The 115,062-nt window shown below is 60.5% G+C and carries 105 protein-coding genes, 2 pseudogenes and 2 riboswitches (1 of these 109 only partly in view); of the genes and pseudogenes, 52 read left to right on the top strand and 55 right to left on the bottom strand.

All coding sequences use genetic code 11. The features are described 5' to 3' along the window. Together RBR25_RS01810 and leuB are read right to left on the bottom strand one after the other, a co-directional pair. A protein-coding gene (locus RBR25_RS01810) for an aspartate-semialdehyde dehydrogenase (protein WP_432817818.1) crosses the window boundary here: on the bottom strand, positions 1-700 show its 5' portion. The gene continues 323 nt to the left of window position 1, outside the view; 700 of the gene's 1,023 nt are visible here — the first part of the coding sequence; the start codon lies at positions 698-700; the stop codon falls past the left edge of the window. A 246-nt stretch (positions 701-946) separates the two neighbouring features. Further along, positions 947-2,035, bottom strand: coding sequence for a 3-isopropylmalate dehydrogenase (leuB, locus tag RBR25_RS01805; RefSeq protein ID WP_432817817.1), 1,089 nt, complete (start codon positions 2,033-2,035; stop codon positions 947-949). Between the two features lie 245 nt (positions 2,036-2,280). Between leuB and RBR25_RS01800 the strand changes: the two genes are divergently transcribed. Continuing rightward, positions 2,281-3,882: an aspartate:alanine exchanger family transporter gene (locus RBR25_RS01800; protein WP_432817816.1), complete on the top strand. Its 1,602-nt coding sequence runs from the start codon at positions 2,281-2,283 to the stop codon at positions 3,880-3,882. A 275-nt stretch (positions 3,883-4,157) separates the two neighbouring features. Here the strand turns inward: RBR25_RS01800 and RBR25_RS01795 are convergent, their stop codons facing one another. The 10 genes from RBR25_RS01795 to RBR25_RS01750 form a co-directional block, all read right to left on the bottom strand. Further along, positions 4,158-4,670 carry a peptidylprolyl isomerase gene (locus RBR25_RS01795; RefSeq protein WP_432817815.1) on the bottom strand — a complete coding sequence of 171 codons (513 nt, stop codon included), beginning with the start codon at positions 4,668-4,670 and terminating at the stop codon, positions 4,158-4,160. 88 nt (positions 4,671-4,758) lie between these two features. After that, positions 4,759-5,406: a metal-dependent transcriptional regulator gene (locus RBR25_RS01790; RefSeq protein WP_432817814.1), complete on the bottom strand. Its 648-nt coding sequence runs from the start codon at positions 5,404-5,406 to the stop codon at positions 4,759-4,761. After that, positions 5,403-5,600, bottom strand: a complete 198-nt coding sequence (locus RBR25_RS01785) for a hypothetical protein (protein WP_432817813.1) — start codon at positions 5,598-5,600, stop codon at positions 5,403-5,405. The genes RBR25_RS01790 and RBR25_RS01785 overlap by 4 nt, the downstream gene beginning before the upstream one ends. Continuing rightward, the gene (feoB, locus tag RBR25_RS01780; protein WP_432817812.1) at positions 5,597-7,558 is read right to left on the bottom strand and encodes a ferrous iron transport protein B; all 1,962 of its coding nucleotides are present in this window, start codon (positions 7,556-7,558) and stop codon (positions 5,597-5,599) included. Before feoB ends, RBR25_RS01785 begins: the two co-directional genes overlap by 4 nt. Positions 7,559-7,664: 106 nt before the next feature. Further along, positions 7,665-8,102 carry a Fur family transcriptional regulator gene (locus tag RBR25_RS01775; RefSeq protein ID WP_432817811.1) on the bottom strand — a complete coding sequence of 146 codons (438 nt, stop codon included), beginning with the start codon at positions 8,100-8,102 and terminating at the stop codon, positions 7,665-7,667. Between the two features lie 156 nt (positions 8,103-8,258). Then, the gene (locus RBR25_RS01770; protein WP_432817810.1) at positions 8,259-9,008 is read right to left on the bottom strand and encodes a cytochrome c biogenesis CcdA family protein; all 750 of its coding nucleotides are present in this window, start codon (positions 9,006-9,008) and stop codon (positions 8,259-8,261) included. A gap of 6 nt (positions 9,009-9,014) precedes the next feature. Continuing rightward, complete coding sequence (locus RBR25_RS01765) at positions 9,015-9,548, bottom strand: TlpA family protein disulfide reductase (RefSeq protein WP_432817809.1); 534 nt, start codon at positions 9,546-9,548, stop codon at positions 9,015-9,017. Between the two features lie 66 nt (positions 9,549-9,614). Further along, on the bottom strand, positions 9,615-10,028 hold the full coding sequence (locus RBR25_RS01760; protein WP_432817808.1) for a metallopeptidase family protein: 414 nt from the start codon (positions 10,026-10,028) through the stop codon (positions 9,615-9,617). Next, positions 10,025-10,486: a PaaI family thioesterase gene (locus tag RBR25_RS01755; RefSeq protein ID WP_432817807.1), complete on the bottom strand. Its 462-nt coding sequence runs from the start codon at positions 10,484-10,486 to the stop codon at positions 10,025-10,027. Before RBR25_RS01755 ends, RBR25_RS01760 begins: the two co-directional genes overlap by 4 nt. A gap of 92 nt (positions 10,487-10,578) precedes the next feature. Further along, positions 10,579-11,895, bottom strand: a complete 1,317-nt coding sequence (locus tag RBR25_RS01750; RefSeq protein WP_432817806.1) for a trypsin-like peptidase domain-containing protein — start codon at positions 11,893-11,895, stop codon at positions 10,579-10,581. A 70-nt stretch (positions 11,896-11,965) separates the two neighbouring features. Between RBR25_RS01750 and RBR25_RS01745 the strand changes: the two genes are divergently transcribed. From RBR25_RS01745 to RBR25_RS01735, 3 genes are all read left to right on the top strand, one after another. Continuing rightward, on the top strand, positions 11,966-12,214 hold the full coding sequence (locus RBR25_RS01745) for a hypothetical protein (protein WP_432817805.1): 249 nt from the start codon (positions 11,966-11,968) through the stop codon (positions 12,212-12,214). 109 nt (positions 12,215-12,323) lie between these two features. Next, on the top strand, positions 12,324-13,265 hold the full coding sequence (locus RBR25_RS01740) for an AEC family transporter (protein WP_432817804.1): 942 nt from the start codon (positions 12,324-12,326) through the stop codon (positions 13,263-13,265). Between the two features lie 250 nt (positions 13,266-13,515). Beyond that, positions 13,516-15,774 (top strand): ATPase, T2SS/T4P/T4SS family, encoded by a 2,259-nt coding sequence (locus tag RBR25_RS01735; RefSeq protein WP_432817803.1) that lies wholly within the window; start codon positions 13,516-13,518, stop codon positions 15,772-15,774. Positions 15,775-15,876: 102 nt separating this feature from the next. Here RBR25_RS01735 and RBR25_RS01730 read toward each other — a convergent pair whose 3' ends face one another. Continuing rightward, positions 15,877-19,323 carry a pyruvate carboxylase gene (locus tag RBR25_RS01730; RefSeq protein WP_432817802.1) on the bottom strand — a complete coding sequence of 1,149 codons (3,447 nt, stop codon included), beginning with the start codon at positions 19,321-19,323 and terminating at the stop codon, positions 15,877-15,879. A 326-nt stretch (positions 19,324-19,649) separates the two neighbouring features. Between RBR25_RS01730 and RBR25_RS01725 the strand changes: the two genes are divergently transcribed. Next, positions 19,650-21,041 (top strand): sigma-54-dependent transcriptional regulator, encoded by a 1,392-nt coding sequence (locus RBR25_RS01725; protein ID WP_432817801.1) that lies wholly within the window; start codon positions 19,650-19,652, stop codon positions 21,039-21,041. 329 nt (positions 21,042-21,370) lie between these two features. Here the strand turns inward: RBR25_RS01725 and RBR25_RS01720 are convergent, their stop codons facing one another. From RBR25_RS01720 to RBR25_RS01710, 3 genes are read right to left on the bottom strand one after another with little or no spacing between them, the layout of a single operon-like run. Next, positions 21,371-22,165, bottom strand: coding sequence for an ABC transporter permease (locus tag RBR25_RS01720; RefSeq protein ID WP_432817800.1), 795 nt, complete (start codon positions 22,163-22,165; stop codon positions 21,371-21,373). Then, positions 22,158-22,925, bottom strand: coding sequence for an ATP-binding cassette domain-containing protein (locus RBR25_RS01715; protein ID WP_432817799.1), 768 nt, complete (start codon positions 22,923-22,925; stop codon positions 22,158-22,160). The genes RBR25_RS01720 and RBR25_RS01715 overlap by 8 nt, the downstream gene beginning before the upstream one ends. Then, positions 22,922-23,653 carry a uracil-DNA glycosylase gene (locus RBR25_RS01710; protein ID WP_432817798.1) on the bottom strand — a complete coding sequence of 244 codons (732 nt, stop codon included), beginning with the start codon at positions 23,651-23,653 and terminating at the stop codon, positions 22,922-22,924. Before RBR25_RS01710 ends, RBR25_RS01715 begins: the two co-directional genes overlap by 4 nt. A 94-nt stretch (positions 23,654-23,747) precedes the next feature. Here RBR25_RS01710 and RBR25_RS01705 point away from each other — a divergent pair, with 94 nt between their 5' ends. Further along, a complete protein-coding gene (locus RBR25_RS01705) occupies positions 23,748-24,659 on the top strand; it encodes a zinc dependent phospholipase C family protein (protein WP_432817797.1) in 912 nt (303 codons plus the stop codon). Between the two features lie 50 nt (positions 24,660-24,709). Here RBR25_RS01705 and coaBC read toward each other — a convergent pair whose 3' ends face one another. From coaBC to RBR25_RS01680, 5 genes are read right to left on the bottom strand one after another with little or no spacing between them, the layout of a single operon-like run. Further along, a complete protein-coding gene (coaBC, locus tag RBR25_RS01700) occupies positions 24,710-25,912 on the bottom strand; it encodes a bifunctional phosphopantothenoylcysteine decarboxylase/phosphopantothenate--cysteine ligase CoaBC (RefSeq protein ID WP_432817796.1) in 1,203 nt (400 codons plus the stop codon). A 14-nt stretch (positions 25,913-25,926) separates the two neighbouring features. After that, positions 25,927-26,556 carry an MBL fold metallo-hydrolase gene (locus RBR25_RS01695; protein ID WP_432817795.1) on the bottom strand — a complete coding sequence of 210 codons (630 nt, stop codon included), beginning with the start codon at positions 26,554-26,556 and terminating at the stop codon, positions 25,927-25,929. A gap of 1 nt (position 26,557) precedes the next feature. Beyond that, positions 26,558-27,721, bottom strand: coding sequence for a 3'-5' exoribonuclease YhaM family protein (locus tag RBR25_RS01690; RefSeq protein WP_432817794.1), 1,164 nt, complete (start codon positions 27,719-27,721; stop codon positions 26,558-26,560). Further along, entirely contained in the window at positions 27,718-29,307 is a 1,590-nt protein-coding gene (locus RBR25_RS01685; protein WP_432817793.1) for an NAD(P)/FAD-dependent oxidoreductase, read from the bottom strand. Before RBR25_RS01685 ends, RBR25_RS01690 begins: the two co-directional genes overlap by 4 nt. 4 nt (positions 29,308-29,311) lie before the next feature. Then, a complete protein-coding gene (locus tag RBR25_RS01680; RefSeq protein ID WP_432817792.1) occupies positions 29,312-30,484 on the bottom strand; it encodes a response regulator in 1,173 nt (390 codons plus the stop codon). A gap of 263 nt (positions 30,485-30,747) precedes the next feature. Next, positions 30,748-30,925: riboswitch (cobalamin riboswitch) on the top strand. Positions 30,926-31,189: 264 nt separating this feature from the next. Beyond that, a riboswitch (cobalamin riboswitch) is annotated at positions 31,190-31,388 on the top strand. A gap of 12 nt (positions 31,389-31,400) precedes the next feature. On the opposite strand from RBR25_RS01680, the gene RBR25_RS01675 reads away from it, so the two are divergent. Genes RBR25_RS01675 through RBR25_RS01660 form a run of 4 tightly spaced genes read left to right on the top strand, consistent with a single transcriptional unit; the run spans position 31,401 to position 35,797 of the window. Beyond that, positions 31,401-33,227, top strand: a complete 1,827-nt coding sequence (locus RBR25_RS01675; protein WP_432817791.1) for a TonB-dependent receptor domain-containing protein — start codon at positions 31,401-31,403, stop codon at positions 33,225-33,227. Positions 33,228-33,229: 2 nt separating this feature from the next. Next, positions 33,230-34,078 carry a helical backbone metal receptor gene (locus RBR25_RS01670; protein WP_432817790.1) on the top strand — a complete coding sequence of 283 codons (849 nt, stop codon included), beginning with the start codon at positions 33,230-33,232 and terminating at the stop codon, positions 34,076-34,078. Beyond that, on the top strand, positions 34,075-35,031 hold the full coding sequence (locus tag RBR25_RS01665) for a FecCD family ABC transporter permease (RefSeq protein ID WP_432817789.1): 957 nt from the start codon (positions 34,075-34,077) through the stop codon (positions 35,029-35,031). Before RBR25_RS01670 ends, RBR25_RS01665 begins: the two co-directional genes overlap by 4 nt. Position 35,032: 1 nt before the next feature. Then, a complete protein-coding gene (locus RBR25_RS01660) occupies positions 35,033-35,797 on the top strand; it encodes an ABC transporter ATP-binding protein (RefSeq protein ID WP_432817788.1) in 765 nt (254 codons plus the stop codon). Here RBR25_RS01660 and bamE read toward each other — a convergent pair. From bamE to RBR25_RS01635, 5 genes are all read right to left on the bottom strand, one after another. Then, positions 35,773-36,069 carry an outer membrane protein assembly factor BamE domain-containing protein gene (bamE, locus tag RBR25_RS01655; RefSeq protein ID WP_432817787.1) on the bottom strand — a complete coding sequence of 99 codons (297 nt, stop codon included), beginning with the start codon at positions 36,067-36,069 and terminating at the stop codon, positions 35,773-35,775. The genes RBR25_RS01660 and bamE overlap by 25 nt on opposite strands. Before the next feature lie 115 nt (positions 36,070-36,184). Next, on the bottom strand, positions 36,185-36,751 hold the full coding sequence (locus RBR25_RS01650; protein WP_432817786.1) for an acyloxyacyl hydrolase: 567 nt from the start codon (positions 36,749-36,751) through the stop codon (positions 36,185-36,187). A gap of 28 nt (positions 36,752-36,779) precedes the next feature. After that, complete coding sequence (gene hrpB, locus RBR25_RS01645; protein ID WP_432817785.1) at positions 36,780-39,269, bottom strand: ATP-dependent helicase HrpB; 2,490 nt, start codon at positions 39,267-39,269, stop codon at positions 36,780-36,782. Next, positions 39,269-40,438, bottom strand: a complete 1,170-nt coding sequence (locus tag RBR25_RS01640) for an aminotransferase (RefSeq protein ID WP_432817784.1) — start codon at positions 40,436-40,438, stop codon at positions 39,269-39,271. The genes hrpB and RBR25_RS01640 overlap by 1 nt, the downstream gene beginning before the upstream one ends. A gap of 28 nt (positions 40,439-40,466) precedes the next feature. Continuing rightward, positions 40,467-41,603 (bottom strand): M20/M25/M40 family metallo-hydrolase, encoded by a 1,137-nt coding sequence (locus RBR25_RS01635; protein WP_432817783.1) that lies wholly within the window; start codon positions 41,601-41,603, stop codon positions 40,467-40,469. 268 nt (positions 41,604-41,871) lie between these two features. Here RBR25_RS01635 and RBR25_RS01630 point away from each other — a divergent pair, with 268 nt between their 5' ends. The 3 genes from RBR25_RS01630 (at position 41,872) to RBR25_RS01620 (ending at position 44,785) form a co-directional block, all read left to right on the top strand. Further along, entirely contained in the window at positions 41,872-42,963 is a 1,092-nt protein-coding gene (locus tag RBR25_RS01630; RefSeq protein ID WP_432817782.1) for a hypothetical protein, read from the top strand. 81 nt (positions 42,964-43,044) lie between these two features. Next, complete coding sequence (locus tag RBR25_RS01625) at positions 43,045-44,169, top strand: tetratricopeptide repeat protein (protein ID WP_432817781.1); 1,125 nt, start codon at positions 43,045-43,047, stop codon at positions 44,167-44,169. 37 nt (positions 44,170-44,206) lie between these two features. Continuing rightward, complete coding sequence (locus RBR25_RS01620) at positions 44,207-44,785, top strand: ACP phosphodiesterase (protein ID WP_432817780.1); 579 nt, start codon at positions 44,207-44,209, stop codon at positions 44,783-44,785. Positions 44,786-44,798: 13 nt separating this feature from the next. Here RBR25_RS01620 and RBR25_RS01615 read toward each other — a convergent pair whose 3' ends face one another. From RBR25_RS01615 to RBR25_RS01590, 6 genes are all read right to left on the bottom strand, one after another. Beyond that, a complete protein-coding gene (locus RBR25_RS01615; RefSeq protein WP_432817779.1) occupies positions 44,799-45,902 on the bottom strand; it encodes an NAD(P)/FAD-dependent oxidoreductase in 1,104 nt (367 codons plus the stop codon). Positions 45,903-46,086: 184 nt separating this feature from the next. Next, positions 46,087-46,557 (bottom strand): hypothetical protein, encoded by a 471-nt coding sequence (locus RBR25_RS01610; RefSeq protein WP_432817778.1) that lies wholly within the window; start codon positions 46,555-46,557, stop codon positions 46,087-46,089. A gap of 300 nt (positions 46,558-46,857) precedes the next feature. Continuing rightward, positions 46,858-48,216, bottom strand: a complete 1,359-nt coding sequence (locus tag RBR25_RS01605) for a sigma 54-interacting transcriptional regulator (protein ID WP_432817777.1) — start codon at positions 48,214-48,216, stop codon at positions 46,858-46,860. Positions 48,217-48,222: 6 nt separating this feature from the next. Further along, complete coding sequence (locus tag RBR25_RS01600) at positions 48,223-48,786, bottom strand: hypothetical protein (protein WP_432817776.1); 564 nt, start codon at positions 48,784-48,786, stop codon at positions 48,223-48,225. Beyond that, a complete protein-coding gene (locus RBR25_RS01595) occupies positions 48,783-50,225 on the bottom strand; it encodes a sensor histidine kinase (protein WP_432817775.1) in 1,443 nt (480 codons plus the stop codon). The genes RBR25_RS01600 and RBR25_RS01595 overlap by 4 nt, the downstream gene beginning before the upstream one ends. A gap of 11 nt (positions 50,226-50,236) precedes the next feature. Continuing rightward, a complete protein-coding gene (locus RBR25_RS01590; protein WP_432817774.1) occupies positions 50,237-51,568 on the bottom strand; it encodes a radical SAM protein in 1,332 nt (443 codons plus the stop codon). Positions 51,569-51,715: 147 nt separating this feature from the next. Here RBR25_RS01590 and RBR25_RS01585 point away from each other — a divergent pair, with 147 nt between their 5' ends. Then, positions 51,716-53,416 (top strand): DUF4080 domain-containing protein, encoded by a 1,701-nt coding sequence (locus RBR25_RS01585; RefSeq protein ID WP_432817773.1) that lies wholly within the window; start codon positions 51,716-51,718, stop codon positions 53,414-53,416. A gap of 28 nt (positions 53,417-53,444) precedes the next feature. Here the strand turns inward: RBR25_RS01585 and RBR25_RS01580 are convergent, their stop codons facing one another. The 8 genes from RBR25_RS01580 to RBR25_RS01545 all read right to left on the bottom strand — a co-directional run bounded on the left by RBR25_RS01580 (position 53,445) and on the right by RBR25_RS01545 (position 62,156). Beyond that, positions 53,445-54,305 carry a C-GCAxxG-C-C family (seleno)protein gene (locus RBR25_RS01580; protein ID WP_432817772.1) on the bottom strand — a complete coding sequence of 287 codons (861 nt, stop codon included), beginning with the start codon at positions 54,303-54,305 and terminating at the stop codon, positions 53,445-53,447. Between the two features lie 430 nt (positions 54,306-54,735). Further along, positions 54,736-55,227, bottom strand: coding sequence for a thioesterase family protein (locus tag RBR25_RS01575; protein ID WP_432817771.1), 492 nt, complete (start codon positions 55,225-55,227; stop codon positions 54,736-54,738). A gap of 46 nt (positions 55,228-55,273) precedes the next feature. Continuing rightward, the gene (locus RBR25_RS01570; RefSeq protein ID WP_432817770.1) at positions 55,274-55,417 is read right to left on the bottom strand and encodes a hypothetical protein; all 144 of its coding nucleotides are present in this window, start codon (positions 55,415-55,417) and stop codon (positions 55,274-55,276) included. A gap of 108 nt (positions 55,418-55,525) precedes the next feature. Further along, entirely contained in the window at positions 55,526-58,696 is a 3,171-nt protein-coding gene (locus tag RBR25_RS01565; RefSeq protein ID WP_432817769.1) for a type ISP restriction/modification enzyme, read from the bottom strand. Then, positions 58,693-59,034 carry a helix-turn-helix domain-containing protein gene (locus RBR25_RS01560; RefSeq protein ID WP_432817768.1) on the bottom strand — a complete coding sequence of 114 codons (342 nt, stop codon included), beginning with the start codon at positions 59,032-59,034 and terminating at the stop codon, positions 58,693-58,695. Before RBR25_RS01560 ends, RBR25_RS01565 begins: the two co-directional genes overlap by 4 nt. 36 nt (positions 59,035-59,070) lie before the next feature. Then, positions 59,071-59,694 carry a peptide-methionine (S)-S-oxide reductase MsrA gene (gene msrA, locus RBR25_RS01555; RefSeq protein WP_432817767.1) on the bottom strand — a complete coding sequence of 208 codons (624 nt, stop codon included), beginning with the start codon at positions 59,692-59,694 and terminating at the stop codon, positions 59,071-59,073. 11 nt (positions 59,695-59,705) lie between these two features. After that, positions 59,706-61,403 carry a DUF6178 family protein gene (locus tag RBR25_RS01550; RefSeq protein WP_432817766.1) on the bottom strand — a complete coding sequence of 566 codons (1,698 nt, stop codon included), beginning with the start codon at positions 61,401-61,403 and terminating at the stop codon, positions 59,706-59,708. Between the two features lie 111 nt (positions 61,404-61,514). Continuing rightward, positions 61,515-62,156, bottom strand: a complete 642-nt coding sequence (locus RBR25_RS01545; RefSeq protein ID WP_432817765.1) for a LexA family protein — start codon at positions 62,154-62,156, stop codon at positions 61,515-61,517. Positions 62,157-62,311: 155 nt separating this feature from the next. On the opposite strand from RBR25_RS01545, the gene RBR25_RS01540 reads away from it, so the two are divergent. The 7 genes from RBR25_RS01540 to RBR25_RS01510 all read left to right on the top strand — a co-directional run bounded on the left by RBR25_RS01540 (position 62,312) and on the right by RBR25_RS01510 (position 69,523). Next, positions 62,312-62,617: a hypothetical protein gene (locus RBR25_RS01540; protein ID WP_432817764.1), complete on the top strand. Its 306-nt coding sequence runs from the start codon at positions 62,312-62,314 to the stop codon at positions 62,615-62,617. A 263-nt stretch (positions 62,618-62,880) separates the two neighbouring features. Then, entirely contained in the window at positions 62,881-63,615 is a 735-nt protein-coding gene (locus tag RBR25_RS01535) for an outer membrane lipoprotein-sorting protein (RefSeq protein WP_432817763.1), read from the top strand. 1 nt (position 63,616) lies between these two features. Next, positions 63,617-64,837 (top strand): ABC transporter permease, encoded by a 1,221-nt coding sequence (locus RBR25_RS01530; RefSeq protein ID WP_432817762.1) that lies wholly within the window; start codon positions 63,617-63,619, stop codon positions 64,835-64,837. 1 nt (position 64,838) lies between these two features. Beyond that, positions 64,839-66,071 carry an ABC transporter permease gene (locus RBR25_RS01525; RefSeq protein ID WP_432817761.1) on the top strand — a complete coding sequence of 411 codons (1,233 nt, stop codon included), beginning with the start codon at positions 64,839-64,841 and terminating at the stop codon, positions 66,069-66,071. Positions 66,072-66,195: 124 nt separating this feature from the next. Continuing rightward, positions 66,196-66,897, top strand: a complete 702-nt coding sequence (locus RBR25_RS01520) for an ABC transporter ATP-binding protein (RefSeq protein ID WP_432817760.1) — start codon at positions 66,196-66,198, stop codon at positions 66,895-66,897. After that, positions 66,894-68,114: a hypothetical protein gene (locus tag RBR25_RS01515; RefSeq protein WP_432817759.1), complete on the top strand. Its 1,221-nt coding sequence runs from the start codon at positions 66,894-66,896 to the stop codon at positions 68,112-68,114. Before RBR25_RS01520 ends, RBR25_RS01515 begins: the two co-directional genes overlap by 4 nt. Before the next feature lie 101 nt (positions 68,115-68,215). Then, on the top strand, positions 68,216-69,523 hold the full coding sequence (locus RBR25_RS01510; protein ID WP_432817758.1) for an outer membrane beta-barrel domain-containing protein: 1,308 nt from the start codon (positions 68,216-68,218) through the stop codon (positions 69,521-69,523). Positions 69,524-69,659: 136 nt separating this feature from the next. On the opposite strand, the gene RBR25_RS01505 is transcribed toward RBR25_RS01510, so the two are convergent. Continuing rightward, positions 69,660-70,262 (bottom strand): peroxiredoxin, encoded by a 603-nt coding sequence (locus RBR25_RS01505; RefSeq protein WP_432817757.1) that lies wholly within the window; start codon positions 70,260-70,262, stop codon positions 69,660-69,662. A gap of 246 nt (positions 70,263-70,508) precedes the next feature. Beyond that, positions 70,509-71,399, bottom strand: a complete 891-nt coding sequence (gene xerC, locus RBR25_RS01500) for a tyrosine recombinase XerC (protein ID WP_432817756.1) — start codon at positions 71,397-71,399, stop codon at positions 70,509-70,511. A 133-nt stretch (positions 71,400-71,532) separates the two neighbouring features. Here xerC and ppc point away from each other — a divergent pair. From ppc to RBR25_RS01470, 6 genes and pseudogenes are all read left to right on the top strand, one after another. Further along, positions 71,533-74,328: pseudogene (gene ppc, locus RBR25_RS01495) on the top strand (phosphoenolpyruvate carboxylase). A gap of 28 nt (positions 74,329-74,356) precedes the next feature. Then, entirely contained in the window at positions 74,357-74,542 is a 186-nt protein-coding gene (locus RBR25_RS01490) for a hypothetical protein (RefSeq protein WP_432817755.1), read from the top strand. 49 nt (positions 74,543-74,591) lie between these two features. Continuing rightward, on the top strand, positions 74,592-75,431 hold the full coding sequence (locus tag RBR25_RS01485; RefSeq protein WP_432817754.1) for an esterase/lipase family protein: 840 nt from the start codon (positions 74,592-74,594) through the stop codon (positions 75,429-75,431). Beyond that, a complete protein-coding gene (locus tag RBR25_RS01480; RefSeq protein ID WP_432817753.1) occupies positions 75,428-75,823 on the top strand; it encodes a secondary thiamine-phosphate synthase enzyme YjbQ in 396 nt (131 codons plus the stop codon). Before RBR25_RS01485 ends, RBR25_RS01480 begins: the two co-directional genes overlap by 4 nt. Then, a complete protein-coding gene (locus RBR25_RS01475; RefSeq protein ID WP_432817752.1) occupies positions 75,820-76,959 on the top strand; it encodes a DUF362 domain-containing protein in 1,140 nt (379 codons plus the stop codon). The genes RBR25_RS01480 and RBR25_RS01475 overlap by 4 nt, the downstream gene beginning before the upstream one ends. Before the next feature lie 29 nt (positions 76,960-76,988). After that, positions 76,989-78,428: an ATP-binding protein gene (locus RBR25_RS01470; RefSeq protein WP_432817751.1), complete on the top strand. Its 1,440-nt coding sequence runs from the start codon at positions 76,989-76,991 to the stop codon at positions 78,426-78,428. A 92-nt stretch (positions 78,429-78,520) separates the two neighbouring features. On the opposite strand, the gene RBR25_RS01465 is transcribed toward RBR25_RS01470, so the two are convergent. After that, the gene (locus RBR25_RS01465) at positions 78,521-79,930 is read right to left on the bottom strand and encodes an MBL fold metallo-hydrolase RNA specificity domain-containing protein (protein ID WP_432817750.1); all 1,410 of its coding nucleotides are present in this window, start codon (positions 79,928-79,930) and stop codon (positions 78,521-78,523) included. Between the two features lie 401 nt (positions 79,931-80,331). Between RBR25_RS01465 and RBR25_RS01460 the strand changes: the two genes are divergently transcribed. From RBR25_RS01460 to RBR25_RS01440, 5 genes are all read left to right on the top strand, one after another. Further along, the gene (locus RBR25_RS01460) at positions 80,332-81,411 is read left to right on the top strand and encodes an endonuclease NucS domain-containing protein (protein WP_432817749.1); all 1,080 of its coding nucleotides are present in this window, start codon (positions 80,332-80,334) and stop codon (positions 81,409-81,411) included. Positions 81,412-81,588: 177 nt separating this feature from the next. Then, positions 81,589-82,203 carry a hypothetical protein gene (locus RBR25_RS01455; RefSeq protein ID WP_432817748.1) on the top strand — a complete coding sequence of 205 codons (615 nt, stop codon included), beginning with the start codon at positions 81,589-81,591 and terminating at the stop codon, positions 82,201-82,203. Positions 82,204-82,296: 93 nt separating this feature from the next. Further along, positions 82,297-83,052 carry a Fic family protein gene (locus RBR25_RS01450; protein ID WP_432817747.1) on the top strand — a complete coding sequence of 252 codons (756 nt, stop codon included), beginning with the start codon at positions 82,297-82,299 and terminating at the stop codon, positions 83,050-83,052. Next, positions 83,052-83,216 (top strand): hypothetical protein, encoded by a 165-nt coding sequence (locus RBR25_RS01445; RefSeq protein WP_432817746.1) that lies wholly within the window; start codon positions 83,052-83,054, stop codon positions 83,214-83,216. The genes RBR25_RS01450 and RBR25_RS01445 overlap by 1 nt, the downstream gene beginning before the upstream one ends. A 55-nt stretch (positions 83,217-83,271) precedes the next feature. Continuing rightward, on the top strand, positions 83,272-84,108 hold the full coding sequence (locus tag RBR25_RS01440; RefSeq protein ID WP_432817745.1) for an alpha/beta hydrolase: 837 nt from the start codon (positions 83,272-83,274) through the stop codon (positions 84,106-84,108). A gap of 122 nt (positions 84,109-84,230) precedes the next feature. Here the strand turns inward: RBR25_RS01440 and RBR25_RS01435 are convergent, their stop codons facing one another. The 7 genes and pseudogenes from RBR25_RS01435 to RBR25_RS01405 all read right to left on the bottom strand — a co-directional run bounded on the left by RBR25_RS01435 (position 84,231) and on the right by RBR25_RS01405 (position 88,664). Beyond that, a complete protein-coding gene (locus RBR25_RS01435; protein ID WP_432817744.1) occupies positions 84,231-85,004 on the bottom strand; it encodes a class I SAM-dependent methyltransferase in 774 nt (257 codons plus the stop codon). A gap of 30 nt (positions 85,005-85,034) precedes the next feature. Continuing rightward, positions 85,035-85,781 carry an acyl-[acyl-carrier-protein] thioesterase gene (locus RBR25_RS01430; RefSeq protein ID WP_432817743.1) on the bottom strand — a complete coding sequence of 249 codons (747 nt, stop codon included), beginning with the start codon at positions 85,779-85,781 and terminating at the stop codon, positions 85,035-85,037. Continuing rightward, entirely contained in the window at positions 85,778-86,089 is a 312-nt protein-coding gene (locus RBR25_RS01425; protein WP_432817742.1) for a Smr/MutS family protein, read from the bottom strand. Before RBR25_RS01425 ends, RBR25_RS01430 begins: the two co-directional genes overlap by 4 nt. Before the next feature lie 2 nt (positions 86,090-86,091). Next, positions 86,092-86,487 (bottom strand): NINE protein, encoded by a 396-nt coding sequence (locus RBR25_RS01420; RefSeq protein ID WP_432817741.1) that lies wholly within the window; start codon positions 86,485-86,487, stop codon positions 86,092-86,094. Between the two features lie 153 nt (positions 86,488-86,640). Beyond that, positions 86,641-86,841 (bottom strand): annotated as a pseudogene (locus RBR25_RS01415) (hypothetical protein); the annotation flags it as partial. Between the two features lie 211 nt (positions 86,842-87,052). Next, a complete protein-coding gene (locus RBR25_RS01410; protein ID WP_432817740.1) occupies positions 87,053-87,274 on the bottom strand; it encodes a NifU family protein in 222 nt (73 codons plus the stop codon). Positions 87,275-87,488: 214 nt separating this feature from the next. Then, entirely contained in the window at positions 87,489-88,664 is a 1,176-nt protein-coding gene (locus RBR25_RS01405; RefSeq protein WP_432817739.1) for a class I SAM-dependent methyltransferase, read from the bottom strand. Positions 88,665-88,877: 213 nt separating this feature from the next. On the opposite strand from RBR25_RS01405, the gene queF reads away from it, so the two are divergent. Then, positions 88,878-89,702: an NADPH-dependent 7-cyano-7-deazaguanine reductase QueF gene (gene queF, locus RBR25_RS01400; protein WP_432817738.1), complete on the top strand. Its 825-nt coding sequence runs from the start codon at positions 88,878-88,880 to the stop codon at positions 89,700-89,702. A gap of 139 nt (positions 89,703-89,841) precedes the next feature. On the opposite strand, the gene RBR25_RS01395 is transcribed toward queF, so the two are convergent. From RBR25_RS01395 to RBR25_RS01380, 4 genes are all read right to left on the bottom strand, one after another. Continuing rightward, positions 89,842-90,384, bottom strand: coding sequence for a lipocalin family protein (locus tag RBR25_RS01395; RefSeq protein ID WP_432817737.1), 543 nt, complete (start codon positions 90,382-90,384; stop codon positions 89,842-89,844). Between the two features lie 143 nt (positions 90,385-90,527). Further along, entirely contained in the window at positions 90,528-91,022 is a 495-nt protein-coding gene (locus tag RBR25_RS01390; RefSeq protein ID WP_432817736.1) for a hypothetical protein, read from the bottom strand. Between the two features lie 52 nt (positions 91,023-91,074). Further along, positions 91,075-91,719 (bottom strand): HAD family hydrolase, encoded by a 645-nt coding sequence (locus RBR25_RS01385; protein ID WP_432817735.1) that lies wholly within the window; start codon positions 91,717-91,719, stop codon positions 91,075-91,077. A gap of 67 nt (positions 91,720-91,786) precedes the next feature. Beyond that, complete coding sequence (locus RBR25_RS01380) at positions 91,787-92,494, bottom strand: glycerophosphodiester phosphodiesterase (protein WP_432817734.1); 708 nt, start codon at positions 92,492-92,494, stop codon at positions 91,787-91,789. A 117-nt stretch (positions 92,495-92,611) separates the two neighbouring features. Here RBR25_RS01380 and glpX point away from each other — a divergent pair, with 117 nt between their 5' ends. The 16 genes from glpX to RBR25_RS01300 all read left to right on the top strand — a co-directional run bounded on the left by glpX (position 92,612) and on the right by RBR25_RS01300 (position 109,613). Next, positions 92,612-93,565 (top strand): class II fructose-bisphosphatase, encoded by a 954-nt coding sequence (gene glpX / locus RBR25_RS01375; protein ID WP_432817733.1) that lies wholly within the window; start codon positions 92,612-92,614, stop codon positions 93,563-93,565. Positions 93,566-93,697: 132 nt separating this feature from the next. Further along, positions 93,698-94,534, top strand: a complete 837-nt coding sequence (locus tag RBR25_RS01370) for a cytidylate kinase family protein (protein WP_432817732.1) — start codon at positions 93,698-93,700, stop codon at positions 94,532-94,534. A gap of 139 nt (positions 94,535-94,673) precedes the next feature. Further along, on the top strand, positions 94,674-95,420 hold the full coding sequence (locus RBR25_RS01365; RefSeq protein ID WP_432817731.1) for a YebC/PmpR family DNA-binding transcriptional regulator: 747 nt from the start codon (positions 94,674-94,676) through the stop codon (positions 95,418-95,420). Positions 95,421-95,503: 83 nt separating this feature from the next. Next, on the top strand, positions 95,504-96,013 hold the full coding sequence (gene ruvC / locus RBR25_RS01360) for a crossover junction endodeoxyribonuclease RuvC (protein ID WP_432817730.1): 510 nt from the start codon (positions 95,504-95,506) through the stop codon (positions 96,011-96,013). A gap of 39 nt (positions 96,014-96,052) precedes the next feature. Then, a complete protein-coding gene (gene ruvA, locus RBR25_RS01355) occupies positions 96,053-96,655 on the top strand; it encodes a Holliday junction branch migration protein RuvA (RefSeq protein ID WP_432817729.1) in 603 nt (200 codons plus the stop codon). 14 nt (positions 96,656-96,669) lie between these two features. After that, positions 96,670-97,707, top strand: coding sequence for a Holliday junction branch migration DNA helicase RuvB (gene ruvB / locus RBR25_RS01350; RefSeq protein ID WP_432817728.1), 1,038 nt, complete (start codon positions 96,670-96,672; stop codon positions 97,705-97,707). A 177-nt stretch (positions 97,708-97,884) separates the two neighbouring features. After that, positions 97,885-100,215 (top strand): hypothetical protein, encoded by a 2,331-nt coding sequence (locus RBR25_RS01345; RefSeq protein WP_432817727.1) that lies wholly within the window; start codon positions 97,885-97,887, stop codon positions 100,213-100,215. Between the two features lie 60 nt (positions 100,216-100,275). Next, positions 100,276-100,815 carry an epoxyqueuosine reductase QueH gene (locus tag RBR25_RS01340; RefSeq protein WP_432817726.1) on the top strand — a complete coding sequence of 180 codons (540 nt, stop codon included), beginning with the start codon at positions 100,276-100,278 and terminating at the stop codon, positions 100,813-100,815. Between the two features lie 3 nt (positions 100,816-100,818). Continuing rightward, positions 100,819-101,028: a DUF2905 domain-containing protein gene (locus tag RBR25_RS01335; protein WP_432817725.1), complete on the top strand. Its 210-nt coding sequence runs from the start codon at positions 100,819-100,821 to the stop codon at positions 101,026-101,028. A 76-nt stretch (positions 101,029-101,104) separates the two neighbouring features. Next, on the top strand, positions 101,105-102,055 hold the full coding sequence (locus RBR25_RS01330) for a patatin-like phospholipase family protein (RefSeq protein ID WP_432817724.1): 951 nt from the start codon (positions 101,105-101,107) through the stop codon (positions 102,053-102,055). Between the two features lie 113 nt (positions 102,056-102,168). Continuing rightward, positions 102,169-102,474: a phasin family protein gene (locus tag RBR25_RS01325; protein WP_432817723.1), complete on the top strand. Its 306-nt coding sequence runs from the start codon at positions 102,169-102,171 to the stop codon at positions 102,472-102,474. A gap of 9 nt (positions 102,475-102,483) precedes the next feature. Then, positions 102,484-104,175, top strand: coding sequence for an ABC1 kinase family protein (locus RBR25_RS01320; protein ID WP_432817722.1), 1,692 nt, complete (start codon positions 102,484-102,486; stop codon positions 104,173-104,175). A gap of 202 nt (positions 104,176-104,377) precedes the next feature. Next, positions 104,378-105,307, top strand: coding sequence for a UDP-3-O-acyl-N-acetylglucosamine deacetylase (gene lpxC, locus RBR25_RS01315; protein WP_432817721.1), 930 nt, complete (start codon positions 104,378-104,380; stop codon positions 105,305-105,307). Positions 105,308-105,445: 138 nt separating this feature from the next. After that, positions 105,446-107,698 carry an ATP-binding protein gene (locus RBR25_RS01310; RefSeq protein ID WP_432817720.1) on the top strand — a complete coding sequence of 751 codons (2,253 nt, stop codon included), beginning with the start codon at positions 105,446-105,448 and terminating at the stop codon, positions 107,696-107,698. A gap of 18 nt (positions 107,699-107,716) precedes the next feature. Beyond that, the gene (locus RBR25_RS01305; protein ID WP_432817719.1) at positions 107,717-109,084 is read left to right on the top strand and encodes a sigma-54-dependent transcriptional regulator; all 1,368 of its coding nucleotides are present in this window, start codon (positions 107,717-107,719) and stop codon (positions 109,082-109,084) included. Between the two features lie 100 nt (positions 109,085-109,184). Continuing rightward, a complete protein-coding gene (locus RBR25_RS01300; RefSeq protein WP_432817718.1) occupies positions 109,185-109,613 on the top strand; it encodes a hypothetical protein in 429 nt (142 codons plus the stop codon). Between the two features lie 116 nt (positions 109,614-109,729). On the opposite strand, the gene RBR25_RS01295 is transcribed toward RBR25_RS01300, so the two are convergent. Continuing rightward, entirely contained in the window at positions 109,730-111,058 is a 1,329-nt protein-coding gene (locus tag RBR25_RS01295; protein ID WP_432817717.1) for a citrate (Si)-synthase, read from the bottom strand. A gap of 335 nt (positions 111,059-111,393) precedes the next feature. Between RBR25_RS01295 and dusB the strand changes: the two genes are divergently transcribed. The 3 genes from dusB to ntrC are packed head-to-tail and all read left to right on the top strand — an operon-like array spanning position 111,394 to position 114,937. Then, positions 111,394-112,371 (top strand): tRNA dihydrouridine synthase DusB, encoded by a 978-nt coding sequence (dusB, locus tag RBR25_RS01290; protein WP_432817716.1) that lies wholly within the window; start codon positions 111,394-111,396, stop codon positions 112,369-112,371. A gap of 3 nt (positions 112,372-112,374) precedes the next feature. After that, entirely contained in the window at positions 112,375-113,490 is a 1,116-nt protein-coding gene (locus tag RBR25_RS01285) for a two-component system sensor histidine kinase NtrB (RefSeq protein WP_432817715.1), read from the top strand. 28 nt (positions 113,491-113,518) lie between these two features. After that, positions 113,519-114,937, top strand: a complete 1,419-nt coding sequence (ntrC, locus tag RBR25_RS01280) for a nitrogen regulation protein NR(I) (RefSeq protein WP_432817714.1) — start codon at positions 113,519-113,521, stop codon at positions 114,935-114,937. Positions 114,938-115,062 lie beyond the last annotated feature (125 nt).

Genomic DNA, 115,062 nt, shown 5'->3' with positions numbered 1-115,062 from the left:
CGCTGATCTTCAGCTCGGGAAAATCGAAGAGGCGCCGCAAATCGGCAATCATCGCCGCCTCTTCGTTATCCACCCCGTCGGCAGCGAAGGAGCCGGTTTGCGGCAGGCAGTTGAAAGCGATCTGCCGAGGAAAAACCTTGGCCTCGCAGGGCCGGCCGTTAAGAAGTTCGCCGCACTGCACCCGGAGTTCGTCCATCCCGGACTGACCAGACCCGGAGACCGCTTGCAGACTGGTCACCACAAGCCGCCTCAGGGGGCTGAGATCGTGGAGCGGTTTGAGGACCAGGGCTAGGGCGACCGCCGCCGCGCCGGGGATAGCAATGATTTTCTTCCCCCGGGCCTGAGCGATTTCCTGGGGATTGACCTCCGGCAGCAGCAGCGGCACATCGGCATCGTGGCGCCAAGCGTCGGTGAGATCGATACAGACCGCTCCGGCGCGGGCGGCAACGGGACCGAAACGGGCGCTGACGGCGGCCGGAGCGCAGAAAAAAACGAGATTGATGCCGGTGAAGGCCTCTTCGTCGAGACATTGCACCAGTAGCGCGTCGCCACGGAAGTCGAGAAACTCGCCCTCCGACTTATCCGAGGCCAGAAACCGTGCTTCCCCGACAGGAAACTCACGCTCTTCAAGAATTTCGAGCAACTGCCGACCGACAAGGCCGGTGGCACCGACCACAGCGACATTAAATTCTTTGGACATGGATTTGAAACTCCCTGGATTTCTTCGGGGATGAAAAAACATGAAGGCACGGAGAACCGCGATTCCCCGTGCCTTGTCTCTATGACTGTGGCAATCAGCAGAATGCTGAAAAACCTTCGGATACCAGGCTGATCAAAAATGCCCAGGTGCAAGGCGCCCGAAATGCGAGGGGTAAGACGTACCTAGCAGGTGCGTCGCAGCGACGAGGATGAGGGCAACACCGCAGATGGGCGTTTTTCATCAGTCCTAAAGATTGGCGATGATGGCCGCGCCAATCTCCATGGTATTGACCTTTTTCTCGCCCGGCTTGTTCTGGAAGATATCGCCGGTGCGATAGCCCTGGTTTAAGGTCTTCTCCACCGCCGCGTCGATAGCGTCGGCGGCATCGTTCATACCGAAGGAATAGCGCAGCATCATCGACGCCGACAGGATCTGGGCGATGGGATTGGCTATGCCCTGGCCGGCGATATCCGGGGCACTGCCGCCGGAGGGCTCGTACATGCCGAAAGTGCCTTCGGCCAGGGAGGCCGAAGGGAGCATGCCGAGGGAACCGGTGAGCATGGCGGCCTCGTCGGAAAGGATGTCGCCGAACATGTTTTCGCAGAGCAGCACGTCGAACTGCTTGGGCCAGCGCACCAGTTGCATGGCACCGTTATCGACGTACATGTGAGAGAGCTGGACGTCGGGGTACTCCTTACCGATGCGGGTGACCACCTCGCGCCAGAGCACCGAGGTCGAGAGTACGTTGGCCTTGTCGATGGAGCAGAGCTTCTTGCCGCGTTTTTGCGCCGCCTGGAAACCGACATGGGCAATGCGCTCGATCTCCGGCACGCTGTAACGCATGGTGTCGACACCGATCCGCGCATCCCCCTCCCCTTCGATCCCCTTGGGTTGGGAGAAGTAGATGCCGCCGGTGAGCTCCCGCACCACCAGCACGTTGAAGCCGCCGGCGATGACCTCTTCCTTGAGACTCGACGCGCCGGTCAGGGCCGGGAAGATGATGGCCGGACGCAGGTTGGCGTAAAGACCGAAGATTTTCCGCAGTGGCAAGAGGGCACCGCGCTCCGGCTGCTCGTCGGGGGGCAAGCTTTCCCACTTGGGACCGCCGACCGAGCCGAAAAGGATGGCGTCGGAAGCCTTGCAGATATCGATCGTGGTCTGGGGCAGGGCCATGCCCTCAAGGTCGATGCCGGCGCCGCCGACGTTGGCGAAGGTACGCGCGAATTTCACGTCAAACTTCTTTTCAATAACATCCAACACCTTCAACGCCTCGGCCATCACCTCGGGGCCGATGCCGTCGCCGGGAAGAACCGCTACTTTGTACGTCTTTGCCATGCCTGTTCATCTCCTTTAGCCGGACTAAATGGGATTCCTGTTGAATAAACAAAAAAAGACAGGTTTTTCAAACGGTTGCCAATAATAAAGAGGTGCATGGGGAGAAGTCAAACCTTTTTTGCCCGCCCCGGCCGCCCTTTCCGTCCAACAGCAAAAGGGAAATCCGCTGGACTTTAGCAAAGTCATGGGCTAAACCTTAATCCAATCCTTGAGCCTTCCACCTTCAGCCTTCAGTCTGCCTCCCCATGTCCCTGCTGCAAAACCCCATCGTCATCCTGATTACGATCATCGTCCTCGGCGAACTGCTGGGCAAGGTCCGGCTGTGGAATCTCTCTCTTGGCCCTTCGGGGATCATTTTCGTCGCCCTGGCCTTCGGCCACTTCGGCCTGATCGTTCCGGAAGGGGTACAGACCATCGGCCTCGCCCTCTTCATCTACGCTGTCGGCCTACAGGCCGGTCCCGGCTTCGCCAGCTCCTTTCGTAGCCACGGCATCCCCATGACCCTCGCCGTGCTGCTGATCGCCACAGCCGGCACTCTGGTCGCCTGGGCCTGCTGCGTGCTCTTCGGTTTCGACGCCGGCACCGGTGCCGGCCTCCTTTCCGGTGCCATGACCAGCACCCCATCCCTGGCAGCGGCGGTGGAGGTCGTCGGTCACGCACAGGCCCCCGCCGCCTACGGCGTAACCTACGGCTTCGGCGTTATCGGCATGGCGGTCCTGATCAAACTGCTGCCGCGCCTGCTCCGAGCCGATATCCGCGCCGAGGAAGAGCGTCTTGCCCGGGAACTGGCGGAAGAAAACCCGCCGATCACTTCCATGCACATCGAGGTGAGCAACCCCAACCTTTTCGGTAAACGCGTCGCCGACATCTTTCTCAAAAGCATCGCCCCGGTGACCATCACCCGCCTCCTCGCCAAGGGCGCCGACGAGCCGGTTCTGGTGGGAGCCGATACGATCCTGGAGGAAGGGGATCAGCTGCGGGTGGTGGGACGTCCCGCCGATCTGGAGAAGGTCCAACTTTACATCGGCAAACCGGTGGATCGACAGATCGCCTTCGAGCGCATGCTGGGGAAAAAGAGTATCGTCCTCTCCAAGCGTCAGTTCGCCGGCAGCACCCTCGGTTTCTTCAACTTCCGGGAAAACTTCAACGTGCAGGTGGCGCGCATCACCCGGAACGGCATGGACCTGCCAGCCGACGCCAACACCCGCCTGCACCTCGGCGACGTACTCCATTTCGTAGGGGATGAAAGGGCCATGCGCAACATCAGCCGCATGCTCGGCAACGACCTCAAGGCGACCTACGATATCAGCCTGCTGCCGATTCTGGTGGGATTATTAATCGGCCTGCTCCTCGGCAATCTGACCCTGCCTCTGCCGCTGGTCGGACCGCTCAAGCTCGGCACCACCGGCGGGACTCTGCTGACCGGGCTTATTCTCGGCGCCCGCTACCAGACCGGACCGCTGATCTGGGACATTCCCGCCGCCGGCAACCGGCTGATCCGCGATCTCGGTCTGGCCCTCTTCATGGCGGCGGTCGGCACCTCAGCCGGCGTCACCTTCGTCGCCACCTTGCAGGAGCGGGGCTGGCCGCTGCTCGTCTCCGGCATGCTCGTCACCTTGCTGCCGGTCCTCCTCGCCGCCCTGGTCGGGACGTTCGTCCTGCGCATCTGTCTGCTGCGCCTCCTCGGCACCTTGGTCGGCGGCATGACCAGCGCCTCGGGCCTCGCCTCCGCCAACGCCCTCTCCGCCACCCCTTACGCCGCCGCCGCCTACGCCACTGTCTATCCGGTGGCGCTCATCGGCAAGATCCTCGCGGTCAAGGTTCTGCTGCTGATCCTGCCGGCATAAAAAATGCGCCCCTCACCCCATGGTGAAACCGCGCGTTTTTATCCCTTGATGAACCTTTTTACTGGGGGGTAAAGGTGTTTGGAGCTGATTTCCGAAGCGCCCTGCGTTGCGTCAAGTTCCAGATTTTCGGGAGAGAAGCGTTTGATCATTTTCTACGCCTGTCCATGAAGCTTCTTCGTCACCCCCAACAGCCCGAAAAATGAATAAAGCCGTTTGCAAAACTTTCATCCGCAAGCGGCTTCGGGTTTATCCCACATCGGACTTCAATCCAAATCTTAATCCAGCACTTCGACGTGGTTGATGACGATCGCTTCCTTGGGTACGTCGTCGTGCCCGGCGACTTTGGTTGTGGCCTGCTGTTCGATGGTGTAGACCACTTTCATGCCGTCAACCACTTGGCCGAAGACACAGTAGCCGAAATCCTGCTCGCTGGTACCGGTGTTGTCGAGAAACTTGTTGTTCTCGGTGTTGATGAAAAACTGGGCGGCGGCACTGTCGACTTCCGCCGTGCGCGCCATGGCGACGGTGCCGGTCTTGTTCTTGAGCTTGTTGCGGGCCTCGTTGACGATGGGAGGCCGGGTCGGCTTTTCCTCCATCCCCGAAGTGTAGCCGCCTCCCTGGATCATGAAACCCTTGATGACGCGGTGGAAGATGGTGCCGTCATAATGGCCGGCCTTGGCGTAGGTGATGAAGTTTTCGACGGTGACCGGCGCCTGCTCGGTAAAGAGTTCGAGGACGATCTCGCCCAGGGAAGTGTCGATCTGGACGAGGGGATTGGATGCGCTCATCGGCGTTCCTTTCGTGAAAATCGATCAATTGGTTCAAAAGACCCCCCTGGACAAAGGAAGACCGGAGGGGATTTCAACCTCCATACCATCACCCCTTGCGCACGAAGATTTCCCGCGCCAGTTCCTGATCGACGGCGAACTCCGAATGGCCGACCTTGAAGATGAAGGTCGGATAGGTGCGGCTAAGTTGCAGGGTATTGCCGGGAAGCACCCCCATGCTCATCAGCTTCTGCATCTTTTTCGGATCGCTGGTGGAGAGATAGGCGATCTCCCCCGTGCCTCCGGCCTTGAGTTCGGTGAGAGCGACAACTCCGGTCTCCCCCCGCAAGCGGGCCTCCTCGCAGCACTCGCCGGGAGGAATCGGCTTGCCGTGCGGGCAGGTGGTGGGGTGGTTAAGCAGGGTGCAGAGCTTGGTATCGACGCCAAGGCGCAACAGATGCTCAAACTCACAGGCCCGCTCGTCGCCGGAAGAGCCTTTGAGGTCGAGAACATCCATCAGCAGCCGCTCCGCCAGGCGATGGCGGCGCACGGTCATGCGCGCTTCGGGCCAGCCTTCCTGGCGCAGGTAAACCCGCTCCCCTTTCACCTCGATATAGGCGAGGCGGTCGAGTTCACGCAGGGCCTCATCCTCGGGACCAACCCCCAGAGCGCTGAGATGGGCGGAGTTATCCCCCTCCTCTTCCGTGGCAATCCACAGGGCCTCCAGAATATCCTCGGCTTTGTCCGACAGGTTCATGAATGGTCATCCTCGGTGTGAGTTTGGCTTACAGACTCTTTCTTCTCCGCCAGACGACGCAGATAGGCGGGAGTCACAGGATTTTCATGGCCGCAATAGGGACAGTGTAACTTACGGCAGCCCCCCTTGCACAGCCCGCAGGACTTTTGAACGTAGTCGGCGGGAATCTCCCGGCCGCAAAATCCGCATTTCATGAGAGCACTCCGGTCAAGAAGAGCAATTGGTTAAGTCCCCAGCCGACGGAAAAAGCGAGCAGGGTGACGAAGACGAAGATACTGCAGGCAACCTTGCCGCCGCGCTCCTTGAACATGACCAGAAACTGGGCAACGCAAGGGACAAAAAGGGTCAGGGTCACGGCCGCCACGGTGAGTTGTACGGGAGTGAGCAGCCCGGCGGTCTGCAGATCATAGAGACCGGCAGCGCCGAAATCGCGGCGGAAGAAACCAAAGATGAAAGCGGCGGAGACCTCCGTCGGCAGGCCCAAAGCCAGCATCGCCGGGGACATGACCCGAACCAGCCAGTCGAGGGCGCCGGTCATCTTTCCGGCCCAGAGCAGCACCGAGGCGAGAATGAAAAGGGGGAATATCTCCAGAAAATACCACTGCATACGGGTCAGCGTCTTGACCAGCACGTTGCGCGGCTGAGGCATGCGCAGAGGAGGGATTTCCATGTAAAACATCGGCCGCTCCCCCGGCACCAGATGTGCCGAGAGAAAACCAATGAAGAGAAAGACCGCCGCCAGGGTCAGCGCCCAGACCAGCAGCGACCCCGGCACCTCGGAAAGGAGGCCGAGGATGACGCCAAGTTGGGCGCTGCACGGGATCGCCAGGGCGAGCAGCATGGTGGCGATGATGCGCTCGCGCACCGTTTCCAGGGTCCGGGTGACGATGGTCGCCATGGTATCGCAACCGAAACCAAGCACCAGAGGAATGACCGCCCGGCCGTTGAGGCCGATGCGTTTAAAGAGACGATCAACCAGCATCGCCAGCCGGGGGAAGTAGCCGGTATCCTCGATGACCGAAAAGGCGATAAAAAAGGTGCCGACAATAGGCAGGACGATGGCGACGGCATAGCGCACACCGAGGGTAAAAATGCCGTACTCCCCCACCAGCAGTTCGTACAGCCAATTCCAGGATAGATAGCGCTCGCCGAGGCCGATCACCCAGGGATTAATGATTTCCTCGAAGAGATGCCCCTCGAAAAGATCGACGATGGTGCCGGCGCCGAAACCGCCGACAAACTGGTAGAGACCGAAATAGAGAACCGCTAGGAGCAGCGGCACGCCGGACCAAGGGTTCATGGTCCAACCGGAGAGGCGCTCGGAAAAAGTCGGTCCGCCCCCCTGGCGCTGGCTGATCACACCGTCGAGCAACCCCTTGCAGACCCGTTTGCGTTCCAGACTGATGCGCAGATGCAAATCGACGCGGCGCTCGAAGACGATGGCCTTGACCTCAGCCTCGATGGCTTCCCGTCGCTCAGCTTCGGCGGACAGCACCCGCTGATGAATCTCGTCGTCCTTTTGCAACAGCAGAAGCGCCAGGGCGCGCCGGTCGAGGCGGTAGTCGCCGTGCAGCAGGCTGGTGATCCGGGCAATATCCCGCTCCAGGTCGGCGGCATAGGCGAAATGCGCGCGGTGCAAGGGATCGAAAGCGGCGATGGCGGCACAGATTTCCGCCAACCCCCGGCGCCGACCTAAAGCCGCGCCGACCACGGGAATCCCAAGTTTTTCCTGCAACAGGGGCAGGTCGATGACCATGCCGACACTCTCGGCTTCGTCGAGGATATTGACCACCAGAATCACCGGCAATCCCGCCTCGATCAGTTGCAACGTCATGGGCAGCATGCGCTCGATGTTGCGCGCCGCCAGCACATGCACGACCACCAGAGGATCTTCCTCCAGGAGGATGGTGCGCGCCACCCTCTCCTCCTCGGTGATGGGCAACAGGGCATACATGCCGGGGGTATCGAGAACCTCGTAACGTTCGCCGTCGACGTCGCAGTGCCCGCGAGAAACCTCGACCGAGGTGCCGGGATAGTTGGAGACCGTAGTATAGGCGCCGGTCAGGGAATTGAAGAGCACACTCTTGCCGACATTGGGATTGCCGACCAGGATGATTTTACGGGGATCTTGCGAAATGAGCTTGTCTGCCATGCAATTTACTTCCAGGGCCAAGGGTCATGGAAGCGCTGCCCGTCGGCGAATGGCTTCCGCACCATTTGGGGATGGGCCGTCATTTTTATGCCGCGGGCCGGGAAAATCACCCTAGCTTTTTCTGACAGGCGGGACAACGTCCAAAGATTTCATGACGATGAGTAAGGAGAACGTAGCCGTGCTGACGGGCGATCTCTTCCTGCAAAGCCTCGATACGCGGATCCTCGAATTCGACGATGGCGCCGCAATCCTTACAGATGAGATGATCGTGGTGTTCGGCCTCGGAGGTCGACTCGTAGCGGGTCTGGCCGTCACCGAAATCCCGGGAGGCGGCAATGCCGCATTCGGAGAAGAGCTTGAGGGTACGATAGACGGTCGCGTAACCTATGTTGGGATGTTTCTTGCGCAGTTTGAGGTAAAGATCCTCCGTCGACGGATGGGAATCGCAACGGAGAAAGGCGTCGAGAATGACCTCGCGCTGGCTCGTCCACTTGAGGCCCCGCTCGGACAAACAATCCCTAAAAATCCGTTTCTTTTCTTGCATCGGCCACCTCTTATTGAAATTGGATTTCAATTTACAACAAGGAGTGCGACGGGTCAAGGAGATTTTGAGAATCTGCGAAATGAGGCATGCCGACCAGAGCCGTCACTACGACGAGGATAAGGACAACGCCGCTAATCGGCGTCCTTCATCAGCCGATCAACCGGTCATGGGAAGGAAACGGTACAGATAGCCCGTGAGTTTGCCGAACAGATTGAAGAAGAGCATCAGGCCGACAATCATCAGCAAGCCGCCGGTGATGATCTCCATGATCCGGATATGTTTACGGAAGCGATTGAAAAAGGAAAGGAAACTATGGAAGAGAACCCCGGAGATGAGAAAGGGGATGCCGAGACCCGCCGAATAGACCGCCAACATGAGAATGCCCTTGGCGTAATCGGCCGAAGTACCGGCCACCAAGGCGAGAATGCCGCCGAGAATCGGGCCGATGCAAGGGGTCCAGCCGGCGGCGAAGGCCAGGCCGACAAGGAAGGTGCCGAGAAAACCACTCGGCTTCTCCCGCAACTGAACGCGCCTTTCACCGAGAAGCACTCCGAAGTGGAAGAGTCCAGACATATGCACACCGAAAAAAAACACGAGTACGCCGCCGATGCGTTGCACCCACACCAGCCCTTCGCGCAAATGGACCTGGAAGGTCGCGGAAGCCACTCCCGCCAAGGCGCCAAGACTGATAAAGACCACCGAAAAACCGGCGATGAAGGTCAGGCTGTGCAGCACCACCGTCAGCCGCACCTTGGCCGAGGGCCGGGTATCTTGCAACTGGCCGAAGGAAAGGCCGGTGATGTAGGTCAGATAGGAGGGAATCAGCGGCAGCACGCAGGGGGAAAAGAAACTCAGGATCCCGGCGGAAAAGGCAATCCAATAAGTCAGGTCGGCGGCGTTGCCCATGGGCGCTTATCCCTTCGCAAGAAAGGTGAGGTAGTCAACGGTTGCATCATTATCCCATTCCTGGGCACCAAGAATGTGGTTGAGAATGACGCCGTCCTTGCCGATGATAAAGGTTTCGGGAAAACGGAAGACCCCGTAACGGTTCTGCGCCTTGGCTCCGGAATCGAGGAGAATGGGAAAGGTGAACGTCTTGCCCTGGAGAAAGGAAGGAACCGTATGGGGGCCCTCAGGCTCGACGTTGAGCGCAATCATGACAAAATCAAGCCCCTGCATCTTTTCGTGAAGCCGCTGCATGGCGGGCATCTCCTGACGACAGGGCGGACACCAGGTGGCCCAGAAGTTGAGCATGACCACCTTCCCCCGGTACTGCTCAAGGTTGACGACCTTGCCGTTCAGATCGAAAAGCTGGATGTCAGGTGCCAGGGCGCCGACCTTGACCCCGGCCGAGGGGGGGATTTCGGGGCGGGCAACCCCGCCGAAAGACGGGACGGCCGTGCCGAGCAAAAGGATGGCGAAGAGGGGCAAGAAGGACAGACGCATGGAAAATCCTTTCATATAAAAATTCGATGCTGAAATGTGTACTATTGAATACAAAAAAAGTCAAGATTAGTCTGAAACCGCCGACGTCCCCCTCCCCTCCGTCGCCTCGACCCAAAGTGCTTCGATGACGTCCATCTGTTCCTCGCTGAAGCCAAAGTAATGGGCCAGTTCGTGGATAATCGTCTCGCGCACGATCTTGCCGAGAGGTTCGCCGGTCTCATCCCGGTAATTTTCCACCGCCCCCTGATAGAGGGTGATGACGTCAGGCAGGCCGATGTAGTCATGGGTTCGCTCATCCAGCGGCACCCCGCGATAGTAGCCGAGCAGGTCGCGAGGGTCGTCGAAACCGACTTCCGCCAAGGTTTCGGCGTCGGCCCAAGTTTCCACCTGAAAAGAGAGGTTGCGCACCTCGGCAAGAAATTCCCGGGGAATCTTGGCGATCATCCGCGTCACCAGATGCTCAAAGGTCCGGCGGTTCACGTATCGAAACCCTGATTGCGAGCGACGCGGAAGACCGAAGTGAAATGCACGACCTCCGTCCCCTGCTCGTCGAAAAGCCCGGCCTCGCCGTAAAAAGTACGCCCTTCCGGGCCGCGCACCTCGGCCCGGGCCGTCACCCTTCCCGCCCTGACCGGTGCCAGAAAGCGCGTGGTCAACTCGGTGGTAGCGAAAATCGTCCCCGGCGGCAACAGGGATTTGATGGCCATGGCCACCGCCGTATCGGCCAGGGTGGTCAGCGCCCCGCCGTGCATGAAGCCGCCCCCCATGGCCAGTTTCACCTGAAAATCGAGGGTCAGCAGCGCTCGGCCCTCTTCCGCCTCGACAATGCGCAACCCCACCAGATCCTCAAAGGGCGCGGTATCGATCCAGCCGTCCAGGACAAACTGCTGCTCCAGCGGCCGCCGCAACGCCTCCCCATCCACCAGTAAACGCGACATGAAATATCCTCTCAAATTAATTGGGCGAAGTCTCGGGGGATATCATCCCTTCAGCCTTCAGTCTTCGGTCTTCAGTCTTTCCACCTGCATTTCTACAAATCGACATAATAGCCGCGCCCGCCCCGTACCACCAGAAAGCGCAGGGGTTGGCGGCCATACAAATGTTCCATCAGGCGGCTGAATTCATCCACGGAGGAGAGCCTTGCCCCGGCGACCTCGACCACAAAATCGCCGGAACGGATGCCGAGCTGCTCCGCCTTGCTCCCGGCAAGCACCGACTGCACCCGCAGCCCCTGGCGGCTGTCAGCCAGGCGCAGGCCGAAGACACGCTCGGCGTAATCGACGGCATAACCTTCGGGAATTGCGACGAGGGCGAGAGTCAGTTCCAGGGGCTCGACGCTACGAAGAACACCCAGACGGACGGAGTCACCGGGAGTGTAGGTGCGCAGCAGGGAACGGTATTCATCCGTCGCGCCGACGCGATCGCCGTCAACGGTCAGGACCACGTCGGCAATCCGCAGGCCGGCCTTTTCCGCTGGCGAACCGGGTTCGACGCCGTGGACCAGCACCCCGCCGGTGCCGTGACCACCGCTGAAGGCCTCTCCCACCTCTCCGGGAAGAATGCCGGTAAAGGTCGGACGCACCCGGCCGAACTCGATCAGATCGTCGAGCACCCGCTTGGCCGTATCAATGGGGATGGAGAAACCAATGCCCTGGGCCTGCTGAATAATCGCCGTGTTGATGCCGATCAGCTCGCCTTTGATATTAATCAACGGCCCCCCCGAGTTGCCGGGGTTGATCAGGGCGTCGGTCTGGATAAAAAGCCCGAATTCATTGTTTTCGGTGGACATGCGGCGGCGTGTCGAACTGACCACGCCGGTGGTGATGGAATGGCCAAGCCCGAGGGGATTGCCGATGGCGATGACCGTCTCGCCGACCAGCAGATCGTCGGAGCGGGCCGGTTTCAGTTCGGGAAAGGGGCCGGCCCCGAGAATACGCAGGACCGCCAGATCGAGCTGATGATCCTTGCCCACCAGTTCCGCCTCCAGTTCTCGTCCGCCGGTGGTCAAGGCCACGAAAATTTTCGAGGCCTTCTCAATGACATGGGCGTTGGTCAGAACCAGCCCCTGGGCGTCGATGATGACTCCAGTGCCAAGCGACTGGGTCTTGTAGGCGCGCGGTGGCGCCAGATCGCGGAAAAACTGGTCGAAAAAAGGATCGGAAAAACCGAAGAAAGGAGAGCCGCTTCGCCGCACCACCTTCTCGGTGCGAATATTCACGACCGCCGGGCCGGCCTTTTCTACCGCCGTCACTACCGGAGTGCGCCGCTCGGCGGCGACGGCGGAATCGCCCCAGGGCATTATCGACAGAATGACCAGGACTGCGTATCCGATGCATCTAAAAACCATAGAGCGCCTCCAGGGTCAGGGTTTGCGGATATCGTACTTTTCCATACGATGAAGCAGGGGATATCGGAAAATGCGCGAAAAGGCCGAGCCACTAGTGAAAAGCGGGGTCGCCCCGCCGAGAACAGAACCAGAATTTCCAGACGAAGAAGCTAAATACGGCGCATGGCTCGTTTTTACCCCAGCCCCCAAGGGAGTTCAAGCCCTTTCGCCGGATGAAAAAAAACCCTCCCGCCTTTTGCGGGAGGGTGAATCACAGGAGGCAAAAGTGAGTTATCTCACTTTCGCTGGCAATGATTGTAACAGATTTACGGATAATTGACACCCCGAACCTCTCTTTCCGTCGCAAATCTCGCAAAAATTACCCATGGACAGGCCGAAAAGCAAAAGGGTATGCTGACATCCTTGAATTGCCTGGATAACGGTGCCTCATGGCTCTTTTTTTCGATATCTTAAGCATCGTCCTGCCGGTCTTTCTGGTCATTGCCTTGGGCTATGGACTTAAGCGCCTGGCGTTGATCGACCAGGCCTTTCTGTTGCAGACCAACCGCCTGGTCTTTTATGTTTGCCTGCCGCTTCTGCTCTTTTACAAGATCGGCACCGCCGACTTCCTCGTCAACTTCAACGGCGCTCTGGTCATCGGCTCCTCGGCGGCCATCGCCGGGGGCTTTTTCATTTCCTACGCCTACGCCGCCATCCGCCACTATCCCCCGGAAGCGCGGGGTGCCTTCAGTCAGGGCGCCTTTCGCGGCAACCTCGCCTACATGGGACTGGCCATCGTCTTCAACGCCTATGGCGAGGATGGCCTGACCCGTGCCGGCATCCTCATGGGTTTTCTCGTCCCGGTTCTCAATTTTTTTGCCATTCTCGCCTTGCTCTGGCCGCACCGCCACGAAGAAAAGCGCGGCGCGGATTTCTGGGTCCGGCAGATACTCTTCAACCCGCTGATTCTCGCTTCCTTCGCCGGCATCCTCTGGAGTTTTCTCGACCTGCCCCTGCCCGTGGTCTTTGCTCGCGCCCTGGATATCGCCACGGACATGACCCTGCCCCTGGCACTCATCGCCATCGGCGGCGGTTTCAGCCTCGAACGGCTCAAGGGCGATCTCATGCGGGCCGCCTTCGCCACCGGCATCAAGCTGATCTGGCTCCCCCTGCTGGCGACCGTCATTCTCATCGCCCTCGGCGTCGGCGATCGGGATCTGGCCATCGGCATCCTCATGGCCGGAACTCCCGCCGCCACGGCCACCTACATCATGGCCCACCAGCTCAAAGGAGACGCCGAACTGGCCGGTTCCATCGTCATGATGTCCACCCTCCTCTCCGCCCTCACCTACACCCTCACCCTCTTTATCCTCCGCATCCAGGGTCTCTGATCCGTCAACAGGCCGTCCCGCCCGGAATCGACACCTATTGATATTGCGAAGAATTCATACAAAACCCATTCGGTATTTTCCCCACCGGCAAAAAGTCTTCCGCACTTTGATCACCATAAGATTTCCAAGCGGCTCACTCGCAACGGCTGCCCTGTCCCTGGTCGCATGGGAGATTCTTGACCGATTTCTTGCTTCGTTGTCTTATCGGGTATACTTATGTGTCATCAATCCTGATACGGACGGAGAAACGGTGTCAAAAGAACTGATCATCAAATTTCTCAACGGCAGTGAATGCCGGGGGCATCTCTTCCAACCTTTCGATCCGGAGGGCGCCGGGGTGGAGATCTTTCGTCCCGGCGAGGACCGGCCGGTCCTTTACCCTTTCGAGGCGATCTGTTTTATCAAACTTTTTGACGATCCCGGCAAGAATGTGCGCCAAAACAGCATTCTTGAAGATCTGCGCACCGCCACCGGCGAATCGTTCCGTCTTCTGATCAACCGGGATGAACGCTTCAACAAGGGGGTATTCGCCTACCCAGATGAACCCGGAACGGAGTTTACCCGCATCTTTTTCACCCGGCGAGGGCTCAACATCAAACGTCTCGACCGACCTTTGGGCGAGGTCCTGGTGCTGCAGGGTGCAGTTGATGAAAAGACGCTGAACACCGCTTTGGAGTTTCAGGACCAGCTGCGCAAACGGCGGCTGGGGGAAATGCTGCTCGAACAGAACAACCTTCCCCCCGAGACGATTGAAAACGCTCTGGCCAATGCCGCCAAAATGGGCCATCGCCCGCCCCGCTACCGAGTCGGCGACATTCTCATCGAAACCGGTCTGGTCACGCGCAAGCAGGTGGAGGAAGTCCGCGCCCGGCAGGATTCGGAAAAGCACAAGCGGCTCGGTATGATCATGGTCGAACAAGGCTTGATCAGCGAGGACCAGTTGCTGCACACCCTGGCCAAAAAGTTCGGCCTGCGGGTCATTGATCTCGATGAAATCCAGATCGCCCCCGAAGTCATGCGCCTGATCTCCCGCGAACTTATCGAACGCATGCAGGTTTTGCCCATCGAAGCGACGGAGCATCGGCTGGTGGTGGCGACCTCCACCCCGACCGATCCCACCATCGGCGAAAATCTGCACTTTGCCACCAACCGGCGCATCGAGCTGGTGGTGGCCAGTGCCCACAAGATCGAGGAACGCATCAATCAGCTCTTCTACGAATCGGATGAAAAGATCGAGGAACTGATTCAGAATCTGGACGGAATGGATGTGGAGGTGGTGGAGGAAAAGGAACAGGACCGCGTTGCCGAAACGGACTCCAAGGTTATCAACCTGGTCAACAAAATCCTCCTTGACGCCTTTCGCAAGGGCGTTTCCGACATCCATTTCGAACCGGAGATGGGGCCGTTACCCTTGATCGTGCGCTACCGTAAGGATGGCGAATGCTTTACCGCGCACAAGATCGCCGCCCAGTACAAAGCCGCCATCATCAGCCGCATCAAGATCATCGCCCGCCTCGACATCGCCGAACGGCGGCGGCCGCAATCGGGAAAGATCCTGCTCAAACAGGGGAAGGAACGCATCGAATACCGGGTCGAGATCACCCCGACCATCGGTGGGCAGGAGGACGCGGTGCTGCGGATTCTCAACGCCTCACGCATTCTCTCCCTGGAACAGCTGGGGGTCTCGGCACGTAACCACGACCGTTTCCGCGCCCTGATCAAGAAGCCCTACGGCATCATCCTCTGCGTCGGCCCCACCGGCTCGGGGAAAACCACCACCCTGCACTCGGCCATCGCCGAGATCAACACCGGCAACCGCAAGATCTGGACCGCCGAAGATCCGGTGGAAATTACCCAACGCGGTCTGCGTCAGGTGCAGATCAATACCAAGATCGGCTTCACCTTCGAGGAGGCGCTCCGCTCCTTTCTCCGCGCCGATCCGGATGTGATCATGATCGGCGAGATGCGCGACGTGATCACCGCCAAGGCCGCCATCGCCGCCTCGCTCACCGGGCATCTGGTCTTCTCGACCCTGCACACCAACAACGCCCCGGAGACCATCGTCCGACTCATCGAAATGGGGGAGGACCCCATCAACTTTGCCGACGCCATGCTCGGCATCATCGCCCAGCGTCTGGTGCGGCGCCTGTGCAACCAGTGCAAGGTTCCCTATCACCCCAGCCGCGAAGAATACGAGCAGCTGGTGGAATCCTACGGACCGGGGTATTACGAGCGCCACGGCATGCCCACCTACGACGACAATCTGCTGCTCCAGCGGGCCAAGGGCTGTCCGGCGTGCGACGGTTTCGGTTACAGCGGACGTATCGCCATCCAGGAGCTGCTGGTCAACTCCCCCGCTATCCGTCTCGCCATCCGTCAGCGCTCGGGGGCGGATCTTATCGAGCAGGTCGCCCGCGACGAAGGCATGGTGACCCTGCGCCAGGATGGCATCGAAAAGGTCTTTCAAGGCATCACCGACTTCAACCAGGTCAATCTGGTCTGCCTCTGACCTTCCTCCGCGTATAAACAAGAAACGGGTCGGATTCCCGAGGGAGCCGACCCGTTTCTTGTTTGCACCAGACGCCGCGTACGGCGTGATTCGTCTTTTCCCTTACCCGAGAATCACCAGCAGATCCCCCTGTTGTACCTGATCCCCTTCCTTGAAGAGAATTTCCTTGACCACACCCTCTTCTTTGGCCTTGACGTTGGTCTCCATCTTCATCGCCTCGGTGGAAAGGAGGGTCTCCCCGGCCTTGACCTCGTCGCCGACGGCGACCAGCAGCTTGAAGATCTTGCCCGGCATCGGCGCGCCGACCTGTTGGGGATCATCGGAATCGGCCTTGCGGTGCTCGGCGACATCGGACTCGACGGAGAGATCCTTGACCATCACCTGTCGCGGCTCGCCGTTGAGTTCGAAGTAAATGTGGCGGGTAGCGTCGGGATGGAGATTGCCGACGGCGTTGAGCTTGACGATCAACGTCTTGCCCGACTCGATCTCGAAGGTCGTTTCATCCCCCACTTCCAGTCCGTAGAAGAAGACCGGCGTGGGCACCTTGGACAGGTCGCTGTATTCCTGGCGCTCATGATCGAAGGTCTCATAGACGCCGGGATAGAGCACCGCCGAAAGAACTTGCCGGTCGTTGACCACATGCCCGAGTTTCTTCTCCAGCTCCGCCTTCTTGGCGGCGAAATCGACCGGCTCCAGCAGTTCGCCGGGACGGCAGGTCAGAGGTTTCTCGTCCTTGAGGATGATCTTCTGCAGTTCCGGCGGGAAACCGCCGACGGGCTGACCGATCATCCCTTTGAAGAAGTCGATGACCCCCTGCGGAAAGGTATAGTTCGTTCCCCGTTCGAAAACATCCTCGGGCTCCAAGTCGTTCTGGATCATGAACATGGCCATGTCGCCGACAATCTTCGACGAGGGGGTAACCTTGATCACGTCGCCGAACATGTCGTTGACCTTGCGGTACATCTCCTTGCACTCTTCCCAGCGGTGGCCGAGCCCCAGGCCTTCGACCTGCGGCTTGTAGTTGGAATACTGGCCGCCGGGGATTTCGTGATGATAGACCTGGGCGGTACCGCTGCGCAGTTCCGACTCGAAAGGGGCGTAGTAGGTGCGCACCGTCTCCCAGTAGTTGGCCAATTGTTGCAGCCCCTGCTGATCGAGGCGGGGATCCCAGATCGTCCCTTCCAGGGCCGACAGCAGGGCGTTCATGTTCGGCTGCGCGGTCAGACCCGAGACTGAGGAAAGGGCGGTGTCGACGATGTCGACTCCGGCCTGGGCGGCCATCATCAGCATCGCTCCGCCGTTGCTGGAGGTGTCGTGGGTATGAAGATGAATGGGGATGCCGATCTCGTTCTTCAGCGCCCGGATCAGCTTCTCGGCGGCAAAGGGCTTGAGCAGGCCGGCCATATCCTTGATCGCCAGAATATGGGCGCCCATCGCTTCCAGTTCTTTGGCCAGATCGACATAGTACTTGAGAGGATACTTGTCCCGCTTGGGATCGAGAATATCCCCGGTGTAACACATAGCCGCTTCGCAGATGGCGTTGTTCTTGCGCACCGCGTCCATGGCCACCTTCATCCCCTTGGTCCAGTTCAGGGAGTCGAAGACGCGGAAGACGTCGATACCGCTCTCCGCCGCTTTGGCGACGAATTCCTCGACGACGTTGTCGGGATAGTTGGTGTAGCCGACGGCGTTCGAGCCGCGCAGCAGCATCTGGAAGAGGATGTTGGGAATCTTCGCCCGCAGGCGATCAAGGCGCTCCCAGGGATCTTCCTTGAGAAAACGCATGGAGACGTCGTAGGTGGCGCCCCCCCACATCTCCAGGGAAAAGAGCCCGCCGCCGAGGTAGCTGGTGGCATCGGCGATGCGCTCGAGATCGTAGGTGCGGAAGCGGGTCGCCATCAGCGACTGGTGAGCGTCGCGCATGGTGGTGTCGGTGATCAGCAGCTTGCGCTCTTTAAGCGCCCACTGGGCCAGCCCCTCCGGCCCTTTCTCCAGCAGGATGTCGCGGCTCCCCCGGGGCCGCACGGCATTGTAGGGGATATCGGGGATATCGGCCTCGCGCAGGTCGGTGGAACGGAGCGGCTGCTTGATACCGGGATAGCCGTTGACCACGGTATGGCCGATAAACTTGAGCAACTTGTTGGCGCGGTCCTTCTTCTCGCGGATTTTGAAAAGTTCCGGGTTGGTGTCGAGATAAGAGGTATCACACAGCCCATCCAGAAAGGTCGAATGGGTAATGACGTTTTCGAGAAAACCGATATTGGTCTTCACCCCGCGGATGCGGAACTCCTGCAGAGCACGGTGCATCGAGCGGGCCGCCGTGTTGAAATTCAGCCCCCAAGTGGTGATCTTCACCAGCAGGGAATCGTAGTGGGGTGTGATGCGGGATCCCGAATAGGCGTTGCCGGCGTCGAGGCGCACGCCGAATCCGGCGGGGCTGCGATAGACCTTGAGGGTGCCGAAATCGGGGGCGAAGTTGTTGCCCGGATCTTCGGTGGTCACCCGGCACTGGATGGCGTGGCCGCGCAATTCGATATCGGCCTGGCTGGATACGCCGATCTCCGGATCGGAAAGTTTGTGCCCCTCAGCCACCAGGATCTGGGTCTGCACCAGGTTGCGACCGGTAACCATCTCGGTGACGGTATGTTCCACTTGGATGCGCGGATTGGTTTCGATAAAGTAGAAGTTCTGGTCCTTGTCCATCAAAAATTCGACCGTTCCGGCGTTGATGTAACCGACGCTGTGAGCGATCTTCATGGCCATGGCGCAGACCTCTTCGCGCTTGGCGGAAGAGAGGTTCGGCGAAGGAGCCAGTTCGATAACCTTCTGGTGGCGGCGCTGAATGGAGCAATCGCGTTCGTAGTAATGGACAATGTTACCGTGCTTGTCGCCCATGATCTGCACTTCGATGTGCTTGGGCTTCTCCAGGTATTTTTCCAGAAAGACCGAGGCGTTGCCAAAAGCTGCCTTGGCCTCGGAAGCCGCCGACTTGAGACCTTCGAGGAGTTCCTTCTGGTTGTAGGCGACGCGCATACCGCGCCCGCCGCCACCGGCGGCGGCCTTGACGATGACCGGATAACCGCAGGATTTGGCGAAGAGCAGGGCTTCTTCCTCGCTGGTCACCGGCTTCTCGGTGCCAGGGACCACGGGCACTCCGGCGGCGACGGCGACCTTACGAGCCGCCACCTTGTCTCCAAGCTGCCGCTGGATCTCGGCGGTGGGACCGATGAAAGCAATGCCGGCCCGTTCGCAGGCCTCGGCGAATTCGGGATTTTCCGAGAGAAAGCCGTAACCGGGGTGGATGGCGTCCACCTCCTTTTTACGGGCCAGTTCGATGATCTCGTCGATGCCCAGATAGGCGTCGATGGGCCCTTTGCCCCGACCGATCAGGTAGGCTTCGTCGGCCTTGTAGCGGTGCAGGGTGAGTTTGTCCTCTTCCGAATAGATGGCCACCGTTTTGATGCCCAATTCAGTACAGGCGCGAAAAATGCGGATCGCGATTTCGCCCCGGTTGGCGGCCATGACCTTCTTGAACTTGCGTACTTCCATCAAACCTCCTCAACTGCCGGCGCCCGTGCGCGGAAAAAACATTTACCGAAAATAAAACAATTACAGTAGGGCTTAAAGTTTAGTTAAATTTAAAATTTTGCGTAATTTTAAATATTTAGACGGTTTTCGACGAGACGAAACATCTAATCAGTTCAGAGGTTTCTTGTCAATATGAAATGTTGTTTTAATTCATCGCAGGAAGCTTCGTTTCCTTACCGGACCTCGGGAAAAGGCGCGCCGGCCTGGCGAAAGATCTTGCCGCAACGGGGCGAACATGCTAAGAATCTCACCGTCAAGCAAATGACGCCCAGCGTTGGAGACCCGCCATGAAAGAGCAGCGCCCCCGCATTCTCGTCGTCGACGACGAGCAGCCCAACCGTGAAGCCCTCTCCCTGCTGCTGCAAAGCGCCAACTACCAGGTTGCGGCAGCGGCTACGGGAGAAGAGGCCCTCGGCCTGCTGCGGCAATCCACGTTCGAGGTCGTCATCACCGATCTCTTCCTCCCCGACCTCAGCGGTATCGATATTCTCAAACAGGTCAAGAGCGACGCCCCCCCGACCAGCGTCATCGTCATCACCGGCCAGGCCTCGGCGGAAACCGCCGTCCAGGCCATGAAGGAGGGAGCCCTCGACTACATTACCAAGCCCTTCAATTTCGAGGAGCTGAAGATCCAGATCGCCAAGGCCTTGGAGAAGAGTGCGCTGGTAGCGGAAAATATCTACCTGCGCCAGCAGCTGCGGGGCAAGTACAAGTTCGACAACATCATCGGCAACAGTGCCGCCATGCAGCAGGTTTTCGCCCGCATGGAGCGCATCGTCCAGACCGATTCAACCATCCTCATCCTCGGCGAATCGGGAACCGGCAAGGAACTGGTGGCCAAGGCCATTCATTACAACGGACCGCGCAAGGACAAGCCCTTCGTCGCCATCAACTGCGGGGCGATTCCCGCCGACTTGCTGGAGAGCGAACTCTTCGGCCACACCCGCGGCGCCTTCACCGGCGCCGTCGCCGACAAGCCGGGCAAGTTCGAACTGGCCCACAACGGCACCCTCTTTCTCGACGAAATCGGCACCATGCCCGCCCATCTGCAGATGAAGCTGCTGCGCGTGCTCCAAGATCATGTGGTCGAACGGATCGGTTCCGACAAAAAGCTTAAACTCAACATCCGTCTGATTTCCGCCACCAACGCCGATCTGGAAGAGGAGGTCGGAAAAGGTCAGTTCCGCGAAGACCTCTACTATCGGCTCAACGTCATTCCCATCCACCTTCCCCCGCTACGGGAACGCCGCGAGGACATTCCCCTGTTGGCCCATCATTTCCTACGCAAGTACTGTCGGGAAATGAACCGGCCGCTGATGACCGTCGCCAACGAGGCGATGGACCGCCTGCGGGATTACGACTGGCCGGGAAACGTGCGCGAACTGGAAAACATCATCGAACGCACCGTCGCCCTGACCGCCGGCGAGCATATTGAAATCCGTGATTTGCCCGCGAACATCGCCCGTATCGACGCGCCGGCGAGCCTCTTCGACCCCGGCTGTCCCCGCATTCCGGCGGAAGGACTCGATCTGGGGACAACTCTGGAGACCATCGAAAGGGCGCTGATTCATCAGGCGCTGGAACGGGGTCAGGGGATCAAGGCCCGGGCGGCGGCCCTCCTCGGCCTTAACCGCACCACGCTGGTAGAAAAAATCAAACGTCTCAAGCTCGAAAGCTGAACCCACAGACAGGACCGAACCCCGACAACGAAAAAGGCGCACCGCCAGGCGCCCTTTCAAACGATCACCGCAAACAACTTCCCCATCTCGAGCCAAGCGGCCCATCACGGCGCGCGCCAGGCGTGACAGCAGGTCGTGCAAGTTCCGTCCTGAGCGAACCGTGCCAGCACCGACCACCTTTGTTGTGCTTGCCTTTGCCTTGCAAACCTCTCGTATTCTGTCGCACCCCCTCCGAAGATTAGGGTTGCTCACCTGACAAAACCAAAGCCCTGCCCCGAACCAAGAAAAGGTATTTTCTTGGAGATTTTTCATTGATCGAAATTTCCACGTCATTTCGTGAAATTGTCGAGACGGAGTTGATGCGCCCTGGTAAAGAAGCCGCGCCGCCCGAAGATCAAAATGAGAAAGGTGGTTACCGCCACGCTGGCGGTAATGACGCACATGATGGCGATTTGATAACGCACCGCCAAGAGCGGTTCGGTGCCGGAGAGGATCTGCCCGGTCATCATCCCGGGGAGAAAGACGATGCCCATGGCGGCCATGGCATTAATGGAAGGGATCAGGGCCGCGCGGAAAGCCCCTCGCACCGCCTCGGCCGAGGCTTGCCGGGCGTTCGCCCCGAGGCAAAGAGAGGTTTCAATCTCCAGCCGCCGCTCCTTCATTTCGGCAGCGAGACGCTCGGCGGCCAAGCTCGCGCCGGTCATGGAGTTGCCGATGATCATCCCGGCCAGAGGGATGAGGTAGCGGGGATCGTACCAGGGCGTGAGGCCGATGACCAGGGTGCAGAAGAAGAAGGTCGCACCGAAGCAGCCGATGAAAAGGGAGATCCCCACCACCCGATGAAAGCGCGGCATGCGCTCCTGGACCCGCGCCCCCACGGCATGGACGGCAAAGCCCCCCATGACCAGCAGAATGAGGAGAACCGGCACCGGGCTGGCCAGAGAGAACACCGTCTTCAGCAGATAGCCAACGGTCAGCAACTGGGCGATCATGCGCAAGGACGACCAGAGCAGATCCCGCTCCTGGCCGATGCCGTTCCAACGGGCCAAGCCCGCAACAAAGAGAACCAGGCCATAGACCAGGGCCAGATCGATAAGGGAGAGATCGACGACGCCGTCACTCATGGGCAGCCTCCGGCGCGGAGAGGAAACGACGCAGCGCGTCGGCGCGGGGGTTTTCGAAGAAGTCGGCGGCCGCACCCTCTTCGAGAATCCGGCCGCTTTCGAGAAAAGCCGCCCGGTCGGCGACGCGCCGCGCCAAGCGCAGATCGTGGGTGAGCATGAGCAGGGTCAGACCCCGCTCGCGGCGGATATCGCGCAGGGATTGGCCGAGCTGGTCGGCGGTGGGGGGGTCGAGGGCGCTGGTCGGCTCGTCGAGAAGCAACACCCCCGGCTCAAGCAGCAGGGCACGGGCCAAAGCCAGGCGCTGCTGCTGGCCAACGGAGAGGGAACGGGCCTGCCGGGGGAGAAGCTCCGCGGGCAGACGGCAAAGATCAAGCACCCGCCGCGTCTCCACAGAATCGGCCGAAGGTTGAGGCAGGTTGCGAAAGACAAAGGGCCGCTGCAGATTGGCAAGAACCGAGCCGTCGTACATGAAAGGCACCTGCGGCACGGCGGCAACGCGCCGCCGCAGAGCCAAGGGGTCGAGGCTTGCGATATCGACGCCGGCAAGAAGGATGCGCCCGCCGTCGGGATCTTCCAGGCGGTTCAGTAACCGCAGCAGAGTACTCTTGCCGCCGCCGGAGGGACCGACCACCACCGTCAGACTGCCCGCCGGCACCACCAGATTGATGCCGCGCAGAATCTCCACCGGGTTCCCCTCGGGATCACGCCGCGTCTTGCGCACATCCTCCAGCGCCAGGCTCTCTCCCACCCCCTTCATCATCCCCCGCCCCGCAGACGTTGCCGAACCTGCTTGAGATCCTCCCAGGATTCCCGTTTGGCCGCCGGGTTACGCAGCAGATAGGCCGGATGATAGGTCGGCAGCAAGGGTATCCCCTGATAGTCCCGCCACTGACCGCGCAACCGGCTGATCGGAGTACCGGATGCGAGCAGGGACTGGCTGGCGACCCGACCCAGAGCAAGGATCATCTCCGGCGCGATCGCCGCCAGCTGGCGTTCGAGAAAGGGTCGACAGGCGGCAATTTCCCCGGGTTCCGGATCGCGGTTGCCGGGGGGACGGCATTTGACGACATTACAGAGGTAGACTTCGGAACGTTCCAGACCGATGGCGAAGAGCATGCGGTCGAGCAGTCGGCCGGCCTCTCCGACGAAGGGCTCCCCCCGCTCATCCTCCTCCCGACCCGGGCCTTCGCCGACCAGCACCAGCCGGGCGCGGGGAGCGCCGGCGCCGAAGACGATATGGCGCCGCCCCCGGGCCAGAGGGCAGCGTTGACAATCGCCGAGGTCGGCGCGGACTTCGTCCAGGGTTTCGCTCCGGCAGGGAGCCGTCCCTCCCCGATCGAGGCCGCGCACGCTCAGCGGGCAGACCGGCGGATTATCCGCAAGGGCGGGCAGCGGCAGCGCACCGAGACCGAGACGATCCAGATCCTGCAACACTCCCCGCGCCTGCGCCAAGGCTTCGCACAATTCCTGACGGAGATTTTCCGGCATGACTGACTTCCGTAAAATGGGGTTCCCCAGCCGGCGCCCTTTACTTGGCCGCCGGTAAGGATTATCCTGCTAACATATTTTTTCTGAGATGCCTATGTTCTGCCGTTGCGCCATCCCCCTCATCTTTCTCCTGCTGCTTCCCGGCGAGGCCCTGGCCTGGGGGATCGGCGTGCATCTGCAGCTCGGCTCCCATATTCTCGCCCATCTCCAGCAGTTGCCGCCGCTCTTGCAGACCCTGCTCGGTGCCTATCCCCAGGATTACCTCTACGGCTGCATCGCCGCCGACATCACCCTGGGCAAGAAGTTCACCCATTATCTGCAACACTGCCACAGCTGGCGCATGGGGCAAAAGATTCTCGACGCGGCCCAGAGCGCCCCGCAAAAAGCCTGCGCCTACGGCTACCTGAGCCATCTCGCCGCCGACACTGTCGCCCACTCTTACCTGGTTCCTTTCAAGATGGTGCGTACCTTCAACACCATCTTTCTCAAGCACGCCTACTGGGAGGTGCGTGCCGAGGCCCAAGTGCCGCCGGAAATCTGGGCGGTGGCCCGCAGCATCGCCCGCAAGCGTTTTCCCGATAACGACCTGCTCCTGCGCGGAGAGCTTTCGGACACCATCTTCTCCTTCGCCACCAACAAACGGCTCTTCAACTCTCTGCTGCTGCTCAACCGCCTGCGCCACTGGCAGAAGATGCTGCGCTCCATCGACCACAATTCCAAATGGACCTTCAGCCCGGCCGATCAGGAAGAATACCTCTCCCTCGCCCGGGAGGCGGAGATAAGCGTCCTGACTCAGATGGAAGAAAGCCCCTACTGGAAAGCCGACCCCACCGGTGAACGGGCCATCAACGCCGCCAAGATGATCCGCAAAAACCTCAACCTCCTCTGGCTCGACGGCAAACTCCCCGACTGGGACGGCGAAGCGATTCTCGCCGATCTCAAACCCCGCTTCCGCGAGGGCATCACCCGCCCCGACGACCTGTTGGATCTGCTGTCGGCGTATTGATGGCGGGAGAGCAACGGTGATGCGGTTCCATGCTTCACCGCATCCTGCTCCTACGTCGACGGCTTCAGCAACCGAGCGATACGGTCGAGGAGCTGGTCGGCAACCTCGTCCTTGCCAAGCAGGGGGAGTTCCTCGCCGGAACCGTCCCGGTAGAGCAGGCGCACGGCGTTGGTGTCGACATCGAAGCCGGCGTCGCTACGGCTGACGTCGTTGGCGACGATCAGGTCGAGATTCTTCTCCGTCAGTTTCTTGCGGGCGTTCTCCACGAGGTCGGCGGTCTCGGCGGCAAAGCCGATCAGCAGCCGATTCCCTTTGTTTCTCCCCAACTCGGCAAGGATATCCGGGTTCTTCTCCAGCGGCAGAATCAACGCCCCCTCCACGCCCTTCTTGATCTTCTGCTCGGCGCGCATGGCCGGGCGGTAATCGGCGACCGCCGCCGCCTTGATCACCACCGTCGCCTCCTCCAGCCGTGCCAGCACCGCCTCGCGCATCTGCCGGGCACTCACCACCGGTACCAGCTCGACCCCGGCCGGCGCCGCCAACGCCGTCGGGCCGCTGACCAGAATCACCCGCGCCCCACGCCGACGAGCGGCGCGGGCGATGGCGTAGCCCATCTTCCCCGACGAGTAGTTGCTCAGGTAGCGCACCGGGTCGAGTTCCTCGCGGGTTGGCCCGGCAGTGACCAGCACCGTCTGCCCGGCCAGATCCTGAGGCGTCAGCAAGCGCAGGGTCTCCTCAAAAATCCGCTCCGGATCCGGCATCTTCCCCTTTCCTTCCCAGCCGCAGGCGAGAAAACCCGTGTCCGGTTCGAGAAAATGGTAGCCGAGCTGCTCCAGCTTCTGCTGGTTCATCTGATAGACGGGATTTTCGAACATGTTGACATTCATCGCCGGGACAAAGAGGACCGGCGCCTTGGTCGCCATCAGGGTCGTGCTGAGCAGATCGTCGGCCAGGCCGTTCGCCGTCTTGCCAATGAGATTGGCGGTGGCCGGCGCCACCACCACCAGGTCGGCGCGGTCGGCCAGGGAAATGTGACCGATCTCCCGCTCTTGGTAGAGATTGAAGAGGTCGGTGTGCACGGGGTTGCCGGAGAGGGTCTGGAAGGTGAGCGGCGTCACGAACTCGCGGGCGCTTGCGGTCATCACCACGAAGACTTCGGCCCCGGCCTTGATGTACAGCCGCAACAGCTCCACCGCCTTGTAGGCGGCGATCCCGCCGGTGACGCCAAGGAGGATGGTTTTATCCTTGAGCATAGTGGTCTCTCCCTTTAAATGAATGCGCCGACAAAGGGGTTGTTGCGTTTTTCCCGACCGATGCTGGTATCCGGGCCGTGGCCGGGATGCACTACCGTCGCCTCGGGCAGCACCAGCAGATGTTCGCGGATGGCGGCCAGCAACTGTTCGTGATTCCCCCCGGCAAGGTCGGTGCGGCCGATGGAACCGGCGAAAAGGGTATCGCCGGCAAAGAGATGGCCGTCGACCAGCAGGCAGATGCCGCCGGGGCTGTGCCCGGGGGTGTGAATGACCCGGATACGCAGCTCGCCGACGCTCAACTCCTCGCTGCCGGCAAGGGTGCGGGTCGGAGCGGGGGACGGAACGACGCTGAGGCCGAAAAGCTCGGCGTGACGCTCGGCCTGGGCGAACAGGGGAACATCCTTTTCGTGGATCAGCAATTCGGCGCCGGTCTTCTCCACCAGAAACGCATTGGCGCCGATATGGTCGAAATGGCCGTGGGTGTTCACCACCAGCTTCGCATGCAGCCCGGCACGCTCCAGCGCCGCGAAAATGCGCTCTCCCTCATCGCCGGGATCGATCACCAGCGCCTCGCGGGTCTTCTCGCAACCGACGATATAACAGTTGACTTGCAGCGGCCCGACCGGCAACGTTTCGATGATCATGTTATCTCTCTCTGCCCGAATCTTCCCCGAAAAGATCGAGGCTCTTGCCCTTGAGCTGATCCCCCAGGGTAAAACCGAAACCCCGCTTCGTCTGTTCCCTGCCTCGATTCCCTTCCGGCGCTTTCGGCCGTTCGCTCGCTACCGGCCGGGAAGGCGGCGGAGCGGCGACTGTTTCCTGCTGTGCGGCGACCGGAGCCGGAGCGGACGACGCCCGGGAACTACCGTCGCGGAAGAAATAACGGTCGTAGAGGCGATGGTAGCTGGTCCAGGAACCTTCCCGGTCCGGTTCCTTGGCGATATGCGCACTCACCCCGTTGATCTTTGAGTCGAGGTCGTCGATGAAATTGAGAACCACCGCTTCCAAGGTCTTGGGCCGCTTGGGCGAACCATATTCGTACTGGCCGTGATGGGAAAGGAGCAGATGCTTGAGAATCATCGCCAGCCGCGACGGAAATCCGGGAAGGCCCTGGATTTTCTCGCCGATCATCTCCACCCCCATGACGATATGGCCGATCAGCTTGCCTTCGTCGCTGTAATCGAAGGAGCGCTCGTAGCGCAGTTCGGCGACCTTGCCGATATCGTGGAGTAGGGCGCCGACGATCAGCAGGTCACGGTCGATACCGGGATAGCGGCGACTGACGTCATCGGCCAGAGCCGCCACCGCCAGGGAGTGTTCGAGCAGACCGCCGAGAAAGACGTGGTGCATCGACTTGGCCGCGGGAGCCGCCACATAGCGGCTCATGAATTCACGGTCCTTGATGAAGGCTTCCATCAGTGCCTTGAGATGGGGATTGCCCAGGGCGGCAACCCGCTCGACCAGTTCGGCGCGCATTTCCGCGACCGGCCGATCGGAAACGGGGAGAAAGTCGGCGAGATCGATTTCGGCCTCGGGAACCGGCTCCAGTTCCTGAATCACCAGTTGCATCTTGCCGAGATAGACGCTGGCCTTGGCCTTGATGGCGATAAAATCGTTCTTTTCGAAGGTCGCAGCCAGTTCGTCGACCCGGTCCCAGACCCGCCCCTCGACCTCGCCGCTGCGATCGGCCAGGCGCAAGGTCATATAGGGTTTGCCGTTTTTGGCCAGGGCCAAGGTCTTGTCGCCAACCAGGAAAACCCCGTCGACCCAATCCCGCTCCTTGATCTGCGTGACAAAAATATTCTTCAAAGACAACTCCCGTTTACTGTGGTGAGAATGTTTACCGCGACGCGCAGACCGTCGAGGGCCGCGCTCATGATGCCGCCGGCGTAACCGGCCCCCTCCCCCGCCGGATAGAGCCCGGGATGGGAAAGGGATTGTCCCGCCTCGTCACGGAGGATGCGCAAGGGGGCGGAAGTCCGGCTTTCCACCCCGATCAGGGTCGCCTCGGCGGTGACGAAACCGCGCATCTTGTGGTCAAAATGGGGCAAGGCCCGGCGCAGACCGACCGTCACGAAGTCCGGCAGCACCTCGGCCAGGGGCGCTTCCCGCACCGGTGGACGGCAACTGGAACGCACCGCACCCCCCGCGCGCCCGAGAAAGGCCATGAGATTCTGCGCCGGCGCCCGGTAATCGCCACCGCCGGCGGCGAAAGCCGCCTGCTCCCAACGGCGCTGGAAGCGGACTCCGGCCAACGGATCGCTCCCCGCAAAATCGTCGGGGCGCACCGTCACGACCAAGGCGCTGTTGGAAAAGGACCCGTCCCGGCGCGCCAGACTCATGCCGTTGACCACCACCCCACCTGCTTCCGAGGCGGCGTTGATCACCTCGCCGCCGGGACACATGCAGAAGGAGTAGACCCCCCGGCCGCTCTCCGAATCGTTCCAGGCCAGGGCGTAATCGGCGGTCGGCAGTTGGGGATGGTCGGGCAGGCCGTACTGGATGCGGTTGATGAGCGCAGCCGGATGCTCCACCCGCACCCCCAAAGCGAAGGGTTTGGCCTCCAGAAGAACTCCCGAGCGCTGAAGCATTTCATAAGTATCGCGGGCGCTGTGCCCGGGGGCCAGCACCAGGCTGTCGCAGGGCAGCCGCGAGCCGTCGGCCAGAAGACCGCCGACGACCCGCCCGTTACGACAGTCGAGCCCCCCCAGACAAGCATTGAAGCGAATCTCCACCCCCAAGGCCTGCAAACGGCGGCGGAACCCGATCAGCACCCGGCGCAGGCGGTCGCTCCCCACGTGGGGTTTCGCCTCGATGAGAATCCGCTCCGGCGCGCCGCAGTCAACCAGGGCGCGCAATACCTGAAAAGTCCGGGGATCGTTCAGGCGGGTAGTGAGCTTGCCGTCGGAAAAGGTCCCCGCCCCCCCCTCGCCGAACTGCACGTTGCTCGCCGGATCGAGGATGCCCTCGGCCCAGAAGCGCTCCACGTTCCGCACCCGCTCTTCCACCGGACGGCCGCGCTCGATCAGAGTCACCGTGACGCCGCGCTCAGCCAGATGGAGGGCGGCAAAGAGCCCGGCCGGTCCCATCCCCACCACCAGCGCCCGATGGGGGCGGGTGATCCGAACGATCTCCGAAACACCCGGCGCGGGAGCCGCTTCCAGTCGGGCCATAGAGGCGTGGCGGCGCAGCAGCGCGGCTTCGTCGGCAACGGTGAACTCTACCGTGTAAACCCGCAGAACCCGGGGCTTCTTGCGCGCGTCGATACCCCGCCGGACGATGCGTAAATCGCGGATGTCGTTGGCAGTAAGGCCGAGAATTGCAGCCGCCTTGCGGGGGAGCGAGTCCTCGTTTTCATCCAGATTCAGGGGGATTTCCCGGAGGCGCAGAGCCATTGGCTCACTCCAGCGGCAACTGCACGTGGAAGGTCGTCCCCTGACCCGGCGCGCTGTCCACCCAGATACGCCCGCCATAGGTCTTGACGATACGCAGCACGACGGAGAGGCCGCAACCGGTTCCCTTGGACTTGGTGGTGTAGAAGGGGTCGAAGATATGATGAAGGTTTTCCTCGGGAATCCCGGCGCCGGTATCGCTGATGGTCACGTGAATGGCCCGGTCGTCATGGCGCAGGTCGAACCCGAGAGTACCCCCCTGCTGCATCTCGTAGAGGGCGTTGGCGAGGATATTGTTGAAGACCTGCTCCAGTTCTTTGCCGTCGGCGAGAATCGGCGGCGGCTGGGTGGAAAAGGTTTTATTCAGGGTAATCCCGTAAGCCCGGATCTGTTCGGAGAAACCTTCGAGCACCCGGTCGATGATCTCCGGCAGAGACTGCATATGCAGCTCATAACGGGGGCGCTTGCTGGAGGCCAAAAGATTGACGAGGATGTCGTCGATGCGATCGACCTCCTTGAGCGCTTTATCCACATAGGAGGCCTGCTCGCTACCGGGATCAAGACCGTTTTTCAGCAGCTGCATGAAGAGGCTGATGGTATTCAAGGGATTGCGGATTTCGTGAGCCATGCCGGCGGAGAGATGGCCAAGGGCCACCAGTTTCTCTCCCTGAACGATCTCGGCGTGGGCCTGCTCCAGTTCCCGGCTCTTCTCCGCCACCCGCCGCTCCAGCTCGCGGTTCCAGTCCTCGATCTCCCGCAGCAGGCGTTCCCGCTCCTGGCGCAGTTCCTTATTGTTCAACTCGATTTTACGGATGCGCAGAACGGTTTCCAGGCGGTCGACCAGATCCTGATTGTTGAAGGGCTTGAGGATGTAGTCGGAAGCGCCGGCCTTCATCAGCTCGACGGCGATCTCCTCGCTCCCCTTGCCGGTAAACATGATGACGTAGGTCTCGGGGAAGCCTTCGCGAATCTTTTTTAAAGCCGTCAGGCCGTCCATGTAGGGCATCATATAATCGAGCAGCACCACCGCCGGCCGTTGCTCTTCGATCAACGCCATGCCCTCCTCACCGTTTCCGGCGGTGAGCACTTCGAATCCCCGGGCGCGCAGGATCATGGAGGTCAGCTCGAGAATGATCTTCTCGTCATCCACCACCAGAATGCGCCGATCCTCGTTTCCCACTACTTATTCCTCCCAAAGCCGTTGAAAGAAAAGTAGAATAGCCGCCCCCCCTTTATTTGACAAGGAGAAATGGCCGACAGGTGAAATGGCCACGGCTGTGTCCCATGATTTTTTAGCATAACTCCGCTCCACTCCCCCTGCCTTTTCAGGCACCTTTTTCACCATTGCATTCAGACACATTTCGGCTTTCCCCACTGGGGGGTAATGTGTTAATCTTCGCCGTCCAGAAAAGGGAGCCACCCTGCGTAACGGCTCCCCTTCCATTTGAAAACCACGAACGAAGCGCGGAAGAGGGGTGTAAAGCCCCCGCTGCCCCGCAGCCGTGAGGGGAACGAACACCCGCCCATGCGTTTGTATGGGAACAGCCACTGGGAAATCTCCCGGGAAGGCGGGTCAGTAGGTCGCCCCGAGCCGGAATACCGCTTCGTTCGCAAGCCTCGGGGGAGGCACAGGTGTTCGATTTCCGCATGCTCGCGACAATCATCCCAGCGCAATCCGCTCTTCACTCGTCCCGCACCGGCAAACCGAGCGCGGAACGCCTCCCCCGTTGATTCATTCACAACCTTTTTTTGTTTGCTGCTTTTGCAAAGAGCATCACCTTGGCTGGCTAGTCAAAAAGCGGTTAAGGCCAGGCGCGCCATGGTCGAGCAATGAAGCGTACTTATGTACGTCGAAGCCGCGAGACGATGGCAGCACGCAGTTGTTGTCGAGTTTTTACGACGCCATCTTTAACCACGGACGCAAGCGCGGAAGAGGGGTGCGATACCCCCGCTGCCCCGCAGCCGTGATGGGAACGAACGCCCACCCATGCGTTTGCCATGGGAAAAGCCACTGGGAATCTCCCGGGAAGGCGGGTCAGTAGGTCGCCCTGAGCCGGAATACCGTTTGCGTCCGATAACTTCGCGGGAGGTTCCTCATGTTCAAACGCATCGTCTGTCTGTCCCTGTCCCTACTCATCCTGCCGACGGTCCCGGCCCAGGCCGAGGTCGCCACCCTGCCGGGGGTCGTCGTCACCGCCTCCCCCTGGGCGGAGCCGGAAGCGACCGTAACCCAGGATCTGCACGTCATTACCCGGGAAGAGATTGAGGCCAAGGGTGTTCCCTTTGTTACCGACCTGCTCCGAGGTCAACCCGGTCTGCATCTGGCGCAAAGCGGCGGGACCGGAAAAAACACCTCGATCTTTGTGCGCGGCGGTAACAGCGCGCACGTTCTGGTCCTCATCGATGGGGTCAAGATCAACAGCCCCAGCACCGGCTCGGTGGATATCTCCGGCATCGCCACCAGCGACATCGAACGCATCGAAATCATCAAGGGCCCGCAAAGCACCCTGTACGGCTCGGAAGCCATGGCCGGGGTGATCAACATCATCACCCGCCAGGGCACGGACCAAAGCAAGGTGAGTCTGACGACGGAAGCCGGTTCCTACCGCACGGTGAAAAATACGGCCACCCTTGCCGGCGCCAACGATCTCTGGAATTACCGCCTGACCGCTGACCGTTTCGACAGCGACGGCATCTCCGTGGCCAAGAGCGGCTCGGAACGGGACGGCTACCAGAAGAGCGCGGTCTCCTCGCGCATCCGCCTCACCCCGACGGAAAAGGCGGAACTGGGGCTCAACCTGCGCTACAGTCGGGACCGCTCGGAACTCGACGATTTCCTCTACGGCGTCGGCCTGGTGGATGATCGTCATTTTTTGCAAAAACGGGACAACTACCTGCTCTCCGTCGACGGCAAGATCAACCCGACGAAGTATTACGAGCAAAGCCTGACCCTCTCCCTGGCCGGGGAACGCTACCGCGCCAAGGATGCGGACACCCCCTGGAACAATTCCGAGATCGACAACGACACCCGCATCGCCGACTGGCGGCACACCTTCGACTTCGCTCCCGTCACGGTGACGGCCGGCTTCAACTTTCGCCGGGAAGCCGCCGATATTAAAGAAAATTTTGATGAATCCGCGGACAACCGCGCCGCCTACCTGAACGGCAAGCTGCGCTTTTTCGACGACAGCCTGATCCTCGACGGCGGCATCCGCCACGACAACCACGAAACCTTTGGCGATCACACCACCTACCGGGCCGGCATCCTTTACCGGCTGAAACCCTGGGGCACCCGTTTCAAGGGGAATTACGGCACCGGCTTCCGCGCCCCCAGCCTCAATGATCTTTACTGGCCATTTTACGGCAACGAAGATCTCGAACCGGAAAAGAGCCGCTCCTTCGACGCCGGAATCGAGCAGGACTTCCTCGACGGCCGCCTGGTTCTCAGCGCCGGGTGGTTTCGGCAGCGCTATCACAATCTGATTCAATACAACATCGCCACCTTCACCGCCGACAACATCGGCCGCGCCCGCTGTGAAGGCTGGGAGTTCGAAGCGACCCTCACGCCCACGGATAACCTGACCCTGAACGCCGCCTTCACCACCATGGACCCCGTCGATCTCGAAAACGACGTCCGCCTCTCCCTGCGCCCGAAGAAGACCGCGAACGCCTCGGCCGAGTACCGCATCGCCGCCTTTCTGATCGGCGCCGACTACCGCTACGTCGGGAATCGCTTCGACCGTTCGGCCAAGGAGTGTTTGCCCTCCTATTCCCTGGTCGACCTGCGCCTCTCCTATGACCTGAAGCCGACACTCACCCTCTTCGCCCGGGTGAACAACCTGCTTGACAAGGATCATCAGGAGGTCGCCGGTTACGAAACCCCCGACGCCGCCGTCTACGCGGGACTCCGGGCTTCCTTTTGACCATGCCCCTGGTCCTTGCCCGCCTCCTTGTTCTCGCCCTGCTGCTCTCGGGGCCGCTCCGCCCGGCCTGGGCGGAGGACCCGGAGCGGATCGTCTCCCTGGCCCCGGCCATGACCGAAACCCTTTTCGCTCTCGGTCTCGGCGAGAAGGTGGTGGGAATCACCTCGGTCTGTGACCGGCCCGAGGCAGCGCGGGACAAGGTCCGGGTGGGGGGAATGTCGAATCCTTCGCTGGAGTCGATTCTCGCCCTTAAACCGGAACTGGTGGTGATGACCACCGACGGCAATCCGAAGTATATCGCCGATCAGTTGCAACGCTTCGGCATCGCAATCCACGTTTTCACCCCCCGTCGCCTTTCGGAAATCCCCGGGGGGATCCGCGAACTCGGCGCGCGCGTCGGTGCCGCAGAGACCGCCGACATCCTGGCGCGAAAACTCGAAAATCTGCTGACAACCCCTCCCCGGTTTGCCGCCGGGGAGGGACCGAAGGCGCTCTTCGTCATCTGGCCGGAACCGCTCATCGTCGCCGGTCCCGGCACCCTGATCGACGACGCTCTGACCCTGGTCGGCTACGTCAACATCGCCGCCGACGCCGGCACTGCCTACCCGCGTTTTTCCGTGGAAGAAGCTCTGCGCCGCAAGCCTGATGTCATCTTCCTCGGCCTCGGCCACGACCGGGATAATCCCCGGACCCAACGCCTGCTGCAACGCCTCGTCCCCCCCGAACTGGGCCATCCCGGGCGGATCGTCACGGTCAGCGATGCCCTTTATCGTGCCGGACCGCGCCTGCCCGGCGGCATCGTCGAACTTTCCTCCGGTCAAAACTTAGGGGCGAAAAGAAGCGACCGATGAAAAGAACAAGGGTATTTCTCGCCTGCGCAGCGGCGCTGCTGCTAGCCCTGGTATCAATCTTTTTCGGCCCGCGCCTACTTAACCCCCTGGCCCTCGATGCCGAGTCCCGGCAGATCTTGCTGCTGCTGCGCCTGCCCCGTTCGGCGGTCGCTTTTCTCATGGGAGGCGCCCTCGGCGCTTCCGGCCTCATTCTCCAAGGCGTCTTTCGCAACCCCCTGGCCGACCCCTACATTCTCGGGCTCTCCGGCGGCGCCTCCCTGGCGGCGGCTCTCGGCATCCTGCTGGCCGGTAGCCTCCCCCTGCCCTTGCCCCTTCTCGCCTTCGCCGGGGCACTCGGCGCCTGCGCCCTGGTCGCCGCTCTCGGCCGGGGACCGGAAGGACTACGCCCAGACCGTCTGCTCCTGGGCGGTATCGGCCTCGGTTTCTTCTTCTCCGCCGTCCTTCTGCTGCTCATGACCCTGGTCAGCGACGGTGGCCTCAAGCGCACCATTCTCTGGATGTCCGGCGACCTCTCCTCGGCGAACTGGGAACTGATCCCCGGCGGCCTGGCCCTGATCCTGGGCGGGCTGGCGCTGGCACTGGCGCGGAGCAAGGGGCTCAACGTCCTCGGCCTCGGCGACGAAATTGCCCACGGACTCGGCTTCAACCCCGGGCGGGAACGCTTCTTCCTCTTCATCGCCGCTTCCCTCATGACCGCCGCCGCCGTCTCCCTCGGCGGCACCGTCGGCTTTGTCGGCCTGCTCGTTCCCCACGCCGTCCGCCATCTGGTCGGCGCCGATGCCCAGCGCGCCCTGCCCGTCTCCTTTTTCGGCGGGGGCACCCTGCTCTGTCTCGCCGACAGTCTCGGCCGGAGTCTGGCCGCCCCTCTGGAAATTCCCGCCGGGGTCATCGTCGCCCTGATCGGCGCGCCCTGGTTTATCCTGGTGCTGCGCAAGAAAGGCTACGGACTCTAAGATGCTCAATTTCGACGACATCGCCTTCGACTTCAGCGACACGCCCTTCATCGCCGGGCTCTCCTTTGCGGTCGCCCAGGGGGAAATGCTCGGGCTCATCGGCCCGAACGGCGCCGGGAAATCGACCATCCTGAAACTCGCCGCCGGACTTCTCAAGCCCCGCGCCGGGAGCATCCGCCTCGCCGGCCGGCCGATCGCTTCCTATAACGGCCGGGAACGGGCGCAACGGGTCGCCTATCTGCCCCAACAACTCGACGCCCGCCTCCCCTTCCGGGTCGCCGAACTGGTAGAAATGGGCGGCTATCCGCACCGAGGGCGAGCCCCTCGCAACACTTCCGAGGCACTGCGCCTGGCCGGACTCGAAGCCAAGGCCGAAGCCCCGCTGGGCCAACTGAGCGGGGGGGAGCTGCGCCGGGCTTATCTGGCCATGACCCTGCGTCAGGGGGCGGACTGCCTCCTCCTCGACGAACCCCTGGCTGGTCTCGATCTGAGATATCAGGCGGAACTGCTGCAACTGCTGCGGGGAATCGCCGCCCGAACCAGAACCACCGTCGTCATGTCGCTGCACGACATGGGCGCGGCGCTCTGGCTCGACCGGCTGCTGGCCTTGAAGGAAGGGGAATTGATCGGCGCGGGAAAGCCGCGGGAACTGCTCGGGGAAGACTTGATCCGCAGGCTCTTTGATCTCGATGAAGAAGCGGCCTGGATTTTCCGTCCCGGCGCGGACCTACCCGAAACCGGTCAGGGTCGCCGATCCTCCGGATAGGTGGAGTTGAAAGTGTAGGAAGCGACCTTCCCCTGGCCGTCAAAACGCAAAACCAAATCGCGGGTTTTGGTTTCGCCGAAGAGGGAATATTTGTAATGGCCGTAGGTCCAGGTTTCCCGGCCATCCTCGATGCCGGTCCGCCAGGGCGCGCCGAACAACCGGGTGATATCGGCCTTGCTCGTCTCTCCCATTTTGATTTCCTCCACCGCCGGCACATTGAAGTTCCGCCCGGCGCTGGCGCAACCGGCCAGGACCAGCAGCAGAATTACCACCGTCACCCTTCTCGACAATCTCGTCACCGTCTACCTCCCAAAGAAAAAACCCGTGCCTTTCGCCCCGACCACCGGAGCCCGTACCCGAGCTGTTTAACATTTTCGCCGCGCGATTCTAGAAAAATTTCCCAATTTGCACCATCAGAGAATTCATCCCCCGGTTGTCCCGATGCAGTTCGCCGTTAGAGAGATGATGCAGGCGAAAAGCGGCAAACCAGGGGGCTGCGCCGTCCGCCCCGAATTCCACCCCGAATCCCGCCTGGGGGTTGAAATTAAGGCGCAGGCCCTGATCCTTTTCCTGGAAATCGGTGTAGATCAGGCCGATGCCGGCCTCGGCGTAGGGACACAACGCCGCGGTGCGCAGCGCGTCGATATAACAGAGGGCGAAGATGCTGCCTGCAACCACGGCCCGGGTGCGGGGAGCGGTGCTCAGACCGGCGGCGCCTTCGACCTTGAAACGCAGCGCCTCAGGAGCACGGTGCGGCCAGACGCGGTCATAGTCGTAGAGTGCCGCCGCCGAGAGCAGCAGCAGAAACTCGCGGTCATTGGTCGGGGTGTAGGACTGCCCGGCGATGGCCGCCAGGGAATAACGGGTCGGCACTGGAGCATCCACCGCTGGAACCGGGACCGCAACCGAGAGGAGCAGAGCCGCCAGAACCGGGATCAAAAGAAAGAGCTTCATCGCGCCTCGAAGCAAGTCAAGGGTCTTATCAGCACCCCGCCAGGCGTCGCTTGACGTGCCGGGTAGCGACAGCATTCCAGGGATCGTCGGGCCAGGGATGTTTCGGGTAGCGCCCCTTCATTTCCTTCTTTACTTCGGGATAGATCGCATCCCAAAAGCTACGCAGATCGTCCGTCACCGCCAGAGGACGCCCGGCTGGGGAGAGGAGATGGATGAGAACCGGCAGTTCGCCGTCGACCAGGCGTGGGGTTTCGGCCAGGCCGAAGAGTTCCTGAAGCTTGCAGGCCAGCACCGGCCGCTCTCCGGAAAGATAGTCGAGACGGATGCGCGATCCGCTCGGCACCTCCAGCCGCTCGGGGGCGAGGCGGTCGAGCTCCCGCTGTCGCTCCCAGGAAAGGAGGGCGCGCAGGGCGGCAAAAAGATCAACCCGACGCAGCCCGACGAGGGTCGTCACCCCGGCCAGATACGGAGCAAGCCAGTCTTCCAGACTCCCCAGCAGCGCGACATCGGCAAGGTCGGGCCAGCCACCCTGCGGACGGAGGCGGGCCAGCAACATGACCCGCGCCCGCCACTGGGCGAATTCGGGGGAACTCCAGTCAAGCAATCCTAGCCCCTGCCGCCGCAACAGCGCCAACAGCGCCGGTACCACATCCTCGGGAAGCGCCTTGACCGGCCGTTCCTGCACGATTACCGCACCGAGCCGACGGACCTCGCGGACCACCACCCGTCCCGCGCGTTCCTCCCAATCTACCTCGCGGCGCCAGCCGAGACCCTGACCGAAAAAATTCTCAATCCGTTCACGGCACAAGCGGCTGGCCACGCGAATCTCTCCTTCTCCGCCCGACTTGCCCACCAATTCCACCGCCACCAGCCACTCCCCCCCCTTGACCGCCGAACGCGGAGAAAGGCGCGCCCCCTGACCGCCACTGAGCAGATAGCGACCGCTTCCGGCTTCCCGCTCCCGACCGATACGGTCGGGAAAGGCGACGGCCAAGAGCTGGCCTATGGTTTCGCTATCCCCCGAAGCGGCTTGAGATTCCTCCGCGCCGAGCAAACGGCGAAACTGACGAGCGGCCCGCTTCACCCCTTCGGCCCCCGGACGACGGATCAGTTCCAAGCGGTCGAGCAGGTCGCTGTCGGCGGCGTGACGGGGCATTTCGCTTCTGCATAGGAGATCGCGCTCGGAAAGGATCGCAGTTAGATCGGCCCCCAGCGCCGGGCAAACGAAATCCTGCGCCGCCAGCAGCAACCGGGCCAGCCGGGGATGAAGCGGAAGGGCCGCCATGGCTTCCCCCAGAGGAGTGATGCGGTCGCCGGCATCGAGGGCTCCGAGCAACCGCAGCAGCGCCCGCGCCCCGGCCAGATGTCCGCTCGGCGGCGGATCGAGCCAGACGAGGCGTTCGGCGTCGGCCACCCCCCAGCGGGCCAAATCGAGGGCCAGAGGAGCAAGGTCGGCGCTGCGGATTTCCGGCGGCGCGAAGGGCAGCAGTGTCCCCTGCAGCCCTTCTGTCCAGAGCCGGTAACAGAACCCCGGACCCAGCCGTCCGGCGCGACCGGCCCGCTGCTCGGCACTGGAACGAGCGATGCGGGTCAGCTCCAGGGTCGTCATCCCGCGCGCAGCATCGAAACGGGGGCGGCGCTCCCAGCCGGCGTCGATCACCACCGCTACCCCCTCGATGGTCAGACTGGTTTCGGCGATGTTGGTGGCCAGCACCACCCGCCGCCGGGGACCGGGGAGGATGGCCCGCTCCTGCTCGGCAAAGGGCAGATCACCGTAGAGGGGGCGGATATCGACCGCTTCGGCCAAATCGGCCAGCCTGTCGGCGACCCGCTGAATTTCGCCGGCACCGGGAAGAAAGACCAGCAGATCACCCCTCGTCTCTTTGAGCGCCCGACGCACAGCGGCGGCGACGATCTCGTCCAGCCGCCCCACGGGCTCCCGATCGAGGTAGCGGATCTCCACCGGGTAGGCGCGTCCGGCGCTGCTGACCAGCGGCGCGTCGCCAAGAAGGCGGGCGACCGGTTCGGCGTCGAGGGTTGCCGACATGACCAGGATTCTCAGATCCTCGCGCAAGCCCTGCTGGGCGTCTCGGCACAGCGCCAGGGCGAGATCGGAGTTGAGGTTACGCTCGTGGAATTCGTCGAAAATGACCAGGCCGACCCCGCTCAGTTCGGGATCGGCCTGCAGACGACGGGTGAGAATCCCCTCGGTGACCACCTCGATGCGGGTGGCGCGGGAAATTTTGCGCTCAAAACGGATCGCGTAGCCGACGGTGGCGCCGACCGCCTCCCCCAGTTGCCGGGCCATATAGCGGGCGGCGTTGCTCGCCGCCAGCCGCCGCGGCTCCAGCATCAGGATCGACCGCCCGGCCAGCCAGGGAGCGTCGAACAGGGCCAACGGCACCCGGGTGGTCTTACCCGCCCCAGGCGGTGCCTGCAACACCACGCAATCGTGGGCGGAAAGCGCCGCCCGCAAGGCCGGAAGCGCCTCGGCAATGGGCAGCTCGGGAGAAGACATCAGGGGCGGAATTCGAGGAAGCGCCGCACCGCCTCGGGAATCCCGGCTTCGCGGATGTTGCCGAAGGCCAGGCGCAGATAGCCTTCCATATCGGGACCAAAAACCTCACCGGGCAGGCAGATCAGGTTGGCCTCGTCGGCCAGTCGCCGCGCCACCTGGCGACCGGTAGCGCCGTTCAACGGATGGCGCACCCAGGCGAAGAAGCCACCGCTGGCCACCAGTTTGAAAGGGTTATCGGGACGGACGAAGGCGGCGCGGAAGACGTCGTGGCGCCGCTGCATCATCCGGCGGTTGGCGACAATCCAGTCATCCAGATGCTCGACGCCGTAACGGATCGCCTGCTGGGTGAGGCGCGGCGCGCAGACCACCATGGTGTCCTGAGCCTTGAGGGCATGATGGATAAAGCGCGCGGAGGCGACCAGCGCCCCGGCCCGGTAGCCGGTGAGAGCGAAGGTTTTGCCGAAGGAGGCGATCTGCACCAGATGCTCACCCCAGGCCGGATCGCGGAAAAGGTCGTGGGGGGGCGCGTTGATAAAAGCGTTGTAGGTCTCGTCCAGTACCAGGGCGATACCCCGCGCCCGGGCCAGTTCAAAAAGCCGGCGCAGGATCGCGGGCGGCGTCACCGCCCCGGTCGGGTTGCTCGGCGTTACCAGCAGAATGGCGCGGGTCTTCGCCGTGATCAGGCGCGCAATGCCGTCAACATCCGGCAGGCCGCCGGAGGCTTCATCGAAGGGAGCGTAGACCGGCTTCAGCCCAAGCATGTCAAGGCCCATGGCGTGATCGAAATAATAGGGCGTCTGCACCACTACCTCATCCCCGGCTTGGCACAGCACCATCATCGCCAGCCAGAAGGCCTGACTGGCGCCGATGGTCAGGCACAGCTCCTCCGGCTTCGGCACCGCCCCGTAAACCCGCCCGTACCAGTCGCAGATCGCCGCGCGTACCTCGAGTAAGCCCTCATCGGGGGAATATTTGGAAGTCAGCGGATCGTCGAGCAGCCCCTTGAGATGAGCGGTCAGCTCCGGCGCCGGCGCATAATCGGGCACCGCCTGGCAAAGATCGACCAGCGGCTTCTCCGCAGGAAACTCGCGTCCGGCAATCCAGCCCTTGACCTCGGAGATCGGCGGGAAATGCACCTTTTCGATATGGGGAGAGATGGCAAAATGCATGGTTGCATCCTTTGGCTTAAAAACCCGGTCACGCTCGGCGGATGATTTCCACCAGCAGTTCGGCAACCCTGACCATATCCGTTACCTTGACCTGTTCGTCGACGGTATGGACACGGTCCATACCGGTACCGAGGATAACCGTTTCGATGCCGTGGCCATTGAAAATGTTGGCATCCGAGCCACCGCCGGCGGCCTCGACGGCAATGGTCCGCCCCAGAGCGGCGCCGGCTTCGCGCACCAGCTGGACGATGCCGGCGTCCTCACCGACCTGCATCAGGGGATAGTCGCCGACCACCTCGACCCTGACCGCCCCGTGCACCACCTTGCCGTCGATGGCGACGGAGGCATGCAGGGCGGCGCGCTGAAAACAACCGACCATGTGTTCGGTCTGGCGGGCGAGTTTATCACCATCGTGACTACGCGCCTCCCCTTCGATCACCACCCGGTTGGGGACGATGTTGGTCGCCTGCCCGCCTTCGATGGTGCCGAGGTTGGCGGTGGTCTCGTCGTCGATGCGCCCCAGCTTCATCTCGGCGATGGCTTTTCCGGCGATGGCAATGGCCGACAACCCCTGTTCAGGGGCGATGCCGGCGTGGGACTCGCGGCCGAGAATCTCAAAACGCAGCTTGTTGGCGCAAGGAGCCTTGCGGATAATGCGGTCGACGCCGCTGGTGTCGAGAGCCAGCCCCCGCCGGGAACGGATCAGCGAATAGTCGAGCAGCTTGGCGCCGACCAGGCCGATCTCCTCGCAGATGGTCACCACCACTTCGAGAGGACCGTGGGGGATGTCTCGTTCACGGATGACTTCCAAAGCTTCGATGATCTCGGCGATCCCCGCCTTGTCGTCGGCGCCGAGGATCGTTTCACCCGCGCTGGTGAAGACGCCGTCGGCAAGAACCGGCGTCACGCCCTCGGCGGGCTCGACGGTATCCATGTGCACCGAAAGCATGAGCGGCTCGGACTCCTTGCCCCGCGCCGGGATTTGCACGATCAGGTTGCCGCTTTCGCTGCCGGCGGCGGCACCAGCCTGGTCCATCGTCACCGTGCCGCCCAACTCCTGAAAACGCCAGGTCAGATAGCGGGAGATCTCCCCTTCCCGGCGGGAAGGGCTGGCGATGGCCGCCTGGCGGGCGAATTCCTCACAAAGTCGTTGTTGATTAATCATGGGAGACCTTCCTGCAGGGGGTAGAAATCAGCGGCATGAGAATAGCACGGCGCCTTGGGCATGCCAAGCGTTCCGCCACCGTCCTTTCTCCACCGGCAGGATGTTTGCCGAAACGACTGAAACCTTGATTTTACCGGTCATTAATCGTACACTGGCAAGTCGCAAGTGACTGAATCGGCGGACAATCGGCTTGAAGCCTCGGCAACCGGCCCGGTTCTCTTCCCCTCTTTCCGCGCTGCTTTCATCCGCCCCCTTGAGAAAGACTGTCATGGCCATCAGAATCGGCGAACTGCTGGTACGAGAAAAACTCATCACGCCGGCCCAGCTTGAGGAAGCCCTCAAGTGTCAGGTGATTTTCGGCGGGCGTCTCGGTACCAACCTGATCGAGATGGGCCTGCTCGAAGAAGAAGATATCGCCCGCATTCTCAGCAAAAAACTGGGGGTTCCCTTTCTCGACCCACCGGGGCTGCTGATGAACATCCCCCAGAACGTCATCGAACTGCTCTCACCGGAAGACGCGGCCCGTTATCAGGTCATCCCCCTGCGCCTGGAAGGGCGCCGACTGTCTCTGGGAATGGTCGATCCCTCCGACCTTAAAGCGATCGACGACGTCGCCTTCCGCACCGGTTTCGTCATTCGCCCCGTTGTCGTCCCCGAAGTGCGCATCGTCCTGGCGCTGGAGAAGTACTACCAGATCGAGCGCAAGCTACGCTACATCAACACGCCACTGTTGCGCGAGGAACCGCGCATTGAGCCGCCCAAGGTGCAGGAACCGGTCTCGAACGATCTCTGGTTCGAGGAGATCGAGGAACAGGTGTCCGGAGAACCGCCGCCGCCACTGGAGCCGGAACTGCACGCCGAATTCGTCAAGGAACATACCATCGACGCCCTTTCCCGGAAACTGGCCGAAGCGGCCGAACGGGACGACATCGCCGACGCCATCGTTCACTATCTGGGACAGAAGCTCAACTGTGGGGCGATGTTCTTGGTACGCAGAGAGCTGGCCATGGGCTGGAAGGCGGTCCTCGGCAAACAGACCGTGCCGGCTTTCGCCCAGTTGCAGATTCCCCTGGATGAAGCCTCGGTACTCAAGACCGTGGTCCAGACCGCCGGCTACTACCTTGGACCCGTCCCCCGCTCCCCCTTCAACTCGATGATGCTGCAGGCGTTCGGCGGCCGGGTGCCAAAAACCGTGCTTTTGGTGCCGTTGGTCATGATGGGACGCGTCGTCGGCATCATTTACGTCGACAGCGATGAGCAAACCCTTGGCGAGCACCTCCCCGAACTCCAGCGCCTGGCCGCCAAAGCGATCATGGCTTTCGAAATTCTCATTCTCAAACACAAGATTCTGCAAACCTGAACCGCTGTAACTTTCCCTCCATCAGACCTGGCGCCGGCCGTCGGCGTGGACCAGAAAACTGATCAACAAGGCAATGAAATCATGAATATGGAATCCCCTCAGGAAGCGTCATCCGCCCCCCACGGCAAGGTCATCGAACTGTCCAAGGAGGGCCACCGACTGCTCAAGGCGAAACGTTTCCACGAAGCCTGCGCCCTCTTCGAGGAAGCGCTCACTCTGGAACCGCACAACCCCTACGTTCTCACCGGCTTTGGCGACGCTTTGCGCTCGCTGAAGAACTTTCGCGCCGCCGAACGCAGCTACCGGGAAGTTCTTGACAACGATCCGGACAATCTCTTCGCCCTGCGCGGTCTGGGCGACACCTATCGCGGTCAACGGCGAACGGACAAAGCCTTGGAGCTCTGGCAACGCTATATCCGCTTTCGCCCCCGGGACATCTTCGTCATGACCCGCATCGCCGACGCCCACAAGACCCTCGGCGCTCACCAGTTGGCCGAAGAATGCTATCAGCAAGCCCTGGTCATCGACCGGGAAGATCGTTACGCGCTGATGGGTCTGGCCGATCTTTATCAGAAGATGGGAGAGGAAGAGCAGGCCATCCGCTACTACGAAAAGGTTTTGGCCAAAAGTCCCCGGATGATCAACATCCTGACCATCGTCGGCAATCTCTATTGGCATCGGGGAGAACAAGAAAAGGCGCGGGGGTATTACGAAAGAACACTGGAAATAGAAAGCCACAATTCCTATGCCCTGTATGGGATGGGCAATTATTACCGCTGGCAGCGGGAGTTTGATAAGGCCATCGAATACTGGGAACGGATTCTCGAACGGGATCGGGGGACCGTCAACATGCTCACCCGCCTGGCCGATGCCTATCGCAATACCGGCCGGTTCAACCAGGCAGAAAAACTATATCTTGAGAATTTGGCCCAAGGCTACGACAAGTTCAGCCTGCTGGGTCTGGCCAAGCTCGATGTCATGCGCGGTAATACCGAGAAAGCCCTGGAGATCTATCGGAAATTGATGGCCCAGGAAGAAGAGGACGGCTGGTTGTTCGCGGAAATCATCGGAAAATATGGGGATGAACGGCGCCTGGAAGCGTTGCGCTTCTATCACGGCGCGCGGGATCTGCACCGGGAAAAACCCGAGGTCTGCCGGCGCCTGGCCGAACAAGCGGAAAAGCTGCAACTGGCCATGGAACCGTAATCGGTACCGTTGTCAACAGATCAAGAAAGCTGTTGCTTTGAACTATCTCTTTCACCTTTATCTCGCCGAACCGACGGAAGCGAGCCTGCTCGGCGGCATGTTGGGGGATTTCGTCAAAGGGCGTCTCGATGACCGCTGGCCGGAAGGAATCCGGCGCGGCATCGAGCGCCACCGGGGCATCGACAGCTTCGCCCAAGGCAATGCCGTCATCCGCCACAGCCTGCGGCGCATCGATCCGGCCTACCGCCACTGTCGCCCGGTTCTCATCGACGTCTTCTACGATCACTTTCTCGCCAAAAACTGGCCGCGCCACGCCGACATCCCCCTGGAACGCTTCGCCCAACGCTTCTACCAAATTCTCGAAACCCACCACGACCTCCTGCCCCCCGCCCTGCAACGCATCGCCCCGCGCATGATCGCCGGGCACTGGCTCGAATCCTACCGCGATCTGAATACCGTAGAAATCGTCCTGCAACGCCTGGCCGAACGCCTCTCCCGGCCAACCCCACTGGCGCAGGGAGCGGCGGAACTTCGCCGCCACTACCGGGAATTCGAAGAGGATTTCAACGCCTTTCTGCCCCAGGCCGTGTCCCACGCCCGCACCTTCCCCGCCTGACATTCATCATTCATCATTTTGAATACCGAGCCATAAAGCGCCGGTCGATCCAGTCCTTGAGCAGAAATGCCCAACGCCCCACCAGAACCAATTCCCCCCGCTGCAGCAAACCCCGGCCGTCCCCGAGATTGAGAATCCGCAGGAAGAGGCGCTGCGGCACAAACTGTTCAAGGGGTTCGTCCTCCAGAGCGGCGAGCAGATTCGCGGCCAGAACCGGTCCCTGACGTACGGCGTAGACACCGACCTTGGGCAGGGGATTCTGGCCCAGGCTGATGCAATCGCCGCCCCCGAGGATTTCAGGATAACTCAGGCTGCGCAGGGTATCGTCTACCAGCATCCCGCCATCGTCACCGACGGCCAAACCCGCCTCGACGAAGAGAGACGGCGGGGCGATGCCGCCGGCAAGAAGCACCAGGTCAGCGGGGATTTCGTCGCCATCGTCGAGCAGAACATGCTGATCCGCCACCCGTTGCGCCCGCACCCCTTCGAGAATGCGGATGCCGCGCGCCGCCAGGGAAGCGAGGGCCAGTTCCCGGGCCCGCTCGGGGAAATCGGCGAGCAGGCGTTTGCCGCCAACCAGGGTGATTTCCCCATGCCCCCGGACATCCCGCAGCAGGCGCCAGAGAGCGCCGCACAACTCGACCCCGGATGCGCCGCCACCGATCACCACGAGATTTTTACGCCCCTCGGACAGCATCGCCAACAGTAGTTTGCGCGCCTCCAGCAGTTTCTGGATCGGTTTCACCGGCAGCACCGGGCAACTGCCGTCATCGGGAAGTTCCACCGCGACCCGGCTGCCGAGGTTGAAAGAGATCAAGTCGTATGGAAGGGTCGAGCCGTCGGACAGCTTGAGGATGCGACCCTCGGCATCGAGCCCCGTCGCTGCCGCGCGGACCACCGTTGCTCCCGCTTTTTCGGCCATGTGCGCGACGGCGAAACATCCCTGCTCTAGGGTATAAATCCCCGCCAGCATCCCCGGCCCCATGCCGGAATAGTAATGGTTGTCGTCGGGCGTCACCAACGTCACTCGATGGCCTGAATCGGCCAAGCGCCCCAGTTGCTGCAATACCGGCAGATGAGCATGACCGCCACCAACCAGAACCAGATGTTTGCCCATCGCCCAACCCTCCCCATTTGCAGCCCATGCCCATGCCGGGGCATTCGCCTTCCGGCACTCCACGGGCATAGTTTACTCCGGCGCGGGCGTCTCGGCAAAGGTGATATTTTCGCGGGAAGAGAGATTTTTCGACAATAGATGCGGCCGCCGGCAGGATGGGGCCGGCGGCAAGAGGCGGGTTCGCTCAGCGGCGACGATAGGCGAAGCTGTCGGAAAAAACTCCGAGGGGACTTTCGATACGCACGGCAATCTGGTAAGTTCCGGCACTTTCCAGATACAGGTTTGCCCCATATCCGCCGAGCAGGGAAAGGCCGCGGGCGCGGATTTCATTGCCGCCCGGACCAAGGATGCGGAAAATCACCTGAATATTCTCCGCCGCGAGAAACTCGGGGCCGTCGAGGTAAAGAACGAGTTCCGGATCGCATTCTTCTGCCTTTTCCTGCGTCGCGACATCTTCCCCCTTGGCCGAAGTGATCAGTCGATAGTCGAGTCGCCAGGGATCGACCAGTTGCCGACGAATGGAAAGGCCACCACTTTTCTCACTCATCAGCGAAAAGCGTCCAGGGCCGTTGCCCGCCTGCCCGACATAAGCGATCAACGCCATGCACAGCCCGCAGCCAAGAATGAAAAGTGTGCGCGGCAGATTTGTTTGCATCAAAATCTCTCCGTTACTCAAAAAGGACGGCACCAAAAGACGACGCCGGGCGGGATGCCCACCCGACGTCCGTGCATCTCTTAAGCAAGGCCCACGCCAACCCTGAAAAACCTCGCAAAATCAATATATTGAAAAATGATGAAAACGCCTTGTCAAGAAGTGATTGACAATTATTGGGGGAGAAGTGTCGCCAAAACACGACAAAGCCGCAATTTAGCCGAAATAAAAAGGCCCACCAAGAAGAAATGGCGGGGGAATAAGGTTTCAGCCTGTCGCTAATCGCCGACAGAACAGCGGGGACTATTCGGCCTTGAAAAGCTGGGGGACGATATGATGGCGTTGCAGCAGCTTGTAAAAGTCCGTGCGGTTGCGATCGGCAATGCGCGCCGCCTGGGAGACGTTGCCCCGAGTCATCTGCATCAGCCGCACCAGATAGTCCTGCTCAAACTTGCGCCGGGCCTCGGCCAGAGAGGGAATCTTTTCCGGGCTTTCGCGCAAAGCAACCTGGAGCAGATCGGCGGAGATCACCGGCGTGGTCGCCAAGGCCACGGCCTGCTCGACGACATTGAGCAGTTGCCGGATGTTGCCGGGCCAGGCGGCGTTGAGCAGCAACTCCATGGCCTCGGGGGCGAAGCCGGTGAGCTTCTTTCCGGAACGAGCCGCCAGGGTTTTGCGGAAATGCTCCGCCAAGAGGGGGATATCCTCGCGGCGCCGGGCCAGATTCGGCACTTCCAGACAGACGACGTTCAGGCGGTAGTAGAGATCTTGACGGAAACGGCCATCGGCGACAGCCGCTTCAAGATCGCGGTGGGTGGCGGAAACGATGCGCACATCCACCGGCTCGACCCGGGTCGAGCCGACGGAACGTACCTGTTTTTCCTGAATGACGCGCAGAAGCTTAACTTGCAGAGCCAGGGGCATATCGCCGATTTCATCGAGGAGCAGGGTACCGCCGTTGGCTGACTTGAACAGACCGGCATAATCCTGGGTCGCTCCGGTGAAGGCACCCTTGGTGTGGCCGAAGAGTTCCGATTCGAGCAGCGCCTCGGGAATCGAGCCGCAGTTCACCGCGACGAAGGGACCGGCGACGCGGGGGCCGGCCTGATGAATGGCCCGGGCCAGCAGCTCCTTGCCGGTGCCGCTCTCGCCGAGGAGCAGGACGCTCGAGTCGCTCTCCGCCACCAGCTTGAGGCGACCGAGCAGATCCTCCATGAGCGGGCTGCGGGTGATGATCTCCTGCCGCCAGGCAGCCTCCTTCCCCGCGGGAAGGGCACCCGGCTTGGCCCCGCTCAGATTCAGAGCCTTGCGCACCTCTTCCAGCAGCGCCCGGCTGTCCACCGGCTTGGTCAGAAAAGAGAAGACCCCGCGTCGGGTGGCTGCCACCGCCTCGGCGATGGAGCCATGGGCAGTGAGGATGATGACCGGCACCGACGCATTGACTTGGCGGATCTCCTCGAAGAGACCGAGTCCATCCATGCCCGCCATGCGCAAATCGGTCACCACCAGATCGGGGCGCAGCACCGGGAAACGGGCCATGGCCTGCTCGGCGCTTTCGACCTGGGTCACGGCGTAGCCGGCAGCGGAGAGGCGCATGGAAAGCAGGCGCAAAAGATCGGTATCGTCATCCACCAGCAATATGCGTCGGGCTTCAGCGTTCATGACTCCTCACCGGCCGGCGGGGCGCAGCTTCTCCCGTTCGCCAAGAATGGTTTCGATCTTCTTCAGTTCCTCCAGTTGACGGTGCAGGGTCTCCGCCCGGCTCTTCTCGGCGGCAAGCTTGCGCTCGCATTCCCCTTCCCGCTCCAGCATCCCCTCCAGCAACACCGCCAAGCCGCGCAGGGGATCGTTCGCCCGCTCCTTGCGCTCGCCCAGGAGTTTTAAAGCCCGCTTCCGGTCGGTAAACGGCCTATCCGGCCAGAGCGAGAGAAAAATCAGCCGCCAGCGGTCATCTTCGCCGGGTTTGCGATCAAAACGGTTTCTGACAATCTGATATTCCTTGCCGAGTTGTGCATCGTTCATGCGCCGTAGGATGTCGAGATAAGTCAGAGGTTCAAACGCCGGGCAGGGTCTTTCTACCTGCGGTTTCGCCTTAACGTCTTCCTCTTCGGTGCTGGGGATCGCCTTCCACCGGGGCTCCTCCACGGGAATCAGGCGCACCCGGGCGCAACCACCCAACGCCAGGAGCAATCCCCCCAGAAGCAAAAACATCAGCCAGCGATTCCGATTCATATCACCTCCGCATTCCTGATCAGAGGCAATGTCAGACGAATGCGCCCCCCCGTCCCTTCCGGCACGACCAGTTCCCCGCCGTGGGCGCGGGCAATCTCCCGGGCGATGGCGAGACCGAGGCCGGTTCCCTTGACATGCATGGCGTTGGGCGAAGGCCCTTGAAAAAAGGGCTGAAAGACCCGCTCCCGATCGCCCGGGAGGATACCCGGTCCGGAATCGCGCACCTCGAAAAACCAGGAATCCTCCTCGCGGCCGTCGACGATGGTGATACTTCCCCCCTCGGGCGTGAACTTGATGGCATTGGAGAGAAGGTTGTCGATGAGAATCCGCAGACGGGCGGGGTCGGCCGAAACCGTCGGCGTCTCCAGACGCGGCTCGCAACGCAGCCCTTTTTTCATGATCGACGGCCTGTGATCGGCCAGCACTTCCTCTACCAGCGCCGTCGGCGCCACCGGCGCAAGGACCAGCGAGGCGGCACCCCCCGCCTGAAAGCGGCTGAAACCGAGCAGATTCTCGATGAGCTTCTGCAAGTCGCGGCTGCTCTTGCAGAGAATCTCCACGATCTCCCGCTGGGGGCCGTTCAAATCCCCCATCACCTTGTCGTTGAGCAGTTCGCTCCCCTCGCGGATTGAAGCGAGTGGGGTCTTGAGCTCGTGGCTGATCTGGGCGACAAAGCGGGACTTGGACCGTTCGACGTCGGCCAGCTGACCGCGCATCCAGTCGAGCCGCTCACCGAGATACGCCAAGTCGCGGCTGCCGCCGACCTTCACCGGCGTGAGAAAATCCCCCTCGCCCAGGCGATTGATGGCCTCCACCATCTGCTTGATCGGACGCGCGATCAGGCGGATAAACATCACCACCAGCAAAATCGACACGGGAACCAGCGCCACCACCTGCCAGACCAGCTGCCGCCGGGTTGCGGCCGTCGCCCGCTGAATCCGCCACACTTCATCGTAGATCAGGGCATTGCCGTGAGCGGCAACGGCATTGGCCAGTTCATTCAAAGAGGCGAAAGCGTCCAGGGCCCGTTCCCGCTCGGAAGAGCGCCGGGGCGCGTTCAGCAGAACGGCGAAAATCGCCGCTTCCTCGTCCCGCACCTGCCGTATTTGTTTGCTGAGGGGATCCGTCAGTTTCAATTGTAGCAGACGGGCGAGACTCTTCTGGATTTCGCCGTGCCGTTCCTGCATTTCCGCCAGCAGGCGTTCTTCGCCGAGCACCTCATGCTGGCGGGCCTGCCGTTCCAGAGCGATGAGATCGTCGACGAGCAGGCGGCTCGTCTCCGTCGCCTTCACCGAACGGTCGACCACCGCGCCGCTCTCCTCGGCCAGGCGATCGAGGGACCACTGAGCGCGGACCAGTGCCGCCAACAGTGGCAGACAGACGAGGGCGAAACCGATGAGAACCAGACGCGAAAAGGAGTGGGGGCGGTAGGGGCGCATGGCTTGCCGTTTCAATCGAAAAGAGGCCAATCGCTTTCATAGCCCGGGGGATAAAAGGTTTCCCGGGTGCGGTTGAAATAGCCGTACTGGAGGCGGGGGACAGCGGCCTTGACCCGATCCATCATCGTCTTCATGCCGAGCCCCGGCTCGCTCACCCCCATGGCGTCGAGATACATCACTGGATCGATGCTCAGGTTGCGCAGCTGGATGAGATCGACTTCGGTCTCTTCGAGCAGGCGCAAGAGCGCCTTGATCTCGTCGATGCGGTCGGTAAGCCCGGGAAAGACAAGATAGTTGAGCATGGTGAACATCCCGGCGCTCTTGGCCCGGCGGATTGATTCCATGACGTCGGCGAAGCGGTAGCCCCGGGGGCGGTAGTAGGCGTTGTAGAACGGTTCCTGCAGCGAGTTGAGGGAGACGCGGATGGAGTCGACCCCGGCGGCGGCCAATTTGTCGACGGCATCGGGGATGGAGGCGTTGGAATTGAAATTGATCGTCCCCCGCGTCGTCGCCCGGCGCATTTCCCGCACCGCTGCGCAGATGAGGTCGGCCTGCAGGATCGGATCCCCCTCGCAGCCCTGGCCGAAGGAGACGATGGCGTTTTCCGCCTCGCACAGGTGGGGCACCGCCACCTCGCAGAGCTCTTGCACCGTCGGCACGAAGGTCAACCGTTCCTGGCTGGCCGGACAGCACTCCGGCGCTTCCTGCCAAGAGATACAGCCGAGGCAACGGGCATTGCAGGTCGGCGAGGTCGGCAGGGGCGCTTCCCAACGGCGGAAAAAGAAGTTTTTCGCGGCGAAACAGTGGTAATCGACGGCACAGCGGGCAAGCTGTTCGATCAGGCGGTTTTCCGGATGTTCCTTGAGCGAGCGACGCACCAGGGGATCGAGCTTGCGGTCGTCGTAGTGCTCGGGGCGCCACTGGGGGTTGCGGTCGACCTTGGCCGCCGCCACGTAGAAACGCTCCTCCTCCACACACCAGCCAACCGCCGTGTACGACCAGAGGGGGAGCTGCACCGCCTTGCGCCGATAGTCGGCGGCGGGAAGCAGGGTGCGGGTATAACCGGGGGTCATAAAGGCCGACACCGCCTGGATGCGTCCCCCGCCCCAGGCACGGGGCAGGGTTTCGGCGGTCTTCAGCTTGCGGCTACGCCGGTCAAAACCCATGGGCGGCGTATCGGGAATGGTGAAGAGCCGGCTCCCCTCGGGCAGCGGAATCAATTCTTCGGGCCGGGGAGCCCGGGGGCTCAAACCGTTCATGCCCGCCATCAGCAGTTCGGGATGTTCAAAAACCTCGCCTTGGGCATCGGCGACGACGGCGAGTATGGTTTTTTTGGCGCTCATGATCATCCTATCGTTCGTGATCGCAATTTTTTAAAGGGCGAATATAATATCACAACGCCCGCTAAAGAGAAATCGGCAACTCGCCTCGGGGGAAACCGAGCAAGATTCCCCTTTTCTTCACCGCCTCCATCCTTTATCCTTGCCGTCATGCGCACCCTTCTGACCACCCTGCACAGCAAATTCATTCACCCCAGCCTCGCCCTGCCCTGTCTCGCCGCCTATGGCGGCGCCGAATGCGGCGAGTTGCTGATCCGCGAATTCACCGTCCACGAACCGAAGGAAAACGTCCTCGCCGCCCTGCTCGCCGAAGCACCCGATGTCATCGCCTTCTCGGTCTACCTGTGGAACCGCCGCGAAACCCTGGAACTGGTCGACGCCCTGGCCGTGGTCCGCCCCAAACTGCGCCTTGTCCTCGGCGGTCCGGAAGTCTCCTTCGCCGGCCCCGAGCTCTTCGCCCGCCATCCCGGTCTCACCGCCTTGGTGCGCGGCGAGGGGGAAATCCCCCTGCGCGCCCTGCTCCAGTCTTGGCAACGACATGAGGAGCCGGGGATCATCCCCCGCATCTTACGACGCGACGGCGACAAACTCATCGACGGTCCCGACGGGCCGCTCCTCGATCCCCTCGATGAACTCCCCTCCCCCTTCCAACTCGGGCTGGTCGACACCGGACGGGGTTTCGTCTATCTGGAAACCAGCCGCGGCTGCCCTTACACCTGCAGCTTCTGCATGAGCGCCCTCGACCGCCGCGTACGCTCCTTTTCCATGGACCGTATCCGCGCCGACCTCGACTGGCTGCTGACCCGCGACGTCCCCAAGATCAAACTGGTCGACCGCACCTTCAACTATGACGCAAACCGCGCCCGGGAGATCTTCGCCTACATCCTCGCCCATAACCGCTCCAGCCATTTGCATTTCGAAATCGGCGCCCATCTCCTCGACGACGCCACCCTCGACCTGCTTGAAATCGTTCCTGAGGGAATGTTCCAGTTCGAGATCGGCGTTCAGTCAACCCTGCCGGAAACCCTTGCCGCCGTCAGCCGACAAGCCCCCCTCGACCGGCTCGTCGAGAATGTCCGCCGCCTGCGCCGCGCCGGCAATATCCACCTGCATCTCGATCTCATCGCCGGATTGCCCGGTGAAGGCTTCAGCGATGTCCTCGTCTCCATCGACCGGGTGACGGCCTTAAAGCCCCATCATCTGCAGATCGAACCGGTCAAGCTTCTCCCCGGCGCGCCGCTGCGCGCCCAGACCGAAGAATTCGGCATCCGCTTCGATCCCCATCCTCCCTATACGGTCCTGACCACGGCCGCTTTGAACTTCGCAGAACTGGAACGTCTGCGCGGCATCGGCCGACTCATGGATCTGACCTTTAACAGCGGCCGCTGTGACGGTTTTATTGAAGGATTGAGCGCACGGTGCGGCGGTTTGGCGGTGGGACTGGCGCAGCTGGAGGAATACTGGCGGCGCACCGGACTCTTCCGCCATCCCCTGTCGCAGCGGGGCGTTTTCGAGGCATTGGCGGCCTTCGTCGCGGCGGAGTTCAGCGGAGACATCCAAGAGGAACTGCGGGAGCGCCTGGCCCGGGACTTCGCCCACAGCGAGCGGGTGGTTCCGGGCAACGCCCCGGACTTTTTCGACACCGCCCTCGACGGGAACGAAGAGCACTGGATTCGGGAACGGGTGCGGCAGGAGCAGGAGGCGATCAAGGGGCAGGGGATCAAGCTGCAACATTTCGCCGCCCGCTTCCGCCGGCTGCCCGACCATCCCGGTCCGACCCTGCTGCTTTTTCTCTATTTTACCGAAACCGGCCGGGGACTGCGGGTTAGAGAAATTCCCCTGCCGGATTAGCCGCCTGCAACGCAAAAAACCGCTGCGATCAATAACCTCGCGGCGGTTTTTCGTTGAGAGAGGATACGGCCCGTCCTGATTGGGTATGGTCGTCGTGACACACCGTGCAGGTCATCATTCCCTGCTGGTTGTCGTCCGCCCTGGGACCATGACAAGAGAGACAGTAGTGGGTCTCGGCGGAAAGACCGGCCGAAACCGGAGCGAATTTCGCGTCCAGATATTCGTTGAGAATCACCACCGTCTGATAGACCGTTTCCGCCGTAACCTTGGCGCAGCGGGCACGTTTTTCCTCGGAACCGATGGCCGCCCCGGCGGCGCCGGCCCAAGTCGATTCCGAAACGTGACACAAGGGAGAATGGGGGGTCACCTGAACCTGGTCGGGATAGGCGCTGATTGCGTCGAAGCGGACGCTGGGCAGAGGCGTGTTGGCATACCAGGTGAAAAGGTTTTCGATAAGTTTTTTATGAGTGCCCTGGCCGTAGTAGGCGACCAGGTTGATCACGGCGGCGCAGGCGCCGAGGGCGCCGCACAGAGTCCCCTGATTGGCGTAACCGTTGCTTGCGTGATCAAACATCCTATCCGGCAGGGCGGTGTAAGGGAAACCGACCTTTTCCCGCAAAAGACTGAGCAGACCCAGCCAGGCGCCGGTGCCGCAGCCGTCCTTGTCGAGATAGTGATCATGGGCGCGACGACTGGCCTCCCAAGGATCGAGCCGAACATAGGACCACGGAAGCTCCGTGCTGGGAGCCGCCGGCTTCGGATCCTCCTTCTTCTCCATAGCGGCATACAAGGTGCCGCCCACAAGGGCGGTTCCCGCAGCAAGCCCCGACGCCACAAAGGTTCTTCTCGACAAACCGCGCTTGGTCCCTTCCCCCTCTCGATTGCTCATTTGCCTCCTCCCGATAACGGAGCCCGACGGAAATTCTCCTAACTCGCTCCATACGTGCCGTTTTTCCCAGTATGTCCGCCGTATTTCTTCTGCCGGAAGCCTGGGACGGAACGCGTCAGCCCTTAGCATCGACAATGATTCAAGCAGTGATCGTGCCAAAACATTAAAACTAAGATAAATTACTGTATTCATTGATGATTACGAGATTATACAAAACCAGGCTTGAAGATTAAAGAGAAATTGTATAAAAAATTCATACACGCTCGAAATGGTTAGACTTGCTGATAGCTGTTAACATTCTGGATTTACTTACTATATCCAGAAGATTAACGATTATCTACATAAATAGAGTGACTATTATTTTTATACACATCAGAGGAAGAAGGGAAAAAGCAAGGAAGGGAGCGGGGCAGAGGCGAATTCCTCCCCGTCAACTCACCACGTAGGCAGCCGCACCGGTAGCAATGAGCAGACCCGTTTCATTTCGCAGTTCCATGCGCGCCGAGGCGATGCGGCCGCCCAGGCGGGTGACTTCGGCGCGGGCGTGAAAGCTTTGCCCAACGCCGGGGCGCAGATAATCGACGCGCAGGTCGATGGTGCTGAAGCGACTGAAACGGGTGACCAGCTGATCGGCCGACTCGTCGGCATGTTTCTCAGCCACCGCCATCACCACTGCGAAACCGCCCACCGTATCGAGGGCGGTGGCGATAGCGCCGCCGTGCAGCCGGTTATGCACGTAGCTACCAACCAGTTCAGGACGCATGGCGAAGGTCAGACCGGGGGCTTCGGGGGCGAAGGACTCGACCCGCAGGCCGAGCAGGGCATTGAAAGGAAAACGTTCCTCAAAAATTTCCCGCAGCAGGGTTTCCAGGCGAGTCTGCTCCTCCGGGGAGCGGCGAAGGGGAGAAAGGGAAGCGGACATGGGCAAAACTCCGGGGATGGATGAAGCGGAGGGCGACAGCGCCCTTTCAGGATTCGTGGGCCGGGGCATCGGCCAGCGCAAACTTGAGATCGGCCGCAGCGGCAATCGCCGGAACCTCGGCGGCACGGGCCGAAGGCACGACAAGGAGGCACAGCAGCAAAGAACCGACGACGCAGTGAAGGAAGTTCATTCGGGTTCCCAGGGAGATTCGGGACAAGGGATTCTGGTCAAGATCAAGCGTTCCGGCAATGTTCGTATGGGTGTCGCGCCACCGGACAGCGCCCGACAACGGCTCCCGCTACTTCTCCAGCGGCCAGCCGCCCGCCACCTCGATGAGGCTGTCGATCCGGGCCATCAGGCCCCGGGTCTCCGTCAAGGCCGCCACGATCCGTTGATAATGCAAAAGCTCATCGAAGGAAAGCCGCCGCCCGGTCCGATCCTTCAGCCATTTCTGGCAAACCTGGTAGCCACCCACCTGAAAACCCCAGGTTTCCTCGGGAACCCGGTCGAAATACTGGCTTGTATTGATCCAGACCCGGTTCTTCTCGAAGCGAACGTTTTCGACCACATCATCCCCCACTTCTGGGAAACCGGTGATAAGGTCAACATGGGTATTCAGCAGATGCAACGCCACCAGACGTTCCCCGACAGCGCAAAGCTTCCGGAAAAGCTCACTATTTTCGGTCAGTGGCAGGCGCGGGAAATCGATCTTGAGAAATTCGGCGTAACGGTCGCGGTAAGCGGGGGAGTGAAAAACGGCATAGAGATAATGAAACAGATCCTCCGGCCCCCAAGTGGCGGCGAGGTCGCCCTTCCCGTCACCGCAGAAGCGCAGCCCCAGGCGGCGTGAACAGGCCCGGGTGAAGTTTGGATTGAGGTTGGACCGGCGGCCGTAAGGGGTGGGAGGCTCCATCACCGCCAACAAAAGGCGATCTTCTTCGGTTTCGGGATAGAGGTAGAGGGGGATGAAGGGTCCACTTCCGAAGCGACCGGCGGTATCTATGGCATTGATATTGGGCAATCCATTGCCCACAAATACATGTCGAAACTCATTAACAACCTGTCGAGACACCAGTAAACCAAGGTTTTCCCTGTCCCGCATGTGCCGCATCACCTCCCACGCCGGGCGGCTGGTCAGGCCGGGGCTGTAATAGAGCCAGCGGAGATCAAAAGGCCGGTATAAAAATGGCTGTATCCTGTCGCCGTGGTAAGAGGCTTTGCCGCGTCGGGCCAAAAGATCGTAGCTGGAAGAGTCTTCAACCCGGTAACGTTCCCGAAAAGCCGGCTCCAGCCCTTTCGGTCCCAGAAAATCCTGAATCCTCTGTTCCAGCGTGTGTCGGTCAAGATCGATGAACAACTCGTCCCGATCGGTCTTCACCCCCGAACCACAAACCTGAAAAATATCCTTCAGCGACCACCATTTCTCATATTCCACCGAATCGAACCGCTTGGGGACGAAAAAATAGTGCGGCGCGAGCGGCTTCAGCTCTTGCCAGGGAGTGGTTTGGCTGTCCAGTTCGCCGAGTTGTTCGTACTTGTCTCCGCGCCTGCCCCACAGCTCGGCATGGCGAACGGTACAAGGACGCGACTCCCCCTTCCCTGTCACGTTGCGCTTCACAAAAATGCTGATCGCCACCCCCTGCTGGATGTCGAAGACATTCTCGTCCTTGCCGCCATCGGGGGCGACTTCTTTCTTTTTGCTGTTGCCGTGCAGGTCGAGGACGTAGATATCGTCGAAGGTCTCCATCAGGCTTTGGCGCATGCGGCGGTGAGTCAGGCCGTCCAGCCAAGTGTGGTTGGTGATGAAGGCCAAAATGCCGTAGCCGGTCTGCTCGATCCGCCACTGGCCGAAACGGATGAACTTGATGAAGTCATCGTCGAGGTTGAGCTTTTTCTCTTTCAGCCCACGCTTGTACTCCTGCAACTGCCCAAGAATCCATTCCCCCTTGTTCATCATGCCGAAGTTCGAGTAAGGAGGGTTGCCCAGCACCACCATCACCGGCGCATCTTTCTTGACCGTACCGGCGGCGCCGGCCTCGTCGGCGATCCACTGGGTGAAGAGCGGCAAGCCCGACATTTCGTGGGCCTCTTCCAGGGTATTGGTCAGGTAGATCCGTAGCCGCTCGTCGGACTGAAAGTCGTAGCCCGTTTCGGCGAGCAACAGGCCCAGCTTCATGTGGGCCACGGCATAGGGAGCCATGAGGAGTTCGAAGCCATGGAGTCGGGGGAGCAAGTGCTGAACCACGTAGCCGGGCCACATCCCCTGGCGACCGGTAAAACACAGGTGGATATGATCGACCACGCCATGGAGAAAGGTGCCGGTCCCGGCGGCCGGATCGAGGATCTGCACCTTGTGCAGGGTGCCCTTGCCCGCCGGATTGGGAACCGTCGACGAAGAGGCCAAGCCGGCCCTCAGCCGAAAATCCTTCTTGAGCAGCAAATCGACAGAGCGGACGATATAGGAAACCACCGGCTCAGGGGTGTAATAAACGCCTCGCGACTCCCGCAATTTGGGATCGTAAGCCGCCAGGAACGATTCATAGAAGTGCACCACCGGATCTTCGCGGCGGGTGCGCTTGCCGAAATCGGCGAGAATCGCCTCCATGTCGGCCCGGGCCAGCAGCCCAGCAAGATCGTCCACGGCCCAGGCGATGCGCTCGTCGAGATCGGCTCCGGCGATCTGGTTAAACATGCGCCGCAGAAAGGGATTGGTGCGGGGCAGGTCGAATAGGGCGTTCATTCGGGAAAAGGGCTCGGCCGAACGATGGTTGCACCGGGCCGCGAAAAGACCGTAGCAGATGGTCTGGGCGTACATGTCGGCGAAGTGTTCCGGCGTCAGATCGTGGATCAGGACGCGTCGGAAGCCTTCGAGTTGGCCGTGCAATGAGCCGCCGACATCCCCTTCGGCCGCGAAGGCGGCGGCGATGGTATCGCGGATGAGGCGGGCCATGGCCGCCATGCGCAGGGCCAGTTCCTTCGATGCAGCGATCACCGTTGCCTGCCGGGAGAAAAAAGCCACGAGCAACGCTTGCAGATCGGCGGCGCCGGAACGGGTCGGTTTCAACGTCGGACGCCCGAATTTTTCCGTCAGATCGGCGACCCGGGCGACCATTCGCCGTTCACCGTCCACATACCAACGAAATTCCAGATAATCGGTCAGAATCAGATTGCCCAGGCTGGCGCGATAACGTTTGAGCTGGGCGGATTTCTCGACGTCGTTCAGCGAAACGCCGACATCCTTGGCTTCAACGTACCCCAACGGCACCGCGCCGTGAACAATGACGAAATCCGGAGCGCCGCAGGCGATCCTTTTCGGCTCATTGGTGGCGGTCGTCCCGAACTGATGCGACTCAAGCAGAATCTTCAAGGCCGGGCGATGGGTATGTTCGGTGGCGTTGCCGGCCCCCAGAGCCTGGGCGACACTGTCCAGGTAAACCCGCAGAGGTTTGGCGATGGCCGTATCGCTCATGCGTTATGATCCTTTTCATTATCGTACCGGCTCAATCGTTCCCGCACCATTTCCGCCGCCCGGACGGTCACCTCCTCGGCACCGTAGGAAGCGATAATCCGGTCGGCGATAACCTGCGCGGTCAATTCACGAAGAGGGAGTTGGAAATAGTCGGCGAAGCGTTTGATCTGGTCGTCGGTGGGAAAACGTTCGCCCAGTTCCAGGCGACTCAAGAGGGTGGAATCGATCTCTACTGCAGCGGCGACCACGCGAAGGGGAACATTCTGCTTCAGACGCAGGTCGCGAATGGTTTTGGCGAAAGACGGCATGTTTTGACCATAATTGTTTTGACAGATCATGTCAAGACACATATCCGAAACATCGCCCGCTTCCCGCTACTTCCCCTCATCAAGCCACATCCGCTCCAGATAGCGTTCCCGGCCGGAACCCCGCCGGTACATCTTGTAGCGCTGGGGGTTCTTCTTGTAATACTGCTGATGATACTCCTCGGCGGGATAAAAGGTCGTGGCGGGAAGGATGTCGGTGACGATGGGGCCGTCGAAGCGGCCCGAACCCTCCATCTGCTTTTTCGAGGCTTCGGCCAGTTCGCGCTGGCTGTCGTCGTGATAGAAGATGGCGGTGCGGTAGTGTTCTCCCTGGTCGGCAAACTGGCCCTCGGGGTCGGTGGGGTCGATGTTGCGCCAGAAGACCTCCAGCAGTTCACCGTAGCCGATGCGCGCGGGGTCAAAGCGAATGCGCACCGACTCGCGGTGATCGGTAAAGCCTCGGGCGACATCTTCGTAGCTGGGGTCTTCCTGACGACCGCCGGTGTAGCCGGGGGTCACGGAGAGCACCCCGTCGAGTTGTGCGAAGGGCGGCTCCATGCACCAGAAACAGCCTCCGGCGAAGGTCGCGGTCGCAGGTTTGACATCCGAGTTCGACATCGGTTCCTCCTTGTCCAGAGTCAGGCCCGGCACGGGCGCGGCGAACAGCAGCAGCAAAAAGAGTAAAAAACGCATTCCCACCTCCCTCAATCCTTGACGATCAGACCGCAGCCGTAACGGGGGTCGAGATCCGCAACCTTGAGTCGGCAGAATTCCTCCTCCCAGAGATCGAGACAGTAAACGCCGAATTCCCCGGCACCGACCTCAAGCCCTTCCAGAAAATGCAAGGTTTCTTCCCGCAAGGAAACATCGAGCTTGCCCGCGCGGCAAACCCGACCGTGCAGTTCGGCCAGATCACTCCGGGGGATGGGCGCGGGGACAAAGGGGCGACCGAGCAGACGGTTGGCCAAGGCGGTGAGAAAGAAATCGGAAAGGGCGAGATCGTCCACATGATCGGGGTGACACCCGGCGAGGTCGAGGTTTTCGGAAGCCGGAAGTTCGAAACCGAGACGGCCGTCGAAGAGGCGCATTCGGGTTTCGAGCCGGTCGAGCCATTCCTCAGCCAGAAGCAGTTCGCCACGGGTGGCGAAAGGCCGCTCGCCGCCCCGGTCTGTCTGGAGAATGCCTTCGAAGAAACGGGGTTTCTTCCGCAGCAGAGCCTCGACCAGAGCGCGGAAGGGGCCGTCAAGGTAGGGACCGACAGGCGATTGCCGTACGCTTTTCGCCCGCTGCCCAAGACGCAGGGTGAGGCTGAAACCGACCCGGTAGAGAATTTCGAGATAGATCTCGTCGAAAATCGAGATACCCCTACCGACCTCGCCGTCCGCCAGTTCTTCCAAAGCCAGGTTCAGATAACGGTAGACCTCTTCGGTCACGGCCTGAACCTGGATGAGATCGCCGACGTCAACCCGTTCGGCGGTCAACACCTTGTTGACCAGATAGGTCAGCTCCCAGGCCACCTCTTCGCGAATGCCGCCGGTAAGCACCTCGGCAAGCAAATCCCGGGGCCGGGCCGGGGTGAGATAGAAACCGGGAGGCTCGACATTCTCGCCGGGGGCAAGAGCGCTTTTCCGATAGATTGCAGGATCGAAACGCGCGGGGTCGAGGGGGACAAGCACGGCCAACGCCTCGAAAGGATCGGGGAAGCCGCAGTCGAGCAACCGCCCCCGACGCAGGGCGTAAACCTCCTCTTCGAGAAGCGAATCCTGTTCCCAGCGCACCGATTCGAGCAGATGCTGATAAAAATCGCTGTCGGCGCGAAAGAGGATGTCGAGGATCGCGCCGACCAGTTTGGCGTTCTCACCGTCCCGGTATTCGATTTCGTAACCGCCGTCGCGGTGTACCGCCTCGATGCGCACATCCTCGTCGTCGATATCCTCAGGGCCGCGCAGGACGTTGACCTGCTTCTTGATCATCAGCACCAGCAACTCGAAGTCGAGTTGGCGAAAGGCCCGCACTACTTGATCGTCTCCCGCCTCCAACAGCAGAGCCAGCCACTGCAAGGCGACGGCACCGTCGAAGACATCCCCCCGCCAGCAATCGAGATCGAGGAAGGTGGTGAGCTGATCGGCGTCCACCATCGGTATCAGGTCGACAGAGTCCTCGTGCCCCAGCTCCTTGATCAGCAGATAGACCTCTTGGGCGGCCATGCGTTGCACCAAGGCCTCGGCGTCATCGGCCTCGATGAGCAGGTTGTATTTTTTTCGCCCGTGCTCGCGGCGAATGATATCCAGCCGTTCTCTCCGGGAGAGGGCGTTGAATTCCTTGGGGCTGATACGGCGCGGTTCGCGCAACAGCTTCAGATGACCGACCCGTTTTTCCGCCGGCAGCTCAATCTTGTTCATCCGGTCAATCTCCTGAAATACACGACTGAAAAAGCTCTTTTCTCACTTCGGAAACCGTCGATAAAACCCTGATTATTCGGGAACTTGAATCATAGACCTAAAACGTGAGACTTAAATTTTCACCTTGCGCCAGATCGCCGTCACCCGACCGAGAATGCGCGTCTCGGGATCGGGGCGAAAAGGGACATAGGAGGCGTTTTCCGCCGCCAGATAAACCTCATCGCCGCGCAGGCGCAGGCGGCGGAGAATCACCTCCCCCCAGCGGTTGGTGACCAAAACGATATCCTTGTTTTCGCCGCGACGCCCGGACTCGAAGATGACCAGATCACCGTCGCTGATGGTCGGTGCCATGAAGTCCCCTTCGAAGCGCAGGGCATAACAGCCAGGCGGCAGATCGGGCAGACGCAAATAGTCTTCGATCTCTGCCGGATCGACTTCGGGAAAGTTGGGAGAAATCCGTTTCAGCAGGGGGATTCCGAGACTTTCCGAGCCGGCCTCAGCACCGCGGGCCGTCCCGGCGGCGAACATTTGCCCCTCTCCGGTTTCAAGCCATTCGCGGCGGATGCCGTGCATCTGGCACAAAGCGATCAGCAGGGTGTCGGAGGGGGTCTTCTTGCCGCTCTCCACGGCGCTGAGAAAGCCTTGGACGATCCCCAGAGCGGCGGCGAACTCTTTCTGCGTCTGACCCAGGGATTGGCGCAGACCGCGAATGCGGGATCCGATATCCGACGTGGCAAAGGCATAGGAAAACAAAATATCACCAAGAGATATAATATTTTTTTGAGATTTTTTATCCTTGACGAAAAAACCTTTTTCGTGGAGAATTCAATCATGAAAATAGAAACTTAACACCAGACACCAGAAGCCGCAAGAAGAATATTTCTCAGAAATACATAAAGGAGTTTGCCATGGGCTGCAAACATTGGCCGCTGATGGAAATGGCCCGCCGGGTCAAGGACGATCCCCACGGGAACGCGTTGCTCGATGAGTTTTTCGATGCCTGCTTCGCCAGCATTCAGCCCTTTTCCTGGGCCTCCCCGCAGCGGGCGGCGGAACCGAATGAGGAGCGCATTGCCCGGGCGCTGGAAGCCCTCAACGTCTGGCTGCGGGACCACGCCCCCGGGGCCGAGCCTCTTGCGCCGCCGGCGAAGATGGCCTTGGACGACTGGGCCGAGGACATCGCCTTTCAGCTGCTGTCCAACAACCCCTGCTGAACCACCCCCCTACAAGGGCCGGATCCCGCGCGATCCGGCCCTTTTCTTTGATTCCGCACTCCACCCCTTCCCCGCTCAAGCATCCGGACGGTACCGCACCCAGCCCCGACGAAACTCCATCAGCCACAGGCAAGCCGCATTCCTTATAGCACAATTATGGCCGAAGCGGGCAATGAGGATTAAAAACCCGCCGCTGTGGAAATCGAAAATCGACGGTATAATGAGTTTCAAGTCGTTTTTTTCGTTTTCGAAAGGCTGCGTCCATGCCCTACGCAATCACCATCGTTGTGCTGTTTTGCCTCGGCCTTGCCTCCTGCGCTTCGGCCCTCGATATGCGAGAACTGATCCGCCAGGTGGAAACCCAGTATCGCGGCAGCTCGGCCCAAGCCCGCGTCTCCATGGAGGTCGCCACCGACAACTGGCGGCGAACCCTGGAGATGGAATCCTGGTCCCTGGGTCGCGAGCATTTTCTCACCCGCATCCTCGAACCGCCTAAGGAAAAGGGGGTCGCTACCCTCAAGGTGCGCAAGGAGGTGTGGAACTACCTGCCCAAGGTCGACCGCGTCATCAAAATTCCGCCGTCGATGATGGGCGGCGCGTGGATGGGGAGCCATATCACCAACGACGATCTGGTCAAGGGCAGCCAGGTGGATGAGGATTACACCTTCGCGTTGCTGGAGGAGACGGCGACCAGCTGGCGCATCGAATGCCTGCCCAAACCGGAAGCGGCGGTGGTCTGGGGCAAGCTGGTCTACGAAATCGAAAAGACCCGGAAACTCCCGGTACGGATCGATTACTACGATGAGGCCCAGAAACCGGTGCGGGAGATCATTTTCGACGAGGTGCGGGAGATCGGCGGGCGCACCCTCCCCGCGCGCATGACCGTGCGCCCTCTCGACAAGCCGGCGGAGCGAACCGTCATGCGTTACCACGACATTGCTTTCGACCTGGCCCTCGGCGAGGACTTCTTCTCCCTGCGCACCCTCAAGGCCCGCTGACATGCTGCTGCGGCTGGCCTTCCGCAATCTCTGGCGCAACAGCCGCCGCACCCTCCTGACCCTGTCCGCCATGGTCGTCTCCTCGGCCCTGCTGATCCTGGCTCTCGGGGTCTTTTCCGGCATGTTCGCCGACATGCTCGCCTCGGTCACCGAGCAGTATCACGGGCATCTGGTCATTTCCCGGCCCGGTTATCAGGATGACCGGAACATGTTTGCCCATTTCGTCGCCGACCCGACCCTGATCGACGAATTGCGCTCTTACCCCGGAGTGCGCGGTGCCTCCCCCCGGCTGCGCGCTTTTGGTCTCCTCGCCCACGGCGACGCCACCCGCCCTGCCGAACTTCTCGGCATCGACCCCGAGCGGGAAACGGAAGTCACCAGCTTCGCCCAGCAGCTCATCGCCGGACACTATCCGGAACGGACTGAGGCCGCCGCCCTCATCGGCTCGGGGCTGGCGAAAAAGCTCGGCGTCGTCCCGGGGGATGATCTGGTCTTTCTCACCCAGGCCGCCGACGGCTCCCTCGGCAATGACCTGATCACCGTCAGCGGCATCTTCGAAACCGGCGCCGGCAACCGGGACAACGCCTTGGTGCTGGTGCAACTCCCCTGGCTGCAACGACTCCTCGTCCTGCCCGGAAAGATCCACGAACTGGCCCTGACCATCGACGAGCCGATGGCCGCTGCCGAACAGGCCGCGAGCCTAAAAGCCGGTCTGCCCGCCGACCTGGAAACACGCACCTGGGGCCAACTGTTGCCGGAAATGCAGGAAGTCATCGCCAGCTACGACGTCTCCCGACTGATCCTGGTGACGATTCTCTATGCCGCGACGGGACTGGGGATCCTCAACACCATCTTCATGTCGGTGCTGGAGCGATCCCGCGAGTTCGGCATCCTCATGGCCCTGGGCATGCAACCCCGGCAGGTACGCCTCCTGGTTCTTCTGGAAACCCTGATCCTCGCCCTCATCTCCCTGATTCTCGGGGTCGCGGCGGGAATCGTCATGACCCTCTACATGCAACGAATAGGGATTGATCTCAGTCCCTACCTGTCGGCGGTGACCTACGCCGGCGGCACCCTGGCGCCACGCCTGAGCGCCGCGCTCGACGGCAAAAACCTGCTGATTCCGGCCACCGCCCTGCTCCTGGTGGCGCTGGCCGCCGGCTACTTTCCCGCCCGCCGGGCGGCACGCCTCAAACCCGTCGAAGCGTTGCGCGAGGACTAGCATGAATTTTCTCTCCCTGGCCTGGAAAAACCTCTGGCGCAACCGCCGCCGCACACTGATCACCCTCTCCGCCCTGGGTCTGAGCCTCTTTCTGCTGCAAACCTTCCACAATCTCTCCTTCGGCGTCTATGCCCAGATGGTCGACAGCGGCGTGCGCGCCGGCTCAGGGCACATCGCCCTCTATCGTAGCGACTACGCACAAAGCCGCGACGAAGAACTCAGTTTCGCCGAGGCCGGGCTGAGCGCGGCCATCGCCCAAAAGCCGGGGGTACGCGCCGCCCTCCCCCGGGTCTATCTGCCGGGACTGGCCCAGTCAAGCCGGGAAAGCCGGGGCATTCTGCTGATGGGCATTGACCCCGCCGCCGAAGCCGAAGTGAACCCCTTCTGGAAGAACCTTCCGGAAGAAGAGGGGATCACTGACTCCGAGGGGCGCGACGCCCTGGTCGGCGCCCGCTTACTTAAGGAATTGAAGCTGGAGATCGGCAACAAGTTCGTCGTCACCGTCCAGCATCGTGACGGCGAACTCACCGCCGAACTGCTGCGGGTGCGCGGTGTGCTGCGTACCGGCCTCAAGGAGATCGACGCTTCCATGGTCATGGTCGGCCGGGAACGCGCCGCCGCCATGGCCGGAATTCCCGGCGAGATTCATGAACTGGCGGTGATTCTGGAACGGGCCTCGGATCAATCACGCCTGTTGCCGGTCCTCGCCGCTCTAGCGGATAACCGTCCCGGCGTGCGGGCAGTTCCCTGGGAGGTCGCCATGCCCAATCTCTCCGATGCTATCCGCCTCGACTATGCCAGCCAGAAGTTCATCTTCGCCGTCATTTTACTGATCGTCACCATCGGCGTGGTCAACACCCTGCTCATGGCGGTAATGGAGCGGATCCGGGAATTCGGCGTGCTCCTCGCCATCGGCACCACGCCGGGGCGGCTGCGCCTGATGATCTGGCACGAGGCACTGCTTCTGGGCCTCCTTTCCATGCTCCTGGGCACCCTGCTCGGCAGTGCCGCCACCTGGTACCTGACGGCGCGGGGGCTCGATCTGCGCACCCTGCTGCCGGCCGGGCTCGAATTCGGCGGCGTGGTCTTCGATCCGGTACTGCGTGCCGCCTGGGATGTACGCTGGATGCTGCAGATGGGGCTCTACGTGGTTGGCCTCTGCCTGCTCGCCTCCATCTACCCGGCGATCAAAGCCGCCCGCGTCCCCCCGGCCGAAGCGATGAGGCATAGGTGAGGCAGACCGAAGGCTGAAGGCTGAAGCATGAAGGTGGGAAGTGGGAAGTGGGAAGTGGGAAGTGGAAATTTAACTGAAGAGCGGGTTCCTTCAGCCTAATCTCCTTCAGCCTGACGGAGTCGTCATGTCCCTGATTCAACTGAAGAACGTCAGCAAAATCTACCCCCTCGGCAGCCAGCAGGTGACCGCCTTGGCCGATATCGACCTGGAGATCGCCAGCGGGGAGTTCACCGTCTTCGCCGGTCCCTCGGGAAGCGGCAAGACCACTCTGCTCAACCTCATCGGCTGCCTCGACCAGCCGACCTCGGGAACCATCCACATCGACGGACGCGAAATCGGCGGCCGGACGGCACGGGAGATGGCCGACTTTCGTCTGCATCACATCGGCTTTATTTTCCAGTCCTACAATCTGGTGCCGGTGCTCACCGCGGCGGAAAACGCCGAATTCACCCTGATGCTGCAGAAAATACCCAAAGCCGCGCGGCGCCGTCGGGTGGAAGAACTCTTCGCCGCCCTCGGTCTCTCCGGGTTGGAGGATCGCCGCCCCAATGATCTTTCCGGCGGACAACAGCAGCGGGTCGCCATCGCCCGGGCCATGGCCGCCGATCCCCGGGTGATCCTCGCCGACGAACCGACCGCCAACCTCGATTCGCAGACCAGCGAAGACCTCTTGCGTCTCATGCGCCGTCTCAACGAGGAGCAGGGCACCACCTTCATCTTCAGTTCCCACGATCCCCAGGTCATCCATCTCGCCCGCCGGGTCATCCGCCTCAAGGACGGCCGTCTGGAATCGGATCGTCCCCAGTCGCCGAAAACCGAAACATGAAACGGCGGCACCCCCTCGCGATTGCCTTGGTTCTGCTCTTTGCCCTGATCCCGCACAAGCTTCCCGCCACAGAAATCGCCTCGTGGGAAGTGGGCGGCCATGCCAAATCGTTGAATCTTTACCGGGAGGGCGATCCGGCAGGATTGACCGAGAACGGTTTCGATTCCACCAACAACCTGCGTCTGGATCTGGCCCGGTCCCTGGGTAAGGAGGGGCGGTTCGAGTTCGCCGTTGAAGGGCAGGCGCACTATTTCGATGCGGACACTCTCGACATGGAACCGGAGGACGCCGGCAATCGCCGACTCGATCTGGAAAAGCGCGGCGGAGAAAACCGCCGGTTCAGCCAGCGAAGGGAAATCGACCGGCTCAACCTTTCGGGTTCGCTCCAGGGATTCTCCTGGAGCATCGGCCGACAGGCCATCGGTTTCGGGCGTATTGTTCTGACCTCCCCCCTCGACATCATCGCCCCCTTCCCTCCCGATGCTCTCGATACGGATGTGCGGCCGGGAATCGATGCCCTGCGTCTCAGCCGCTTTATCGGTCGCGGCGGGGAAATCGGCGCCGTTGCGGTCTTTGGCCGCCACAAAGAGAGCAACTCCTACCTGGTACATGGCGAAACCAACCTGGCCGGCGTCGACCTGCTTTTCCTGGGCGGGCTTCTGCGCGGCCGAGAGATGCTTGGCAGCGGTTTCGCCAGCCAATTTTTGGGCATGGGGATTAAAGGGGAACTGGCCACTTACCATGGGAAGGAGGTCGGAGAACCCGGCGGCGATCCCCGCGACGACTTTGTCCAGGCGGCTCTGGAGTTCGACTACCGTTTCGCCGCCGGGCCACTGTGCGCCCTGCAATATCTGCACAACGGCTTTGGAGCGAAAGCCCCCAAGGATTATCCGGCCATCCTCCTCACCGCACCGATCCAGGAGGGGCTGGGCTACCTCCTCGGCCGCCACTACCTGCTCGCCTCCATCTCCCACGAACTCCATCCTTTGGTCACCGTCGGCGCTTTCGGCATCTGGAATCTTCTGGACAACTCCTTTCTGTTGCGCCCTCTGGCCCGCATTTCCCTGGGCGACAATCTTTCCCTGGAAGCCTTCTGGACCATCAACCAGGGTCCATCTCCAAGGGAGATTTCCTCCCCCGTTCCGGTTCTTGTTCCACGCAGTGAGTTCGGTTCCGGCGGCGACAGCGGGGGAATTTTGCTTAAATATTTCTTTTGAGGAAAATCTCTCTGCTTGCAAATTCTAATAAACTTGGTATGCTTTCGCCGAATTCCCACCCCGGGAGAATAGACTCTACTGCTTAGTGTACGGAGGACCAAATGAAACACACCTTGTTCAAAATGCTGATCGGGCTGCTCGCTGTCGGCCTGACCGCCAACACCGCACTGGCGGAAAACCGTGCCGGTGCATTCACGATTTCGCCGATGTACGGCGGTTATCTCTTCGAAGGCGACCAGAATTTCGAAGATGACAACAACGAAAACTTTGGTCTCGCGCTCGGTTACAACCTGACCAAGAGCTTCAGCCTCGAAGCCGCCGTCAACTACATCGACGACTTCGACGGTCGTAACAACCAGGGCCAGGCTACCGAACTCGAAGGGCTGCTCTACCGCCTGGAAGGTCTCTACCATTTCATGCCGGACAACGCCTTGGTTCCCTACATCGCCGTCGGCGCCGGCAACCTCTCCCTGAACCCCGAAGAGGGTCGTTATGACGACACCTTCGGTGCCAACTACGGTGTCGGCGTCAAGTACTACGTCAGCGACACCGTGGCTTTCCGCGTTGACGCCCGCCACTTCATCGCCTTTGACCAGGGCGTCGATGAAGGCAACCACACCAACAACAACCTGCTTTACACCGCCGGCCTGCACTTCCAGATTGGTGGCGAGAGCGCGGCCCCCGCTCCCCGCGACAGCGACGGCGACGGCGTGACCGACGATCTCGACAAATGCCCCGACACCCCCAAAGGCGTCGTGGTTGATGCCGACGGCTGCCCGGTCGACAGTGACGGCGACGGCGTACCCGATTACCTCGACAAGTGCCCCGACACCCCCGAAGGCGTCGTGGTTGACGCCAATGGCTGTCCAGTTGTGGGTGACGCCGACGGCGACGGCGTAGCCGACGATCTCGACAAATGCCCCGACACCCCCAAAGGCGTCGTGGTTGATGCCGACGGCTGCCCGGTTGACAGCGACGGCGACGGCGTTTACGACTACCTCGACAAGTGCCCCGGCACCCCCCGTGGCGTCGTTGTTGACGAAAAAGGCTGCCCGTTGAGCTTCACCATGCAGATCGAGTTCGACTTCGACAAAGCCGACATCCGCCCCATGTACCACAACAAGCTCAAGGAAGCGGCAAACTTCATCAACAAGTATCCGGCCAACCAGATTCTGGTCGCCGGTCATACCGACAGCAAAGGCACCGATGCCTACAACAAGGAACTGTCCCAGCGCCGCGCCGATAACGTGCGCACGTACCTGGTGAACAAGTTCGGCATCAGCGCGGACAAACTGGTGGCGCGTGGCTACGGCGAAAGCCAGCCCATCGCCAGCAACAACACCGACGCCGGCCGCCAGCAGAATCGTCGCGTTGAGGTCATTTGTTGCACGGTCATTCCCGCGAACTAATGTCATGAACCAAGCTTGACCCTGCGGGGGGGAGAATCCGTTGGATTCTCCCCCCCGTTTTTTCGAAAAAACCGAGCACAAAAAAAGCGACCCGATCAGGGGTCGCTTTTTTTGTAGAACGCAAGGGTCATGAAGTTTAGAGGTTGTCGGCTTCTGCGGCCAGGTAGGTGGAGACCCCCTCCTTGTCCGCCTTCATCCCCTTGTCTCCCTTGTTCCACCCGGCGGGGCAGACCTCGCCGTGCTTCTCGGTGAATTGCAACGCGTCGATCATGCGCAACATCTCGTCGACATTGCGCCCCAGAGGAAGATCGTTGACCACCTGATGGCGGACGATACCCCCACAATCGATCAGGAAGGAACCGCGAAAAGCGACGCCGGCCTCGCTAAATTCCACGTCATAGGCGCGGCAGATCTCGTGCTTGACGTCGGCCACTAGAGGATAGGCGACCGGACCGATACCCCCCTCCGCGACCGGCGTATTGCGCCAGGCAACATGGGTGTACTGGGAATCGATGGAGCAACCGATCACTTGGACGCCCCGCTCCTCGAATTCCTGGATGCGACGACTGAAAGCGATCAGTTCGGTAGGGCAGACAAAGGTGAAATCGAGGGGATAAAAGAAGAGCACGACATATTTCCCGGCGTAGTCAGCCAAAGCAAAACGCTCGTTGATGCTGCCGTCAGCCATAACCGCGGCGACAGTAAACTCGGGGGCTTTTTGTCCAACCAGAACACTCATTGAAATGACTCCTTTGAAGATGAAATGAAGATGCGTTCGTAAAAACATCGCGGTGGATGGCTAAGCAAAATGCGGCAAATGCACGGCGCGCCATGGTCAAGCAATGAGGCGTAATTACGTACGTCCAAGCCGCGAGACGCTGGCAGCAACGCCGCAGTTGACAAGGTTTTGCGATGCCATCCGTTAAAGAATGACCCGATTTTAGCAAGCCCCCGGCAGGAGTCAAGACAATAAAGACCTTTTTAGTCATTTTTTGCGGCCTCGGGGATGGGCCTTATCGTAAACTTCCATCAGCCGGGCGACGCTGACCTGAGTGTATTTCTGGGTGGTGGAAAGGGATTCATGGCCAAGCAGTTCCTGAATGGCGCGCAAGTCGGCGCCGCCGTCGAGCAGATGGGTAGCGAAGGAATGGCGCAGGGTGTGGGGGGTGGCGTCCTTGAGCAACCTGGCATCGAGCAGCTGTTGCTTGAGGTGCCGCTGGATGCTGCGCGGCGTCAGCCGTCCGCCCCGCCGGTTGAGAAAGAGGGCATCCCTGGAGGCAACCGTCCCCCGCGTTTCCAGATAATCGTAGATGGCCCGGCAGGCCTTGTTCCCCAAAGGAACGATCCGTTCCTTGCTCCCCTTGCCGAGCACCCGGACCAGACCCTCGGCCAGATCGACGTCGCCGACATCGAGCCCGGTCAATTCGCCGACCCGCAGCCCTCCCGAATAGAGGGTTTCGAGGATGGCCTGGTCGCGCAGCCCAAGCGGATCCGAACAGCGGGGGGCGTCGAGCAGAGCGAAGGCTTCGTCGACGGAAAGAACCGTCGGCAGATATTTTTCCCGCTTCGGAGTAGAAACGAGTTCGGCGGGATTGGCCGCAAGCCCCCCCTCGCGCTCCAGAAAGCGGAAGAAGCCGCGTAAGGCCGACAGTTTGCGGGCGATGCTCGTTTTTTTGTGACTTTTGTGCAAAAGCGCCAGGTAGCGACGTAGCAGCAGGGCATCAATCCCGCTGACGCCCTCCTCCCGAAGCGCGGGGAGACTGTCGAAGAACTCCGCAAAAGCAAGCAGATCACGGCGGTAGGCCTGCCGGGTGTGTTCGGAAACGCCCCGCTCCACGGCAAGATGACGGTCGAAACGGTCAATCAGTTCACGCATGGGATTCCTTTCTTCGTCCCCGGCAGCTTAGCATATCGGCCCACTCCGAAGGGGAAGGATTTACAGACCCCCACTTCCATGCGATAGCCCCGATGCTACACTGTACTGAAAAACTTTTTCTCACGGAGGCCCCATGCCGACCGACGAGCTCTATTGGTACAGCGCAGACCAGAACAGCCGCCTCGACGAACTGATCTCCTGCGCTCCGCAGATCAAGGATCTCCCCTTGCGCCGGGATGTACGCTCCCTCGGCTTTCTGCTCGGCACGGTCATCCGCGAACAGCAGGGGGAAGAGACTTTTGCCGTCGAGGAGAAGCTGCGCCGCCTTTCCATCCGCCACCGGGAGCTGGAAAACACCCTCGATCCCAATCAGACCGACGGTGCGACGGATGCGGCCCTGCTTCATGAAGCCGCCGCCCTCATCGCCGGGTTGAGCGAAACGGAGGCCCATCACATCGTCAAGGCCTTCGCGACCTTTTTCGAACTGACCAACCTGGCCGAAACCCGGCACCGCATCCGCCGGAGTCGCGCCCATCGGGTAAGCCACGCCCCGGTCAAGCCGGGAACCTTCAAAGCCACCCTTGAGCGCATGAAGGATGCGGGGTTGACCCTGGAAGAGACCCTCGACCAGTTGCGCCGGATCGAGCTCGTCCCGGTCTTCACCGCCCATCCCACCGAGGTCGCCCGGCGGGTGGTTCTGTTCAAGCGGCGCCGCATTGCTGCCGAACTGGCGAAACTCGATCAGCTGCCCCTTTCGGAAGTCGATGCCGCCGCCGTCCAGCAGGCCATCCTCGCCGAAACCACCGCCCTCTGGCAGGCGGACGAGGTGCGCCGCAAGCAACCGACGGTGCGCGACGAAATCGTCATGGGCCTCGACCATTACCCGGTCTCTCTCTTCCCGCCCATCGCCTCCCTCTATGAGAAACTCACCCGCCATCTCAATGAGGTCTTCGCTGCCGACCTGGAAGCGGCACAACTGCCGACCCTCTTGCGCTTCGGCTCGTGGATCGGCGGCGACCGCGACGGCAATCCCTACGTCACCCCCGAAAGTACCCGTGAGGCGCTGTCCCTGGCCCGGGAAAAGATCCTTTCCCACTACCTCGACGTGCTTGAGCAGCTGCGCCAACTACTCACCAACTCCGGCAACCGGATAGGGATCCATGCGCCCCTGCGGGAGGCACTGGAGAACTACCGGACAACCTTTCCCGAGGCCATGGTCGAGGTCGACGGCCTGCCCGAGGGGGAACTCAACCGCCGTCTGCTGACCCTCATGCGTCACCGACTGCAACGGACCCTCGCAAATCCCGGGGATGCCGAAGCCTACCCCCGGGCGGATGCTTTTGCCCAGGATCTTGACCTGCTCAACGCCAGCCTGCGTGCCTGTCGCGGAGAACGCCTGGCGCAGCAACTGGTGGAGCCCTTGCGCCGGGAACTGGCGACCTTCGGCTTCCACCTGCACAGTCTCGATATCCGCCAGCATGCCCGGGTTCATGCCCAGGCTCTGGCCGAACTCGCCGTCGGCGCGGCGCACGCGGCCCAGCCAGAGGGCCCCCGGCCCGCTCCGCCCTCGGAACAGACCGGACAGCTCCTCGCTACCCTGCGCACCCTCGCCGAGTTGAAGGAGGAGTTTCCGGCCCGGGCCATCCGTACTTACATCATCAGCGGCGCCACTGCGGTGCAGGATGTGCTCTCTCTGGTCTGGCTGATGGAAATGGCGGGGATCGCCGTTGCCGCCCGTCCGGAACGAGGCGATCCCGGGCTGATGCCGGTCCCCCTCTTCGAATCGATCGACGATCTGCGCAACGCTCCCGCCATCTGCCGGGCCCTCTGGAGCCGGGCCGACTACGCCCCCTATCTCGATTCCTGGGGACACCTGCAGGAGGTAATGCTCGGCTATTCCGACTCAAACAAAGACGGCGGCATGCTCACCAGCACCTGGGAAATCTTCAAGGCCCATCGGGAACTGCACCGGGTCGCCAAAGAGTGTGGGGTCAAACTGCGCCTCTTCCACGGCCGGGGCGGTACCGTCGGCCGCGGGGGCGGACCCACCCACCGCGCTATCGTCGCCCAGCCGCAAGGGGCCTTCAGCGGCTCCTTCAAGCTCACCGAACAGGGGGAAGTGATCCACTACAAGTATTCCGATCCCGCCTTGGCGCAACGGAATTTTGAGCTGATGCTCGCCGCCGCCCTCGAAGCCCTGACCCGTACCGGGCTGGTGGAAGCGGCCGTCGAGCCGGACTGGGAAATCGCTCTCGAAGAGCTCTCAAGCATCGCCTTTGCCTGCTATCGGCAAAAGATCGCGGAAAATCCCGACATCCTTCCCTATTTCGAGCAGGCCACCCCGGTCCGGGAATTCTAACTGGCGAAGATCGGCTCGCGCCCCTCACGCCGGGGCAAACAGGCCAGCCTCGACGATCTGCGCGCCATCCCCTGGGGCTTCGGCTGGATTCAAAGCCGCCTACTGGTTCCCGCCTGGTTCGGGGTCGGCACCGCGCTGGAAACCTTCGCCGCCAAGGGGGAGGTCGAGCGTGAGCTGTTGCAGACGATGGTGCGCCGCTTCCCGATCTTTTTCGACATGGTGCGCAACGTCGAAATGGCCCTGGCCAAGGTCGATATTCCCCTCGCCCGCCACTACGCCGGCCTGGTCGAAGACGCCGAGTTGCGAGAACAAGTGCTGTCCATGCTCATCGATGAATTTCTCCGCACCCGACGCCTGCTGCTGGAGATTACCGGACAGACACGCCTGCTCGAAAAGGATCCCGATCTCGCCCAGTCGTTGCGCCTGCGCAATCCTTACGTTGACCCCATGAGCCTGATCCAGGTCGAACTGCTGCGCCGCAAACGGGCCGGGAAAGGGAATGAACGGCTCGACTACGTCCTCGCCGCAACCATCAACGGCATCGCCGCCGGTTTGCGTAATACCGGCTGAAATCGCCCCCCAAGGAGCAGGAAACCGCATGGCCGGAAACGACCACCGACCCCCCTTCCCCGAGCGCATTTCCCTGTGCCTGTTGCTACAGGCCGGCGAAATGGAAGAACTGGACCGCCGCTCGGCCAGGCCGATGGCGATCTGCGCCAAGTGTGGGCTCAAAGCCGACGACATCGGCGATCTCTGCCAAGGGCGGCCCTGGCATAAGCGTTGACGCTTCTGCCGCCCCCATGCCATAATCGAATCTCCCCAAGGGAGGTTTCATGATCATTCTTGCGGCCGTCATCCTGGTCCTTCTCGTCCTCATCGCCCTTATCGCCGGTTTCGTCACGGCCGGCGGCCTTTTTGCCTGGTACGAACAAGCCAACCTCCGACCAGAGTTGATGGCGCGGCGCTTCACGCCCGCTTCCCTCGCCTTCGCCGCAAGTCTGATGCTGCGCGAGACGCTCTGCCTTGCCGTCACCATCCTGCTTTTGCCTTGGGGCTGGCTGCCCCCCTGGCGTCGGCACATTCCCCGGCAGCGCACGCCGATTCTCTTTCTGCACGGCCTCTTCCAGAACCGCGCCTGCTGGCTCTATCTCCGGCTGCGACTGCGGCTGCTCGGCATCCCCTCCCTGCACGCCATCAACCTCCCCCCCTGGAAGGATATCGAATCCCTCACCGAGCGGGTCGCCATCAAGGTGGATGAGTTGCGCCTCGCCTCCGGATGCGAACGGGTGCATCTGGTCGGCCATTCCATGGGTGGCATCATCGCCCGCAACTACATACAGCTGCGCGGCGGAGCGCCCAAGGTCGAGCGCTGCATCCTGCTCGCCGCCCCTCATGGCGGCTCAAAACTGGCGGCCCTCGCCCTTTCTCCCTTGGCCAAAAGCCTGCTCCCCGGTTCGGAACTGCTGCGCCGCTTGGTCCAGGCGCCCCTGCCCGCCAAGGTACATCTGACCAGCCTTTACAGCCGCCACGACACCCTTGTGCTCCCCCCGACCAACGCCCGCCTGGAAGGGACCGAAAACATCGAGCTGACGGGCATCGGCCACACCTCCCTGCTCTACCACAAACCGACCCTCAAGGCATTGAGCGAGCGCCTCGACGAGAGATCCGCATGATCACCCTTGAGCTCAGAAGCCGCCAACCGGTGGAGATGATCGACGTCACCACCCAGGTGCGTGATGCGGTTCGCAAGAGCGGAATCCGCTCCGGTCTGGTCCTGGTCTTTACCCCCCACACCACGGCGGCGGTGACCATCAACGAAAACGCCGACCCCGATGTGGTCGCGGATCTGTGCATGGAAATCAACAAGATCGTCCCTTTGGATGACCATTACCGCCATGCCGAGGGGAACAGCGCCGCCCATCTCAAAAGCAGCCTCTTCGGAGCGAGCGAAACCCTGATCGTCGAAGAGGGCGCACCGGTTCTCGGTACCTGGCAGGGGGTCTACTTCTGTGAGTTCGACGGTCCACGCAGCCGCCGCCTGCACATACAGGTGATCGGCGCATGATGCCCGTCAGCCTGCGAGCCGCCGCCAGCTACGACCGAAGCATCGTGGAGCGCGCTCTGGAGGAAGTTCTCGCTCCCCTGGGGGGAATGGAAGCTTTCGTCCGACCGGGGCAGCGGGTGCTGATCAAGCCCAACCTGCTTTCCGCCAAAGCCCCCAACAAGGCGGTCACCACCCATCCCGAAGTGGTACGTGGGGTCATCCTTCTGGCCCAACGGGCCGGGGGAATCGTCTCGGTGGGGGATTCCCCCGGCGTCGGCAGTCCCCGGCAGGTGGCGGCCCGCTGCGGCATTCTCTCCGTCGTCGAGAAGACCGGAGCCCATTTTGCCCCCTTCCACGAATCGGTGCGGGTCAAAACGCAAGGACGTACCTTTCAGGAACTGGAAATCGCCCGGGACATTCTCGATGCCGAGGTGATCATCAATCTGCCCAAGCTGAAAACCCATCAGATGATGGGCTTCACTTGCGCCGTCAAGAACCTTTTCGGGGCAGTGGTCGGCATGCGCAAGCCGCGCCTGCACCTGCAGGCCGGCACCGACAAGGCCTTTTTCGCCCTGATGCTGCTGGAGTTGGCGGAAGAGATCCGCCCAGCCCTCTCCATCGTCGACGCCATCGTCGGCATGGAAGGGGACGGTCCCGGTAGCGGCGATCCGGTTCACATCGGCGCCCTGATCGCCGGCGCCGACCCGGTGGCCGTCGATACGGTAGCGGCCGAACTGGTGGGTCTGCCGCACACCCTTAACTGGCCGCAACGGGTGGCCCGGGAGACCGGCCGCGCCGGAAGCCGCCTCGAAGACATCGAACTGCGGGGTGATCCCTTGGCCGAGCTACGCGTCCCCCGTTTCCGCCCGGCAAAAAAGGGGGATGTCGACTTCGGTCTGCCACCCTTTCTCAAGCAACACCTGCGCCGCGCCCTGACCGCCCTGCCGGTGGTCGAAGAGCAACGCTGCACGGCCTGCGGCCTTTGCGTCAAGCATTGCCCGCCCAAAGCCATGAAAATTACCCGCGGCAAGCTGCGTATCGACTACACGAAGTGCATCGGCTGCTTCTGCTGTCAAGAACTCTGCCCGCACAAGGCACTGTCCACCCGCCAGGGAACGCTGTTGCGCCTGAGTCAGTGGTTTTCCCGACCACGCTAGAATCCCACGAACCCTTTGCAGGCACCCTCATGGATAACACCACACCCATCACTGTTTTGATCCTGGAAGACCTGACCGAAGACCAGGAACTGCTGCTGCACGAATTGCGGCGCCAGGGGCTCGACCCCCGGCCCTTGCCGGCGACCAGCGAAGCGGACTACCACTCCGCCCTGAAAAAGCATCCCGAAATCATCCTCGCCGACTACCGTCTGCCCGGCTTCTCCGCCGAGCGCGCCCTGGAAATTCTCGGCGAGCAGGGGTTGGACATCCCTCTGATCGTCGTTTCCGGGCACATCGGGGAAGAAAAAGCGGTGGAGATGATGCGCCGGGGAGCCGCTGACTATCTGCTCAAGGACCGCCTCGGCCGCCTCGGCGCGGCCGTTACCCAAGCGCTCGACAACCGGCGGCTGCTCCGAGAACGGGAACTCTCTGCCGCCGCCCTGCGCTTCGGCGAAGAACGCTTCCGCCTGGCACTCAACCAGATTCCCCTCCCCTTCGCCCTTTACGACGAAAACCTGTGCATCCGTTTCGCCAATGAAAGCTGCGCCCACTTTTTCGGGCAGCCCGAAGAACAGATCATCGGCCGCGACTGCCGCCACTTCTTCCCCGAGGACATCAGCAGCCAGCTTTACCCGCACCTGCTGGCGGCCCGGGAAAGCGGCCAACTGCGCACAGCGGAATGCCGCATCCCCCTGCCTGACGGCGAGCACAGCTTCCGGATGTCCTACGTCCCCTTAAGCCACGCCGACGGTGGTCCCGACGAAATCCTCGCCGTCGCCGTCGACATCACCGAGTGGCAGCGCATGGAGCGCCTCAAGGATGAACTGCTCGCTTCGGTCAGCCATGAAATGCGCTCCCCCCTGACGGCGATCCTCGGCTTTACCGAATTCATGCAGGGGAACGAAGTCTCCCGGGCGCTTCAACTCGACTATCTCGATATCATTCGCCAGGAAGGAGAGCGGCTGAAGGAACTGGTGGAAAACCTCCTTGACTTGCAACGTCTGCAAGCCGGTTTCGACCTGCGTAACCGGACCGCGCTTTCGGTTCATTCCCTGCTGACCCGACTCTATGACCGGTTCGCATCGCTCCATCCGCAACGAAATTTTCAGCTCGACTGCTCACAGAACCTCCCTCCCCTTCAAGGAAACGAGGCCCATCTTTATCGCGCCCTGGAAAATCTGTTGAACAACGCCGTCAAATATACGGCCGACGATTCGCCGATTACCCTCGGCGCCCGTCTCGACAGCGAAAACATGTTGCTCTGGGTGCAGGATCAGGGCGAAGGGCTCGACCCGGCGCTGCACGAAAGAATATTCCAGCGCTTTTTCCGCGCCACCAGCGCCGTCGGCGGCACCGGCCTGGGTCTGGCTCTGGTCCGGGAAATCGCTCGGGAACACGGCGGCAAAGCCTGGGTCGAGAACGCGCCGGGAGGAGGCTGTACCTTTTATATGAGCCTCCCCCTCGGCTGAGGCAAATTTCAATTTCTCCGGCAGAAAACAAAAAAGCAACGGGGAGGCGGCCAATCGGCTTCTCCCCGTTGCTTTCGTCGGACAGATCGCTTTTACAGGGTGAAGGATTGCCCCGATTCCGGTATCTCAATCCCCTTGAGCCCCAGCTCCTCGCGCAACGTCTTTGCCAGATTTGCCGCAGATTCTGCTTCACCGTGGACGATGAAGGTGCGCTCCGGCCTCTTCTCCATCACCCGCACGAAATCCACCAGGCCCTCCCGGTCGGCATGACCGGAGAACCCGCTGAGCACCTCGACCCGGGCTCGCACCTCAAACTCCTCACCGAAAATCCGCACCGGACTTTGTTTCTCCACCAGTTTCCGACCGAGGGTATTGGGCGCCTGCCAACTGGTCATGAGGATAGTGGTGCGCGGGTTGCCGATGCGATTGCGCAGATGGTGAAGAATCCGCCCCCCTTCAAGCATGCCGCTGGAACTGATGATGATCGCCGGAACCTTCAGGCCGTTCAAGGATTTTGATTCCTCCACCGTGCGGGTGTACTGGAGGCGGCCGAAACCAAAAGGATCATTATCGTCGTCGGAAAGAAGAAACTCGCGAATTTCGGCGTCAAACACCTCAGGATGCATGCGGAAGACATCGGTGGTGGCAATTCCCAGGGGACTGTCGACGAAAATCGGCAGATCGGGGATGGCTCCGTCGCTGTGCAGCCGGTGCAGGGCATAGACCAGTTGCTGGGTGCGCCCCACGGCAAAGGCCGGGATCAGCAGCGACCCGCCGCGGTTCACCGTCTCGGTAACGATGCGCTCCAGTTCCTTTTCCGAATCGGGATAAGGGGGATGCAAGCGGTCGCCGTAGGTGCTCTCCATGATGAGGAGGTCGGCCCCCTCGACGAGCGGCTGGGGATCGCGGATGATGGGGATGTCTGGACGGCCGATATCGCCACTAAAGACGAGGCGCCGGCTCTTGCCCGTATCGCGGTCGTCGATGTCGAGAATGACGTGGGCGCTGCCGAGCATGTGCCCGGCATCGACCAGGGTCAGGCGGATACCGGGGAAAAGCTCGTGCGGCCGCTGATAGTTGAGACCGACGAACTGCTCCAGGCTGCGCGAGGCGTCGGCCCGGGTGTAGAGCGGCTCGAAGAGACGCTGCCCCTTTTTCGCCCGCCGGCGGTTGACGTATTCGACATCCTTTTCCTGGATGAAGGCGCTGTCCATGAGCATCACCGCGCACAGGTCGCGGGTCGCCGAGGTGCAGAAGATGTCGCCGGTAAAGCCGTTACGAACCAGGCAAGGAATGCGGCCCGAATGATCGATGTGAGCATGGGAAAGAACCAGCGCGTCAATCTCCTCCCCCCGACACATGCCGCTGCGGTTCAGCTCGAAGGATTCTTTGCGCTTGCCCTGAAAAAGTCCGCAGTCAAGCAGAATCTTCTTGCCGTTCACCTCGATCAGATGCTGTGAACCGGTCACCGTCCCGGCGGCGCCTTGAAAGGTAATTTTCATGGGTGCGTTCCTCCTCGAATGAATAACGGACTGAAAACGGTAACGCCGGCTGGAGTGTCGCCCCTCCCCTCCTCGTCCAAAATGATGAACCGGCCTCTCGTTGACGTTTATAACATCCTGGCGGCGCGGGAGGCAAAGAAACCTGGCAGGATTCGGCTTCAGTTGATTCAGCGGGTATTTTCCACAACTTGACGTGCGATGCCCGCCGCGTTAGATTGGCGGGGCTCGTTGTGATGGATTTGCGAGGGAAGATGAGAAGTGACCGGAGAAAAAAACCAGTTAACCGCCGCGGTCGGCATCATGCCGACCGGCGGTTTTGTTTTTTGTAAGGAGGGCGAAGTAAATCAATCCTTTAGCAACTCCAGCCTCATTGGCCGCACAATTTATAAAAAGGAAATAACATGCCCGTTGAAATAGGTCTCTGGCGACTTGGTGATAGCCCAAAAAAGCTGGCTATATCGACATTAGATGCTGAATGTGTACTCGAAAATGCACTGGAGAAGGATTTATCAATTTTGGCCGGGGGGTTGATGCTTGTCGGCCGTCAAATAGCTACGTCCTATGGCAAGTTCATTGATATGTTGGCCATGACAGCCTCAGGCGATCTTGTTGTGATTGAGCTGAAAAGATCCCGCACCCCTCGGGAAGTTGTCGCCCAATTACTCGACTATGCCTCATGGGTTGAAACTCTTTCCTATGAAGAAATCGCCAATATATTTTCAGACAAAAATTCTGGAAGGAAACTAGAGGAGGCCTTCGATGACACCTTTGGACTAAGCCTTCCTGAACAAATCAATAATAGCCACGAATTAATAGTAGTCGCATCAGAACTCGATTTAAGCACTGAACGAATTATAAATTACTTATCAGAAAACTACGGCGTTCCAGTCAATGCTGTGTTCTTCAGATTTTACCGCGACGACGGAAGAGACTATCTTGCACGTACATGGTTAATCGACCCTAAAGATGCAGAACGCAAGGTATCACAATCAAAGGCAAAAAAGGGCGGCGAGCCTTGGAATGGTCGCGACTTTTACATAAGCCTTGGTGAATGTGAGTACAGAAATTGGGAAGATTGCCGAAAGTATGGTTTCATATCTGGTGGGCAGGGTAAATGGTATAGCCAAACTTTGAAATTACTCTTTCCGGGATCTCGTGTTTTTGTGAACATCCCAGCAACCGGATACGTTGGTGTCGGAGTTGTTAAGGAAGCGGCTGTACCAGTGAGCGAGTTCACAGTAATCCATGAGGGGAACCAAATCCCAATTTTGAAAATGCCCTTGCAGGCTCCGCAAATGAATAAAAATTCAGAAGATCCTGTTCTTTCAGAATACTTAGTCCGAGTAGATTGGTTAAAGGCCGTACCTAAGAGTGAGGCATATTGGGAAAAAGGGTTTTTTGCCCTTCAGCATACGGCCTGTCGTTTGACCAGCAGTTTTACAATCGAGAGATTATCACAACATTTTGGCCTTGATGATTAGTAAAAAACATAGAAAAATTGCATTAATTCTGGTCGCCAGCCCCACGGTTCACCGGCAACCGTAATCGCCTATACAAAGTGTTTTAGGCGAGCGCACTCCCGGCTTCGACACAATCCTCAAAGTCTTTTCAGATCTTGGCCTGAAACTGGCCATCGCCCAACTCCCAGGAGAATCAAGTTGCCAGAATTAGAGCGCATCCCGAAAGTGAAACGCGAAGGTTCAGAGCGCTTCCACTCCTCAGGTAAAGATATAGGGTTCGACCTGCTTGGCTTCTGGCGTTGGAGCGCTTCCGATGTGGTGAGCAATGCGACCCGAGGTCGCTTGGCTGAATACATCATCGCCAAAGCGATCGGCGCGGCCAACGATGTACGAGACGAGTGGGCGGCCTATGACCTGCTCGATCCCCGGGGCATCTCGATAGAGGTCAAGTCGGCGGCCTACATCCAGAGTTGGCACCAAAATCGCTTTTCAACCATCTCGTTCAATTATCCCAAGACGCATGCATGGGATTCTGGAACCAATCGGCAAAGTGGCGTCAAATGCCGACAAGCCGAGGTCTATGTGTTCAGCCTTCTCGCCCATCAGGTCCAAGCCACTCTAGACCCGCTCGACGTTAATCAGTGGGAGTTCTATGTTGTCCCAACGGCGGTGCTGGATGCCCGCACCAGAAGTCAGCACAGCATCACCCTTAAGTCGCTCCGAGCACTCCATGGACCACCAATTACCTACGACGGGCTCCGTGATGCCGTGGCCACCGCAGCGGAGCTTCATCGTGCCGCCCTATCCGCCTGACAAGGGAAAGGCAGAAAGGCAGAAGCGCAAGGGGCAACGGGGATTGTCAGCAGGAAAATTCAATACACCGATGACATCAGGGCGAGGTATGCCATGAAATTTACCAACCGCATCGCCGATTGCGACAAACTCCAGCAGAAAATCAGGGGATGCCGCCCGTTATCAGCCGATGAGATCCGCCAGCTCCGGGAATATTACCGGATCGGCCTGACCTGGAGCAGTAATGCGCTGGAGGGGAACAGTCTGACCGAAACGGAAACCAAGGTGGTACTCGAAGACGGCATCACCATCGGCGGCAAACCGTTGCGCGACCATTACGAAGCGACCGGACACAGTGAAGCCTATGATCTGCTGCACCGTCTGGCTGGCGGGGAAACCATCGGCGAGGCGGATATTCTTGCTCTGCATCGCCTGTTTTACCATCGGATAGACGAACAGAACGCCGGCAGATATCGAACGGTGCGAATCATTGTCACCGGAGCCGATACCGCCTTCCCCCCCCCTTCGCGCATCAAGACCCTGATGAAACGCTTCGTCGGCGGCATCCAGGCTCTGCATGAGCTTTACCACCCGGTGGAGGTGGCGGCGCTGCTCCATGCCCGACTGGTCAATATCCACCCCTTCGTTGACGGCAATGGCCGCGCCGCCCGGCTGTTGATGAACCTTTCCCTGATGCAGTCCGGTTATCCCATAACCGTTATTCCGCCGATTCTGCGCGCCGAGTATCTGGATGCGGTGAAGGCGGGGAACCGGGAGAATTTTGCGCCGTTTATCATTTTTATTTCCATTATGGTGTACGAGGGCCAGAAAGAATATCTGCGCCTGCTGAAAGACTTGGGGGTTCGCTGATGCTCGTTCTGAAGGGATACCAGAAAGACCTGCTCAGCACCCAGGAAACCGATCAGCAAACTGCACGGCTGCGTGGCGCGAAGCAGCCTGCCTCCCGGAAGGGAGCAGACAGCATCGTAAAACACATGCAGGGGTGGGAGGCGTCCCAAAACAACAAATACTAGGCACACCCCCCAAATTTAATCCTTTAAGTGCCAGCCAGGAAATTCAGGAAATGTCATGGGTTATCGCCGAAAATTGCCGCTATTCCTGTTTCTGGTCATCGTCTATTTGGCCCTTGTCCCCGGAAGCGAAAGCGCCATGGAACACCATTTCATCTTCTTTCCCGATCGACCGCTGGTGGCCACTCCCGCTCTCTACGATCTGGCATACGAAGATGTTCACTTTCCAGCCGCCGACGGCACGGCCCTGCATGGCTGGTTTCTTCCCGGCGAAGCCGAGCAGCCGCTGATCCTCTTTTTTCACGGAAACGCCGGCAACATCTCTCACCGGCTCGACAACCTGCGCCTTTTGCACCGTCTCGGCCTCAATGTTTTCATTTTCGACTACCGCGGCTACGGCAGCAGCGCCGGTAAGGCCGGCGAGGAGGGAACCTACAGCGACGCCCGGGGCGCCTTGATTTGGCTGCAGGCCCGGGGCTGGTCCCCGCAGCGCATCGTCTATTTCGGCCGCTCGCTGGGAGCGGCGGTCGCCGTGCAGCTGGCCCTGGAAACGCCGCCAGCCGGGTTGATTCTAGAAACCCCCTTCACGTCCATCGCCGCCATGGGCCGCCACCACAACCCGATTCTCTATTTCGCCCTTGGCTGGCTGCTCGACGTCCGTTACGACAACCTGGCCAAGATCGGACGAATCCGAGTGCCGTTGCTGATTTTTCAAGGAGACCGCGACAACATCGTCCCCAAGTCCATGGCCCGTCAGCTCTTCGACGCCGCCAACGAACCGAAAGACTGGTACATCATCCCCGGCGCCGACCACAACGACACCTATGATGTCGGCGGTGAGGATTACTGGAAATCCTGGTCATTGTTTCTTCGGAAAATTAACCCGCAGCCCTGATATTTTCGTAAAGCTCGCTAACCTCAGGGGGACGCGACTTGCACGGCGACACCACCCTGGAAGATCAGCCTCCTGCATTCCCGGCTCGCAAATTCCGCCCCTGTCCTTGCTCAACCACCGGCTCAAACCTTCTTCCCGACATAAAAAACATACCCATAAAAATCCTTGTATTTTCCATACAATTCCGCCTCATGCCGCTCGTTGGCGATGAATTCCTCGGCGGTTTTGTTGCCGGCGTGTTTTTTCAAGAATTTTTCCCGAGCCGCAACTTGCGGGGCATAAAAGTGTTCCGTCCAACAGTTTTCCGGCAGGATGAACATGGCGACCGGGAGATAGCCGGCTTTCTGCACTTGCGCGACCTTGTTCGGGATCGTATCGATGCCCGGATAAGCCTCCTGCCAGAAGGCGTCGATTTCGGCGGGGCGCTCTTCGGTGAACCACGAGGCCTCGGAAACGGCGATATAGCCCCCGGTTTTCAGAAACCGGCGCCATTCATTCAAACCGCGCTCGAAGCCGATATTGTAGATCGCCCCTTCCGACCAGATCAGGTCCAGTTCTTCATCCCGAAACGGCAGGTTCTCCATCGAACCGACGATACCGGTGACTCGATCCTGAAGATTCGCCCTTTTCGCCTGGCTGTTAAAGAGTTCGATGAAGGTAGGAAAGAGGTCGATCCCGGTGATCCGCCCCGGCGCATGGGCGGCCAAGACCCGGGTCTGACCACCAGTGCCGCAACCGATGTCGGCGATGCGGGATTCGTCGGTCAGATGGTCGATAAAACTCAAGGCCTTGATCGTAACTTCAGGGCTGCCCGGCCCTTGCCGTTCCAGGCTGGAAAAGTACTCGCAGATCAGTTCGAAGTCGAATTCGTGAATGGATTTGGAGGCTTCGCTCATGGGTTTTATTCCGTTTTCTCAGCCCTACCCCTACCCCCGCCGTTCCCACGCCGAACGCAACCGGGTCAACTCCCGGCCGTCAGCGGTGCCGACGAGTTGATGGAGGAAGGTCGGGCGGTCGCTTTCGGGGAGGGTTTGTAGGCGGGAGAGGATGCTTTCCCCATAAGCGACGGGGGCACGGTAGGCGATTTCGAGTTCGACCAGGCGGCAGTTTTCATCGATCGCGGCGGGGATCGCTTCCAGCGCCCAGACCGGATAGACGGTGTTGTTGACGTGTTGGTTGATGTCGAGATCGCCCCGGCGCACGCGAAATTCCAGTTCGACCTCGCTGCTCTCCACTTTCGGCAGGGTGGGAAAGACGCTCGCCAGCGCCCGCTCCGCCCGCACCGGATAGTCGGGAAGCACCTTGTCCAGCCGTACCGGGCGGCCGCTGGCGAGATCGACCACCGCCCAGGAGGTGGTCGCCTGCGCCACCAGCCGGTCCCGCTCGTCGCGAACCTCGAAATCGCGCAGGGCGAAGAGCCCCTCGCGTCCCGAGGGCCAGGTGCGCACCCGCACCACGGCTCCAGCGCGGGGATAGTAGAGAAAACGCACGTGGGTGCGTGACAGCACCCAGGTCAGGTTGCGCTCACGCAGGTCGGCGACGGCGATGCCGAGTTCGATGGTGTGGCCGCCAGCGGCATCCTGAAAGAAATCGAGCAGGGTCACCGGCCGTAGCCGGGCACGCTGGTCAACTTCGTAGAAACGTATCGGGTAATCCCTGATAAAAACACTCATGGCCGCCCTTCCCCCTCCCCGCCCTGCTTGAGCCGAACCAGGGTCGCTCCCCAACCGCCTCCGGAACCGTCCGCCAGGCGAAAATCCACGACCTCGGGCAGACGACCGAGGATGGCATGCACCCGCCGCTGCAGGATCCCGTGCCCCTTGCCGTGAATGATGCGCACGTCGAAAATGCCCTTGTCCCGGCAGACGGCGAGATAGTCGGGGATGAGCGTACTGACTTCGCGGGGCTGAAAGGTATGCAGGTCAAGGATGCCGTCGATGGGCAGCTCGACAGGCTCCAATGCCTCGAAATCCTCGGCCACCGTCAACTCCGGTTGGCTTCCGCCACCTGCTCGTTCCAGGTCCAGTAATCGTAGATGTAGCCGATGCCGAGCAGACCGCCGGAGACGAGATAGAGCAGCCCGGTGATCCACTTGCCGATGTACATGCGATGGACGCCGAAGAGGCCGAGGTAGGTGAGCAGCAGCCAGGCCAGGTTGTAGTCGTAGCACCCCTGGCTGTAGCGGCTTTCTGCTTTGTCGGCCATGCCGGGAATGAGGAACAGATCGACGATCCAGCCGATGAGGAACAGGCCAAAGGTAAAGAAGTAGATGGTGCCGGAAATCGGCCGCCCGTAATAGAAGCGGTGCGAGCCGGTGAAACCGAAGATCCAGAGCAGATAGCCGATGAGATTGCCGTGGGTGCCGTCGAGCAGGGACATGGAGGAACTCCCAGGGTAGAGGACAAAGGAGAAAGAATAAAGGCAAAACAGGAGGATTGTACGCGCGGCGGGGGTGGGATGCAACCCCCGCCGCGCGCGGACGGGTTGCGGCGACGGGGACTAGGCGGTGAACTTGCGGGCGATGTCGTTGTCGATGACATGCTTGCGCCCCTCGCGAAAAATCTGGAAATCGTAGGTGGTCTTGCCGTTGACCACGACCTTTTCGATAGGTTTTTCCAGGATCATCCGGGCTACGCCCTGAAAGGCGTTCTCAAAACGGCGCGTTCCGTCCTTGACCGCCAGTAGGTAATGCGACAGTGTTCCCGGCTCCACTTTACTTTTTCGGCTGGTCATTTCGCCCGCCCCCCGTCATTCGGTTAGCTATGCCCGAAGGTAAAAACTCATTAGTTTCTGCACGAGACTAAATTTACCTTAATCATGTTACCTGAGGAAAAAAAGGTTTGGAAAGGGGAGAGAAATTTTTCCCGATGAGCCGGACCAAAACGCGAAAAGGAGCCCTGCCGGCTCCTTTTCGTGGTGCATCATCAATTTTCCGGGCAATAAATCAGGCCTGAACCACTTCCTTGACGCCGGGCACCTTCTCTTTCAAGGTACGCTCGATCCCCATTTTCAAGGTCATGGTCGACATCGGGCAGGAGCCGCAGGCGCCTTTCAGACGGACCTTGACGATCCCGTCCTCGGTCACGTCAATCAGTTCCACATCACCGCCATCGGCCTGCAGAGCAGGACGTACCAGGTTCAAAGCCTCTTGCACTTTCTGTTTCATCGAAATTCTCCTCTGGTCTTAAATCACTGGGAAAATCCCCTGACGGGGCGCTTGGAAAAAAACTCTTCGGAACACTCGCTCGATATCCGGGCTGATCAAAAATGTCCAGATGCAAGACGCGTGAAATCCGCGGAGTGCGACGTACCGAAAGGTACGTCGCAGCGACGAGGATGAGGGCAACGCCGCAGATGGGCGTTTTTCATCGGCCCGACGCCTAGAACATCGCCATCGGCGGCAGCGGCACCTCCGCCAGACTGCGCGCGCACAGCAGTTTCGGCTCGCCCACGCCCTTGCCCTGCACCAGAACCTTGAACGTATCGCCCATGCCACCGTCGGGCATGATGAGATTTTTCAAGGTCAGGCGCAAAACCCGCGCCTGCTTTTCATCGGCGGCGTGCGCCTCCATCTCGACCAGCACGTCGACAAAGCCGAGACCGATGAGAAAGCGGCACTGTTCGCCAAAAAAGAGCGGCGTCAGCCCCTGCTCTTTCCCCACCCGTTCCAGGGTGGTGAAATCGATATGGGCGGTGATATCCTGATTGCCGACCCCCTGGTAGGGATTTTCGTTGGAGGTATGGCGATAGTAGCACATCAGGGTGCCGCTCTGGCGCCAGGGGGCGTAGCGATCCGCCGCCGGATAGCCGTAATCGATGGTGATGACAAAGCCGCGCTTGAGAATGGAACCGACCCGGGCCATCCAGCGCGGCGCTTCGAGATTGACTTCGGTGCGCTGCCCCTCGATCAGGGTCACCCCCAACCCGGCGAGATGCGCCTCGATTTCGGGCGTGGACAGAGCGCGCAACTCCTCGGCAAAAGTACCGTCCCGGTCAATAACGAAGACTTCTTGCAGGCGACCGTCCCGCTGCTCCACCAGATGCACGGGGAAGGCGTCGACCAGCTCGTTGGTAAGAAAGCAGCCTTCCATCCCCGCCAGTTCATCCAGCGCGCACCAGCGCAGACGGGCCTCATGATTGGCGAGCAGAACCTTCTGCCGACGCTGGTGGTCAGGGCTGATCTCGACCAGAGCGTACTGCAAGGCCTGATAAAATTCCGGATGTTCGGCGGCGGCCGCGTCGAGAATGTCGAGACACAGATGTCCCTCCCCCGCCCCCTGCTCGGCGATGGTGAATGGCCCCTTGCCGAGCAACCGCCACATCTCCTCCAACTGCCGGCAGATCAGCCGACCGAAGGCGGAATGAACACTGGTCGAGGTGAAAAAATCTCCGCCCTTGCCGATGCGGTCGCGGGGGGCCATGTAATAGCCGTAGTCGGGATGATACAGACAGTGGCCCATAAACTCGGCGAAGGGGATCCCCCCGTTCGCAGCGATCCGCTCGCGGATGAAAGCTTCCAGCTCCGGCCGGCCGGCCACGGTAATCTGTTCGTTCATTGCGCACACTTCCTTGCCTGAACATGATGATTAAAATGGCGATTCTACATGAGGAGGGAAGGGATGACAAGAACGGAGTTGCCCCGTTGCCGGAAATTCCCCTTGACGAAATAACCGTTCAACTATAAACACAAGGCGTCTTTTCCTCGCCATCTCACCGACCAACTCCTGGCAAAACCTCTTGGCCTGGCCGCCGCACAACAAGGACACGTGATGATGCCACCGAATCAGCTGCCGCTGGGACAACCGACCCGCTACACCGATCGCTACGACAACCGCCTGCTCTGCCCAGTGCCGCGCCGTCTCAAAAGGCAAGAACTGGGCCTCAGCGAGCCGCTGCCCTTTGTCGGCGAAGACCAGTGGAACGGCTACGAGCTCTCGTGGCTCAATCCCAAAGGCAAGCCGGTGGTGGCGCTGCTGCAGCTGCGCATCCCCTGTCACAGCCCCAATCTGATCGAATCCAAATCCCTCAAGCTCTATCTCAACAGCTACAACCAGACGCCTTTCGCTACGGAGACGGCTGTGGCCGAGCAACTGCGCGCCGACCTGAGCGCCGTCGCCGGAGCCGAGATCGCGGTGACCCTGAGCAGCCCGGACGACCTGGAACTCTGGCAGATCGGCCGCTTGCCGGGCCAGAGCCTCGACGCCCTCGACATCACCGTCGACCGTTATCAGGTGGACAGCGGCCTGCTGCACTGCCTGCCCGACGCCCACGAAGTCGAAGAGCGCCTTTACAGCCATCTGCTCAAAAGCAACTGCCTGATCACTTCGCAACCGGACTGGGCCAGTCTGTGGCTGCACTACCGCGGGCCGGCCATCGATCACGCCGGCCTGCTGCGCTACCTGATTTCCTTCCGCCGACACAACGAATTTCATGAGCAGTGCGTCGAGCGCATCTTCACCGATGTGCTGCACCGCTGCCGCCCCGTGCAACTGAGCGTCTACGCCCGCTACACCCGCCGCGGCGGACTGGACATCAACCCCTGGCGCAGCACCCACACCCCCCAGGCCCCCAACTGGCGCCTGGCACGGCAATAAGCCGCCCCTTCGCCCACAGCCCGACCTCTCCCCAGCACCGACGGCGGGGTCGGGTCTTGTTTCGCCACATTTTCTCCCGGATCAATTCCAACCAGAGCGCGGGCCTGCGGTTTTGCCGGGACATAGGGGGGGGCGAAACCTACTCCACCGAAGAGGGGTCCGCCGCCTGCTCGACAAAAATCAATCCGCCGGTATCGAAATCCGCCTGGCGGGCCTTTCCGATCAGCATATCCACGGTCGCCTGCTCCAAAGTCGGCTGCCGGGAAAGGATCCACAGATAGGAGGTATCGGGGCCGCTGATCAGAGCGTAGTGGTAGTGTTCCTGATCGAGGTCGAAGATAATATAGGAGGCGTAGAAGGGACCGAAAAAGGAAACCTTCAGAAACCCCTCTGTCGGCTTCCGCACAAAACGGGCCTTACCTTCCGCTTCTTTCCACTTCCCCTCGGCCTCGGAGTAGCCGCGATTTACCACGCGAACCGAGCCATCCTCGCGCAGAGAGTATTCCGCGCTCACCTTGCTCAAGCCCCGCTCGAAGGAATGATCCAGCCGGGCGATTTCATACCAGCGCCCGAGATAGCGCTCCAGGTCAAAGGGCTCGACCGGCGTAACTCCATCCGGCATACCGACACAACCCGTCAGCATCGTAGCGACCAGGACAAACCATTTCTTCAGACGGGTCATAAACGCCTCTGGGTACAGCAACACGGATGCAATGAGTCATGTCTATTTTTCAAGGGTAACGGCCCTTCAATCCAACAACTTGAAAGCATGCCCTTTGCCCCTGGCCTGATCCTGTCCCTCTCTGATTCCCTTACAGTGTCGTGTCAATCCTTATGGGTTAGCAGGCCGTCGAGAACAGAAAAGACTTCATGTTCGGCTTCTATTACGCCCTCGCTGTTTTTCTTTAAATGCCAATACCCTTTTTGCTCCTTACGAATTCTCAATGTTTCTTTGATGCGTGCATTGCTTTGGTTCTGAATAACTGGCTTCATTGAGACGACCATCGCTGTTTCCGTGGTCGGATCATTGTTAAGATGCTCCCAGGTACAGAGATAACCTTTTTGTTCGAAAAATCGAATGGCAGTACCTACGATGAAATCCGTATCCAACTTGTCATAATCTGGTGCGTTCGATGTAAAAGTGTTGCGCTGTAATTCACTTACACCGCGAAAGAGAGTACCTTTGGGGATGAAAGATCCCTTTTGACCCGCCATCCCGATGTAGATCGCAATCCTTGCCAAACCATCCTTTTGTGCAAACCACCCATATACGCCGGCTTGCGGTTGGACAGGAGAGTTTGGATTTATGAAAATCGCCATTTTATTTACCTCAGCAGGGTCGCGGGTCGAGTTACTCTATCCTACAATTCCCTCAAGGAATCATCCCCAACCATTGATGAATGCGCAGCAGGTCGGCGGTTTCGGTGACGAGGAGGGTAGGAATGCCGAGCATTCTCGGGGCTTTGAGGTCGACGGATTCGCGGTCGCCGACGAAGAGGAAGCTTTCCGGTTCGCCGCCGATGTCTTCGAGAATGCGGCGCAGAGTGTCGACGTCGGGTTTGGGGGTCCAGTTGAATTCGATGGTGTAGAGGCGCTTGAAGTAGCTTTCGACGCCGAGCAGGGCGAGGATTTTTTCGGAGAGGACGAGGTTGTTGTTGGTGTAGAGGTAGAGATCCCAGCCTTCGGCCAGGGATTCGAGCAGGGCTTGCAGAATGGGGTCGGTACTCAGGAAATTTTCGGGACGGACCTGGGTCTGCATGGCGCGATGGAGGTCGACGGCCTCGATGCCCAGGGTCTGGCAGGTGCGGGTCAGGGTCGGTTCCTCTTCAAGCATTTCGGCCAGCCGCCGCTTGGACTTGCGCAGCAGGGCGCGCCCTTCCTTGAGCCCCACCCCCCGGGAGTCGGCCACCAGCCGCGCGGCCATGGTCTGAATCTCGGCAGCGAGGCCGTCGTCTTTGTAGAGGGTGCCGTCAAGATCGAAGACGATGGAACGGACCTGGCTCATGTCACCCAACATGATGAAATTCCTCCTTATACAAACCGTTTACGCACCGAACCCACCCTAGCAGGCACGACCGGCAGTGTCAATTTCGCTTGCAACTCACCGCGAAAGGATCGTTAGTGAAGAGGCCGTCGACTTGGAGGCGGCGCAGGGCGCGAATGCGGCCGGGGTCGTCCACTGTCCAGGGATAGAGCGCCAGGCCGTTATCCTTGCAGGCGGCGACGAGCGGGCGACTGACGCAATCCTCCCGGGGGTGCAGGCTCTCGGCGCCACAAACCAGGGCCCGCCGGAGCACCCGGCGCCAACTGTCATCCTCGAAGAGAAAGCCGAGGGGAAGTCGGGCATCGCGGCGGCGGAGTTCCGCCAGCAGGCGGTGATCGAAGGAGGAGACCAGCACCTGCGCCCGGGGATAGTGGGGGAGCAGATCGAGCAGCGCCCCACCGGCCGCAGCTTCCTTGATTTCGATATTGAGGCGCAGGCGATCGCCGGCCCAGTCGAGCACCTCGTCCAACACCGGAATCGGCTCGCCGGAAAAGCGCGGGGAGAACCAGCTGCCGGCATCGAGACGGCGCAGTTCCGCCAGGCGCAGCTCGGCCACCCGTCCCCAACCGTCGGTGGTGCGCTCGACCCATTCGTCGTGGATGACCACCAGCACCCCATCGCGACTCAGATGCACATCCAGCTCGATGCCGTCGGCACCGGCGGCCTCGGCGGCGGCAAAGGCAACCAGGGTGTTCTCCGGCGCATCGACGGCGGCCCCCCGGTGGGCCCAGACAAAAAATCCCATCATTCCTCCCCCGCCCCGGCAGGGGCGCGAAACAGCTTACAAATCTTGTTTTTCCCAGGCAATCGTGCCATGATACCGCCCACTTAACAATCCCGCAAGGGTTCAAGGAGAAGCAACGGCATGGATCGCAATCTGGCATTGGAACTGGTGCGCGTCACCGAAGCGGCGGCTTTGGCCAGCAGTCGATGGGTCGGCAAGGGGGACAAGATCGCGGCGGACGACGCCGCCACCGAGGCCATGCGCCGCGTCCTCGGCTCAATGGAGATCAACGGCACCGTGGTCATCGGCGAAGGGGAGATGGACGAGGCGCCGATGCTCTACATCGGCGAGCAGCTTGGGACCGGAGCCGGTCCGGAGGTGGACATCGCCGTCGATCCTCTGGAAGGGACCAATATCTGCGCCAAAGGGATGAACGGCTCCATCGCCACCCTCGCCCTCGCCCCGCGCGGCGGCTTTCTCCATGCCCCGGACATGTACATGGAAAAACTCATCGTCGGCCCCTTGGGGAAAGGCGCCATCGATATCAATGAAACCCCGGCGGTCAACCTGCGCCGGGTTGCCGAAGCCAAAAACCGCCGGGTTGAGGAACTGACCGTGGTCATCCTCGACCGCCCCCGACACGAGCGCACGATCACCGAAATCCGCAAAGCCGGGGCGCGCATTCATCTCATCAGCGACGGCGACGTTGCCCCGGCTATCGCGGCGGCGGTGGAGGAGAGCGGCGTCGATCTGCTCCTGGGCATCGGCGGCGCCCCGGAAGGGGTGCTGGCGGCGGCGGCCTTGAAGTGCCTGGGCGGCGACATGCAGGGGCGCCTGGTTTTCATGAGCAAGGAAGAGCGCAATCGCGCCCAAAGCATGGGCATCGAAGACTTTGACCGGGTCTACGACATCGACGACATGGCGAAAGGTGATGTCTTCTTTGCCGCCACCGGCATCACCAACGGCGATTTCCTCAGGGGGGTACGCTATTTCCCCGGCGGAGCCTGTACGCACTCCATCGTCATGCGTTCGAAAACCCGCACCGTGCGCTTTATCGAAGCGCGCCACCATTTCGAACACAAGCCGAGGCTTTAATCCTCTGACCCATGCCCATGCATCCCGCCGGCTTTTTTTCGAGGCGGCAACTTATGGCTTTTCATCCTTTTTTCAACTTGCTATGATGACGAGCCGTTTTTGCGGACACCCACGGTTGAGCAAGGAGTACCAATGGCGATCATCACTATCTCCCGGGAAATGGGCAGTGCCGGCATCCCCATCGCCCACAAAGCCGCGGACAAGCTTGGCTATACCCTGGTCGACGGCGACGCCATCCGCAAAGTCGCCGCCAACTACGGACTCTCCGTCGAGGCGTTGGAAAATGCCGACGAAAAGCCGCCGGCTTTCGTCGAGACGGTAGACTCCCAGACCGAAGCCAACTTTCACCGTATCCAGCTGATCATCCTCGAATACGCCCTCAAGGGGAACGTCATCATCTACGGGCGTGGCGGTCAAGATCTGCTCAAGGGCATCAACAGCGTCCTGCGGGTGCGCATCATCGCCCCCTTCGATGAGCGGGTCGAGCGCTGGGCCGAGCGGGAATGGCTCGACCCCGACCTGGCCCGGGTGCTGGTGCGCAAATCCGACCAGCAGCGCGCCGGCTTCATCAAATACTATTTCGACCGCGACTGGAACGATCCTCTCGCCTACGATCTCATCATCAACACCCTGAACCTCTCCGAGGAGACCGCCGTCAAACTCATCTGCGACGCCATCAAGGACCGCAACCTGACCGAGCGGAAGGACCACTGCAAAAAGAACCTCAAGGATCTGATCATCCGTAAGAAGATCGAGACTGAACTCTTCGCCAGGGGAACGATCTGCGGCCTGCACCAGTATCATTTTCATGTCGCGGCCAAGGACGGAGAGGTCACCCTGGAAGGCTATCTGCACAGCCGCGAGGATCTCAAGACGGTTCTCGACGTGATCGCGAGCATCGACGGCATCAAGAGCGTAACCAACAACCTGGAACTACGCCAGTACCAGTCCAACCCCCGGGAGCACTGAGCGCCCTTATGTTGTGGACATTTTTGCGAAAGCCGGCGCCCCCGCCGGCTTTTTGCATCCTCTCTTCCGATATTTAATTCCGACCGGCCACCACGGCCCCGACCTCTCAGATCGAACCAGCAAGGAGCACGGCACAACCATGGCAGGACACAGTAAATGGGCTAATATCAAACACCGCAAGGGCGCCCAGGACGCCAAGCGCGGCAAGGTCTTCACCAAACTGATCAAGGAAATTACCGTCGCAGCCAAGATCGGCGGCGGCGACCCGGAAGGCAATCCGCGCCTGCGCACGGCCATCGACAAGGCCAAGGGCGAGAACATGCCCAAAGACAGCATCGAGCGCGCCATCAAAAAAGGGGTGGGCGATCTCGACGGCGTCAACTACGAGGAAGGTACCTTCGAAGGCTACGGCCCGGGCGGCGTGGCGGTGATCGTCGAGTTCATGACCGACAACCGCACCCGCACGGTCGCCGATGTGCGCCACATATTCACCAAGCACAACGGCAATCTCGGCGTCAACGGCTCGGTCTCCTTCCTCTTCGACCGCAAGGGTCTGATCTCCTTCACCACCGATAACGACTTCGACGCCATCTTCGAAGCGGCACTGGAAGCCGGGGCCGAAGACGTCAAGGACGAGGGGGATGCCTACGAGGTCATCACCGATCCCGGCAACTTCATCGAGGTGCGCGAGGCTCTGGCCACCGCCGGCCTGCAGTGGGACAACGCCGAAATCACCCTGATTCCGCAGACGATGGTGGCGTTGGAAGGCAAGCAGGCCGAGCAGATGCTGAAGATGATGGATAAACTCGAAGACAACGACGACGTTCAGAACGTTTACGCCAACTTCGACATCTCCGACGACGAAATCGAAAAGGTGATGGGGTAAAAGGAGACTAGACCGAAGGCTGAAGGCTGAAGACTGAAGGAAAAATTCTTCAGCCTTCGGCCTTCAGTCTTCAGCCTCGAATTATGCGCATTCTCGGAATCGACCCGGGCAGCCGTGCCACCGGCTACGGGCTCATCGAAAAGCAGGGCAGCCGCCTGCGGCACATCGACAACGGCGCGATCTTCACCCGCGCCGATGACGAACTGGCGCTGCGCCTGAAACAGATTTACGACGGCCTGCTCGCCATCATCGCCGAGTATCGCCCGGAATCCGTGGCGGTAGAGCAGATCTTCGTCGCCAAGAATGCCCTTTCCGCCCTCAAACTTGGCCATGCCCGGGGGGGCGCGCTCCTCGCCGGGGTCAACTCGAACCTGCCGGTCTTCGAATATTCGGCCCTCCAGGTGAAAAATGCCGTGGTCGGCTACGGCCGCGCCGACAAGGCCCAGGTGCAGCAGATGACCCGCACCCTGCTCGCCCTGCCGGAAATCGCCCAGGAAGATGCCGCCGACGCCTTGGCCGTGGCCATCTGTCACGCCCACAGTCACGGCCTCAACCAGCGCCTGGCTACGGCTCTGGCCGGAAAAGCTCGTTAGCCTTCTGTCCTCAGCCTTCAGCCTTGCCAACAGGTTCCCATGATCGCCCTGCTCACCGGAAAACTCGCCTATAAATCCATCGACCATCTAATCGTCGATGTCGGCGGCATCGGCTATCGGGTGAAGATCCCCCTGTCGAGCTTCTACGCCCTTCCCGAGGCAGGGGATGTACGGTTGCACATCTTCACTTACGTCAAGGAAGATGCTATCCATCTCTACGGTTTTCTGACCGCCCAGGAAAAGGAACTCTTCATCCTGCTCCTTTCAGTCTCAGGGGTGGGACCAAAACTGGCGGTGAACATCCTCTCCAACATCCCCGCCGCCGAGCTGCGCGCGGCCCTGAGCCAGGGGAATGACAAGCGCCTGGCGGCGATTCCCGGCATCGGCAAGAAGACCGCCGACCGGCTGATCCTGGAGTTGCGGGAGAAGGTCGGCAAGCTCGCCGCCGCCGTCGCCGGCCCCCCTCACCCGAGCGCGCCGGCGACGCGCGCGGCGGATACCCTGGACGATACTTTGTCGGCCCTGATCAACCTGGGCTACAAGGAGGCGCAGGCGAAAAAAGCGCTGGAAGCCTTGGAACTGGCCCCCGACACCCCGGTCGAGGAAGCCCTCAAGGGCGCCCTGAAAATTCTCCTCAAGTGATGTGAAAGCGGCCCATGAGCGAACGGATCATCAGCGCCGAAGCGGGCGGGGACGACAATTCCTATGAAAACGGCCTGCGCCCCCGCAGCCTCAAAGAGTATGTCGGCCAGTCGAAGGCCAAAGAGAATCTTCAGGTCTTTATCGACGCGGCGCGCAACCGCGCCGAAGCCCTCGACCATGTCCTCTTCTTTGGTCCTCCGGGGCTCGGCAAGACCACGTTGGCCAACATCATCGCCTACGAGATGGGGGTGCACATCAAGAGCACCTCGGGTCCGGTGATCGAAAAACCCGGCGATCTGGCGGCGATTCTCACCAATCTGGAAGCCGGCGACGTCCTCTTCATCGACGAGATCCACCGCCTGTCGCCGGTCGTCGAGGAGATCCTCTATCCGGCCATGGAGGACTACCAGCTCGACATCATCATCGGCCAGGGTCCGTCGGCGCGAACGATCAAGCTCGACCTGCCCCGCTTCACTCTGGTCGGCGCCACCACCCGCGCCGGGCTCCTCTCTTCCCCCCTGCGCGACCGCTTCGGGGTTATCGCCCGCCTGGAATTCTATTCGGATGCGGAACTGACCACCATCGTCCAGCGTAGCGCCGGGCTCTTGGGCATTCCGACGGAAGCGGACGGCGCCGGAGAGATTGCCCGCCGCAGCCGGGGAACGCCGCGCATCGCCAATCGCCTGCTGCGCCGGGTGCGGGACTTCGCCGAGGTCACCGGGGATGGCGTCATTTCCCGGGAACTGGCGGATCTGGCCTTGGGGCGGCTAGAGGTGGACAGACGCGGTTTCGACCACATGGACCGGCTGATCCTGCTGACCATCATCGACAAGTTCGCCGGCGGGCCGGTCGGCCTGGAAACCCTGGCCGCCGCCATCGGCGAAGAGAAGGACACCATCGAGGACGTCATCGAGCCCTTCCTACTGCAACAGGGCTACCTCAACCGCACCCCCCGGGGGCGCACTGCCACCCCGTTGGCCTACGCCCATTTTCATCGCCCCCTCAAAGGGGGAAACGGCCCGCTCTTCGCCGGTCCCGAAAAGGCAATCTGAGCGACGGCCGAACAACAACCACGGGACATCCGCAACGTCGATCGCATGGTGCCGGGCTTCTCTCCCGCTGCTGAGCATCTCCATCGCCGTTATCGACTCGCAAACCCTCGAAACCTCCGCGGCCGTCACTATCGGCCGACGCCCCACGCCCCTGCGGGCGCCATCGTGACCTCCCCTATGAATCAGGAATCTCTCCGGCGCTTCGCCGAACAACTCGCGCACTGGGCCGGACAGGCTCTGGCGGAAGGTCGCTTCCCCTTTCGCCGTGTCGATCTTTACCCGCCTCTTCTGACCGAGGCCGGCGAGGAGCCCCCTCATCTGGTCTTCTGGATCAACCGGGAAAGTCACATGGCTGGCGGCCTGCTGCTCCTCCCGGACGCCGGGGTGGAGGAAGCAGTCGAGCAGGGCCGTCGCTGCGCACCCGCCCTCGGGCTGCGCCACTTCGCCGTCTGGGCTCCCCATGAACTGAGCATCTGGGAGATCCGTGCCGAAGGCCCCGTCCGCCATCGGGAGATCCCCCTCGCCGAAAATCATGCCGTCGCTTTCCAGCAGGCCTTGTGGCAATTGCTGGAAGCGTTCAAGCCGCTCTCGGTGCTGGGTGCCGTTCCCCCTGACGAACTCGCCGCCGGTTATCTCGCCAACCTTTGGCGCGCCGCCCCCCGCGATAGCCAGAACGTTCTGGAAGAGGGGTTCCGGACGCTTCGAGCGACCCGACGGGACGTCGACGGGGAGCCGCGGAAACTGGCCTACGACAAAGGGATACTGACCCTGCTCAGAATTCTCGCTCTGGCCGCCTTCGATCTCCTTCCGGTCGGCGTCCAGCCGGAAGAATTGGAACCGGCCTTGGGCAACGCCCTGGCCGAACTGCCCGAAGGAGCACGAACGGCGCTGGTCCTAAGCGCGGGGGAGATGCCCCTGCCCTTCCCGGCAGCGGTGCGTTTTCACCATCTCGCCCGACGTCTCGGGCAGCTGCATGTGGGACATGACCGTGAGCGGCTGCTGCGCGCCCTCGAACTCTTCGCCGCCGGAGAAGAGTTCGGCGCCGATAGTGGTGATGTCCTCCCCCCCTCCGAACAGGGTTCGATCCTGCTTCTGCCTCCTCCCCGGCATGGGGCGGACACAAACCTGCGGAAGGTCATGGAAGTCGGGCCCCGGCCCCTCCTCGCCTTGTTGGCCCTGCGCCGGGACTTGACCGGCCTGCCGCCGGCGCTGCGCCAGGCCGAGGATCTCTTCGCCCTGACAGCGGTCGTCCCGCCGGGATTCATCCGGGCAAGGCTCGACGCCGAGCAGCCTCCCGACCGTGAAGAGCGCGCTGCGCTGACAACCCGCCTGCGTTTCTCCTGGCCCACCCGCCGTTTCCGGCTGGGAACCAAAGCCCCACGCTGGCATTGGGAATTTCTGCATCTGCTCGGTCTCGCCGCCGAAGGGGGACGGCTTCTTCTCGATGTTCCCGGTGGCTGGCTGAGCGATGCCTTGGGCGAGCCGCTGGTGGATCTGCTGCGGGACGAGTTCACCCTGCTTGAACTAGCGCTAGGCGACGAAGGGCGGTTGCGTCTTGAACTGGTGAAGGGGCGCAGACCGGAAGCGATGACCCGCTTTTACCGCCCGGATGGGGAACGCCAACGGTCCTGGCGCGAACTGGCGACGGGACACCGAGCGCTGCTGCCCCTGACCCTGCACCTCGATGAGGGTCTATTCTCCTTGCTTGAAAGCGGTCGGCTCACCATTCCCGCCCCGGACGACTGGCCGGCGGATCGCGGCGCGGAAGTCTTGCTCTTCAGCCGCTCGACCCTCGGCCGCCGGCTTTGGGCCACTGTCGCCGGCGACCGCCCCCTGCCGGATATCGGTGACCTGCGCCATAGCGCCCAGCGTTTCGGCCTGCCTTTGCCACGGCGGGAGGTTCTCGACCAACTGCGCCTGCTCGACTGGCACGGCCGGCGGCCGTTGCCCGCGACCGAACTGCTCGATGAGGCCATCGGCCGCTGGCTCGGACCAGTCCTTCCGGAAAGTACCGTAGGAGAACCGCAGCCGCTGGTGCCGACCTCCCGGCCGACGCCGCCATCGGCGGCTCTCCTGGCGCAAATCGTCGCCCGGGTCTTCGTCGACGGCATCCCCCGTTTTCCCGAGCACTATCTGTACGATCATTACCGGCCGGAACTCGTCACTTATCGGATGACTCCGCCGCTGACCCTGCGAGATGAATTTTTCGGCCGTTACACCCTGGTCGACGGCGACGGCGAAACTCTCAGCGTCGACGGCGCGGAAACGGCGCAGGCACTGCTGCTGGCGGCGGCGACGGGTCGTCGGGAAGCCGCCCTGCCCCGCGATCGGGAGCTGACCGATGCGATCCTGCGCCGCTATCGGGCCGATCTGCGCAAGCTCCGCAAAAAGCTGCTCCACGCCTGCCATGCCGCCATCCCGCACGCCGCGACGGCGGAGCGAACCGGTGAAAAACTGTGGCGCGACCAGGGCCTTCCCCCCGCGATATTGCTCGGCGAGGACGATTGACAAAGCACCGGCAAGGGGTGAAAATGGCCGTACCCTTTATCCTTCACGAGTCGAGACGTTATGAAAATCCTGCTGCATATCTGCTGCGCCAACTGCGCCATCTATCCCCTCGACCGGTTGCGCGACGCCGGTCACGAGGTTTCTGGCTACTTCCATAATCCGAACATCCATCCCTACCTGGAATTCCGGCGCCGCCTGGAGACGCTCAAGGAGTACGCCGAGATACGTGATTTGCCGGTACTTTATCGGGAGGACTACCAGCTAACCGAGTTTCTCGGCGCAGTGGCCGCCGACCCAAACAACCGCTGCACCTACTGCTATCAGAATCGTCTGGAGGAAACGGCGAAAGTCGCGGTCGAACAGGGATATGAGGGCTTCACCTCAACGCTGCTCTACTCCCGCTTTCAGAAGCACGAGGAGATCCGCTTGGCGGGGGAAGATCTTGCCCGCCGTCACGGCCTGGTTTTCGTTTATGAGGATTTTCGCAAGGGCTGGAATCTGGGCGTCGCCGAGTCGAAGCGGCTCGGTCTTTACCGACAGCAGTATTGCGGTTGTATCTATTCGGAATACGACCGTTACGCGCCGCGACCGGGAAAATGACCGATGCCGCCGGGCCGTCTGCTCATCATCCTCGGGCTCGTCCTGATCCTGGTCGGACTGCTTTTGACCTACGGCGGTCGCATCCCCTGGCTCGGACGACTTCCCGGGGACTTCCGCATCGAACGGGAAAATTTTTCCTTCTACTTCCCCCTGGCTTCCAGCCTCCTGGTTTCTCTCCTTCTTTCCCTGCTGCTCTGGCTCTTTCGCCGCTGACAGCCTTGCCAAGACCGCAACCGACTCCTATAATAACTTGATATTTTAATCCTTTTGATCCAGTGAGCTGCCGTTTATGACCACCCCCGCGATCCCGGACAATTCGATCGGCCTGGCCCTCGGCAGCGGTGCTGCCCGGGGGCTGGTGCACATTGGGGTGCTCAAGACCCTCGAAGCCGAAGGCATTCCCATCGGCTGCATCGCCGGCACTTCGATCGGCGCCCTGATCGGCGCCCTGTACGCCGCCGGAGTGCCGCCGACGCAGATGGAAGAGGTGGCCCGCAATGTCGACTGGCAGCAGTTGGCCGGGCTGATCGATCCCATCATTCCCACTTCCGGGTTGATCGATGGCAAGAAAGTCGCCCGGTTCATCGCCGAACTTTTGCCGGTGGAGACCTTCGAAGAGTTGCGCATCCCCTTGGCGGTGCTCGCCACCGACGTCGAAACCGGTGAACTGCTGGTAATCCGCCGGGGACTACTACGGGAAGCGCTGCGCGCAGCGATCTCCTTCCCCGGCATCTTTACGCCAGTGTACTTTGCCGGGCGTTTTCTGGTCGACGGCGGGCTGTGCAATCCGGTCCCCGTGGATGTCGCCCGCGACCTCGGCGCACGTCGGGTGCTTGGCGTCTGTGCCATCCCCGAAGTGGAAAAACGGCCACAGGAGGCTTTTCTGCCCAATCCGAAACGGGAGGAGCCGCGCAAAAATCTTCTCTTCGATTTTTTTGATTCGACCATGGTAGAAAGGCTGCTGCGCGAACTTTGGCCCCCCGGCAGCAAAGACAATCCGGCGGTGGAAAAGGAACGCAAGCCGCCGGGTCTACTGCGCATCTTCGCCCAGTGCATCGCCATCATGGAGAATGAAATCAACAGCCTGCGCCTGGCCCGGGATGGTGCGGACGTGCTCCTGCGCCCCGATCTCAACGGCGTCACCCTGCTGGAATTCCACAAGGCCCGGGAGATCATTCGCGCCGGAGAAGAGGGCGCGCACGCCGGCATCGCCGCCATCCGCGCCCTGCTTGACCATTGAAACCTCTGAAATCCATGTTATTTTTAGGCCAGCGCGAAAACAGCTCGGGGGGTTGAGACTGACCTCTTGGCGTGCCGAAACGAACTACTCCCTCATTTGCCAAGGAGAATGCCATGTTCGAACTGATTGAAAAAACCCTGTTGGCCGGCATGGGCGCGGTCTCCCTCAGTCAGAAAAAGACCGAGGAGCTGATCCAGGATCTCAAACAGCGCTTCAACGTCAGCGAGGAAGAAGGCAAGGCCCTGCTCGACAAACTGCAAGGCGCGGCCAAGGACACCCAGAAGAAGCTGGAAGAAATGGCCTTGCAGGAAGTGAAAAAGGCGTGTGAGCGGATCGGGGTGGCCACCAGCGAAGAGCACGCCGCGCTCAAGCAGCGGGTCAAGGATCTGGAGGAAAAACTCCGGGAACGGGGGGAATAGCCCGCGTTCATGCTCTCCTTTCTGCGCCTCAACCGCAATATCCGCACGATTCGGCGTTACCGAAACGTCCTTGGCATCCTCATCAAGTACGGCTTCGGGCATATTGTCGAAGAGCTTAACCTCAACTACTATCTCGAACTGGGACGCCGCATCGTCACTTTGGGAACGGCTCCCAAGGAGATCGAACGACTCAGCCAGCCGGAGCGGTTGCGGCTGGCCATGGTTGAGCTCGGCCCAACCTTTATCAAACTGGGCCAGATTCTCTCGACCCGCCCCGACATCATCCCCAAGGAATATGCCGATGAGTTCGGCAAGTTGCAGGACAAGGTTCCGTCCCTGCCCTACGACGAGATCGAAGTCTACATCCGCGAAGAGCTCGGCGCGCCGGTGGACGAACTCTTCAGCGAATTTTCCCCCATCCCCCTGGCCGCCGCCTCCATCGCCCAAGTGCACCGGGGGCGACTGACGAGCGGCGAGGAGGTGGTCATCAAGGTGCGCCGCCCCGCGATCAAGCAGATCATCGAAACCGATGTCGACATCCTGCTGGGGCTTGCCTATCTCATCGAAAACCACATCCCCCAGGCGGATATTTACGATCCGGTCGGGGTGGTCAAGGAATTCCGCCGCACGATCAGCCGCGAGATGGATTTTACCCGCGAGGGCCATACCATCGACCGCTTCGCCAACAATTTCGCCGCCTCCACCACCGTGCACGTCCCCAAGGTTCACTGGCCCCTGACCGGCGAGGGGGTGCTGACCATGGAGTATATCGAGGGGATCAAGGTTTCCAACACGCGCCGGTTGCAGGACGAAGGCTACGACCTCAAAGCCATCGCCCGCAACGGCGCCGACGCCTTTCTCAAACAGGTACTGGTCGACGGCCTCTTTCACGGCGATCCCCATCCCGGCAACTTCTTTATTCTGCCGGGCAATCGCATCTGCATGCTCGATTACGGCATGGTCGGGCGGCTCGACAACGAAGTCAAATATCAGCTGGTCGACCTGCTGCTGGCGATTCTTCACCGGGATGTCGATACCGTCATCACCCTGCTCCTCTATTCCGGCGACATCGCCGAGGATATCGACAACAAGCAGCTGAAACGCGACCTCACGGAACTGATCGACAATTACTACGAGATCCCCCTGCAGGAGATCAACGCCGGGCGCCTGCTCACCGAATTCATCGAAATCCTCACGGTCTACCGGATCAAGTTCCCCGCCGACCTGATGCTCCTCGGCAAGGCGCTGATCACCATCGAGGGAATCGGAAGACAACTCGATCCCAACTTCAACATGATCGACCACTTGCGCCCCTTCATGGAAAAGCTGGTGCGCGACAAGGTCACGCCAACCCATCTTTCCAAGGAAATGGTCCGGGTGGTGCAATCCTACAGCGCCCTAGCTAAAAATCTTCCCCGCGATCTCAAAGAGTTCATCAACCGCGTCAACCGCAATAAGTTCAAGATCGATCTGGAACACCGCGGCCTCGAAAAGCTCATCACCGACCTCGACAAATCGAGCAACCGCCTCTCTTTCAGCATGCTCATCGCCGCCCTGATCATCGGCTCGTCACTGATCATGCAGACGGACAAGGGCCCTATGCTCTTCGGCTTTCCTATGCTCGGCTTTCTCGGTTATTCCATCGCCGGCTTCCTCGGCCTGTGGCTGGCCATCGCTATCCTTCGTTCAGGACGGCTTTGATCCCCTCCACATCCTGTGGCACTGTGGCCCCAGCGCCACAAGAGGTCGTGTGCATCTGCAACACATCCCCCGCCCAACTCCTGGAAATAAATATTTTATATAGTAATTCCAGTGACTTAAAATTTTTTCTCAATTGGCAAGACCCTTGCATTAAGAAAGCCTGTCGCCGCATGCGATTCAGAATGCCAAGGGAGAATCCCATATGATCTATCAATGCACTATCGCCCAAACCATCTCCATCGCCGGAATCGGCCTTCATTCGGGTCGTACCATCCGTATGCAGCTGCGCCCTGCCGAAGCCGGCAGCGGCATCGTTTTCCATCGTTCCGAAGGGGAGCGCACGGTCTCCATCGAAGCAATCTCGGCCAACGTAGTCGATACCCGCTTGGCCACGGTCCTCGGCAAAAGTGGCCTCACCGTCTCGACGGTCGAACACCTGATGGCCGCGCTTTGCGCCCTGGGGATCGACAATCTGCACATCGATATCGATGGTCCTGAAGTCCCGATCATGGATGGCAGCGCCCATTATTTCGTCAAAGCGATCCGCAAGGCGGGTCTGCGCTCCCTTCCCCGTAGCCGCAAGTTCCTCGCCATCCGCAAACCCCTCACCGTCATTGACGGTGAAAAACGGGTAACGGTCATTCCGTCCCGTTTCTTCCGCATTACCGCCGACATCGCCTTCGATCACCCGGCAATCGGCTTACAGCACCGTTCGGTCAAGGTGACTCCCGACTTTTTCCGCCGGGAACTGGCTTCAGCCCGAACCTTTGGCTTTCTCAAGGAAGTGGAATATCTCAAGGCCAATGGTCTGGCCCAGGGCGGTTCCCTGGAAAACGCCGTGGTTATCGGCGATGAGGGGATTCTCAACCCCGAAGGGCTGCGGTTTCACGACGAATTCGTGCGTCACAAGATCTTGGACGCCATCGGCGATTTCAGCCTGGCCGGGTTTCCGGTCCTCGGCCACTTCAAGACCTTCAAATCGGGACATGACATCAACCATCAGATGATCGAGAAGATCCTCGCCACCCCTGACGCCTGGCGATTGGTTGAATTTACCAATAAAGACCTGCAGGAAGCGTTGCTGGCCGCGCCGCCGGCTCTTTCCGCCGGTCTGGCTCTATCCGAAGCCTGATTTTTCCCGGTATATAGATCAAAAAAGGCAGCCAGAGGCTGCCTTTTTTGTTTCGCCCCGCCGCGGATCGCGAATTCTTGCCAAATAGATTGATATTATTCTATTATTGCAATTTTATCCTGTTGTTTGAGGAAGAGTATGACCCAGCATCACTCCCCGCACCCGGAACCGACGGAAAACCGCAAACGTCGCCGCGAATGGCTACTGATCCTCGTGCTTACCGTCTTGGTAGCGCTCTTTTCCAACTTCGAATCGCAACTTCTCGACCTTTCCTCCAAGCTACCCCTTTCCAACACGATTCTTGTACTGGCACTGATCAACCTCAACATTCTGTTGGTCGTGCTCTTTCTCTTTCTCGTTTTCAGAAATCTCTTCAAACTGATTCTGGACCGCCGCAGCAATGTTCCCGGAGCCCGTCTCCGCTCGAAATTGGTGGTGGCCTTTGTTTCCCTCTCTCTGATTCCCACACTCCTGCTTTTTTTCATTTCCGCCGGGTTCATCACCAGTTCCATCGAAAGCTGGTTCAACTCCCAGATTGAAACCTCCCTCCAGGAATCCCTGGAAGTGGCGGAGACCTATTACAAGAACTCCGCCGATAATGCCCTGTACTATGGCGAACAACTGGCCAACACCATCCGCCAAGAAAAACTCCTCAATGAGGAAAACCTTCCCCGCCTGAGGGAATTGGTCCACACCAAACAGCAGGAATATAACCTGGGTGTTGTCGAGGTATTTTCCGCCACATATGAAGAGCTGGTGCGAGCCGCCAACCCACAGATTGCAACGGCGAATTTTACCGACCCCGGCTCGGAAAATATCCGTCAGGGGCTGGAGGGGAAACGTTTTACCCGCATCACTCCGATCGGTGAAGCCGATCTGATTCGCGGCATTGTCCCGGTCCTGTCCAACTGGAATCCCGCGGATGTCGTGGCGGTCGTAGTCGTCAATTACTACGTTCCCCGTTCCCTGGTCAGCAAGATGAAGGAGATCTCCTCCTCCTACGAACAGTACAAGGACACCAAACTGCTGAAAAACAAGATCAAAAAAGGTTACATCGCGGTTCTGCTGCTGATTGCCCTGGTCATTGTCTTTCTCGCCACCTGGTTCGGCTTCCGCCTGGCCCGGGGCATCACCGTACCAATCCAGGAGCTGGCCCAGGCCACCAGCCGGGTCGCTGACGGTGACCTGAATGTGCGCATCGAACAGTTCGGAAACGATGAGATCGGCTGTCTGGTCAAGGCCTTCAACCAGATGACCAACGACCTGCGCAAAGGGCAGGAGGAAATCCGCAAAGCCAATCAAGATCTGCAGGCAACCTACGCGGAAATCGACCAGCGTCGCCGTTATATGGAGACCGTTCTCAAAAACGTGACCGCCGGAGTCATCTCCGTCGACCAGGACGGCTTCATCAGCACGATTAACAAATCGGCGGAAAACCTCCTCAAAATCCAGCCGGGGCAGATTGTCGGCCGCAGCTTCTGGGACGTAGTCAGCGTCGAGCACCTGCCTATGGTCAAGGAATTCCTCAAGGATCTAAAACTCTCAGGAAAAGACTCCATTCGCAAGCAGGTAACGATCCCCGTGCAGGAGAACCGCGTTACCTTTCTTTTCAACATCACGACCCTACGGGACGAAAACCAGGAATTTCTCGGCACGGTGGTGGTTTTTGACGATCTGACCCATATCATCAAGGCGCAACGCATGGCCGCCTGGCGCGAGGTTGCCCGGCGCATCGCCCATGAAATCAAAAATCCCCTGACTCCCATCCAGCTCTCGGCGCAACGACTGCGCCGCCGTTATCTCGATCGTTTCAACGATGACGACAAGGTCTTCGACGAATGTACGCGGATGATCGTGACCCAGGTGGACGAGCTGAAAAATCTGGTAAATGAATTTTCCAATTTTGCCCGCATGCCCGCCGGCAACCCGACCCTGAACAATCTCAACGAGCTCATCGCCGAAACTCTAGTTCTCTATCAGGAAGGGCACAAGGATATCCGTTTCGTCTTCGAACCCTGCCAGGAGATCCCCCCTTTCAGCCTCGACCGGGATCAGATCAAGCGCGTGCTCATCAACCTTTTCGAAAATGCCGTCTGCGCCGTGCAGGAGGAATCTGACCCCACGATTACCGTGGAAACCAGCTACAACCCCACTTTGCAGATGGTCACCTTCGCCGTGAACGACAACGGTTGCGGCATTCAACCGGACGATAAAACCCGGCTTTTCGAGCCCTATTTTTCCACCAAAAAAACCGGTACGGGTCTTGGGCTGGCGATTGTCTCCACCATCGTCTCCGACCACCACGGCTATATCCGGGTCAAGGACAACCCGCCACGGGGGACAAAATTCATCGTGGAGCTGCCGGTAAGTGAAAACAGCCTGCCGACCTGAACCTGAAAAAGGACGACCATGAAAACGATACTGATCATCGACGATGAGGAGAGTATTCTCGAAAGTCTGACGGGCATTCTACAGGATGAAGGATTCCGTACGCTAGGGGCGGAGAGCGGAGAAGAGGGGTTGAGCCTTCTGAAAGAGGAAGATCCCGACCTTATTCTTCTCGACATCTGGATGCCGGGCATTGATGGTATCGAAACCCTGCGTAAAATCCGCGAAAATTCCTCCGACCAGTTGGTCATCATGATGAGTGGTCACGGCACGATTGAGACCGCAGTAAAAGCGACCAAACTCGGCGCTTATGACTTTATCGAAAAACCGCTGTCCCTGGAAAAGCTGCTGCTCGCGGTCCAGAATGCTCTGACCACCGGCCAGTTGGTGGAAGAAAACCGCACCCTGAAGGCCCGCATCGCCAAGGAACATGAAATGATCGGTAACGGCCCGGCGATCCGTCTCCTCAAGGAGCAGATCAGCATTGCCGCGCCGACATCTGGGTGGGTACTGATTACCGGCGAAAACGGTACCGGCAAGGAACTGGTGGCGCGGGCTATCCATGCCCACTCGCATAGGGCGGGGAAACCTTTCATTGAAGTCAATTGCGCGGCGATCCCTGAAGAGCTCATCGAATCGGAACTATTCGGCCACGAAAAGGGTTCCTTCACCGGAGCGACGGCGATGCGCAAGGGCAAGTTTGATCTCGCCCACGAAGGAACCCTTTTTCTCGACGAAATCGGCGACATGAGCCTAAAGACCCAAGCGAAAGTCTTGCGCATCCTTCAAGAAAAAAAGTTTGAACGAGTGGGCGGTAGTCGTACCATCGAAGTCGATGTCCGGGTCATCGCAGCGACCAACAAAGATCTTGAAGCGGAAATCGTCAAGGGGAACTTTCGCGAGGATCTCTATTACCGCCTCAATGTTCTCCCCTTTGAAGTGCCGCCGCTGCGGGAGCGGAAAGAAGACATTCCCCAGTTGGTGGATCATTTCTTGAAATATTTCTGCAGCAAGGAGAGCCGGGAAATCAAGAGCCTGACCCCGGAAGCAATGACGGCGCTGGTGAACTATTCCTGGCCCGGGAATGTGCGGGAGCTGAAAAACATTGTCGAACGCCTGGTCATCATGATTCCCGATGCGCAGATCAACGAAAAACACCTCCCGACCGCCCTCTTCCTGAAAAAAACGGAAGGGTCCAAAGCAGAAACCTCTTCGGCTCTGGATGCCGTGACCTTCCGCGAAGCCAGGGAAGAGTTCGAAAAGGAATACCTTCTGCAAAAACTCGAAGAGAACGACTGGAACATCTCCCGAACCGCCGAGGTCATCGACATAGAACGCTCGAACCTCCATCGCAAGATCAAGAGCTTCGGTATTGAACTGAAGAAATAACCATGCAGAAGCGGATCCGGAAGATCAGGCGGCGGATGACGGCGCATTATCCGACTTCCCAGCCTGAAGGATTACCTAAATATTTTCTCAGGTGTGAACAATGAATGATGCGAATATCGATGAAACCCTCTGCCGTCAATGTGGGGGTCGCTGTTGCCAGGGACATCCTGGAGTATGGACCGACCCACAACGTTTTTTCACGATTTTTGCCACGAACCAGAACCCTACAGCCCAAGAACTGAGTAAAATCCTCAAAGAAAATCGCCTTGTATTACGAAACCTGGGGGGCATCCTTGTCCCAGCCCCGCGTGAGACGGAGCAAGGCTGCGCCGAACTGGGCCCAAAGGGCTGTTCTTTTCCCCCGGAGAAGCGGCCCTGCCAGTGCCTAGGGCTGATCCCGGAACTGGAAACCCTGCTGGACGACATGATCCACTGTCGGCTACCGCCGGAATACGGTTCCGGCACCGCCCGAGAAAAGTGGCGTCCTTGGCAGGAACTGCTGTGCAAGGTCAACAGTTTGCCAGATTGACCCCCAAAATGTTTAACGTCAGCCCTCCGTCACATCGTACCGCCATAAAAAAAGCGACTCTGTTGCCAGAGTCGCTTTTTTTATTCAACTGTTGACCGTGCGATCAACAAACCATCTTAGGACTTACGGCCACCTTCGGCAGCCCACTTCTCAAGCATCGCGGTGGTGACGGACTTCGGACGCTCGATGGCGTAGCCAAGACCACGGTCCCAAGTGATGTTGGCCATGCAGCCGAGGGCGCGACCCACACCGAAAAGAACGGTGTAGAAGTCCCACTCACGCAGACCATAGTACCACTGAATAACGCCGGACTGCGCGTCAACGTTCGGCCAAGGATTCTTGGCTTTGCCGTGCTCGGTGAGAACGCCGGGAGCGGTTTCAAAGATCATGGCAACCAGTTTGAACAGTTTGTCGTCTTTGAGACCCGGGGTGCTGAGGCAGAATTCACGCTGGGACATGTAGCGGGGGTCGGTCTTGCGCAGAACGGCGTGGCCGTAACCCGGTACAACCTGACCGGAGTTGAGGGTGTCCCACAGAGCCTTGGTGACCAGTTCCTTGGTGGGCTCAACGTCTTTGCAGTATTTTTCCTGGAACTTGAGAGTCCAGTCCAGAACTTCCTGGTTGGCCAGGCCGTGCAACGGGCCAGCGAGGCCGTTGAGACCGGCCGAGTAGGAATAGTACGGGTCGGACAGCGCCGAATGCACCAAGTGGGTGGTGTGAGCCGAAACGTTGCCGGACTCATGGTCGGAGTGGAGGATGAAGTACATACGAGCAACGTCTTTGTACTGCTCGCTCTGGCCGATCATGTGAGCGAAGTTGGCGCCCATGTCCAAGGTAGGATCGATGGGGGTCTGGAAGTCACTGCGATATTTCAAGTTGTAAATGAAAGCGGCGATGATCGGAATACGAGCAACCAAGTCACAAGCGTCTTCGTAGACGGATTCCCAAGCGGTCATCTTGTTGAACTTGCCCGAGCTGTAGAAAGCGGCAAATTTGGAGTCCTTCTGCAGAGCGAGGATACCGACGGAAAGCATGACCATCGGATGGCTGTCGCGGGGCAGGGCACGGATGGCGTCCCATACGTAGGAAGGAACCACCTGACGGACTTTCCACTCGGCCACAACGGCGTCAACCTGAGCTTGGGTCGGCACGTCACCGGTCAGCAGGAAGTACCAGAAGGACTCGACGGTGGGATACTTGGAGCCTTTGGCCTTGGGCAGGGCTTCGAAAGTCTCGGGAATGGTCTTGCCGCGGAAACGGATGCCTTCCTGGGGATCGAGATAGGAGATGTCGGTTACCAGGCTGCGGATGTTACGAGCGCCGCCGATGCACTGGTCAATCGTCACCTGGTCGATGACAACCTGACCGAACTCCTTGACAAGCTTGGTGGTGCGGGGACGATGGTCTGCGATCTTCTGAGCCAATACTTCCTTGAGTGTCGCCATGCTTCTCTCTCCTTTGGTGAAATAAATACGATGGGCAAAACCCACCAGGCCAAACTGCCCTTTCCAACAAAACCAAATTTGAATCGCATCCCGGAGGCGTTCCACACGGCTGGAAGCCGCGGCGTTTGGATGTTTTTGACCAGGATTGCCGGGTCAATCTTGGCTCAATCTCATTTACGCATGGTAAGTTCTAGCAACTGCGCCCAGGGTTGTCAAGCACTATTTTGTATACGGTATACATGTGTCCGGCGACACGGGGGGCTTTTTCATTTTGGCTTTTCTTACTTTGCATGCTAGTATGCACAAAATTTGTGCAATTAAAAGGCAACTTATCAATGATAATTCATAAATTATTACTCGCCAACAATATCTGGCTGGCCCCTATGGCCGGGATCAGCAACCTGCCCTACCGGCGCCTCATGAAAGCATACGGCGCCGGTCTGGTCTTTACCGAAATGATCAGTGCCAACGGGCTCACTCGGGGCGGCAAGCAGACGCTGGAACTGCTCGCCTCCACCCGCGACGAACGGCCACTGGGCGTCCAACTCTTCGGCGAAGATCCTGCGCTCTTGGCCGAAGCGGCCGTCTTGGCCCAAGAGTATGCCGATCTGATCGACATCAACCTCGGCTGTCCGGTAAAAAAAGTGGTTCGTAGCGGCGCCGGCAGCGCCCTGCTCCGGGATCCCCCACGAATCGCCGCCATCGTCGCCGCAGTCCGCCGCGCGACCGACCTTCCCCTGACCATCAAGATCCGTTCCGGATGGTCCCTGCAGTCCATCAACTATCTGGAAACGTCACGCCTCGCCGAAGCTGAAGGCGCGGATGCCGTCACCCTGCATCCGCGCACCCGCTGCCAAGGTTTTTCCGGTCATTCCGACTGGGAACACCTGCGCAAACTCAAGGAAACCCTGCGCATTCCGGTCATCGGTAGCGGCGATATTTACACCGCCGACGACGCTCTGCGCATGCTGCGCCAAACAGGTTGCGACGCCGTCATGATCGGACGGGGGGGGTACGGCAATCCGTGGCTGATCCGGGATCTCAAGGCCCGGTTCGACGGTGGCCCCACCCCTCCTGCGCCTTCCCCCGTCGACCGTATGGAAGTCGCTTTTCGGCACCTGCGCCTGCATCTGGAAACTTTCGGCCCGCGAAAAACGCTCCTCGATATGCGCAAACATCTTTGCTGGTACTCCCGGGGGCTCGCCGAAGCGGCAACCTATCGTGCCGCGATAAATCATGCCCAATCCCTAGCGGAAATAGAAGATATGACCCGGGATTTCTATCTGGCCGCCGTGGCGCGGAGTGAGAGCTGAGAGATGCCAACTCAAGAAAACACGAAAGTTCATATCCGGGTTCTCGAAAACATCGATCGCGCCGTGATCGCCTTGGACAACGATGGCATCATCACCCTCTTCAATCCGGCCGCCCAGGCTATGACCGGCCTTTCCGAACGTCAGGCCTTGGGCAAATCTTTCAATGTTCTTTTCAAGGGGCAATCGCCCCTACTGAAGCTGGTCGCCACGGCGCTGGCAGCAGGGCGATCGGTTTCCAACCATGAAGACATTACTCTGTACCGGCCATTGTCCCAGCCCCTGCCGGCAAGTGTCAGCGTTTCACCGCTTCTCACCGAAAGCGGAAGCTGCGACGGAGCGATCCTGATTCTCCGCGATCTCTCCCGGCTGCAGGATCTGGAACAGGCGATGCGCCAGTCGGAGCGTCTTTCCCAGCTCGGCACCCTCGCCGCCGGCCTGGCCCACGAGATCAAAAACCCCTTGGGCGGCATCAAGGGCGCCGCCCAGCTGCTCGACCTGGAACTGCCCAAGGAAAGCCCCCTGCGGGAATACACGGCAGTAATGATTCGCGAAACCGAACGGGTCAATACCATCATCGAAGGGCTGCTTGAGTTGACCCGAGACCGACAACCGAAATGGGCGGGGGTCAACCTCGGCAAGATTTTGGGAGACATTCTGCTTCTGCAGAAAACCGTCTATGGGGAAAAACAGATCGACTTTCTGCTTGATCTCGACCCAAGCATCCCCGAATTTCGCGGCGACGAAGCGCTGTTGACCCAACTCTTCCTGAATCTCATCAAAAATGCCGCCGAAGCCATCTCCGATAGCGGCTTCGTGCGCATTTCCAGCAAAATCGTCGCGGATTACCACCTCAGTCTTCCAGGAGGACGCCCCGCCCCCTTCGTCACCGTCGAAATCCGCGACAACGGCACGGGTATCGCCCGGGAAGACCTGGAACGCATCTTCACCCCGTTCTACACCACTAAACATTTGGGAAGCGGACTGGGGCTGCCCTTGTGCCAGAAAATCGTCCGGCAGCACGACGGGATGCTCAAGGCGGCCAGCGAGCCCGGCTCGGGAACCGTCTTTTCCGTCTCCCTGCCGCTGATTCCGCCCCCGGGATCCGGACTGGGGGAATAACTTCATCGCCAACGGAGGGTCTTGCGCCATGTCCATTCACCATATCCTGGTTGCCGACGACGAGGAGAGCATTCGCTGGGTTCTCGCCAAATCCCTGGGAAAACTCGGCTACCAGGTCGAACTAGCTTCCAGCGGCGACCAGGCTCTGGCCATGCTCCGTACAAATGTCTTTGACCTTGCGGTACTCGACATCAAAATGCCGGGGCTGTCGGGTCTTGATCTGCTCACCCGCATTCATCAGGAACGACCGGAGCTGCCAATAATCGTCATGACCGCCGAATCGACCATGGCCAACGCTGTCGAAGCGATGAAACGGGGGGCTTACGACTACCTGACCAAGCCCTTCGATCTCGAGGCCCTCGACGCCATCATCCTCCGCGCCAGCCGGGCCGCGGAGGTGAAACCCGTCGACCAGCGGGAAACGCTTGCTCAGCCCTTGGACCGCACCCTGATCGGGCGCAGCCGTCCCATGCAGGAAGTGTACAAAACCCTGGGGAAAGTCGCCGCCGCCAACGTCACCGTGCTCATTACCGGAGAATCGGGGACCGGCAAGGAGCTGGTGGCCCGAGCCATCCACGGCAACAGCTCCCGGGTCAGCAAGCCCTTTCTCGCCCTCAACTGCGCCGCGATTCCCAGGGAACTACTCGAAAGCGAGCTTTTCGGTTTCGAAAAGGGGGCTTTTACCGGGGCGCATGAACGCAAGATCGGCAAATTCGAGCAGGCCCAGGGTGGCAGCCTCTTTCTCGACGAAATCGGCGACATGCCGCTGGAATTGCAGGCCAAGCTTTTGCGGGTGCTACAGGAGAAGGAGATCACCCGCACCGGTGGGATAAGCAACATTCCCGTCGATGTGCGGATCATCGCCGCCACCAACCAAGACCTTCAGGAGCAGGTGCGGGCCAAGAGCTTTCGCGAGGATCTCTACTACCGCCTGAACGTCATCCCAATCAGCCTGCCGCCCCTACGCGAACGTCCCGAGGATATCCCCCTGCTGGTCGATTTTTTTCTGCAGCGGTTGCAGGCGAAGCAGAATCTGCCGGCCCGAACCTGCTCTGCCGAAGCCTTGACGGCCCTCAAGCACTTTCCCTGGCCCGGCAACGTACGCGAACTGGAAAACGCCATCCAACGCGCCGCTCTGCTCTCCCCCAATTCCCAGTTGACGGTCGATGATTTCCCCTTTCTGGCGACGGCGGCCGGTAGCGACCAAGAGGAATCTCTGGAGGCATTGATCGCCCGCAAGCTGAACTGCTCGCTGGCGCAAATGAATGTTCAGGAGCTGGACAATCTCTACGAAATGGTTCTGCATCAGATGGAACGACCGCTGATCAACATCGTTCTCGACAAAACCCGGGGGAACCAGGTCAAGGCCGCCGAAATCCTCGGGATCAACCGCAACACCCTGCGCAAAAAGATCCAGACCCTGGGGATCGATCTGAAAAAGGAATAATCGAGTAGGGTGAGGCGAGCAGATCAAGCTCGCCTCATCCCTCTCACAGAACCGTACGTACGGGCCTCGTATACGGCTCCTGTCCATTCTTCCCCTCAGTACGTCTGAGGCAGGTACCCGGTTTG

Source organism: Trichloromonas sp. (assembly GCF_034006665.1).
Classification (GTDB): Bacteria; Desulfobacterota; Desulfuromonadia; order Desulfuromonadales; family Trichloromonadaceae; genus Trichloromonas.
This window is presented reverse-complemented; position numbering and strand designations above follow the sequence as displayed.

Coding starts and splice junctions, on each gene's coding strand:
- leuB (WP_432817817.1), bottom strand. CDS start 2,035: ATGGCAAAGACGTACAAAGTAGCGGTTCTTCCCGGCGACGGCATCGGC.
- RBR25_RS01800 (WP_432817816.1), top strand. CDS start 2,281: ATGTCCCTGCTGCAAAACCCCATCGTCATCCTGATTACGATCATCGTC.
- RBR25_RS01795 (WP_432817815.1), bottom strand. CDS start 4,670: ATGAGCGCATCCAATCCCCTCGTCCAGATCGACACTTCCCTGGGCGAG.
- RBR25_RS01790 (WP_432817814.1), bottom strand. CDS start 5,406: ATGAACCTGTCGGACAAAGCCGAGGATATTCTGGAGGCCCTGTGGATT.
- RBR25_RS01785 (WP_432817813.1), bottom strand. CDS start 5,600: ATGAAATGCGGATTTTGCGGCCGGGAGATTCCCGCCGACTACGTTCAA.
- feoB (WP_432817812.1), bottom strand. CDS start 7,558: ATGGCAGACAAGCTCATTTCGCAAGATCCCCGTAAAATCATCCTGGTC.
- RBR25_RS01775 (WP_432817811.1), bottom strand. CDS start 8,102: ATGCAAGAAAAGAAACGGATTTTTAGGGATTGTTTGTCCGAGCGGGGC.
- RBR25_RS01770 (WP_432817810.1), bottom strand. CDS start 9,008: ATGGGCAACGCCGCCGACCTGACTTATTGGATTGCCTTTTCCGCCGGG.
- RBR25_RS01765 (WP_432817809.1), bottom strand. CDS start 9,548: ATGCGTCTGTCCTTCTTGCCCCTCTTCGCCATCCTTTTGCTCGGCACG.
- RBR25_RS01755 (WP_432817807.1), bottom strand. CDS start 10,486: ATGTCGCGTTTACTGGTGGATGGGGAGGCGTTGCGGCGGCCGCTGGAG.
- RBR25_RS01750 (WP_432817806.1), bottom strand. CDS start 11,895: ATGGTTTTTAGATGCATCGGATACGCAGTCCTGGTCATTCTGTCGATA.
- RBR25_RS01745 (WP_432817805.1), top strand. CDS start 11,966: ATGCGCGAAAAGGCCGAGCCACTAGTGAAAAGCGGGGTCGCCCCGCCG.
- RBR25_RS01740 (WP_432817804.1), top strand. CDS start 12,324: ATGGCTCTTTTTTTCGATATCTTAAGCATCGTCCTGCCGGTCTTTCTG.
- RBR25_RS01730 (WP_432817802.1), bottom strand. CDS start 19,323: ATGGAAGTACGCAAGTTCAAGAAGGTCATGGCCGCCAACCGGGGCGAA.
- RBR25_RS01725 (WP_432817801.1), top strand. CDS start 19,650: ATGAAAGAGCAGCGCCCCCGCATTCTCGTCGTCGACGACGAGCAGCCC.
- RBR25_RS01720 (WP_432817800.1), bottom strand. CDS start 22,165: ATGAGTGACGGCGTCGTCGATCTCTCCCTTATCGATCTGGCCCTGGTC.
- RBR25_RS01715 (WP_432817799.1), bottom strand. CDS start 22,925: ATGATGAAGGGGGTGGGAGAGAGCCTGGCGCTGGAGGATGTGCGCAAG.
- RBR25_RS01710 (WP_432817798.1), bottom strand. CDS start 23,653: ATGCCGGAAAATCTCCGTCAGGAATTGTGCGAAGCCTTGGCGCAGGCG.
- RBR25_RS01705 (WP_432817797.1), top strand. CDS start 23,748: ATGTTCTGCCGTTGCGCCATCCCCCTCATCTTTCTCCTGCTGCTTCCC.
- coaBC (WP_432817796.1), bottom strand. CDS start 25,912: ATGCTCAAGGATAAAACCATCCTCCTTGGCGTCACCGGCGGGATCGCC.
- RBR25_RS01695 (WP_432817795.1), bottom strand. CDS start 26,556: ATGATCATCGAAACGTTGCCGGTCGGGCCGCTGCAAGTCAACTGTTAT.
- RBR25_RS01685 (WP_432817793.1), bottom strand. CDS start 29,307: ATGGCTCTGCGCCTCCGGGAAATCCCCCTGAATCTGGATGAAAACGAG.
- RBR25_RS01675 (WP_432817791.1), top strand. CDS start 31,401: ATGTTCAAACGCATCGTCTGTCTGTCCCTGTCCCTACTCATCCTGCCG.
- RBR25_RS01670 (WP_432817790.1), top strand. CDS start 33,230: ATGCCCCTGGTCCTTGCCCGCCTCCTTGTTCTCGCCCTGCTGCTCTCG.
- RBR25_RS01665 (WP_432817789.1), top strand. CDS start 34,075: ATGAAAAGAACAAGGGTATTTCTCGCCTGCGCAGCGGCGCTGCTGCTA.
- RBR25_RS01660 (WP_432817788.1), top strand. CDS start 35,033: ATGCTCAATTTCGACGACATCGCCTTCGACTTCAGCGACACGCCCTTC.
- RBR25_RS01650 (WP_432817786.1), bottom strand. CDS start 36,751: ATGAAGCTCTTTCTTTTGATCCCGGTTCTGGCGGCTCTGCTCCTCTCG.
- hrpB (WP_432817785.1), bottom strand. CDS start 39,269: ATGTCTTCTCCCGAGCTGCCCATTGCCGAGGCGCTTCCGGCCTTGCGG.
- RBR25_RS01640 (WP_432817784.1), bottom strand. CDS start 40,438: ATGCATTTTGCCATCTCTCCCCATATCGAAAAGGTGCATTTCCCGCCG.
- RBR25_RS01635 (WP_432817783.1), bottom strand. CDS start 41,603: ATGATTAATCAACAACGACTTTGTGAGGAATTCGCCCGCCAGGCGGCC.
- RBR25_RS01630 (WP_432817782.1), top strand. CDS start 41,872: ATGGCCATCAGAATCGGCGAACTGCTGGTACGAGAAAAACTCATCACG.
- RBR25_RS01625 (WP_432817781.1), top strand. CDS start 43,045: ATGAATATGGAATCCCCTCAGGAAGCGTCATCCGCCCCCCACGGCAAG.
- RBR25_RS01615 (WP_432817779.1), bottom strand. CDS start 45,902: ATGGGCAAACATCTGGTTCTGGTTGGTGGCGGTCATGCTCATCTGCCG.
- RBR25_RS01610 (WP_432817778.1), bottom strand. CDS start 46,557: ATGCAAACAAATCTGCCGCGCACACTTTTCATTCTTGGCTGCGGGCTG.
- RBR25_RS01605 (WP_432817777.1), bottom strand. CDS start 48,216: ATGAACGCTGAAGCCCGACGCATATTGCTGGTGGATGACGATACCGAT.
- RBR25_RS01600 (WP_432817776.1), bottom strand. CDS start 48,786: ATGAATCGGAATCGCTGGCTGATGTTTTTGCTTCTGGGGGGATTGCTC.
- RBR25_RS01595 (WP_432817775.1), bottom strand. CDS start 50,225: ATGCGCCCCTACCGCCCCCACTCCTTTTCGCGTCTGGTTCTCATCGGT.
- RBR25_RS01590 (WP_432817774.1), bottom strand. CDS start 51,568: ATGAGCGCCAAAAAAACCATACTCGCCGTCGTCGCCGATGCCCAAGGC.
- RBR25_RS01585 (WP_432817773.1), top strand. CDS start 51,716: ATGCGCACCCTTCTGACCACCCTGCACAGCAAATTCATTCACCCCAGC.
- RBR25_RS01580 (WP_432817772.1), bottom strand. CDS start 54,305: ATGAGCAATCGAGAGGGGGAAGGGACCAAGCGCGGTTTGTCGAGAAGA.
- RBR25_RS01575 (WP_432817771.1), bottom strand. CDS start 55,227: ATGTCCGCTTCCCTTTCTCCCCTTCGCCGCTCCCCGGAGGAGCAGACT.
- RBR25_RS01570 (WP_432817770.1), bottom strand. CDS start 55,417: ATGAACTTCCTTCACTGCGTCGTCGGTTCTTTGCTGCTGTGCCTCCTT.
- RBR25_RS01565 (WP_432817769.1), bottom strand. CDS start 58,696: ATGAGCGATACGGCCATCGCCAAACCTCTGCGGGTTTACCTGGACAGT.
- RBR25_RS01560 (WP_432817768.1), bottom strand. CDS start 59,034: ATGATCTGTCAAAACAATTATGGTCAAAACATGCCGTCTTTCGCCAAA.
- msrA (WP_432817767.1), bottom strand. CDS start 59,694: ATGCGTTTTTTACTCTTTTTGCTGCTGCTGTTCGCCGCGCCCGTGCCG.
- RBR25_RS01550 (WP_432817766.1), bottom strand. CDS start 61,403: ATGAACAAGATTGAGCTGCCGGCGGAAAAACGGGTCGGTCATCTGAAG.
- RBR25_RS01540 (WP_432817764.1), top strand. CDS start 62,312: ATGGGCTGCAAACATTGGCCGCTGATGGAAATGGCCCGCCGGGTCAAG.
- RBR25_RS01535 (WP_432817763.1), top strand. CDS start 62,881: ATGCCCTACGCAATCACCATCGTTGTGCTGTTTTGCCTCGGCCTTGCC.
- RBR25_RS01530 (WP_432817762.1), top strand. CDS start 63,617: ATGCTGCTGCGGCTGGCCTTCCGCAATCTCTGGCGCAACAGCCGCCGC.
- RBR25_RS01525 (WP_432817761.1), top strand. CDS start 64,839: ATGAATTTTCTCTCCCTGGCCTGGAAAAACCTCTGGCGCAACCGCCGC.
- RBR25_RS01520 (WP_432817760.1), top strand. CDS start 66,196: ATGTCCCTGATTCAACTGAAGAACGTCAGCAAAATCTACCCCCTCGGC.
- RBR25_RS01515 (WP_432817759.1), top strand. CDS start 66,894: ATGAAACGGCGGCACCCCCTCGCGATTGCCTTGGTTCTGCTCTTTGCC.
- RBR25_RS01510 (WP_432817758.1), top strand. CDS start 68,216: ATGAAACACACCTTGTTCAAAATGCTGATCGGGCTGCTCGCTGTCGGC.
- RBR25_RS01505 (WP_432817757.1), bottom strand. CDS start 70,262: ATGAGTGTTCTGGTTGGACAAAAAGCCCCCGAGTTTACTGTCGCCGCG.
- xerC (WP_432817756.1), bottom strand. CDS start 71,399: ATGCGTGAACTGATTGACCGTTTCGACCGTCATCTTGCCGTGGAGCGG.
- RBR25_RS01490 (WP_432817755.1), top strand. CDS start 74,357: ATGGCCGGAAACGACCACCGACCCCCCTTCCCCGAGCGCATTTCCCTG.
- RBR25_RS01485 (WP_432817754.1), top strand. CDS start 74,592: ATGATCATTCTTGCGGCCGTCATCCTGGTCCTTCTCGTCCTCATCGCC.
- RBR25_RS01480 (WP_432817753.1), top strand. CDS start 75,428: ATGATCACCCTTGAGCTCAGAAGCCGCCAACCGGTGGAGATGATCGAC.
- RBR25_RS01475 (WP_432817752.1), top strand. CDS start 75,820: ATGATGCCCGTCAGCCTGCGAGCCGCCGCCAGCTACGACCGAAGCATC.
- RBR25_RS01470 (WP_432817751.1), top strand. CDS start 76,989: ATGGATAACACCACACCCATCACTGTTTTGATCCTGGAAGACCTGACC.
- RBR25_RS01465 (WP_432817750.1), bottom strand. CDS start 79,930: ATGAAAATTACCTTTCAAGGCGCCGCCGGGACGGTGACCGGTTCACAG.
- RBR25_RS01460 (WP_432817749.1), top strand. CDS start 80,332: ATGCCCGTTGAAATAGGTCTCTGGCGACTTGGTGATAGCCCAAAAAAG.
- RBR25_RS01450 (WP_432817747.1), top strand. CDS start 82,297: ATGAAATTTACCAACCGCATCGCCGATTGCGACAAACTCCAGCAGAAA.
- RBR25_RS01445 (WP_432817746.1), top strand. CDS start 83,052: ATGCTCGTTCTGAAGGGATACCAGAAAGACCTGCTCAGCACCCAGGAA.
- RBR25_RS01440 (WP_432817745.1), top strand. CDS start 83,272: ATGGGTTATCGCCGAAAATTGCCGCTATTCCTGTTTCTGGTCATCGTC.
- RBR25_RS01435 (WP_432817744.1), bottom strand. CDS start 85,004: ATGAGCGAAGCCTCCAAATCCATTCACGAATTCGACTTCGAACTGATC.
- RBR25_RS01430 (WP_432817743.1), bottom strand. CDS start 85,781: ATGAGTGTTTTTATCAGGGATTACCCGATACGTTTCTACGAAGTTGAC.
- RBR25_RS01420 (WP_432817741.1), bottom strand. CDS start 86,487: ATGTCCCTGCTCGACGGCACCCACGGCAATCTCATCGGCTATCTGCTC.
- RBR25_RS01410 (WP_432817740.1), bottom strand. CDS start 87,274: ATGAAACAGAAAGTGCAAGAGGCTTTGAACCTGGTACGTCCTGCTCTG.
- RBR25_RS01405 (WP_432817739.1), bottom strand. CDS start 88,664: ATGAACGAACAGATTACCGTGGCCGGCCGGCCGGAGCTGGAAGCTTTC.
- queF (WP_432817738.1), top strand. CDS start 88,878: ATGATGCCACCGAATCAGCTGCCGCTGGGACAACCGACCCGCTACACC.
- RBR25_RS01395 (WP_432817737.1), bottom strand. CDS start 90,384: ATGACCCGTCTGAAGAAATGGTTTGTCCTGGTCGCTACGATGCTGACG.
- RBR25_RS01390 (WP_432817736.1), bottom strand. CDS start 91,022: ATGGCGATTTTCATAAATCCAAACTCTCCTGTCCAACCGCAAGCCGGC.
- RBR25_RS01385 (WP_432817735.1), bottom strand. CDS start 91,719: ATGTTGGGTGACATGAGCCAGGTCCGTTCCATCGTCTTCGATCTTGAC.
- RBR25_RS01380 (WP_432817734.1), bottom strand. CDS start 92,494: ATGATGGGATTTTTTGTCTGGGCCCACCGGGGGGCCGCCGTCGATGCG.
- glpX (WP_432817733.1), top strand. CDS start 92,612: ATGGATCGCAATCTGGCATTGGAACTGGTGCGCGTCACCGAAGCGGCG.
- RBR25_RS01370 (WP_432817732.1), top strand. CDS start 93,698: ATGGCGATCATCACTATCTCCCGGGAAATGGGCAGTGCCGGCATCCCC.
- RBR25_RS01365 (WP_432817731.1), top strand. CDS start 94,674: ATGGCAGGACACAGTAAATGGGCTAATATCAAACACCGCAAGGGCGCC.
- ruvC (WP_432817730.1), top strand. CDS start 95,504: ATGCGCATTCTCGGAATCGACCCGGGCAGCCGTGCCACCGGCTACGGG.
- ruvA (WP_432817729.1), top strand. CDS start 96,053: ATGATCGCCCTGCTCACCGGAAAACTCGCCTATAAATCCATCGACCAT.
- ruvB (WP_432817728.1), top strand. CDS start 96,670: ATGAGCGAACGGATCATCAGCGCCGAAGCGGGCGGGGACGACAATTCC.
- RBR25_RS01345 (WP_432817727.1), top strand. CDS start 97,885: ATGAATCAGGAATCTCTCCGGCGCTTCGCCGAACAACTCGCGCACTGG.
- RBR25_RS01340 (WP_432817726.1), top strand. CDS start 100,276: ATGAAAATCCTGCTGCATATCTGCTGCGCCAACTGCGCCATCTATCCC.
- RBR25_RS01335 (WP_432817725.1), top strand. CDS start 100,819: ATGCCGCCGGGCCGTCTGCTCATCATCCTCGGGCTCGTCCTGATCCTG.
- RBR25_RS01330 (WP_432817724.1), top strand. CDS start 101,105: ATGACCACCCCCGCGATCCCGGACAATTCGATCGGCCTGGCCCTCGGC.
- RBR25_RS01325 (WP_432817723.1), top strand. CDS start 102,169: ATGTTCGAACTGATTGAAAAAACCCTGTTGGCCGGCATGGGCGCGGTC.
- RBR25_RS01320 (WP_432817722.1), top strand. CDS start 102,484: ATGCTCTCCTTTCTGCGCCTCAACCGCAATATCCGCACGATTCGGCGT.
- lpxC (WP_432817721.1), top strand. CDS start 104,378: ATGATCTATCAATGCACTATCGCCCAAACCATCTCCATCGCCGGAATC.
- RBR25_RS01310 (WP_432817720.1), top strand. CDS start 105,446: ATGACCCAGCATCACTCCCCGCACCCGGAACCGACGGAAAACCGCAAA.
- RBR25_RS01305 (WP_432817719.1), top strand. CDS start 107,717: ATGAAAACGATACTGATCATCGACGATGAGGAGAGTATTCTCGAAAGT.
- RBR25_RS01300 (WP_432817718.1), top strand. CDS start 109,185: ATGAATGATGCGAATATCGATGAAACCCTCTGCCGTCAATGTGGGGGT.
- RBR25_RS01295 (WP_432817717.1), bottom strand. CDS start 111,058: ATGGCGACACTCAAGGAAGTATTGGCTCAGAAGATCGCAGACCATCGT.
- dusB (WP_432817716.1), top strand. CDS start 111,394: ATGATAATTCATAAATTATTACTCGCCAACAATATCTGGCTGGCCCCT.
- RBR25_RS01285 (WP_432817715.1), top strand. CDS start 112,375: ATGCCAACTCAAGAAAACACGAAAGTTCATATCCGGGTTCTCGAAAAC.
- ntrC (WP_432817714.1), top strand. CDS start 113,519: ATGTCCATTCACCATATCCTGGTTGCCGACGACGAGGAGAGCATTCGC.